We start from the raw sequence: 114,523 nt of genomic DNA on the forward strand, positions 1-114,523 counted from the left end.
AAATCAGCCATGAACGTGGGTCCGTCTCATCTGTCTGTCTTGCCGTCAGCAAATGGCAAAGGCACGCAATCGTCAGATCGCGATGGCGCCAATGCTAAGCAGTTGGATGGCGCATTTGGCCGCATCTACGGCAGCATCAATACGGGAAATCAGGGCCTCTCGGGGCGTGAACTCGAAGCTCATGCGCAAGAACATATTTCGCCGCATCTGAGACTGCTGCAAGCAGGCGCGACGTTGGCGTCGGCCGACCAGTATTACAGCCTCGACGTCGTTATCGGAGAAGATGCCGTCTCGTTTGATGCGCAGCCCATTGTTGGACCTTCAGCGACCGATCCGCTGACCAATCTGGCTGTCGAGGAAAGCGCAACTGAGGCCGTTCTTGCTACGTCAGTCACCACAAAAGGTCAGGTCTCCGAAGCGACAGCGGCTTTCGATCAACTGGACCCAGAGCCAGAGTATCGCCGCCAAGGTGAAGGCCTGAGAGATACCAACCCGCGCACCGCCAAATTGCTAGGCAACGCCGCGCCGATTGCCGTCGCGCGGGCACAATCTTCCGGGATTTCAGGCACGCAGAAACCGGCTCCCGCATCTGTCGGCCAGACGAGTCAGCCACAGCCACACACCAAAGCCCACATTGCCCCCGAACAGCCCGCCACAAAAGCCAGCGCCACCCAGCTTTCGCCGCAGCTCCAGGCCCGTGCTCAACTGTTCGCGCAATTGATCGCATCGGCATCTGAATACCGCGTAGCGACCCGAGGCCTCCAGCTCACTCAATCCGAACAGGAACGGCTGGCCAAAGACATTCGGACCGCGCTGCGCAGCTATGGTTTGGCAGACCTGCCGGTTGTCATGACTTCGCAGGCTGGGGCTGGCTAGCATGCAAGAAGTCCCAGCAATTCCACCCAGCGGCCCGTCCCAGCCCGTCAATCAGCCGAACACGCAAGGCGGCACCGATGCGACCGATCAGTTCGGGCTTGGTTTTGAAAGCCTGCTGCAAATCGTGCTCACGCAGCTGACATATCAAGACCCGTTGGAGCCGATGGACAATTTCGAGTTCGTCTCTCAGCTCGCGCAGTTTTCGCAGATCCAACAAACGCAGGAAATGAGCGATAATCTGGAAGTGCTCGTCGCAGCACAATCCACTGGGCAAGCCGCCAATCTTCTGGGACGTACCGTCGATGTCGCGGCGGGATCAGGCCAGCTTACCGGCCGCGTCACGGCCGTCGCTTTCCAGAACGGCTCACCAGCACTCACCATCGAAACAGCCGACGGCGCAACCATTAGCGGCCTGCCACTCGGCAATGTCAGTCAAATCAGGGAGACCCAGTGATGTTTGGTTCCATTTACATCGGGATGTCCGGCCTCAACGCCTATTCGCGCGGGCTTGAGACCGTCAGTAACAATGTCAGCAACCTCAATACGCAGGGCTTCAAGGCGAAGGACGTTACCTTCAGCAATGTCTATGGCACTGGCAGCGAGGGCGGGCTTGAGTTCGGCAATGGCCAGACTGGCAGCGGGCACGGCGTTTCAGTCGACGAAATTGCAACCAATTTCGATCAGGGCGAATTGCGGCAGACCGGGCGCGACCTTGACCTTGCGATCGATGGCAATGGTTTCTTCGTGCTGCTTGATGGCAATGAACAGCTCTATGCCCGCACGGGCAGCTTTGCGGTCGACGATGATGGCTACATCGTCCTGCAAGGCAGCGACAATCGCCTCGCCGTGCTGGACGAGAAAGGGCGCCCGGTCGCGCTCAATATCGACAGCTTCCGCACGGATGCACCCGAGGCGACTCAACGCATCGCTTTTGCCGATAACCTGTCCTCTACCGCCACAGAATACAGCATCCCTGATCTGACGGTGTTTGGGCCGAATGGAGAGGAACAGGTCTGGTCAATCGCGTTTGCACGGCCCGAGACCGAGAACGACCGATGGTCAGTCACAGTTACCAATGCCGACGGTGATGAGGTCGGCATTCAGACATTGGAGTTTGAAAACGGCCAGATTAAGCCTGGCGGCGGCGAGCTGGAGTTCGAAGACGAAGACAACGGAATTACCATCACGCTTGACTTCACTGAGAGCGTGACATCCTTCTCCTCAGGCTCAGTATCCACATTGCGTGCCAATGATATTGATGGCCATGCGACCGGCGCGCTTGCGACACTGACCGTCAACAACGAAGGCCAGCTCGAAATAACCTACAGCAATGAGGAAACCCGCGAGCTGGGCGCGGTCGCCATCGCTGATTTTCGTGACCCGCAAGCGTTGGAAGAACGCGGCAATGCGCTGTTTGCGTATTCGGGATTTGGTCAGAGACAATTTCTGGCGGCTAGCGATAGCCGAGTTGGCTCAATCCTCTCCCAACGCCTCGAGGCATCCAATGTCGATCTGGGCAACCAGTTTAGCGATTTGATCCTGATTCAGCGTGGGTTCCAGGCGAGCAGCCAGATCATCTCTGTCACTAATGATATGATTCAGCAGCTCTTCGGCATCAGGGGTCAGGGCTAGTGTCTGGCGCAACTCAATGCACACCCTGGCTCCCCGCGAGTTGCCTGACCTCGCGCCGGGCAGCCGAACCTTTTGAAAGGATCGTCGCCGCCTGGTCGGAGGAATGGTTCGGCAAGAACGGCTGGCAAGTGCTGGGTACCTGGGACGCGGTTGGACGTCCAAACGCGAAAGAGTGGGCGGTTCTGCGTGACGCGGCACGTTTACAGATTAAGGGCAAACCACAGGCGTTACAGTCTCTCGCGCTGGCCCTGCTCAACGCAAAAAAACAGCCGAAATATACAGAGCAAGACTTGCGACTGATGCGGCGGGTCGCGGCAAAAGCACTCGACGATTTGCAGATGCGGATTGAGGGAAGCCTTGGCACCGAGATAACGACGCCATTGGCATACTCGATCACAAATGGTGCGAGCTATTCCTTGCTGATTGGCGTTGTCGGCGGCGCACAATTGGCGGTGGAGTGCGGTGCTGCGGACCTGGTCCAGATTGTCCGCCAGTCTTTTTCCAGCAGATCGGATTTGGCCGAACTCGCATCTCGGCGCGATGGTTATGATGACGAGTGCGTCCCAGTCGCGGCATCGCTCGGTCAATCTTCGCTGACCGTGCAAGAAATCGAACAGCTCGAGATCGGCGACATAATCGTGCTCGATAACGCCGCCGGAGACCCAGCTTTGCTGACCATTGATGAACAGCCCACCACCCTACCCTTTCGCCTTGGCGAAGACAGCGGAAAAGTAACTCTGGAATTACAGGAGGTTTCATGACCGAAGCGACAAAAACCAAGAAAACGAAAGTGGGTGCGACGCGCGCTAAACTGGTCGATCACGTCGAGGTGAATTGCGAAGCCATTTTGGGCGGCGGAAACATCTCAATCGGTCGCCTGAACGACATGACGAAGGGCGATGTAATCACTCTGGATCGCAGCCCGGCGGACCCGGTTGATATTCGCGTGAATGGCAAAACCATCGCGCGCGGCGAGATTGTAACGGTGGATGACAAGTTTGCTATCCGCCTGACCGAGATCGGCTGACCGAACCTCAGCGGAACCGTCGATGTCAGCTCTGTTTCACCTCACTGCCGCCGCGCGCGAAACCACGCACTTCGCGACGGGTAGCGACCCGGATATTCCGTGGCTGCGGATTATCCTGGCCTTCCTGTTTTGCATCGCGCTCGCAGTGGCAGCGATCGGGTTTATCCGCGTGCGCAATGGCATGCCGCTGATGCCGGATCGGATTGGAAGCTCGATTGCAGGGACCAATGAGAGCGCAAGTTCGCAGTCTGAACGACTCCACATCACACAGCGCCTTACCATCGCGCCAAACAGCCAGGTTATCGTGCTGAAACGGGGTGAGCAGAACTACCTGCTGCATGTCGGCGCTAACGGAGCGACCGAGATCGACCGCTTTGTTGATGAGACGGATGGAGACAGCGCATGACACTCCGTCTCGTCATTCTGATCATCGGGCTGGTTTGCGGGGCGCTGCTGGCTTCGCCTGCCTTCGCCGCTGCCGCCATTGCAGAGACCGCGCTGAACGCGGCAACCCCGGACGTTGCGACCGGAAACAATGTCGAAACCGAGGTGACGCGCACTGCGCTGATCCTGACGCTTCTCGCCATCGTCCCTGCATTCATCGTCACCACCACCAGCTTCCTACGCATCGTCATCGTACTGGCGATGGTCCGCCATGCTTTTGGCATGCCGCAGACACCGCCGAACATCGTCCTGACCAGCCTGGCGTTGTTCATGACCGCATTCCTGATGGGCCCAACACTCAATCAGGTGAATGACAATGGCCTCACTCCATTCATGGAGGGGACCGCCGACATGCAGCAGGCCATGGATGGCGCGGGCGGTCCGATAAAGACGTTTATGCTGCGACACACGCGCGAGCGGGATATTGAGCTGGTCTACTCGATCGCCGATACACAATTGCCCGAAACGGCCGAGGAAGTTGAGCTGCTCAAACTTATCCCGGCCTTCATCATGAACGAATTACGCGTGGCCTTCACGATTGGCTTTGTCATCCTGCTGCCGTTTTTGTTGATTGATCTCGTGGTCGCCTCAATCCTGTTATCGCTCGGTATGATGATGGTGCCACCGCAAACCATATCGCTACCCATAAAGGTATTGATGTTCATCCTGATCGATGGCTGGAGCCTGGTGATGGAGGGCCTGTTAGGCAGCTTCGGGTAATGGCCGAGAGAGGCTCTTCGCAAGGTCTGCAATTGCTTGTGCGTGATGAGCGCGCTGAGGCCGCAGACTGGCGCCGCCACATCGAAAAGCCGTCTCCCAAAACGCGCGGGATCCTGTTTGACCGGTATCAGGATTTCGCACGCAAACTTGCGACTGGTGAGTGGCGCAAGATCGGTGATTTGGGCATCGACAGGATGGATTGCGAGCAGGTCGCGTTCGAGGCGCTGCTGCAATCAATAGATCGTTATGATCCGCACAAAGGCGTGCCCTTTACTGCTTTCGCACGGCTGCGCATCCGCGGCGCAATCCACAACACCTTGTCCAAGACGACCGAAGCCACCGCGCTTTACAGTGCCAAAAAGCGCATTGAACGCAACCGCATGCGGTCTCTTAAACAAAGCGCGTCGTCTGACACAGCAGATACTCTGGAGGTCTTACGGGAGCTGGCCATCGGTATTGCCATGGGCTTCATGCTGGAGGACGCAGGCGATGCGGGTCTCGACGCCATGCCCAGCGACGATCCATCGGCATATGATGCAGCATCGTGGCAGCAGCTCGTCAGCGAACTCGACAACCGCCTGTCACGGTTACCGGAACGCGAGCGCCTGATCCTCGAATATCATTATAAGCGCGGCGTGCAGTTCACAGAGATTGCCAAGCTGTTCGACGTCAGCAAAGGTCGCATCTCACAGCTCCATAGCCAAGCATTGAAACGTTTGCGCGTTTCACTGTCCAAATTTCGTTGATCCAATGGGAAACACACAAAATGACTGATCAACTCGCCAGCGACGACGCCATCAACGCTCTCGTCGCGAAGCTCCAAAGCGAAGACCAGGATGATCTGAAACCAATCGATACGCTCTTGTCAGAGCATCCAGACGATCCGCGACTGCACTTCATGCGTGGTTCGGTTCTTGCCGGAAAGTCGCAGCCGATTGAGGCGCATGAGGCGATGAAACGTGCGGTCGAGATCGCACCTGGCTTTGCCATTGCGCGCTATCAGTTGGGCTTCTTTGAACTTACCAGCGGCGAGCCTGAGCGCGCGCTCTCGACCTGGGGGCCGTTACTTGCAGAAAGCGAAGACAATTATCTGCGCGTTTTTGTGGAGGGGATGACTCACCTCATTCGTGACGAGTTTCCTGAGACGGTCGCCAAATTCGAAACTGGTATCAAGCTCAATCAGGAAAACCAGCCGCTCAACAGCGACATTCGTCTGCTGATCAGCGAGATCGATAAACTTGCCGCGAAACGGGCGGAAACACCAGATGGCGACGATGATGAGAACTTGTCGGCCACATCGCTCATCCTCGGGCAATTTGGCAGCAATCGGACCATCAATTAAGTGCCTATAACGATGCGACTGGACTGTAGCTCATGACCCGGATCACAAACTCCGAACAGGTCATGGCGCTGGTGCGCAATCAGCTCCAGCGTATGTCCAAGCGTGAGCGAGCGGACAAAACGCAGAAAGCCCAGAAGACCGAAAGCCGCGGGCTAACTCAGCAAGAACGAGTGGTCGCGCTGGGGGCCGTCCGCGATTTGTCTGACGAGGACTTCACACAGGGCTTTGTCCGTGCGCTCTTGAGCGAAGAGTTTGGCGATACTGTCAGCCACTCGCCGCAATTTCAAAAGATCGTTGAGCGCACGACAGATGCTATGCGCGCTGACCCGGAAATCGCCGCGCTGCTGAAAACAATGCGCAGCGAGCTATCCAGCTAGCTGACAAAAGATCGCGGGAGACGGTTACGCCCCCCGCGATTGATTAGCATAAAGACACAGACGCTTAGAAACGCCAGCTTACATTGACGCGGCCTTGATTGTTGGTCAGCGGGCCGCGACCGAGATCAGACGTCCCACTCACGCCGATGCTCAGACGCTGGCTCAGCGAAAGGTCAACGCCAGCATTGATGGACACCCATTCAGGATCAAGCGCGTTAACGATGCTGAACGGCACATCTGGTGCGCCGAAGAAGCTCGCCGTGATAACATCTTCGCTGTCCGCCAGCTCGCGGGCATAAGCCACAGACCCGAATGCACTCAGGCGACCGGTTTGACCGACAGCGCGATCAAGTGATGCCATCATGCCGACTTTTGCACCAAGCGATGTGAATGACCGATCCTGAACGTTGAGACCAAATGATCGTGCGCCTAGCTCGGTATACCCACTCAGATCATTGCGCAGGTAATCCAGGCTTGCGACCGGGCCAGCTTCCAAGCCTGAAAGAATGTCGATCGCGAACCCGGTGCGAACCCCGCCAAAGGTCTGGCTGCCATTGGCAAGGCCTCGTGCAGTGTCATATGCCAGGCTGAAATCGCCCTGACTTGCACGGTCAAGCGTGAAGTCCTGACGAGCGAAGCCGACATATGCGTCGACAAAGCCCTGCCCCATTTGCCCGTACCGCGTAGAAAGAGCCTGAGACACTGGTGTCACCATTGCCAGACCGGGCACCGTTGTTTGCGGCTGAGTTGCGGATGCTCGTCACCGCAAATCCGACACTGATGCCGGGTGAGACGCGCATATCGGCGCCAAGTGTCAATTCACCCGCTTGCGTAAATGCCGCTTCCTCTAAAGCGCTTGTGCCGGTGCTGCGCTCCTCTGCGCTGACCAGGAATTGACCACTGACCGTGCTGAAAAAGCCCAATTGACCGACCGGCGCCGAGCCAGTCTGTGCGATGCCAACACCTGTTCCACCCAGCGACGAGAAGCCAGCAACGCCTTTGCTATCGCCGCGCAGAGACAGCATGCGCTGACTGATCTGCCCGGTGAAGCGTTGCGAGAAGTTGGTCGCCAGAGTTGACTGATTGAAAGCGCTCGTTGGCATTAACGAACTCAGCGTTGGCACCAGACTGCTCGCTCTCGCACCATCCACAACGTCAAACAGGCCCGCGAACTGATCGAAACGCCCTTCAAAACGCAGCGTATCAAGTGCCGCCCCGAGTGAGCGGAAATTTGGTGTTCTGGAGAACAGGTCACCAAGCCGCAGGGCGTTGATGCCAACCAGCACGTCGCCATCCTCCACGCGCGATTCCGCGAAAAGCAACGGTGAGAAGCTGATCAATTGCGTGTTGTCAAATTCACCAAGGATTGAGCTTGCACTGAGCACGGTGAACTCATCACCAAAGCGGGTTCGGCCCGATTTTGAAACGATGAGATTCCCCGCAAGGCTCGCATCCCCTGTCACCTGCAACAGGTCGGAACTGTTGCCCCGTCGCCGATTAAAACGCAGGTTGGCTAGCAGCGTGCCTTCGCTGGTCTGGATATAATCGCCATCAATCGTGAGCGTGCCTATCCCGAACAGCCCGCCTGGCGCGATGCCAGCGCCAAGGTTGAACACAGCTTCGCTCGCAATCGTGCCCTCGCCAGTCGTCAGACCACCGAACAATGCGGTCAGGCCAGCGTTCAACTGACCGTCAATGCGCGCAATTCCGTTGAACTGTTCGTAGCCAATGATCGCGGTCAGGGTGCGATCTTCGGGCAGGCGGAAGCTGGCGAACCGGTGGTCGAGTGCAAGTTTGTCGATTTCTACGTCGATATCCACCAGCGTGCTGCCGAAACGGTTAAGCAGAACATCGAAATACTGCGCGGGCGCTTCAAATGAAACGCCGGGGGTACCGTCGGTGTTATTGGGCACAAACCCTCTTGAACCTGGCCCCAACAACGCAGAGGATTCCGGCAATTCACTGCCGAAGTTCGGCGTGCCCTCTGGCGGCAACGCTGATGATTCTACATCAGCATAGCCGGAGATATCCTCACCCAGAATAGTGCCAAGCTTCGGACCAGTTTCATATACACCGCTTTCCGAACCACCGGGCACTCCGTTCACCAGGTTGCCGCTGCCATCATCGATCAGGAAACCTGGATCGAGATCCTGTGTCCAGTGACGCGGATCAGACCAGCGACCGAAACCACGCCGCGCCGAGACATATTTGTACGGCGTGTTCTCTGTGATGAATTCAAAGAACGGGAAGAGCGGATTGTAAAAGCTGATGTCGCTATAGGTGTTGCCGATCCCGAAGAAATCGAACCCACCGCTCAGGACAGCCGTGATGACCGGAGGCCCGCCGAGTTGGTCGGCGATGAGTGGCGAGCCGCTATCGCCGCCAGCGGTGCCCACTTCATTGGGCAATGCATCGCCATCAAACCAGTCAATCGCCTGTACGGCGGCGAGGGACTCACAGCTGATATTTGATCCTGTGAACTCGCATGCCGCCTGCTCCTCTGGCGTGCGGAAAGGATTATCAAAATCAGTCCAGTGGAAGACCTGCGTTACCTCTCCCGCCTCTGCGGTCGGCGCGAAGTCGGGGAAAATCGTGTCGATCAGATCCGCAGGTGAGCCCTGCGCGCCCAGCATGTTTTCGCCGACCCGGCGCAGGAATCCAATCCCGATATCGCCAGTCTCGGCAGTGCCAAAGCCGCCATAGCCCACTTGTACCACGTGAGTCAGTTCTGTGAGTGGTGACAGAAGGATCGGCATTGCCGGCACGTCTGTGATTGGATCGTCGAGCGCGACAAAAGCGATATCTGCCCATGGGAACGGCAGCGCGCCGTTATCAAGGTTGGACGATGGGTGGATCACCACATCGGTGCTGGTCGCAACACCCCCGTCGGCATATCCAGAGCCGAAGTCCAGATACTCGAACAAGCGAATACTGGTATCCACGCCGGTCGCCACGAGCACTGACGCGTCGGCCACATCTGCCAAGCCATAGCTTTCCGAGGATGAGCTGTTGAGGCAGTGCGCAGCGGTCAGGATAGTTCGCGGATTAATGACCGTGCCGGTACAGTTAAAGAATACCCCGCCATCGACGTTGTCCTGAATGAAAAGCTGTACGACCGAAGGTTGCGTATCACCAATGTCGACCGAACCCTCAAGCCCGACATCATCGCGCGATATAATCTCGCGCGTGGGCGGAACAGGATTGGCTTCATATGATCGACGAACACTGAAATCGGGCAACTGTGGGATATCGGGCGTAGAAATAGATGACGGCAGTGCCTGTATTTTGAAACCTTCAAAGCTACTTCGCGCATCCAGAGAAACTTGATCATTTTCCTCTGACGCATTGGCTGCGTTAACTGGCATCGCGATCAGTCCTGCTGAAAGAGCAATGGTGCCTACAGTAACAAAATACCTTACATTTTTCATGATCATCCCCGATTTCGACTCAAAGATGAATGAAGGATACACGAAATATTGATAGAGTCTCGAAGAACTTCGTTAACCTTTTCATAGGCGATTCAAATAAATCTCTTTTTGAAACGATTAACGTGGAACTGAGATTGCTTACCCGGAGCCTTTTGTCACCACATCCATTTTCGGAGCTCATGTGCTTTCTCAATCGTTCAACTGAGAATCTGATTGGCCGTGATGAGGGGGCGCTGTGCGGCGACACTCGGAACCAAAGTATTCCGAGCGCAGGCATCCAACACCTTAATTTTGCCCTGAGCTTGAGCAGTCAAGACAGAGCACACAAAGTGCTCGCAACATCCACTACGCCGGCAAGATCAGAATACTATTCGTAGGCAATGAGCTCTGTTGTGCTCACTCTCGCGATCCACGTACATCAACACCACTCATCTTGTCGATAAGCAGATACTCACTATCCTGCGAACCAAATGGAAAACAGAAGTACATCGTCATAGCGAGTCGAATCACCCAAGGATAATGTTTTAAACAATTGAATTATATGGCTAATTTAGAAATATATTTACCGACCTGCGTAAAGGCAGGAGGAGTCTTAATTACCTTGGTCAATGCAGATGAAATCGCAGGAGCATGAGTCTTTCTAGACATAATCAGAAATTAGAAAGAAAAAGATCTACGACGGTTGGATCAACGCCGTGGCAGGACAAGTCAATTGTCTGAGCAACACCGGACGAAGGAATTTGATCATGACCGATCGAAGGCGTACTCTTCAAACTTCTACATGCTACGAATGCCTGTCAAACGACCATGTCTGGCTCACACAATATGTCATTGGGTGGCTGATACTGGGCTTCTTCGCGATCGTTGCGTTCGTAGTGATATCTGGACCGCTAGCCGTCTGGGCACAGGCATTATGCTTTCTAGCGCTTTTCGCACAGACGTTCCGACCGGTCATAGCCGCTCGGACATACCGCCGGACAAGGCGCACGCAAAAGCGCAAGTGAGGTGCACGATTTTTGCGTCGACTCCAAGTTTGGCGGCGTATTTCGGAGAGGCATGTGGTGCATGACCTCATGTTGCATCAATGCACCTGCGCATCGCCCGCACCACGCGGTACACGGATGGAATCGACCAGTGTGCGGATTTCGGGCGGGGTCTTTGCGGTCATACTCGCCACGACAATCGCCACGCCGAAATTGATCAGCATTCCGATCACGCCAATCCCCTCGGGCGAGATGCCAAACAGCCAGTTGTCAGCGACGTTCGCCGCCGGGTTCACCAGCTTGAAATAGGCGATGTAGCCGAAAGTGAAGACCAGACCGGAGACCATCCCCGCGATGGCGCCTTCCTTGTTCATCGCCTTGAAGAAAATCCCCATGAAGATCGCCGGAAACAGGCTCGATGCAGCAAGGCCAAAGGCAAAGGCGACAACCTGCGCGACCCAGCCGGGCGGATAGATCCCGAGATAGCCCGCAACCACAATCGCCGCCGTTGCGGCAACACGCGCGGCCAGCAATTCACTCTTGGCGGAAATGTTCGGGACGAAGGTTGATTTCAGCAGATCGTGACTGACTGAGCTTGAGATTACCAGCAGCAAACCCGCAGCCGTCGATAGCGCCGCCGCCAATCCTCCTGCTGCCATCAACGCGATGACCCAGCCGGGTAGCGCAGCAATCTCTGGGTTGGCGAGAACCATGATGTCACGGTCGACGTAAACTTCGTTGATGTTGTCAGCATTGGGCGCATTGGAAACCAACCGCTCGCCCGATGCACCTGTTTCACCGGTGAATTCGGGCTTTCCAGCAAACGGATCGCCGGCGCGGTATTGCATCACGCCGTCGCCGTTCTTGTCCTGCCACGCGATCAGGTCGTTGCTCTCCCAATTGGTGAACCAACCCTCCGCCTGACTGTATTCAGTATCATCGACCTTATCGACGAAGTTCAACATAGCGAATGCGCCGACTGCCGGAGCCGTGGTATAGAGCAAGGCAATAAACACCAGAGCCCAGCCAGCCGATTTGCGCGCATCGGACGCTTTGGGGACCGTGAAGAAGCGCACAATTACATGCGGCAGGCCCGCCGTACCAACCATCAGCGCCATGGTGATGCAGAACACGTCGATCATACTTTTGGAGCCTTCGGTATAGGCTCCGAACCCCAGATCAACGAGCACGAGATCAAGCTTTTGCAAGACGTACAACCCAGACCCGTCATTTACCTCCGATCCCAGTCCGATCTGCGGGATCGGAGTGCCAGTGAGCATGAAACTGATGAAGAAGGCAGGGACCATGTAAGCGAAGATCAGCACGCAATATTGCGCAACCTGCGTGTAAGTGATGCCCTTCATCCCGCCGAGCACAGCGTAGATAAACACGATCCCCATGCCGATGATCACACCCCAATAGATTGACACGTCGAGGAAGCGTGAGAACACGATCCCGACCCCGCGCATCTGCCCGGCAATATATGTGAAGCTGATGAAGATCAGGCAGATCACTGCGACCACGCGCGCGGCCTTAGAATAATAACGCGTGCCGATGAAATCAGGGACTGTGAACTGCCCAAACTTGCGCAGGTACGGTGCGAGCAACAGGGCCAGCAGCACATAACCACCAGTCCAGCCCATCAGATACACCGATGCGTCATAGCCAAGGAATGCGATCAGCCCTGCCATTGAGATAAAGCTCGCCGCGCTCATCCAGTCGGCGGCGGTGGCCATGCCGTTGACGACCGGGTTTACCCCTCCCCCGCGACATAGAATTCCTTGGTCGAACCCGCGCGGCTCCACAGTGCGATGCCGATATAAAGCGCAAAGCTCGCGCCGACGAAGAGGTAGATCAGGGTCTGCGTTTCCATGTGTCAGCCCCGGCTCAATCGTCGAGATCGTATTTGCGCTCAATCTGACGCATTCGCACGACGTAGACGAAGATCAGCGCGATGAAGATGTAGATCGAGCCTTGCTGCGCAAACCAGAAGCCGAGCGGATACCCGCCAATGCTGAACTGATCGAGGAAATCGCGAAACAGAATGCCCGCGCCGAAAGAGCAAGCAAACCAGATCACCATCAGTGTGACAAGCAGGCGGATATTCTCACGCCAATAAACTCCTTCGGCAACGCTGGTTTCCGTTTCTGGCGTTTCGCTATCGACGGCCATGACTTGCCCCTTCTTTTCGCGTCTAGTTTCGGATCTTTAGACCTACCAACTAGACAATGTTGATCAATTAGAACGGCCAGAATGGTGCTTCCACCGGCACTGGCTTCGCACGGAATCAAATTCGCTTCCCTCGCCGCAAATCTAAAACGCATTTGGCAGGTTTAGAGAAAGCGCTGGCACAAAGGTGATTATCGCCAGCGCCACCAGCAATGTGAGGTAGAAAGGCCAGATCGTGCGGACCATGGCAGAAATCGCGATCTTGCCGACAGCTGAACCGACAAATAGCACCGAGCCAACCGGTGGTGTGACCAGACCGATGCCGAGATTGAGCATCAGAATGATTCCGAAATGCACCGGATCAACGCCGGTCGCCATCGCTACCGGCAAGAAGATTGGGGTCGTGATCACAATCAGCGGCGCCATATCCATGAATGTGCCAAGCAGCAGCAGCATGATGTTGATAATGATCAGAGTCAGGATTGGATTGTCAGTCATCAGGCCGATCAAGCTCGCCAGCGCGGCAGGCACTTCGAGCAGTGCGAGTGCAAAACCAAACGCTGTCGCCGCGGCAATAACGAAAAGCACCATAGAGGCAGTCCGGACCGATTTTTGTGCGGCCTCGAGAAAACCTTTCCAGCCCAGGCTGCGATAGACAAAAGTGCCAACGAGCGCCGTGTAAATCACCGCGATAGCCGAACTCTCGGTCGGGGTGAAAAAGCCGCTCAGAATACCGCCCATGATAATCACGCCGGTCATTAGACCGGGGATCGCGTAGATAAACGCGAAGAAGAATGCACGCCATCCTGGGAAGTGCCCTTTTGGCAGCCCGCGCCTGCGCGCCACCAACCAAGCGGTCACCATAAGCATCGCGCCAGTGAGAACCCCCGGGACGATACCAGCCAGAAACAGGTCGCCAATCGACACCCCAATTCCGGATGCCGCCGAATAGATAATCATGTTGTGGGATGGTGGGATGAGCAGGCCGACCACCGCTGCCGTGACGGTCACATTGACTGCATAGTCTTTAGGATAGCCCTTCTCTTCCATCAGCGGCACCATGGTAGAGCCTATCGCAGAGGCGCTGGCGATGGCCGAACCCGAAACGGCTCCAAACATCATTGACGCGCCCACATCAACGAGGCCCAACCCGCCGCGAACCCGGCCCAGAGCAGCATCAGCTACCCGAACAAGCCGATCAGCAATTCCTGAGCGGTACATGAGGTCACCAGCAAAAATGAAAAACGGGATCGCCATCAAGGTGAATACACTGATCCCAGCTGCCATCCGTTGCACGGCGACAACCAGCGGTATGTCGATCACCATGAAAGTTGCGAGCGCGGCCCCAAACAGAGCAAACGCGACTGGAACTCCCAGTATCAGTAAGAGTAACAATACGCCGAAGAGAACGAGGATTTCCATCAGACTTCCTCGCTTTCTGGCGCGCCATCACGTGGTGCCGCTTTGCTTTCGTTGAGCAGATGTCCTGTCGCGAAAACCGCGATCAGCAAGCCGCACAAAGGGATCGGAATATATGCGAAACCACGGCTTATGCCGAGGCCAGGCACAATATGATCGCGCACCAGCCAGGCTAGCTGCGCGCCATAGAAAAGTAAGATCACCCCGGCGACCGCCACCAGTAGGTGGATTAACCGACGCAAAGAGCGCGTACTGCGATCCGACAGCTGGCTTTCCAGCAGCGCAATGCGAATGTGAAACCCTTCATATACACCTGCTGCTGCGGCAAAGAACACGTACCAGATCATCAGGATCAAGGCCGCCTGTTCTGACCAGGATGGGCTTGCATTAAGCACAAACCGGCCAAAAACCTGCCATCCGATGATCGCCGTCGTCAGCACAAGCCCGGCAGCCCCAATCTTAACCAGAAAGTTGGAAACCTTGAGCATCATTCCGTCCCCTTGCGCAGCGACAGAATACGATCGACCAGCTCTTGCTGACGCGGCGTCTCGACGAATTCACCCCACATGCCCATCATTTTTTCGGTAAAGGGAGCCGGATCGACCTCGTTCACTTCAACGCCTGAAGCGAGCACGATCTCCATGCTTTTCGCGACCTGCGCGTCCCATAACCGGCGCATATATGGGACGGATTCCTTGGCCGCCTGCCGAACCAACGCTTGATCTTCGGCGCTCAGTTTGTCCCAGCTAATCTTGGACATCACGAAGACTTCGGGCGCTAGCAGATGCCTCGTGAGGCTGTAATAGCGCGCGACTTCGAAATGCTTGCCACTCTCAAACGACGGCCAATTGTTCTCCGCCCCATCGATTACGCCCTGCGCCAGCGATTGATAGACCTCGTCCAGCGGCATTGGCGTGGCATCCGCGCTGAGCGATTTGATCATTGCAACATAGAGATCTGAGCCCGGCACGCGCAGCTTCAGACCAGCCATATCTTCAGGTGTCTGGATCGGCCCGCGTGTGTTGTAGAATGACCGCGCACCAGAATCGTAGAAACACAGCCCGATCAGCCCGTGTGGCTCAAGCGATGCGAGAATTTCCTCACCTATATCACCATCCAGGCTGGTGCGCATATGCTCGGTGGATTCGAACAGGAATGGCAGCGCGGCAACCCGTGTGAGCGGCTCTATCGAATTGAGTGGTGCCAGGTTGACCCGATTGAAATCAAGTCCGCCAAAACTTGTGATCTCCAGTGTATCACGCTCATTGCCAAGCTGGCCGCCAGCATACATTTTCAAGCCGAGCCGGCCATCGGTCCGCTCACTCAATGTCTCGCCAAAGCGAATGACCGCCTGCACTGTTGGATAGCTGAGCACGTGCGTGTCCGTCGCGGTGAACAGACTGGAGAAACGGGCATTGCATGCGGCAAGCATGGCCAGCGAACTGCCTATCATCACCCGGCGAGAGATATTTATCATACGAAAAGAGCCAAGATCATTCCCATCATTCGCCATCAGCATTTAGCCGCTGTTGTGAGCATAAGCGAGGAGGTCCCTACGCTGCGTCGACATGCCTGCTTGCCTCACCTGCATCTCATCTTACCGGTCTTTGGCTTTCACATCCTGACTGACAAGGGTGGCTGTGCCTTCTCAAAAGAAGCACATCCTTCAAGAGGTTTCAGAAATGGTGGTCGAACGCCCGGAGCTTCCAAAGTCTTTCCGCATCGGATTGTCTTGAAAGCCCCGAGCCTACCCGTTCGCTTAGAACCGCCCGCGAAGCCCGAAGGTGAAGCGGCGCCCTGTCTGCCCAATTGCGTATTGTTGACGAAGAGCCGATGTGAACACTTCTTTTTCATCCGTCACGTTCACCGCACTCAGGTTGACGCTGACCGCCCTTGTGATGTCGTAAGACATCGACAGATCGAGCTGCTTGATCGGCTCACGGAAACTATTGCCTCGCGTTGGATCATCGGCATTGCCCAAATCTTCACCAATCAGCGAAACCCGCCCCTCACCTGTTCGCTCGAGAAAGCGCGTGCGATAGGTGTAAGCCGCGCGGGCACTAAACGGTCCCTTCTCATAATATGCGGTCGCATTATATGTGTGGCGCGAAATGTCTTCCAGAGGCGACCCGTTGGGATCTTCGCTGTCGGCCAGAGTGTAATTCAGCACAATGCCGAAACCATCAAGTGCACTGGTGATCACCCCGAGCGGCGTTTGAAGACCCAACTCAATGCCCTTGATTTTACCTGACTCGCCATTGGCCACGCTGTTGGACTGTAAACCGAGTTCACCCAGAGGTGTAAACGGAACGACCGCATCACCATCATCAAGCACTTTGATCGGATCAAGTGTGCCATCAAGACGACAAGCGACCGTGGAGAGAATACCGCGATTGTTATCCAGCACACCGATGATGTTTGGCTCATTCAAGCACAAAATAGTGTTCTGGAAAAAGGCATCCACATCTTTGTAGAACAGAGCGACGTTCAGGAGCGCATCTTCGGCAAAATACCACTCCGCAGACACGTCATATTGCGTTGCCCGGAACGGCTCCAACTCGGTGTTGCCGATATCACAGCGAGAAAAGTTCGCAGAGCACGTAAGACCCGGTGACAGATCAGAGAAGTCAGGCCGGCGCAAAACCTTGCCGTAACTGAAGCGTACCAGCACATCTTCCGATGGTGCGAACTTCAAGTTCACGCTTGGAAGAACGTCGGTATATTCCGAATCCCCCGAACGCGGAATGATATCACCGTTCTCGTCAGTGCCGAAACCGTCGACATCGACTTTCGTTCTAACAACACGCGCCCCGGCAACACCTTGCATGGGAATACCGAAGATGTCAGCCTCAAGATTTGCCTGGATGTAACCAGCCAGGGTTTCTTCCTGCGCATCGGTGACCGAACTCTGAACGATATCCGGAAATTGGGGGATAGAAATAGGCGTCCCGTTGCGGCGCGTTAACCCCTGCCCCTCGGCAAAGTCATTGAATCGCGCCCGCGTTGCATCGATCCCGCCAGCACTGAACAGATCGGTATCAAATCCCAGCCAGTTATTGGTAATATAGTTAGCGTTTGAACCTGGGAAAATCGTATATGGCACCTCGGTAAAACCAAAGCCGAGCGCTGCCAATGCGTTGAAATCGAAAAAGATCGGATCGCCGTTTGCATCGAGCAAATCGCGATGCAAATTGGCAATATTTGTGTTGAAGTCACGGAATGAGTTCGAACGATCCGTGTATCGACCGCCAATATCAACCGAAGTGATAAACCGAGGCCAGTGATCGCTCACATTCTCATACGTCACATCCACGCGAGCAGCGAATTCATCATTGTTCGTATTGGTCACACGGTCGCGGAAGTTGCGCAGCACGTACAATGTGGGATCAAGGAAGTTGACGAAGCTGTCGTCGAGACTCAGCGTCGCTGATCCGGTGTCTGATGTGAACTCGCCCGGAATCGGAACAAAGTCGGGCAGCTGCCCGATACCGTTGAAATTGAACATAGTGTTAAAGCGAATTTCTTCGGGCGCGCCAGCGCGACCGCCGCCTTGCAGATCGTTTGGATTTACAAAAGCTGCCTGAACGCTTTGGTTCGGACGCGTGCTGTTGGAATCTGCATAAGCGACCTCAGCGGCGACTGACCACATCGGGCTAATGTCAAACTCGCCGCCAAACGCACCGGACCAGGTTTCTGTCTTACGCGGTGAAACCGACGAGAATGAACGGAACGTCACATTACGATTAACAAAGGGGCTGGCAAAATTGGCAGGGTCGCTCAGAACCTCGAACGGTACCGATTTACATCGATCCCGCTATCCGACGTGAAGAAACCAAAGCTGGTCTCTTCCTGCGAGAAATCGGTGTAGGCCACATCAAAATAAAGGTTGCCGACGTCCGATACCGGAGCCCATTGCAGCGAAAGATTCGCGCCGAAACGTTCACGATCCAGATTTCTTGAGCGGATGGACGCATCCTCAGCCCAGACCACATTTTCGCCATCGACCTCCCTAACCCGCAGTCGTTCGCGGGTTGAGTCCGCCCGTAAGGTGCGATCTTCCCAGGAGAGATTGAGCAGAACCCCGAACTGACCGGCATCGGTATCCCAATTCTTACCAACCTGTCCGCTTGCGCGGTAACCCAGGTCATCGGCCAGGTCATTATACTCACCCTCCACACGGGCGCTTAGCGCAGGCTTGGTAAGCGCTAGAGGACGCTTGGTCCGCAGGTTAACGGTGCCACCAAGCGCGCCTTCGATCATTTTTGGAAGCGGTGATTTGATAACATCAATCGCCTCGACAAGATCAGAAGGAAAGTCTTCGAAATTCACGCCCTGACGTACCGGTGTCGCCAAGAGTGGTCCGTACCGTTGACTTCAACCCGGTTCTGAGAAAGGCCGCGAATGGAAACGCCGCTGCCAACGCCAAATTCCGAATCAATCGCAACGCCGGTCAGCCGCCGAAGAGCTTCGGCAATGTTTTCATCCGGAAGTTTGCCGATGTCTTCAGCTACGATCGAATCAATGATTCGTGGATCATCGCGCTTACGGTTCAGTGCCTCGGACAACGACTGACGAATACCTGTCACGACGATCGTATTCGGATCACTCGCTGGAGCACCCTCGTCAACTTCTACATTGCCTTCTTGAGCCGCATCCTGCGCATGCGCTACACTCGATATACCCAATGTTGCAGTAGAAACGGACGCCAATAATAACGCCGTGCGCACACTCCATGTGTTCATGACACTCTCCCCATGTGAATTTTCGACCGCGGTTACGGTTCAATTACTAGAAACAGCAAAATGGCACCGGTGTCAATAGCGGTTTACACCGGTGTCATTGCGATGTTACCCAGGGGCAGTTGGTGCAAAGTGCAAGCTGCTCAGGCTAGCGCAATGGGCGCCGAGGGAGAGGAAAGAGCATGAATATTACGCGAAGCCTTTGTTTCCATTCCGCCTTTACAGCACTGCTTGTATCGAGTGTGAGCTTTCAAGCTAGCGCGCAAGAAGACGGCGCTCGCCCACTTCTTGCGCCCTATATCGCTGATCATAGCGTTCTTCAGCGCGGCGCGGAGGTCGCGATTGCTGGCTTTGGTCAGCCGGGTGAAATGATAACCCTCAAAGTAGATGGTCTGGAGGGCGATGCACCATTTCGAGCCGAAGCAACGGTCGATCAGAATGGTCGATGGAAAACGGTGTTGCCGCCTCAGAAGGCGGCGACCAATATCTCGCTTGCCGTTCGTTCCGAGTCCGACCGCGAGGTAACAGCGAGTGATATTCTGTTTGGCGATTTGTGGCTTTGCTCGGGACAGTCCAACATGGATCTCCCGATTGAGAGGGCCGCGAACAGCAGAAACGTGCTCCGTTCAATCGGCGACGACCCCGTGCGTATCATGCAGATTGCCCAGGCAAGTTCCGCCAATCCGGGGACAACATTCGCTAGCTCCATACCCTGGGGACAGGCGACGGCAGAAAATCTTCCGGGCTTCTCGTCTGCCTGTTGGCACATGGGCCTCGAACTGACCCGTAGAACCGGGGCGCCCATAGGCTTAATACAGGCGTCTCGCGGCGGGTCTTCGCTGGAGGATTGGTCGTCCATCGAAACGATGGCCGCCATGGGAAATCATGATGCTGACATCGCGCTTCTTCAGCAATACGCCACCTCGCCCAAATCAGCCACAAGCAACATTGATGCGGCGACCGAGGAGTGGGCAAAGAGTGTCGATCCCGGCGAACATGGCGGTTGGGCCACGGTACCGAATACGATGATGCGCAATGGTTATCGATGCAGCTGCCCGGATATTGGGAGCGCAAGGGAATTAAGGAACTTGCCTCTTTCAGCGGCACACTATGGTATCGTCGAATCTTTGAGATCGACACAGAACGCGAGTTAGGCGGCGATGCCATTCTGTATCTTGGGCGCGTCGATGAACGCGACACTGTTTGGATAAACGGAACAAAGGTCGGCACCACGTCGATCAGTGCCCAGAATCGCGCATATGCGATCCCGGCGGGCATCTTGAAACAAGGCAGTAACCGGATCGCCATAAGGGTTGTTGACCACAAGGGGTCGGGCGGATTGGCTGGACCGGCAGATGCATTGAGGTTGGAGTATGGCGATCGCACCATGTCGCTGGCGGGTTCTTGGAAGTACCGGGTCGGCGCGGCATCAAGAGACTGGTCTTCGAAGCCGCCTTTCGTCCCTTGGGCCACGCCGCGCGGCATGTCCGTCCTTTACAATGCGATGATCGCACCACTTGAGGGAATGCAGCTTAAAGGCGTTGCTTGGTATCAGGGCGAATCGAATGCCTCGGAATACTCGGCCTATGCGGACCTGTTCCCAATCTGGAGAGATGACTGGCGCGATCACTTTGGCATGCCAGACCTGCCCTTCGTGGTCGTTCAATTGCCTGGCTTCGGAGCATTGAAAGACGAACCAAGCGACCATCGCTGGGCGCGTATGCGGGAGGTTCAGCGGCTTGCGGTTGCGGACGATACCCGGTCCGGGCTCGCGGTGTCGATAGACCTCGGAACGGTTGATGACATTCACCCCACACACAAGCTCGAACTGGGGAACCGTATGGCTCGGGAGGCCATTCGGGTGGCTTATGGAGGAGAAATCAGCGCGCCGGTTGAACCTTTGGCAGCGCGGCCAGACGGGACAGATATTGTCGTCACATTCAAAACCGATGCTGCCCTGCCCTTGCGGGTAATGGGTGGCAATCGTCCGATTGGATTTGAATTGTGTACCAAGGACGAATGCCGATTTACCGATAGCACAATTGAAGGTGGGACAATTCGTATCTCTGGCGAAGGGATTGCGGCCTCCGCCATAACCGAAGTCCGTTATGCGTGGCAGGCATCGCCAATCGTCAATCTCTATGACGCAGTCGGCATTCCGGTCGTGCCATTCCGAATGGCGATTGAGCGGTGATGGATGTTTGGTCAGCCTCTGTTAAAGGCGCGGCGCTGCCACGGACGAGCGCTTGACGATTTCCGAAAGGAAGCGTGACGGCTGATCATTAGCGCGCTCCGGATGGATCAATTTGAGTGCGGTACGCTCTGGCCATGGCAATGATAGGCCAGCGGACTGTCGTTAGCGGCGGCCAGATATGCGCGGCGATCGACGTATCGTCAAAACCGATAAGCGAGAGATCGTCGGGAACGACCAGCCCCTTTGGCAGGCCGCATGCAGGGCGCCGGCGGCCATCTCGTCATTGCTCGAAAAGATCGCGGTCGGACGGTTTGCCAAATCCAGGAGTTTTTCGGCAGCCGATAGCCCGCTCGAAAAGGTGTAGTCCCCCTGCGAAATCAATTCTTCCGGGCAATCCATGTCGCTTTTGATCATCGCCCGCAGAAAACCTTCACGTCGTTCGCGGGCCGATCTAAAACCACGAGGCCCCGCAATAAGGCCGATGCGTTTATGTCCCATTGAAATCAGGTAACTGACGGCCTGTTCAACGACTTCCCCATCGTTAGATTCTACCAAATGGGCACTCTCATCCAAAGGAGCGGAACCCATACGCACATATTCACACCCGAAATCGCGACATAGTTCAGCCAGAGAATCGTCTTCTGAAATCGGTGGAAGTATCAAAACCCCATGCGGGCGCTGTCGCTCGAGAAAGCTTCGAACATCGCACAGAATATCAGGAGATTGCCGATCCACTGGCCGCACGACTAGCGAAAACTCGGTATCCCGGATCGCATCGAGCACGCCTTCCTGAAAATTGAGTAGCATCTGCGCATTCGGATTGTCGTGAAGGATCCCTATCAGAAAATTTCTGCGCAATGCCAAGGCGCGGGCCTGAGGGTTGGGTACGTAGCCCAGTTCACGGATGATCGTTTCGACTTTTTCACGCGTGTTGGACTTCAGCAATGGAGATCGGTTGATGACCCTGCTGACAGTTTTCTTCGACACGCCAGCCGCGCGCGCAACATCATTAATCGTAGGCTTTCTATCCGACGTTCCCATCAGGCGACGGTCTGTTTTGTTTGAGACATAGTGTCGGCTACCCCTAACCCATCAAGCTGGGCCGAGTAGCGTTTACATGCGAGCTCGTCAAAGCGAGCTACCACAACAACCGACTTGCGCAGCCAAGCATATTGGCTATGACACCGGTATCTTTTTACTCGCTGAAAGCGGAAAGGCAGAAAAAATATGGACAGACAGTCCATCCGGAATGTCGCGCAAGCCTTTGTAAATGCGCGCGTAACCATGTCGGCTATAAACGAATTTCCAGGGCCTCAACCACAGAGCCTGGATGAAGCCTACGCAATACAGAATGCTGCCCTCGAGCTTGCGGACAGGGGGATCATCGGCTGGAAGGTCGGGCGGATCAATTCACCTGACGACATTCGGCTGGGGGCCAATAGATTGGTAGGCCCGGTTTTCGAAGGTACGGCTCGATATTGCCACGGCGATCCGATTGAGATGCGCGCTTTTGCAGCTGGCTTCATAGCAGTCGAAGCCGAATTCATGCTCAAGATCGCGGATCGGATACCGCCTACCCTGGATGATAACGCCTCCGTCCATGATTTTATCGATGAGATAAGGATCGGTATCGAAGTCGCTTCATCCCCCTTCAAGGGCATCAATGACGGCGGACCGTGCGTGACAATTTCCGACCACGGAAACAACGCCGGGATAGCGTTGGGTCGCGTCGTTGAACCGGAGCTATGGGGATCGCTCGATGATATCTCTGTAACTACACTTATCGACGGGAAAGCGGTCGGTACTGCGACAACCCGCACCATGTTGGATGGCCCCTTTGGTGCGGCGAAGTTTCTGATCAATAATCTGCGCAGTCGCGACCTCGCCCCTAGGGCCGGACAATGGATTTCATCGGGCGCGATAACCGGTGTCCATCAAATTCGCGTCGGTTCGACGGCATGCTGCAAATTCGACGGCATTGGATCAATCAGCGTATCAATAACCGGTGGAGTTATCGATGTATCAGCCGATTACGTCGAACAGGATGCAGAACCAAACTCTTTGCAGTAACGGACTCCGCCGGAGCGATGCCAATCCTGCGGGGTGCCGGCTATTTCTCAGTCAAGGCAGCACGATAGGCTGATCCTGCACCCTTGTTTTGGCAAAGATCAGTTCTGATCGGTCTATCCTTGCTTGTATCTTATCGAGGTTATTCAACTCCAGGTCTCGTTCAAAGAACGGCCAGGTTGAGGGATCCTCGTGATACTGGATGAGAAACGAGCGAGCCAGGTCTAACCCGCGCCCATCTGGCAAAGCTGTGTTCCAGAGATCCTTGTCAACGCATTCGCCGATGGTCGCAAGCCTCGCAAAGCCGTTCACGACGTAATGGGAATAGTGCCAGCTACGCGTCCTGCTCAACTCCTCGGGAAAACGCCCCTGTTCGTCCATCTGGACGGCAACGCGGTTTGTCATGAAGCTATCGATAACGTTCTGCGTGACCAGATCGAGATCGGCATAGAGCGCGAGGTGCGCGAGATAGAAATCAAAGAAGACGCCGTGATTATTCTTCTTTCGCATTTCAGCAACACCGTTTTCACTCGTCGCCAGCCAAGTCACGAATTCGGTGTACCAGCTTTGAAGGGCAGCGTGATCGTCGATCGATAAAACAGGAGAGGTCCCGAGCAACCCGATCGCCTCAATCGCCGTAGACAGATCGGATACTTCGATAATGCCCTCGGCGCGCCCCTCGACCTTGCCAGGTATTCCTTGGGCAAAGTTCATGTTGGGGTTCATCCGGGTGGCCGGATCAATAAACCATGTTCGGATCAGCAAGGCTGCATGCTGCGCAAAGCGTTCATCACCGCTGACGTAATACCCGACAGTCAATAATCTGAGATCCTGCCCCAGGTTCCTCAGCCGGTTTTTGTCAAACCTCTCACCATTGCGGTCAGGGTTCTCCTGACCATCGCGACGGATATAGGGCAGACCATCAGCCTTATCGGGGTCAGGCCACCAATAGGGGCCAACCGATGCGTAATCGTTTGGACTCGCGCCTGGCGGCTGCCAGGGCTTTTCAGTGACGCTGTAAGGCCCACGTCCCAGCGCAGTCTCCGCACGTCGTATCGCGGTTGCTCTTAGACGGTCATTTTGAGCGATCACCTCCAGCCATTGTGGACGCCAAAGGAAGGTGCGCCGCCCGCCGAAGTCAGCCGCGTAGCCCCCGCTCCGCGGCAAACAGGGTCACCTTCAGACGGGGAAAAAGATTTTACCTCGGTGGCAGCCGTACTAGCGTTGGCAGGCTCGATGGCAACGCCTGTCAAAAGCACTGAAACTGCCGTTGCCATTGTTCTAACGCCTAACATCGCTGCCTCCTTCCAAGCATGCGAGCAGTTCAGCGGGACTGGCGCGATTAAAGTCGCCTCGCGTATAATGTTTGAGCGCAGCCAAAGCCATTCCCTGCTCAAGTGCGACATCAAGTTCGTCCGGCTTATGGATCCAATGATGCAGCACCCCCGCCGCAAAGGCATCCCCTGTGCCGATGCGATCGACGATGTTACTCAGTTCTCGTTCGGCGCTTTCATGCGCCTGCTTCAATGCATCGATACGACCGACAATTCGATGCGAGTTACCCCGCTCAACATGCCGCGCGGTGGAGGCAATCGCGGTAAGATTTGGAAAAGCTTCGAACGCGGCGAGTGCGGCCTCCCGCCTTCGTTCGCTTCCATCGCCAGAAAAGTCTCGCTCCAACAGCAACGCGATATCTTTGTGATTGCCGAAAAACAGATCAGCCATCCGTACCATCTCAGCGATGGCAGACCGCGGATCGCGATCCTGCCGCTTCCATAAGGCAGGCCGGAAATTGCCATCGAATGATACGGTGATGCGTCTTGCCTTAGCATCGGCTGCCAATCTCAGAGCGGCGTCGCAGGCTATTTCGCTAACCGCCAGAGAAATACCCGAAACGTGCAGATGTGAGCAGTTTTGGAGCGCTTTGTTGGTATCGTAATCGCCAAACAGGGCAAACGCACTGCCTTCCCTATCATAAAGCGCAGCTCCGCCGCGAACGGCATCGGTACCGGGGTCAGGAAATAGGCCCCCATCCGGCCCGGAGCAATCGCAATGGCGGAAACATCGACATCCTCGCGGCGAAGTGCCTTCGACGCGAGTTCGCCCAGATCATTATCCGGCAAGGCGGAAATCATATGCGCGCGACACCCGAGATTTGAGAGCGCCACTGCAACGTTTGCTTCTGCCCCGCCGATATCGATATCCAAACTGGCCGCATCGCGAAGTGCTTGTCCGCGTGATGGCGTCATTCGAACCAAAAGCTCGCCGAAGCATGCGATTTGCGGTCCCATTATCTGGCTAGCCAACCCCCATCTACCGCCAGAATATGACCCTGCACATATCGCGCGGCATCAGAGGCAAGAAACACCGCAGCCCCACCCAGATCGGCAGGCGCGCCCCATCGGCCCGCAGGAATGCGTTCCAATATCTGCCGATTGCGCGCTTCATCAGCCTGCAGGGCGGCAGTATTGTTCGTTGCGATATAACCGGGCGCGATCGCGTTGACGGTGATGTTCTTTGCCGCCCATTCATTGGCGAGCAGTTTGGTCAGGCCTCCCACACCGCTCTTGGACGCAGTGTAGCTGGCGACGCGAATTCCGCCCTGAAATGTCAGCATCGAAGCGATGTTTATGACCGAGCCGCCGCCATTTGCGGCCATATGCTTGCCCGCCGCCTGGCTGAGGAAGAACAAGACTTTCAGATTGGTATCGACAACAGCATCCCAATCCTCTTCCGAGAATTCCAGAGCGTCATTGCGACGAATGATACCGGCATTGTTGACCAGAATGTCGAGCCGGTCGAACCCGGCGACAGTCTCATCAACAATTCGCTGACAAGGCTCTATCGTCGACAAATCAGCTTCGATCGTTATCGCGCGCCGGTACTACCGCTTCGATCAGAGAAACCGTTTCACCGGCATCGCTGCGTGTGACCAGCGCGATGTCCGCACCCGCCTGAGCAAGAGCAACTGCAATACCCTGCCCTATGCCGGTATTGGCACCAGTGACCACGGCCACTTTGCCAGAAAGATCAAACATATTGCTGTTCATCAAATGCTCCGAATTTCATTGCCAAGACCAGCGCACCTAGAGCCCGCGAAGATAGGCGCTAATGTCCTCATCTTGTGAGTTCGGATAGAAGAATTCCGCAAATTTCTCGCCAGCAATCGCCGCCCTGAGCAAATCCTGATCAACGTCTTTGAGGACCGACAGCATGTCTTTGCTAGCCGCCGCCTTGAGATCAGCCAGTTTTCCTCGGTTGACCTTCATAATTTCCGCCCGTTCTTTTGGATAACCAAGGCCAGGCTCGCTTTCGAACAGCTTCCGATAGCAATCTTGAAGGTTCAGCTCCGCCGCCCAGCCAAAGCCCTTGGCATAAGGCATCGACATCGCGTTGCCGGCGTTGATCTGGCTAAATAAGAAGGCGTCCGTAGGGTCAATCACGAGGCCGCAGAAAACCCCCGGCATGGAATTGCACGCGAGCATTGATCCCATACCTGTGCCGCAACCTGTAACGACGAAATCGGCAGCTTTTGAATTCAACAAAATTCCGCTCAGCAACCCGTTCATGACATAAGTGAGCGAAGCCTCGTCTTCGGCGGTATACATGCCGTAATTATAAACCTGGTGCCCCAGCGGTTCAGCAACCGAAGTCAGCGCATCATTGATAATACCGTTTTTTGCGGCTTGGCTGTTTTCTGTGATCAAAGCTATTTTCATGTCGTCTGGTTCTCCTGCTCGCCAGTAAAGTGCCGTTTGCGTCGACACTTCGCAATTCTAATGATGTTCTCTATTACCGTGTCATTTGCCGTCGCAATTCCTGTTGTCAGACCATAGCCAGATCGCGCTTCCCATCTCGCCTCAACAAGCAACGCAACAGGCCGCCTCAAACGTCGAGCATTAGCCAGCGGTTGACTTGATACGACCCGTTAGGTAACCGGTGTCACAAATCAAGGCAAGGCGAAATTTCCACGAACTCGAGCAATCAACAGATGAAGCGAATTTTGAGCCAAGCCATCACGACTTACTTCGTCAAAGACGCGCACAAGACGGGTCATTGGATGGGATAAACTGACCAGTTCGGGTATGACTCGGGCGCGAGAAGTCAGGATAGAGAGGGATGATATCCAAGTGCGACCATATTCAGACCGGATAGGAAAACGTCGCGTGCTAACATTGCTCAAGCGGGCTTGCACTGCGGTGCTGACCAGTGCTTTGGGAGTTGGTACTCTTGGCTCCCCCGCACTTGCCAAAGACGCACCCGGCGACATTGGCGAAGATCTCTCAAAGCACATCGCCAAAATGCCGGATTTTTCATATGCAGGCTATGGCTTTGGCACTGACGAAATCCCTCACTATGACACAGTGATAGACGTCGCGGATTTTGGCGCTGTGCCGGATGACGGCAAAGATGACAGTGTGGCGCTGAAAGCCGCCCTCGCTGCTGCGGGTGATGTTGATGGACCAGTGCGAGTTCAGATGCACGCCGGGCGCTATCTCCTGACCGAAATCCTCTGGATCAATCGCGGCGAAATGGTCCTTTCCGGTATGGGGAGCGGTCCGGGTGGAACACAATTGTATATGCCCCGCCCTCTCAACCAGATGGACGATAATGGCGTTCTGGATGAGCTGCGTGAGTATTTGAAGGAAAATGACAAATACGAACGGCAGCCCGATGCCAATTTGAATGTCCTATTTTCCGAATATAGCTGGAGCGGCGGCTTCATCTGGGTGCGCCCGCCTGACGGTACAGAGCGGTCTCTTACCTCAAGAGTTATGATCGCGAGATCACCGAAGTCACCTCAATCCGCAGCGGCAAACAATTTGAGCGCGAATTGGTGGTGGACAACGCAGCCAGTCTGAAAGTGGGCGATGTTTTCCAGATTCACTGGCACAATCGGGCTGGACCTGACGGGCCGCTAATCAAATCGATTTATGGCGAGACCGACCTCAAAATTGGTTCACGTCATTGGGAATCCCCGGATCAACCGCTTGTGCGTCAGGCCACGCGCATCGAGAAGATCAACGGCAACCGCATCGTAATTGCAGACCCGCTGCTGCACGCCATTGATGACCAGTTACCCGCATATTTTGCGCAGTGGGACCATCTGAGCGATGTCGGCCTGCAAGATTTTGCGATGGTGTTCCCGGAAAACCCGTTTTTCGGTCACCACAATGAAGCCGGCTATAACGGCATATATTTCACCGGCGTGCATAATGGCTGGATGCGCAATCTTCACATCACCAATGCAGATGCCGGGATAATGACGGACGATACAGCCAGCATCTCGATTCTGAACGTGGTCACAGATGGAACGCACCGCGCCCACTACAGTGTTCATATCGGCAAGGTCCATAATGCGCTGGTCGATGGGCTCCAGGTCATCAATCCAACCGAGCATACCTTCAGTTTCAACACCCGTTCAACGCGATCAGTTTACAAGAACTCGATTGGCTGGAACAAACCAACGCTCGATCAACATGCTGGGGCCAATCACCAGAACCTTTACGACAATGTGACCGTCAGAATCCGTACCGGATCAAACAACCAAGGATGGCAAACCGCTGTATGATCTGTTTCTGGCCGGTGGTGCCGGATACTGGCAGCCGGGTCACGGACGTTTCAACACGGTGTGGAATCTCAAGGTACTTGTCGAAGGCGGCGTGGCTCCCGGTGAGGCTGTAACGATCTATGGCGGATCGGAAGGTCCCGATGCCCGCATTATCGGTATGCATGGCAATCGCCCGCTAGAGCTTGAGTACATCCCCACACCCTATGTTGCGTTGATGAACGACGAGATCATCACTGCGCCATCCTTATACGATTACCAACTCGCACAACGTCTGACGCGATAGGTTCTGTTTTCAGGTAGCGCGCAGGCGCGTGTTCTGACGGCGACAAGAAACACATCAAACTGATCAATACGGAGGGGCCATATGGATAGAAGAAAGATGCTGGCTGGAAGCGCAGCGACGGCTGTTGGCCTCGGAATGCTCCCCAAAGGTTTGAAAGCCATGGCGCAAGACCAGTCGGCCAAAGGTCGCAATGTCCTGTTCCTGTCTATCGATGATCTGCGCCCCATGCTTGGACTTTACGGCGCGCCGCTCGTGCAAACGCCAAATATCGATGCGTTCGGGGCGACTGGCCTGGTATTCGATCAGGCCTTTGTCCATCAGGCGATCTGTGCGCCCTCGCGCGCCAACTTGATGACAGGCCTGCGCCCCGACACGACGGGGATTTATGGGCTGCAAACGCCCGTATCGAAAATTCTTCCTACCGGCCACACGATGAACCGGTCTTTCAAGGCAGCTGGATATGAGAGTATTTCAATCGGGAAGATTTACCATCATGTCGGGGATGTCAGCGATGGATGGACGCAGGATCCGTTCGACTCTTATGGTGACGATACCTCCAAGCGCATGAGACAAAGCGTCACTCCTGAAGCGTATCTCGAAGGCTTCAAATGGGGTGAAGAAGGCAATCTGGATCGCTATGGCAAATGGCGCGCACCGCCGTTCGAAGCGCCTGACATCGGCGACTATGCCTACGCCGACGGCAAGAACACGCTGTTCGCCATTCAAGAGCTTCACCGGCTCGCGCATACAGGCAACAAATTCCTGATGATGATGGGCTTCCGCAGGCCTCATCTCGGATTCAACGCGCCCAAGAAATATTGGGACCTGTACGATCCTGCCGACATTGACATCCCGAAACTGGTGACCCGTCCGGATGGGGCACCGGTTTTCGCACTCGCTAAATCGGGCGAGACACGCAACTACGCAAACGTTCCACAAGACAAGTCCAAGCCCTTCCCCGAAGAGCTGACCCGGCGGATGATCCACGGTTATATGGCATGCGTCAGCTATATCGATTTTCTTGTCGGCAACATCCTCGACACGCTGAGTGAGTTGAAACTCGCTGAGGATACGATTGTCGTTTTCTGGGGCGATCACGGATATAAACTGGGCGAGTACGGCCAGTATAACAAGCATTCCAATTACGAGATTGATGTCCGTATTCCGCTCATCGTGCGCGTGCCTGGAATGCAGTCGGCAGGCGACCGGTCGCTGGCCATTGTTGAGACGGTCGACATCTATCCGACCTTACTCGAATTGACCGATCAGGCAGTCCCCAATTCGCTAGAGGGAACGAGCTTCGTTCCTTTGCTTTCGTCACCGGACCGGGATTGGAAGACCGCAGCGTTTCATCAGTATCCGCGCAAATACCGGGATCCCAATCGCGGCGAAGGGGAAGACGGACGATACGATCTGATGGGCTACGGCGTTCGCACTGACGATTATCACTATGTCGCCTGGGTTCACGTTGGCGAGAACGACATCATTGCCACCGAGCTCTACGACCGCAAATCCGATCCCAACGAAACAGTCAACGTCGCAGACCGCGCTGAATATGCTGAGCATGTCGGACGCCTCGAACAGATACGACTGGCTGGCTGGAAGGCTTACAAGCCTTAGGGAAAGCAGCGCTGGAGGCTTGCTTATCTACCCCAGCTTTGCACTCAATTCGAGCTCTACCAGAGTTTGTGTAGCGTCGAGCAGCTCTTCGGTAACGCCGCGAGCAGTCGCTTTCTCATGTAATACCTGTGCTCGCCCAGCATCTTGTGAACGCAGCGCACAGGCGAACTCGATCAGCCACTCCGCTCGCATTTCGAAGCTACCTTTCGACAAGGCAATATCGATCTCAGCGCCAGTTAGCCCGCGTTGGCGCGCTTCATCCTTCAGAGAGCCAAGCGTTTTGATACAATCGCAATCGGAATTCAAAGCAAGCCGCAGCTCAGCAAACAGCCTGGCTCCGAGGATGGTCTCGATCTCGTCATGATTCATGATCTTGGCTTGTCTCTTGAAAACTATGGTGCCCTCCGATCCAAAACTCCAGGCTCAGACATGCTGCCCGACCCGATCACCTTGCAATGGATCGGGCAGCGTATCCAGTCAGAAGTTATAGCTGACCCCGATCAGCGTTTGGTGCCGGTCGAATCCGCCGCCATTGTTGCCGAGATCAGAATAGCGATATTCCAGGCGGGCACTGATGGTGTCGGTGATCGCGCGCTCTACGCCACCGCCGATCGTCCAGCCATCCAAATTCTCTGAGTTACGCACGACACCGTTAGCCGTAGCGGTGGCGATACTCACTCTTGCATTCGTATAACCGCCTCGTACAAAAAGAAGGGTCTTTTCGGTCGCGAGGTAACCAGCGCGTGCAGCCAAATCGAAACTGTAGCGTGGGTTAATGGACGTCGTGGCACCGCTATTGGCGACAACAAAATCATCATCCGCCGAAGCATATACGCTTGCCTCAGCTCCGATTAGGAACTTGTCAGCAATGCGGTGATTGTAGCCTGCATGGGCTTCGATCGCAAAAGAATCCTGGCTGGCATTTGGATCGATGATAATGTTTTCAAGGCTGCGGTCCACTTCATCTCTGTTCCAGCCGATGCTCGCACCGACATAGGGACCATCGAAGGTTTCCGCCTGTGTGGGTACCGCCGTGACACCGAATGCGGCGAGCGCCAGAACCTGAATAGTGCTCTTCATTAGAATTCTCCTGATTAAATTTCCCGTTTGGGATAACTCAGGAGTTAAATGCAGACCGACCCGGCGATAATCCTTCCCTTGGGAAAGGCTTCATTTCGCGCAGTGGAACGATCTTGGGTGGCGGTGGCATCCAGACTGACCCGTCGGCATGAGCGCGAAGCGCGATGTCTGAGAATGGGGGTGAAAGCGGATATTCTGCCATACGTTACGGAGCGATCTGCAACTCTCCGGTATTCGTTAGATTAGCCTACGAAAGTCAGTCCAACTTCTCAGCTAGTTCGTGACGAATTACTCGAGTCCATAAAGCGTAGCCCCGGTCATTCATGTGAAGCCCGTCCCAGATAAAGTACTGCCTGTCGGGCTCGCCCGCTTCGTCTAACATATGGCTGGCAATATCGATAAAATGTAAATTTGGGTCTGACCTAGATTGCTCGAAGATTATGGCATTTGCCTCCGTCATCTTGTCCCATTGACCTGATCGAAGCTTGGTTGGCTTGATGGATATGTAGAAGATTGGAATGTCTCCTAACTTCTGACGAATTAGTGCGACTAACTCCGCCCAGTCGCTCGACACTTGCTGGGGCGAGCGCGGTGCAACCAGATTTCCAATGTCGTTGCTCCCGCCGTAATAGACTATCGCCGATGGATCATATTTCAGGATGATCCGATCTGCATAGTGCAAACTGTGATGGATCATCGAACCGCCAAAACCGCGGTTCAACACGGCAATTGGTGCCATGTCCTGTTCAAGTGAATCCCAAAGGCGGATGCTACTACTGCCGACAAAGAGTACCCCACCGGTCGAGGGTGGCGCCTCAGCATCGGATGCTTCAAATGCTGCAATCTCTTGCTCGAAGGACGCTGCATCCTTCATCACGTATGAGAGATAGTAGAGCGCGCCCCAATAGGCGGCGAAGAGCAAAGCGCCCAATGCAAGCAAGGCGATTGCCGCTCGTTTGATCCACACTCTCGCAAACAGGCTTATGGTTTTGCCACTCCTTACCAGTGCAGCAGCTATGCCGCCCGTCATTTAACAAGAAGAGATCGTTCGCTCAATGTCCACACAGGGTCGTAAGCTGCCGCGCGGAGTCATGTTAGATGCTATCGCCAATCTCGTGGGATCAGCTTCTACAGGACCCTGATCCTAATTGAAGAGCTTGTTCGCGCGCAGTGAAGAGACGGCGTGATCGACAAAAGCCCGCACCTTCGCTGACGCGTTCCTGCCCTCCGAATGCACGACATGCACGGGCAAGAGATCCGCTTCATGGTCGGCCAATACGATCTTCAGCTTGCCCTCCACCAGATCTTTGCCAACCTGATACGAAAGCACTCTGGTCAGCCCCCAACCCGAACGTGCCGCACCAATTGCAGCCTCGCTCAGGTTACAATGCAGGCGCGGACGCAATTGGACAGCGTCGTTTCCATCGTTCCCAAAACGCCACTCTATTGCACCACTCCCCCGGACAAGCCGATAATCCGGTGCTTGGTAAGGTCCTGGGGTGTCATCGGCACACCATGTTTTTCCAGATATGCGGGAGACGCGCATATGACACGCCTAACAGTCCCAACCTTGATTGCTGAATAGCTGGCATCGGGCAAATGCCCAATACGGATAGCGGCATGGATATCCTCTTCAACCAGGCTCGTGATCCGATCGCTCAAAATCAAATTCGCAGTGACGGCATCATGCTGGTCGAGGAATTCAGTCAGCAAGTGCCGCACATAAAGCTGACCAAACAGGACCGGCGCCGATATCGTAAGATCGCCGGTTGGGGTACCGAATATGCCCGCCGCATTGGTTTCGGCAGCCTCAATCTCGCAAATTAGGCGCTTTGCCTCCTCAAAGTACCGCTCCCCCGCTTCGGTCAGTCTGACCGCGCGCGTAGTGCGGTTGAGAAGCCGCGCTCCAATTCGATCTTCAAGGTAACCCACTGCCCGCGTTGCTGCCGGGGGACTTATATGAAGTTGGCGGGACGCCTCTGCAAAAGAGCCGAGCTCCGCAACCTTGACCAGTACGTTCATTGCATGAAGGCGGTCCACCGCTATCTCCTTTGCTGCGACAATGCACAGGAGATCTCAGCAATACTATCAGGATTCTCTGGATTAGCGTTTATGCGCAATCGTTCTTCTAAATGCGCTAGGCGGGTGATCGCGGATTACAACGAGTGAGCCGCGTGACATTTTGTAAACGCTGAGGGGTGCATCCTTAGTTCAGTTTGGAGACTCGAGTTCCGCCTAGCTCTTCTGATGCGCGACTGTTCCCCGTCAGCACCTATGGCACAGATTAGCGGTTGAAGTTTAGGAGAGTTTTGGTTCTCGTCGTAGTGACGAAGGAACGAAGATGAGAACCAAAAAGTCGAAGTCGAAGCAACCTGCGGAGCAGGTTGTGAAGGACATCCGCCGTCGGACGCGGCGGCACTTCTCAGCCGAAGACAAGATCAGGATCGTATTGGAAGGTCTGCGCGGCGATGATAGCATTGCTGAGCTGTGCCGCCGTGAAGGGATCGCGCAAAGCCTGTATTACACCTGGTCGAAGGAATTCATGGAAGCGGGTAAACGCCGTCTTGCTGGCGATACAGCCCGTGCTGCGACCACGGATGAGGTGAAGGATCTGCGTAATGAGGCGCGTGATCTGAAGGAGTGTGTTGCTGATCTGACCCTGGAGAACCGGTTGCTCAAAAAAGCATGACCGGGCTTGGGGGAGACGACGCATGAGATACCCTGCATCTGAGAAGCTGGAGATCATCAAGCTGGTCGAGCAGTCACATCTGCCTGCCAAGCGCACGCTGGATCAGCTCGGCGTGGCGCGGCGGACCTTCTACCGCTGGTATGACCGCTACCTAGAAGGCGGGCCTGAGGCGCTCAAGGATCGTCCCTCAACGCCAAGCAGGGTATGGAACCGCATTGCGCCCGAAGTGCAGGACCAGATCGTTGATATGGCGCTGGAGCATAGCGAGCTCAGTCCGCGTGAACTTGCGGTGCGCTTCACTGATGAGAAGCGCTACTTCGTCTCTGAAGCGACCGTTTACCGACTTCTGAGGGCTCATGATCTGATCACCAGTCCTGCTTACACGGTGATCAAGGCGGCAGACCAGTTCCACACGCAAACCATGCGACCGAACGAGATGTGGCAGACGGACTTCACCTACTTCAAGATCATCGGGTGGGGCTGGATGTACCTCTCCACCGTGCTCGATGATTACTCGCGCTACATCATCAGCTGGAAGCTGTGCACCACCATGCGAGCCGAAGACGTCACTGAGACCCTCGATATGGCTCTTACTGCTTCAGACTGTAGCCATGCCAATGTGCTGCATAAGCCGCGCCTGCTATCGGACAACGGTCCCTGTTACATCGCTGGAGAGCTGGCTGATTACATCAGCGCCAAGAAGATGGATCACGTGCGAAGCGCGCCCTTCCATCCGCAGACCCAAGGCAAGATCGAGCGCTGGCATCAGACGCTCAAGAACCGTGTTCTGCTGGAGAACTACTTCCTGCCAGGCGATCTAGAAAACCAAATCAAAGCGTTCGTCGAGCATTACAACCATCAGCGCTATCACGAGAGCCTCGACAACGTCACACCTGCCGACGTCTACTTCGGTAGAGCCGCAGCCATCATCAAGCGAAGAGAAAGGATCAAACAAAAGACGCTAAAACATCGCCGCTTGCTTCACCGCAAGCTAGCCGCCTAAACTGAAACCAACAGACGAGGCCAGTCCTCCAAACGATCAACTCTCAGTCTGTGCCAAATGTCATGACGACGGACACTTCTGATGCGCGACTACTCAGTTGATCAAGAGAGTTGACCAGCGCATCGTCGCCTTGGCGGTGGCGTTCGCGCCTTGCGGACGTCATGAATTGGCCCAGCCGCGCCTGCCGCTCTCTGCCAAATACAACGGTCTGGCCGCCCAATGCAGCATCATGGGCTTCTATACTTGCTGTTTTTTCCGCCCTTGCCGTGATCACTGGTGGAAGCTGGATCACCGAAACCACCAAAAACCCCATAAAGGCAAACGTTATTGGCTCTTTAAAACCACGCACTGGAATTCTCCTGTCGGAAAAGAGTGTGCGCTTACTTAGTGAAGCAGGTTGAGCTTCAGAACCTTCGCTTTGTGCATGACACTATTTCACCTGAAGAATTGTCCGGGCATCTCGCAACCGATCACGGCTTAACAGTGGAGAAGCAGACTTACCCTGATTCTGCCCCGAACATCAGACACACTGTTTCGCCAGTTGAAACGATGTTTTGACCCAAATGAGCATTCTCTTCTGTAGCAGCGCCCTTAAGTCTGTTCCGGTCTTAAACTGTAGTGAGCGGATCCTGGAGCGAGCGATGATGATGCACAACCATCATATTACATGGTCGCTTCTCAGAGATGTTGTCACTTTGGAGAGCCAGGCATGATTATCCCATTGTATCCGCTCGAAAAGGCCGCGCTGGACCAGAGCCAGGGCTTTACACGGGAGTCCCTGCGCAAGCAGAGCTCGCAACGCCTCGGGATTGGCTTTTTCTTGCTAGCGACAATGATCGCGACTGTTGCAGTACTTCGCCTGAGTGGAACGGTGCCGGAGGAGCAAGGCCAGCGGCGCTTAGCCGAAGTGAGCGCATCTGATCGCAAAAGCAATTGCCGTTCATGCGTGCAAGAATCCCGCTTAAATCTCACCGATGAGTATATGCACGATGACACGTCCACCCCTTCCCCCGTTTTCTGAATCCACCGCGCGTGAAAAGGTGCGCCTCGCCGAAGATGGCTGGAATAGTCGCGCCCCGGCCAAAGTCGCACTCGCCTACACCACCGATACAAAGTGGCGGAATCGCGCGGAATTTCCTGAAGGCAGGGAACAGGTCGAAGCTTTCCTCTCGCAAAAATGGGAAAAGGAACTCGATTATCGGTTGATCAAGGAGTTATGGGCCTTCAGCGCAAATCGCATCGCTGTGCGCTATGCTTATGAATACCGTGACGAAGACGGCAACTGGTTCCGCGCCTACGGAAACGAGAATTGGGAGTTTGCCGAAGACGGACTGATGGCCTATCGATATGCTAGTATTAACGAGCACGCCATTGACGAGGCGGAGCGCAAATTCCGCTGGCCACTTGGCCGACGCCCTGACGATCATTTGGGCCTCTCGGAACTGGGCCTCTAAGCAGCCAAACCCTGCCGTACCGCGCGGCGTGCGCATGACAGATTGATACCGTCTGATCGGCTAAGCATTTGGCAAAGTCATACCAATCCCCGGCGCCACCTGCATTTACGCAGCGATGTCATGCAGTTTTGAGACCTTAAACCCTCAAGCGCTTTGATGCGACAGACATCCTACGCCGTTGGCACCATCTCGCCGTGCACCGGAGATAGAAATCGAACATTGCTTGGCAAATCTGAAATACGCTCAGACTTCGCGCTGCGATACCGCCATCTCAGCCAACTGAAACAGCTGCTTATCAGGAGGAAGTTATGGCGACCCAATTGTCCGCGAACGATCATCAATATCGCTCGATAGCCTGGGGCGAACTTATTGTGAAAAGCCCAAAGGCATATCACTCACCCAAACGGCATGATCGCCCTAACTGGCAGGCAATTCGATCAATCGATACGGTCACTGTGTGCGAGGATCCCAAGCATTGGAAAGCTCTCGCATTCCGCTCGATGCGCGGTGAAAAGCAAGCATACCGGCAATTGCTCGATGAGTTTTCGATCTGCCTTGAACTGTTCTTCGCCAGAATCCTGCCCGACGATCAGGCTTTTCTGGCTGTCGACGACACATTGAAATCGGTGGCGAAGAAGCTCCATACCTGCGATGCGAAGCGCCCAATACTGCCCTGGCTTCTGGCGATCGCCAAATATCGGGCGGCTCACCCCTCAAGCGAATCCGAATACCACTGATATGGCCGCGCAGGTTTATGAAAACGGTCATGATGACCCTGCGCAGTTAATCGCGACGCCGTGTAAACGCCCAAAAGGTAACTCGCATTAGCGCTCGCTTGCTTGCCTCTCACGCATTGAATTGATCAGCGCGCGGAAGTGTTTTGCCATTCGCAGATCGGGATCAATCGCTTCGATAATGTCGATACCTGCGGGAAACGCATTTCCACCATTTACAAACAATACCAGGCCTTCACGTGTCTCCGGAATGAAATACACTTGCGCGTGCTCGGCGAAATCGTTGCCACCATGGTTGATAATCGTTCGATCTGGCTCGCCAAACAGGCTCCAACCGATGCCAAACCCAATCGGATCGGGGCAATCTTCTGCGGCAGAAATGCATACATATCCCAATTCGGTGTCCGATTTTGAGTGCAACGCAGCCCGTTGTTCCTGCATTTTGTCGGACAAACCTTTGCCTTCGATCAGCGCTACTATCAGTTTTGCATACCCTGGAACGGTCGCGTACAGATTATCTGCCGCAGAATAGCTCCCGACAGGAATCAGGTTCTCATCTCCGCTGCGGGTAAAGGGCGGATAGACAGTACCATCTCCGCCGCGCGGCTCGCTAACGTGACCTTCAAGCCATTCCTCGCGACCTACTGCGATACCATCGATATCAAGCGGCTCCAGCACCACCTCTTTTACAATTTCGGGATAGGTTTTGCCAAAGCGAGCCTCGAGATACGCCATGACTATTTCTATCCCAGCGCCCGAATAGCTTACCTCGCCCTTCCCTGGATCGGCGACAAAAGCCAGACGGTCATCATCATACATCCATGGCCAGTTGAGCAAGGCAGCCTGATGCGAGAGCAAAATTCGCGGTGTCAGGCCGGCATAGCGTGGATCTTGCGATAGTTCGGGATGTTGGAAATATTCTTCGATCGGATCGTCGAGCGACATCTCTCCGCGATCAGCAAGACGAAGAACCGTTTCTGCGATCAGAGTTTTAGCGACCGAAGCAGTGTTGAACGCTGTGTTTTCAGAAACCGCAACGCCGGGCGATTGTTCGCCAAAATAGCCGGTCCATACAATTTTACCATTTTCGATTCGGGCAATGCCTAGCCCTCCAATATTTGGTTGCGTCAGCACAGCATTGGCAGCGTCCTGTACATGGCTGGGCATGTCGCTCGGTGCTTGGATTACGCCATCTTGCTCAGCGTCCGAAGCCGAGGCGGAGAGATGCAGGCCTGCAGCGGCAATCGTTAAGAGGATCGAGGAACATCGCATAATCATCACCTTATTGTATTAGCGATGCAATACACCAATACGGGCGGCAGGCAAGCATAAATGGCGCGGCTATTCGCCAGTCATTGAACCTCCAAAACCGAAATCTGACAAGGTCGTAACTCTGACAGAAATAGGCGGCAAAGAGCCTATCTATTGATAGGTGTTGACATGATGCTAACAGTAACATACCTATCAGTTGGTAGGCACATGAGCCCACATAGAGTTTAGGAAGGAAATCAAAATGAGATTCGATGGAAAGATAGCAGCGGTCACCGGTGGTGGATCGGGAATCGGTAAAGCAATGGCTCAGCAATTTGTCGCCGATGGTGGCAAGGTTGCGATCAATGGCCGCGATGAAGGTAAGCTTCTGGCTGCTGCCAAAGAGATTGATCCGACTGGTGAGCGCGTAACGGTGCTTGCTGGCGATATCGCTGACCCACAAACGGGTCGTCAGCTTGTCGATACTGCGGTGAGCGAGTTCGGTCGGCTTGATGTGCTGTTCAACAATGCCGGAGTTTTTCAGCCAAAGCCGTTTCTGGATCTGGACGAGGCCGAGTATGACTGGTTCCTCGATACGATCCTGAAGGGCAAATTCTTCACCGCCCAAGCTGCGGCCAAGGAAATGGCGAAGCACGGCGGCGGCGCAATCGTGCAGACCGGCTCCCTCTGGGCGATTCAGGCGATCGGCGCGACACCGTCGGCGGCATATTCCGCTGCCAATGCAGGCGTCCACGCAATGGTTCGTAACCTCGCAATCGAGCTTGCACCGAGCAACATACGGATCAACGCCGTCGCTCCTGCGGTCGTCGAAACACCGGTGTACAACACCTTCATGTCAGACGAAGAAGTGAGCGAAACTCTACCCGGCTTCAACGCCTTCCACCCGCTCGTACCGCAATGGTCAGCCGATGGATGTGGCAGAGGCGGCGCTGTTCCTAGCATCGGATGCCGCCAGCTGGATCACGGGCACCGTATTGTCGGTTGATGGCGGCGTGACCGCTGGACGCCAATAGCTTAGGCGTTCTGTAGTTGCGGAGAGTTTGAGGTATGTTCGCCTCGAATTCTCCGCTCTACCATCCAGGAAAGAAGCCCAGATCATGCGAACCGCGTTCATAACTTCGCTTGCGATTATCGCATTCGCTGCCAATTCCATACTGGCACGTTTGGCCCTTGGGACAGGGGAAGTGGGACCGGAATTGTTCTCTTTCGTCAGGATTGCCTCGGGAGCTGTAATCCTCATCCCTTTCCTCAAACACTGGCCGTCAAAATCCGATTTACCCGGTGCGATTGCGCTGACCGTTTATGCCTATGCATTCTCGGCTGCTTATGTGACGCTTCCAATCGCGAACGGTGCCTTGCTGCTGATGGCTGCTGCCCAGTTTGCAATCCTCGGGTTTGGAGCGCTGATCGGAACACGGATTGGGTTGCTCTCGATCGGCGGTGTTATCATCGCGTTTCTTGGCCTTCTGTATCTGTTTGCTCCGTCCTTTGGTCCAGCGACCGCATGGCCTGTGATATTGATGGTTATCGCAGGTTTGAGCTGGGGCGCTTACACTGTGAGCGGGCGAGCGGAAGGCTCACCAATTCAGCGCGTGGCCCGTCAGTTCGCGTTGGCGAGTGTTCTGACACTTCCGTTCGGCATACCTGAAGTGATTGCCGAGGCAGATCAGGGCCTGTCACGCGGTGTTCAATTTGCGATGGTGTCGGGCGCTGTATTCTCCGGCCTGGGCTACGCATTGTGGTTCAGGGCTGCCCAAAGCCTGCGACTAAGCGTGCTTGCATGCGTACAACTGGCAACACCAATAGCGGCCGCGCTGATTGCGGCGCTCTTTCTAGGCGAGGCCATTACGCAACGCCTCGCTATTTCTGGTATTGTTGTGATGATCGGTATTGGCTTGACGATCCATGCGAAAAACCCCGAAGCAAATTCGGGATTGAAATTCTTCAAAGACACTATACCTACCAATCGATAGATTCTTTAGGACGCTGATTTCACTATGGATAAACGAACAGAAATTCTTGATGCCGCTGAGCAGCGTGCGAGACGCGGTGGCTATTTTGGTTTCAGCTTTCGTGAGATTGCGGAAGATGTCGGGATCAAGAGCGCCAGTGTCCACTATCACTTCCCCACCAAGGAGGATTTGGCTCAGGCGCTGGGCGAACGCTATCTTGAACGCGCTAAGGAAGAGCTGGGGGATCCGCACGCCCTATCCGGCCCGGCAGCGCTTCAAAAAATCGCCAGCCTGTTCATTTCATCGAATGAGAGCGACAATCTGATGTGCCTGTGCGGGATTTTCGGGGCCGAGATTTCATCTCTGCCAGCCGCACTATCACCAAAGGTAGCCAAATATTTCGATCACCTGACGAACTGGCTTGCAGAAGCATTGGGCGGCGATGACGCCAAACCCCGAGCGCTGACAGTGGTCGCCGCGCTGGAGGGGGCGATTATCATCGCCCGATCGAGGAAGGACCCCGCAGTTTTGCGAACGGTGGCGGATTACGTGACGAAAGAGTTCGCAACCTGACGGCCCGCGCACCGGACAAGTCACCCGTTTGATCATGATTGGAATGTGAAAAGCCAAATCTGCGAAAGTATTTTCCGCCGAAGCTATCTATCGATAGGTATCAATAAGGAGTATGCACTATGGAACAGAATTTCGACCTTGAAGCTGATGTTGTGATTATCGGAGCGGGAAGCGCGGGTATGAGCGCCTATAAATCGGCCCGCCGATTTACCGACTCCATTCTGGTAATCGAGGATGGACCATATGGCACTACATGCGCGCGAGTCGGCTGCATGCCGTCAAAACTCCTGATCGCGGTCGCCGAAGCCGCCCACACCGCCGCGCATGCATCACAGTTTGGAGTGAACACGGGTTCCGTCAAGATCGACGGCGTCGCGGTCATGAACCGCGTGCGTTTTGAACGCGATCGTTTCGTCGGCTTTGTCGAAGAAGATGTTGTCTCTTGGCCCGAAGAACACCGCGTACACGGACGGGCACATTTCGTTTCTCCGCATGTCCTGCGTCTGGATGATGGCCGCAAGATCCACGCCGGCCGGATCATCATTGCAACCGGGTCGCGGCCAGTGTGGCCAAACGCCTGGAACGATCTGGGTGACCGGCTGATTATCAATGACGATGTCTTCAACTGGACCGATCTGCCCGAATCCGTTGCCGTTTTTGGCAACGGTGTAATCGGCATGGAACTGGCGCAGGCGCTTCACAGGCTTGGCGTGCGCGTAAGGCTGTTCGGCCTGGGAGGGCTGGTAGGCCCACTCACCGATCCGGAGATCGTCGAAAGCGCGCGAGCAAGCCTTTCCGCAGAATATCGCTTCAGCCCCGACACACATGTATCCAGTATTGAGCGCGAAGGCGATACTATCGTCGTAACAGAACATGACGGGACGCAGGAACGCTTCGACTACATGCTCGCTGCCACAGGCCGACGTCCGAACACCGACAATCTCGGTCTGCCAGCTGCTGGCTTGGAGTTGGACGAGCGCGGCATGCCGCTTGACTGGAATCCCAAAAGCGCCCGGATTGGCTATAGCCATATCTTTCTCGCCGGAGATGCAGCACCGGATGCTCCGATCCTGCACGAAGCGTCCGATGCCGGACGTATCGCAGGTGAGAATGCCGCGCGTTTCCCGTTCGTGGCGGAGCGCCATCGCCGCACACCGATGGGCGTCGTTTTCTCGGATCCGCAAATCGCGATGGTGGGTCTGTCTCATCGGGAATTGCTCGATAAGAACCAAGCATTCGTCACCGGCTCTGTTGACTTTACCGGCCAGGGGCGCGCGCGTGTCGCGCTCAAGAACGCTGGCAAGCTGAACATTTATGCTGATCCGACAGACGGTACGTTTCCTGGGTGCCGAAATGATCGGCCCCGCTGCCGAACATATCGCACACTTACTAGCCTGGGCGATCGAATCAGAGCGGACCATTCAGCAGATGCTCGACAGCCCATTCTACCACCCCGTTGTTGAGGAAGGGGTGCGCACCGCATTGCGCGCCGCAAGAGACGCGATGCCGCAGGAACTGCCTGCGCACGAACCCTGCCTCGATTGCCGGAGCGCTGCCTGACGCGAAGCTCCTAGTAAGCAAGGTCGTATACCCGAGAGGCCGCCATACCGAACATACCGGTATGGCGGCCTTATCGATTCAAATCGGTATTCAACGCCGCAGAGGTACGTTTGTTCGTTCGCTAATTCTCCATTCAGATTGCGAGCAGGCCTTCGTCAATCGGCAGTTCTGAATCACGCGCCCACTCGTTCCATGAACCGAAATAGGTGCTGACATTGTCGAACCCGGCCTGTTTAAGCGCGACGAAAGTGTTGGATGTGCGAGCCCCTTTGAAACAGTAAAGCCAGATCGGCTTGCTGAAATCGAGGCCGATATTGTGACATTCAGCGCGTACTTCAGCCGGGCTCTTGATCCGGAATGAGGAGCCGACCGGCTTCATCATCCGATACCATTCGAGCCACTTGGCACCCGGTAACCGCCCCTTGCGCGGCACGAAATCCTTCCCATAGGGAGAGGAACTTTCACCAATCCATTCATCGACGTCCCGTACATCCAGGAATGTCACGCGGTCCCTCCCGATCTCGCGCAGGACATCGGCTTTCCCGACCATCAGGCCAAGGCCTGTATCGTTCAGATGGAACACCGCCTCATCCACTTGCGGGACGATATCGGTCAGCGGGCGATTTTCCGCACGCCAGGCTTGCAATCCGCCATGCAGCACATAGGAATTGGGATTGCCGAGATAGGTCAACATGAAGTGGCCTCGGCATGACTGGCCAAAGCCCGTTCCCATTCCCTCTTCGTAGAACACAACGGTCTGTTCTGCATCGATCCCAGCCTGCCCGAAGACAGTCGCGAAATGCTCGCGCAATTCGGCGATCCCTTCGGGTGTCGAGGATGCGAGGTATGAGAAGATATCGGGAACGTTCACCGCCCCAGGAATATGAGACTCGCGATATTCGGAAGGGCTTCGCGTATCCACGATCACCGGACGGCTCGCTTCCCATTCTGCGAGTTCCGAAGTTTCCAGAAGAATTTTGGTCATGATGTTTCCTGATCCGGCAGAGGCCCCATCAATCTTGCCCGTCTGCCGCTAAATATCGTTAATCTGAATGCAGAGAAGGCCAGACGAGCATCGTGCTCGCCTGACCTTCTGCTACACGCGTTTGTGTAGATATTTTGATTACTGGATACCGCGCTTGGCCAGGAAGCTGCGGATCTTTGTGGAGATCAACTCCATATCCTCTTCAAGAGCGAAATGGCCGGTCTCGAGGATATTGTATTCGAGATCCCTGACATCGCGCTTGTAACCGTCGGCCCCGGGAACAGGGAAGAACGCGTCATTCTTTGCCCAAACGAGCAAGACCGGTGGCTGATGCTCGCGCAGATAGGCCTGCCATTCCGGATATTTCGCGACGTTATTGCGATAGTCATAGAACAGGCCGAGCTGCACCTCGTGCTGGCCTGGACGCGACAGGCTCTGATGATCGAGCAGCCAGTTGTCAGGCAGGACAGCGTCGGGATTGCGCGTGCCATGCGTGTACTGCCACTTCAGTCCACCCAGACTGAAAACAGAGGAAGCGATTGCCGTTTCCAGCTCTTGATTGCCCCGGCCTTGCTCCCACAATTGCATGATGGGCGCCCAGGCTTCCTTGTTCAGCCCTTCTTCGTATGCATTGCCGTTCTGGACGATCAACGATTGCACGCGCTCTGGATGCTCCGTCGCGATGCGGAAGCCGACGGGTGCCCCATAATCCTGAATGAACAGCGAATATTTTTTGATACCGCGTTGTTCTAGAAAAGTGTCGATCGTGTGAGCGATATTGTCGAACGAATATTCGTATGCGTCCTTGCTCGGAAAATCGCTGGCACCAAAGCCAGGATAGTCTGGCGCAATCAGATAATAGTCGTCGCTCAACTCGCGGATGAGGTTCCGGTACTGGTGTGAAGAGCTGGGAAATCCATGAAGCAGCACAAGCGCCGGTTTCGACGGGTCACCTGCTTCGCGGAAGAATATCTTTGTTCCTTCAACAGCCTCATAACCATACGACATTGCGGCTTCGGTCTGACCGACTTCAGCCTGAGCGGGGGCAGTTGCTCCCAGCGCGGCGGTGCTAACCAAGGCTAGCGACAGGAATAAATCACGCATTGCTACTTCCTTTCAAAAACTCGCCCGCTGCTCCGCTATTTCGGAAGGCACGGTGCGGAAATCCTCAATTTAAGTTCTCATCTAAGATGTCGATCTTCGACCACAGATCAGAATGTGTCTTTCAGATAATCGCTAGGTTCATCAGGAAATGAGCACGATCCAGGTGCGGCGCATATGTCGCGAGGATCATATCCAGTTGCTGACTATCTAGCGATCGGTAGTCAAATAGAGAGGTCTCCGTTGATGTCAATACCTATCACTAGATAGTTTCGCTTTTCCGCGCTTTCTTTTGATCTCACACCCGGGCCGAAGCATTCTCTCTCATCCTGCCCGGCCCGAGTGTGAGCCGTTGATTCAACCTTCTCAGCCCAATGCAGCCGCGATCCCGCGTCCATATTCAGGATCGGCGGCTTTACAATTATCGATATGACGCTGCTGTACGTCCTTGGATGTGCCGGACATCGCACGTGCTGTGTTTTCGAATAGTCGCTGCTGTTCGTCCGGACTCATCAGGCGGAACAGATTCCCCGGTTGGGTGAAATAGTCTCCATCCTCGCGATGGTCCCAATTATGCCCGGCACCCGAAAGCGCCAATGGCGGGTCGGCGTAGTCGGACTGCTCCTGCCATTCACCATAGCTGTTGGGTTCAAAACCAAGCGTTCCGCCATAATTGCCATCCACGCGCATGGCGCCATCCCGGTGATAGCTATGCACCGGACAACGCGGCGCGTTTACTGGAATTTGCGCGTGGTTCACACCGAGGCGATAACGCTGGGCATCCCCATAAGAGAACAGCCGGCCCTGCAGCATCTTGTCAGGAGAAAAGCTGATCCCCGGCACCACATTCGCCGGATTGAATGCGGATTGCTCCACTTCGGCAAAGAAGTTTTCAGGGTTACGATTGAGCTCAAACCGGCCAACGTCAATCAATGGGTAGTCGCCATGCGGCCACACCTTTGTCAGATCGAAGGGATTAAACGGACAATCCATCGCCTCCTGCTCGCTCATGATCTGAACCTTCATATCCCAGGATGGGAACGCTTTGCGTTCAATCCGGTCATATAAATCGCGTTGATGACTCTCGCGGTCCTGCCCAACCAATTGCTCGGCTTCGGCATCGCTCAGATTTTCGATGCCTTGGTTCGTCTTGAAGTGGAACTTCACCCAGAACCTTTCGTTCTGTGCATTGATGAAACTGAAAGTGTGGCTGCCAAACCCATCCATCGTGGCATAGCTTTTGGGAATGCCGCGATCGCTCATGGTGATGGTAACCTGATGCAGCGCCTCTGGTAGAGATGTCCAGAAATCCCAGTTGTTCTGGGAGGAACGCATGTTCGTACGCGGGTCACGCTTCACGGCATGGTTCAGGTCGGGGAATTTGAGCGGATCGCGCAGGAAGAAAACCGGAGTGTTGTTACCAACCAGATCCCAATTTCCTTCATCGGTGTAGAATTTCAACGCAAAGCCGCGAATGTCGCGTTCTGCGTCAGCAGCTCCGCGTTCACCGGCCACCGTTGTGAACCGGGCAAATACGTCAGTGGTCTTGCCCACTTCGGAGAATAAGTCTGCTCGCGTATATTTAGTGATGTCATGCGTGACAGTGAATGTACCGTAGGCACCGGAACCTTTTGCATGCATCCGGCGCTCAGGAATGACTTCGCGATCAAAATGGGCGAGCTTCTCGAGATACCACACGTCTTGCAGAAGAGCCGGGCCTCGAGGGCCAGCAGTCTGAATGTTTTGGTTGTCTGGCACTGGCGCTCCAGCGGCGGTCGTCAATTGCTTCTTGCTCATGAGATTTTCCGTTTGTTGCGGCTATCAAGGGCCGAGATCAATTGGGGCTTGTCCCGGTAGAACTCGATTTATTGCACCTCGGCGGCGCTGAATATCGGATGTTTGGCCTGTCAAATTCCGCTCAAAGTCAGCGTAATAAAATTTCGCCTAGCCTGACAAATTTCTCTATTTTGAACTGAAGTCTTTCCGAAAGAGCAAGAAATAGCCGCCATTTCGCGACTTCAGTTCGGGTTTTTCGAAAAATCTGAAATCACTTAATCATCTGATTAAAAACGATTAATATCAATCAACGACCTGTAGAAAGGTGAAGATCGCTAGAGATGCGTATTTCTCCAGATTTCTATGTTTGTGATTATGGGCCTGTTGGCAGAACCTTTGGGACATCAGCCACGATGCTGCGACAAAGGAGTGTATCACATGTTCATATCGCAATCCCCCATCAGCCCGGACACTGTAAATCCTTTTACAGCGAGCAATGACTTTCAGTCTCCTGCGCCAAAGTTTGGTTTCAGCGATGGCGACCGACCTGCCGCTCTTGTGCAAGCTGAACCAGATTTTCGCTTCACCAGCAGCACTGTCACCGTTCGTCTGTTCGATCAGGCAACCACCGTCAGCGATGGCTTTAACCTCGATACCAGCGACACGATCATCGTACCCTTTTCGAAACAGGTGTTGAGCTACTCCATTGGTGGCAATGCAGTGTCGATCGAACTGCTACCGGGCCAAGGCTTTCTCATTCCCAGCGCCGCACACGATTTTGCAATCAATGAGATTTCGAATGCTGAATTTATCATCTTCGAGATCGATCAATCAGTGAGAGCGACATTATTTGCTGCGGGCAATGGAGAGAACAATGCAGTGCTTAATCGCGCCTCTCTGATCCCTAACGCACAGCATCTTTTGAAACTCGCCAACACGGCTCGGCGATTGCTGCTTACCCCATTGGGAAAAAATCCGGCGACTTTGGAAGCGCTGGGTGTGATGGCCATGGCAGAGACCCTGTCGAGCCTAAAGAACCGCGCCAAGACATGCCTTAGCCTTTCGGCGAGCATGATTTCCAAATTGGACAGTTATATCAGCCAGAACATCGATCAATCACTCAAGCTCAAGGAGCTTGCCGAGATGTGCCACATGTCGACACCGCATTTTTCCCGGACGTTCAAGTCCGCGACAGGCAAATCACCCTATCAGTACATTCTTGATCGGCGCCTCGCATTTGCGCGCAAGCTGCTCAAGGAAACTGCCGACTCGATCGCGGACATTGCGTATGGTGCGGGGTTCTCGTCCCAATCTCATATGACTGAGCTGTTCCGCAAAAATGTTGGTATCACCCCAGCCAAGTATCGCGGGTTCCTGAAAGCGCAAGCCACCTAACCTCCCTCCCCCTCGGCGGCTGCAATATCATACGGTTGATACGCAGCTGCCGAAATGGACGGATTGTGTGTTACAATGCGGTCAACGTCTGAGCTGAGGAGCGCAATGTGAGCGATACAACCTTCCACCCCGGAGAGATCACCCTGCAATCCAGCGTTGGCATGCGCGATCAGGTTGCAAAAGCAGCCGCGATCATGGTCCGCGATCACATGCCAGATCAACATCGCGAATTCTTCCAAGGTCTCGAATATGCGTTCTTTGGCACTTTGACCGAAGCTGGCCTGCCGGCTGCCTCGATCCTGTCAGGCCCGCCTGGATTTATCCAGTCGCCCGATCCCAAAACGCTTTCGATTGCGCTTAGTGATTCACCTGCTGCATCGCCATTGTCGGATGTTCAGGTCGGATCGCATATCGGTGTTCTGGGGCTCGACCTTACCAATCGGCGCAGAAACCGGATGCACGGGACAATAGAAGCGATAGAACCTGATCACCTTAGCATCAGCGTCGGGCAATCTTACGGGAATTGTCCAAAATACATTCACACCCGCGAGATCACGCGGCGTTCAGGCCAAACTGCGGCGGCACTGCCTACTCAGAGCGCAGGACGCTTGTCAGGCGATGACCTTTCCTTCATCGCAAATGCCGATACTTTCTTCATCGCAAGCCACCATCTGGATGGCAGCGGATTGCCCTATGAAGGCGTCGATATATCCCATCGCGGCGGTGAACCGGGGTTCATGCATTTAGGTGATGACCATACGCTCACGATCCCCGATTATCAGGGTAACAATCTGTTCAATACGCTCGGCAATATTCTGGCATATCCCGACGTCGGCTTGTTGTTCATCGATTTCGAAAAAGGCGTCGCCCTTCATGTAAACGGCTCAGCCCAAATTTTGCATGACGCAAAAGAGGTTGCCCAATACTCCGGTGCCAAACGTTTGATAAAGGTGCGATTGGACGAAGCCACAGCCAGATGGACTGAGATCGGCTTGCGCTGGAAACACCTCGAAGCATCTCCTTTCAATCCAGAATTGTAGCAAGCTAAACCAGCTCATCGAAACGGTCGACCAAGTCACGGCCATCCCAGCGCGAAACTAGGGCTGCGCCGCTGCCGCCGAAATGGCCTATGCGCTATGGGCGATCATGGGCCGGATCGCAGACTGTCAATGGAATTTTCGGCACGCTGCTTATCGATCAGAGTTTCGATCAAAATGATCGCCGAAATTGCACTGATCCGATCGTGTTAGAGCAGCAGTTCTGACATCAAATCACGGATGGCCAGTTATGTTTGCGAAGCCTGATGCAGATGCATCTCCGCAAATCGAAAGGTCAAAGAAATGCAGAATCACCTAAGATATATCGCCGCTGCGGCGTTAGTGTCACTTACGCCCTCTTGTCAGGCGCAAGCAAACCCAGATGAAAACGCGGCTTACGCCGACCCTTCGACGCCGGGTCTGCCATTGACGCCGATGACCATCACCAAGGGCGACACCGCTCTGGTTGTGATTGACCCACAAATCGACTTCCTCAGCCCGGATGGCGTATCTTGGGGCGCGGTTGGCAAAAGCGTCACCGAGCATAATGTCGTCGAGCACCTTGAAGATCTGTTCTCAGCCGCGAACGAATCCGACATGCTCACTTTCGTATCGCCTCACTATTACTATGCGCACGATCACAAATGGGCTTTCGAAGGTCGGCTCGAAAAGCTGATGCATGACATTAAGATGTTTGATCGCGAAGGCGAGCTGAACGTTGATAATTTCGAAGGTTCTGGCGCGGACTGGATGCCGCAATACAAGCAGTACATCAATTCCGACGACACCATCGTTGCCTCGCCTCACAAGGTTTATGGGCCAGAGCAGAACGATCTGGTTCTACAAATGCGCAAACGCGGGATTAACAAGGTAATCCTGGCCGGCATGTCAGCGAACTTGTGTGTGCAAGCGCACATGCACGAACTGCTTGAGCAGGGTTTCGAAGTCATGGTTGTCCGCGACGCTACCGCAGGCGCGATCATTCCGGAAGGCGATGGATACCTCGCAGCGTTGATAAACTTCCGCTTTATGGCGTCTGAAACAGTCTACACCAGCGAAGCTGTTGAGCGGATACGCGCTGCGCAATAGACCCCGGGTCTCCACCCCGAAGGCTATAGGATGCCTCCCTACCTCGCATGCGGTAGGGAGGCATTTCTTTCGCGGGCTGAACAGATCGGCAAGACAAGGTCCGCTGTTTTGCGCTCCGACTGCCCCACTCCGGCTATCGCCGCGGTATTGACGGACGGCAATGCGTCAACAAAGGCAAAGGACCGACACGCATAAAAAAGCGCGACCGATCATCAGAACGGCCGCGCCCTTTTTTCTGAACCCCGACTTGGGGCTAAACGTAGTCAAGTATCAGACGCGTCCAGCCATCACTCCGCCGTCGACATTGTGGACGGCGCCAGTTGTCCAACTGGCTTTATCTGACAGCAGAAAAACTGCGTGATTGGCAATATCACCGACACGACCGACACGGCCAATGGGGTGAAATTCATCGAACCCGTCGGTCAGCGTATCTTCAATAGCGTTCTCATCGATAAATTCGCCGTAAATTGGCGTGACGACCACCGATGGAGCGATCGCATTGACCCGGATCCGCTGACCACCGAGCTCCATAGCCAAGTGCTGAGTCATGGAATGCAGGCCAGCTTTTGCCATGGAATATGCTGTTGACGGTGTCGCTTTAATCGCCTGATGTGCCCACATTGAACCGACATTGAGTATCGAGCCCCCACCGTTGGCGGCCATGTTCTTGGCAACTGCCTGAGTAAGGACGAAGAACGCTCGGTTCATATCCATATATTTGTCGTAATCGGCCACGTCATTTTCTAGGAATGCCTTTGGCGCGAAGACCCCAGCTGCGTTCACAAGCTGGTCGATGTGACGACTCTCGCCATCAATGCTGGCGCATGCTGCGGTCACTGCGTCGAAATCATAGAGGTTCAAAACCTCTGTTTCGACTGTTCCAGATCCGCCAGCAAGTGACGCTGCGGCCTGCTCCAGGCTCGACGCATCATGCGAGAAAATGCGTACTGTTCGCCCTTCGTCGACCAACATCTTTGCGGTGGCAAGACCCATTCCAGATGAGCCTCCGATGATATAACTTACACTGCTCATGATAATCTCCGTCATTTGATAGTCTGCCTGCCGATCAAATTCACTTCACACGTCCGGAAAACGCAGCTCGCAAAATCGACGATGACTTGGTGAGCTTCGGCCAGTTATGGCAAAACGTCTTCCTGGCAGAACTTCACTTGAAGAAGGCCGGGCATCACAATGATGCAAAGATGCTGGCAACTCAGCTATCCAGAATGCTCTCCTATCATGTTCGCGGCATCCATTCTGTGCGCGCATGCTTTTGCGGGCATTCAAAAAGCTATCGCCAAAAATTAAATCGCAGCAGATTTCCGACATAACCGATCCGATGATATTCTATCGCCTCAATTGTTGCGAAATGGGTGTTGTCACTCCCCCGTGACCTTACCGCAGGGCCATCCAGGCAAGACCCTCCCCCCAAACCTCGGCTTGGATGGCCCTGCACTTTTCTCAAAGATGCATCAGAGCGACATCGAACGGTATGCACCGTTTGATACGGCGCGTCGGATTGACCATCAGACAGACGATGTTAGGATTGCGTGCGGAGGTAGCAATGTCGAGGTTTCGGTTTGATAGATTCGAACTTGATATCCATCATTGCACCCTGACTGAGTCAGGCGTGAAAGTAGAAATCGAGCCTCAGGTCTTTTGCTTGCTCGAGCTACTCATCACACGGCACGATCATATCGTTTCGCGCGAGGAAATTATTGATGCGGTATGGGATGGTCGCATCGTTTCAAATGGGACGATAGACGGTCGAATTAAGTCAGTGCGCGCCGCAATTGGTGACAATGGGCGCGATCAGCGCCTGATCAAGACATATCCCAATCGCGGCTACAAGTTTATTGGCGACCTGGTAGAACTATGCGCAGAATTGGCGCAGGCGCAGGAAAATGGCTCGGCAGATGCTGAGCAGGCCGATGGCGAGGCTCAGTCAGCTACAGATGCGATATGGACGAGGTTGTTCAAACGGCCAGCGGGGCTGTTGGCCACCATCGTAGCTTTGGTAGCGTGTTTCGGGGTCGCCGTCGCCTACATCGTCGGTGCTTTGGGCGAGAGCCAATCTGGTGCCTTGGCCGCAGCATCAGGCAGTGAAGCACAGGTTCAACAGTCTGCCATACAACGAGCAAAGATAGCGGTATTGCCACTACCAGAAGGCAGATCTGATCTGGACCAGGCAGGTCTCGTCACAATTCTGAACGGGGAATTTCGTCAGGCAATAACCGCCATCAACGGCATTTCGGTTATTTCGATATCACCCGAGACAAAAGTGTCGCGCGACAGCAGCACCCCTGGGGAACTGGGTGCACGTCTTGGGCTGACCTATGTCGTTAGCACAAACCTGATCGAACAGGGAAACCAGACCCATCTCGATATCGAATTGATCGACGTTGAGGATAATACGGTACTTTCTTCGAACAGGTATTCGACCGCCATAGACGCGGACGAGGAGGCACGCTCAGCATGGCCGTACCGAAACTGCCATGAGCGCGTCGATCGGCATTGCCAATGCCTTGGGCCTCTCGATCAACGAGCGTTCTCCTTATCTTGTCCCTTACGCGTTTCAGCAAAAAGTCGCCCGCGCGAATACGCTGATCGCTCAGGACGAGTATGAAGGACTCAACGAGGCCATCGAGTTACTCGAACAAGCGATTGAAGAGGAACCGGAATACCTCCCGGCCTATCAGAGCCTCTACCATGCGTATTGGCGCAGATTGTCATTTGTCGGCAACGATTTCGAGAATGATGCGCGCGAGATGCTCAACCTGACCGCATCGATGGAATGGATTTCGCCAGATGCTCCTGAAACACTCATCGTGAAGGCATTGACCTCCATTATGAGCGTGAGAGGAACCAGCAAGTCGGCCTCTGGCGAGGGCGTCAGCTATGAGTGGGAAAGGCTGCTCAATCAGGCCATCCGAAAAGATCCGAACAACACGCTCGCACGCTCCATGCGAGCTTACTTCATGCAAAATGAAGGCAACCATTCCTTGTCCAAGATAATGGAAGCCAATGAGGATGCCCTTAGATTTAACCCAACAGACCCCACCGTATTGGCGAATTTTAGCAGAACCTTGTTATGCAATGGCGATGTTGATCGTGCTTCGCGACTGGCCAGAAGTAACATCGCGTGGAACCCGGGAAATCGAAAGGCGCTAGAAAGCATTGCAAAGTTGGCGAATGCGACGGGAGACTACGAGACTGCCCTTAGCGCCATGGATGAGATCATCGCCAAGGGCTGGATGCAACATGACCAGACCAAAACTCTTAGAGCTATTTACTTCGATCTTGGAGCGGCTGAGCGGACCCTGCCGCATTTGAGATTTGCTCCTGCCAGAGCGCAAGCATACGCGATGTCGGGCGCTACAGCCGAAGCGCTTGCAGAAGCGGCCAAAATTCCCGCATTCTATACGAGTCAAAACGCTATTCTGATTGCAAATCCTGATACCGTTCCAGCGGACTACCGGGTTAATCCTCATTACGTGGAAGTTACCGATACAGCCGATGGATTTTCAGCAAATGCCTGTTCATTGGACTACCTAGCAACCGATGCCTTCGCGCTTAGGAAGACCAACCCAGCGCGTTCCTTAGCGCTAGTTACGCTTCTGGAGCGTTACTATGATGGCAAGCCCGCATCATCATTGAGAACCAGTCAGGAATATTTAGGTTTGATCTCGCTGCGAGTCTTGCAGAGGCGCAAGGACGATGCCTTTAAGGTTTTGGACGTTGCGATGGGCAAAGGTTTCGTTTTGGCGGGTCGATTCAAGGAACCTGTGTTGAGAGAGCTTAGATCGCACCCCCAGTTCAAAGGGCGTTTCGCCGCCACGCAATCCAAAGCGAAACGCATTCTGCGCGAGTTCGATAGGCCAAATTCCAGCGCGCCTTAAACCGACTTTTGTTCGGTTCCCAAAAGCAATTGCCACCCAATCCCTTCGTCTGGATCGGATGGCAATTTCATGCCTGCCGCACATTTGCGTCAGTAGCCTCTCAAAATGCGAGAAATGCAGCCCGATAACAAACAGGGCAGGAGATCAGCAGGAACGCAATGCGTTACGCAGCGCGAACAACATCGACTTTAGTTCCGTCGAGAAGTGTATTGAAAACCGGCGAGTAGCGCGCCAGATCGCTGATCTCCGAATGATCCGGATGCGGTGAATCAATAGTCAGTTTGATCTGGATCGATTTGTAGCCTTTGCCAATGCTTTCATCGAGCCCGAGGAAACCATTGAGATCGATATCGCCCTTAATCTCCGATTTGAGCGAATTGATTTCGATGCCTTTCATCGAGGCATGTGCAATGATGCTTGTAGTGACGCAGCTGGCAAGCGCGCTGAGAAGTTGCTCGACCGGGTTGGGCGCCAAATCGGTGCCCGACAGCATCTCTGGCTCGTCGGAATGCATCTGGTAATCACCCTTGTGAGGGATTGCCTGTTTTGCTGCAAACATATCTCCAACCGTCGTGGTCGATCGCGTGCCACCGTTCCATTCATTGGTGATCTTGAAAGTCGAATTGCCAAGATCCCGATCTGCCTCGACATTCGAGATAGTATCGGCAACAAGCTGTACATCGATTCCGTTGACAGTTTTCTCTTTAACAGTGGCAGTGCTCATCTTGATTCTCCTTCGCGAGTTCTTGATTGAACTGTATTCGCCAGATTATTCCCGTGGGTTACATTGACGCAATTTTGCGCTGACAGGAATTGATGAGAATCTAGAGCAACCACGGCATCGGGTTTTCCCGATTCCGTGCTTTGTCACTATTCAATGAGGTCGCTCGCTGAAAGACGGATATGCTGAGGCAATGCGGAGTTGCGCGCGGCAAAAATGCCCGTCAGGCGAAACCGACGATCTCGCGCATCTTCTCGCGATCGATCTTGAGTGGATCTCCGCCAGCCCGCGTGAACCGGCGCCACGCAATTGCAATCTTGTTCTGCTTCGTTGTCGCCAAAGGATGTTTACGCGGATGATACTTGGCAGAAAATGTCGGAAGCGAGTAGCGCACCATCTTCGCAAACGTCGAAAGCAGGAACCACATCGACTTGGTAGCGCGCAACGGATTACGCATAAACCCTTCCGCTCGGCACATGACCACATAGGCCTTCAGGACTTCCGTGGCGATGTGCAGCAGCGCCTTGAGGATCATCCATTTGCGATACCATTCGTGCTCGCCAAACATGTGCTTATAAACTTCGAAAGCTACGGCGCCATGTTCGACTTCCTCGACCTGATGCCAGACCCACATCGCCTTCACAACGGGATCGGAATCGCTCATCCATTCCTCATAATTGGCCAGCACGATCATACCCGCCAGAAACGTGAAGGTTTCGTATCCGGCGGTAAAACCGACCAATTCCTTCAATGAATGGCTTTTTGCCATCGCCATGAATTCACGTTTATTGCGCTGCTCCATTTCACCGATTTTGGGATAGCGTTCTGCCATTAGCCGGTTGAACTCGATGAAGTTGCGCGCGTGGTGTGCTTCTTGTCCTGTAATCGCCTTCATATCCTCGACCAATTGCGGGTCGGAAACATGCTTGCGCGAGGTATTCATGGTCTTGACGAGATAGCGCTCGAAATAAGGCACATGAACACTGAAGGCGTTGAGGAAGATCGCAAATTCGGGGCAGGAACGACTCCAGAGAATTGAGTCGGTCGTCAGTTCGTCCGCGCCGAAATCGAGATTTCGGATCGGGATATCATTCATCGGATGTTCGAAATCCTGCTGATCCGGGGCTATAGTTGCCATCTTGCGCTCCTCTCGGGTGCGATTGCATTCAGTTCGCAGACGCACCTCTCTGATTCCGTCTGGTAGCCGAAAAAGCCATTTTCGTCACCAAACTAAAGTATGGGAACGGTGGCAGTCATGTCGCGATGAGGTGATTTTGCCGAGCCTTGACCACTGCCGCAGAACGGCTCCTGACACCCAGCTTGCTGTATATATTGCTAAGGTGCCATTTGATTGTCGGCAGGGACAATAACAGCGTATCGGCGAGTTCCGAATTGCTGATCCCTTCGGCCAACAAGCAGACAATCTCGATCTCGCGCGGCGTCAGCTCATCAATCACACCTTCATTTCCAGCAGCTGCTTGCGGAGCATTTCGCCAGCCCTCGTCCCCGCGAAGCAAGGCGGCGATTTTCAGTTCGAAGCCGATCTGATCTGAAAGGAATTCACTGTCACTCGCTCCTCGCTTGGTGATCACCTTTTGAAGCAATTCATCGATCTGCGGCGATACCTCAAAAAACGGGGCGACAATTCCCTCAGGCGCGGCGATCGCCGTCATGGACGAAAATGCCCGCATGGCTTCGCTCTGCCTGTCACAGTGCCACAAGGCGATGGATCGCAGCAACCCAACCTCGATCGCCATTCTGCCTGACTTGAGCCCTCCTGTGTTTGATGTCAGGCTCATAAGTGAACGAAGCGCATCGGAATAGTCGCCTTGGGCAACCAGCAGGCGACCTTCCGCGACCTTATGCTGGCGAGCGAGGTTTGGATCTGTGAATTCGATTCCGAAGATGTTCTCGCCGCCTGAAAATCCCCATCTTCTGGCCATCACTTGCGCTTCATCCAGTCGGGCCTCGTTGATCAGCAAGCGCATCTCTTCGGCTGCAAGCGCCACCGCCACGCGGGGAACTGATCGAGCCAGCGCCTCTTCCTGTCCATCCCTTAATGACTGAATTGCGTCGCTCATCTTGCCGACACCGACAAACGAACGAGCCTCAGTCGTTCGCAGAACCCGCACGGGTTCCATCGTCGCGATCGCCGGTAACTGGCCTGAACCACGCCTGAGGATTGCCATTGCTTTGCCGAAATCTCCGCGTTCATATTCGATCGCTGCATCAAGTACTGCAACCAATGACCCTGAAAAGGACTCTTCGCCGATATCGCCAGCGATGTCTTTTCTGGCTCTCTCACAATGGCTGGTCGCTTCGGCAACAAGGCCCCGTTCGAGACAAAGCATTCCGCTGATCCAGTCCGCCCAGACTTTCACATATTCGGATCGAGCACGAACACCGTGCACATTGGCCTTTGCCGCAGCCTCCAGCCCAACCACAAAATCCTGAGCGGGGATGGAGGCATAGGCAATGACATTATAGAGCGATCCGAGATGAATATCCGAGGCATCAGGCCAGCGTTCCAGTGCCGTAACAGCGAAGTCCTTTGCCGCACCAATATCGTCAGCACTCGCAAGCGAAATGGCGATGATGGTGTCGGCCAGACACACCATTTCGTTCGTTTGCTCCTGACCAAGCTGCCAGTCATTGCATTCATCCCGCAATCGGCCCTTCACCTCTTCGGCGATTTCACGACCATCGCTCGCCGACCGTGCAAAGGTGAGTGACCATGCGTAATTCAGCATGATCAAAGGATGATGCCAATGGAACCGGTCGGGCAATCGCCGGATCCAGTCCATCACCGTAAGGTGGTCACCCAATTGCTGTGCGACGTGGGTCGAATAGTGAGCGATGAGTCCTGCGGCGTCGACGAACTGCCCCGCCATCAACTGATACTCGATCGCCTCGGTCAACAATCCCTGCTGCTGGAACCATCGGCTTGCACGCCTGCAAATACGAGCGAAAGCATCGGGTTCCGACTTGCGCAGCTGAGCTGTGAGGAAGTCTGCAAACAGGTGGTGAAAGCGAAACCATTCACCGGTTTCGTCCAGTGCAATCAAGAACAGGTTTTCTCGATTGATACGCTCGATGATGGTCGCCACATCGCCGATACCGGTGACATAGGTGCACAGATCCGCATTCATGCGCTTGAGTGGCCCGGTTTTCAGCAGAAACTCCTGCAAGCCAGAATCAAGCGACTGAAAAACGCTCTCCATCAGATAGGTCGACAACTCCGAATGCGCCCCGGAAAAACCATCAACCAGATCGCTCGCCTGCTCAGGCTGCCTGCCGATTGCGATTGCCGCGAGCTGCAGGCCCGCGGCCCACCCTTCAGTGCTTTTCGACAGCTTGTCAGCAGCTTCTCTTGGCAGAACCAGACTGTGCGCGCTCGCGAGAAAGGCTGCGGACTCCTCCTGATCAAAATTAAGCGCCTGCTGGTCAATTCGCAGCAACCGCCCTTCAACGGCCAGCCGACTCAAGCACAAATCGGGATGCGAGCGGCTGGCAATCGCCAGACGAAAATGTGGAGGCAGCGCACCGATAAACCGCCGCATCCCCGCAATGATCGCCGGATTTGAGATATGCTGAAAGTCATCGAGAAAGACGAACGCATCGTGTGAAATGGTGCTGACGCTTTCGCAGAGCGCCTGAAACAACGCATCGGAGCGTGCGCCTTGCGGCCCGCCGAGAATACCCTGCATGGTCTTCGCAATGGCAGGTTCAATCCGCCCAAGTGCGGCAGCTAGATAAGAGACGAAAGTGACGGGATCGTCGTCGTCGGCCTCAATCGTCAACCAGCAGCACCTGACCTTTGCTTCTGTAGCTTTAAGGTACAATTGCCCCATTAGGAGCGACTTACCGGAACCGGCAGCGCCCACGATTTCGACCACTTGCGCCGGATCGACCTGCGCAAAAATCCGCTCGGTCAGCCGTTGCCGATCAACACTTCTGGCAGGCGGGAGCAACGGGCTGAGCTTTGTTTCAATCAACCTTTGCGTGGTTTGCCTGGCGCGCCCTTTCGGCATCGATTGTAGTGACCTCCTACCTGCAAAGTCGCCATCGGTTCGCGTGATCGACTATTCGTCTTCGCCTACCACCCCCCGCAGCATCACGACGACAATGATCATCAGGACGAACGCGACGATGAAAGCTGGACCGAACGCGATCACGCCGGCCCAGTTTCCCTCACCGACCGGATTGTCGCCCAGCGACAGCCCCCGATTGGGCGCGAGGATGCCGAAAATATAGAAGGCAGCATTGCCCCAAACGGTGGCTATCGTGCCATAGCAGATGAATTTGCGAGCTTTTTCAGATAGGTCGAGTTTAACCATCAATAGCGCAAACAGGATGGCCATCAGCCCGTTCATTATATTGCCGACATGAACTGCACGCCATTGTGCTGGCGTGCCCGGTATCTGGTAGTCAATCATTATCGGAACCGGCGACAAAGAGATCAGGCCCAGAACGCTGAATAACAGTCCAAAACCGCCGATAAGCCCGATCAAACAAATGACGAGACCATTCTTGATCATCAGAGCCTGAGTAACGCGTCAACATCTCAAATTCTCCCCACTGGATGGTGTATGTCAGATTTCGGCGACGCGCGCCTTTAGCCCATTCAATTCGGGTGCGAGCCTGATCTGGCAGGACAATCGCAAGTAACGGATGTCCGTCTCGGCAGCAAAGCTGAGCATATCCTGTTCAGCTTCTTCAATCGCGGGCAAACGGTCATACCATTCCCGATCGATCACCACCTGACAGGTACCGCATGACGCCTCTCCGCCGCAAAGTCCCTCAATACCTTCCACACCCGCATCTTTGGCAACGTCTTTCAGGGTTGCGCCTTCTTCACCGACAAGTTCGTGAACCCACCCACCCACAGCAATCAGTGTCATTGATACAGACGTGTTCATCGCATCCAGACCTTTCTGCCGTTCGGGATCAGAATCTTTTGCCCACCGTCAGCGCGAACACGAAAGGATTGATCTTCACATTGTTGATCGGAATATCCCCTATATTTGTAGTGCTCACCGTTACATCGGTATCGGCGTCGACATACCATGCGGAGGCATTGAGCAACCAGCCATCAGCCACCTCATAGTCGGCGCCGACCTGTAGCGCGATCCCGACAGAATCGTCCACATTAACAGTCGATGGGCCGTACCGCGCTGGCATTGAGCGCATCACTGGCTTCGCCGTCAAAGAATAGCGTGTAATTCAAGCCCACCCCGACATAGGGCTGAAATTTCGACTCCGGTTTCAGGGGGAAATACTGAACCGAAACGATTTCCGGCAGATACTTGCTTGACCCGATTTCGGGGCTCCCCGTCGCGAGCGGAACGCCACCTTCCAAGTCGGCATTGACCGTGAAAGGCAATGCAAGGATCGCCTCGATACCGATATGATCGGCAAGCATATAGGTGAAGGTCGCGCCGGGCTGAGTGTCGCTGGAGAGAGAACTGACACGCGAATTCGGTAGAGGTGGCACCGTTACCACGATCGGGTCGCTCGTTTCGCTGCTCGGCTGAACATGAGCAACGCCGACCCGAACTATCAAATCGCCAGCTTCGTGCGCCAAGGCTGACGATGGCACGGCAAAGCAAATGCCCGCGAGCGCCAGAATCGCATAATTCCGCATAATCTTCCCCTCTTAATCTCGGCACTTCCTGCTCTGGCGTGCCGCATTGTTTCTGCCTTATTGACTCTCCCCGACTATCACGCCCCATCCCAAAGTATGGGTATCGACCCCGTTCTTCCTCAGACGAATTCACCGGTTGGCGGTCGATGTTCCAAGACCCGCTGCAGGACAGGTCAGAAGAGTACGCGTTTACAGCACCTTACGACAGGCAAGCAATCTATCACTAGATAGAGGCTTGACTGGATGCGAAAGCACTCCTAAGTACCCTGGATAATACCAACCTAGTGATAGATAGTTAAACTCTCCATCGCTGGGTAAGAAGAGCTCAAAAGACGAGCAGATGCATCACGACGGTATCGTTGCGAGCCTCGTCTCATCCGCACCATGCCAGAATGGCAGACGAGCGTAGGCATAGAAAAGGATTTCACAGTGCTCATAGACCACGGACAATGCGCTGAAACTTTCGCCTTTCAAGAACGAGGCGATTGGATGCTAAGCGAGCGGCCCGAGACCAAGGCTGGTACCGCAGGTACGGCGACCGCAGCAAGAAGGGCGCACTTCCTACCTCTCCTTGTGCGTCCGTTAACGGTCCGCCGCGCGCTTAAGGTCAGCGCGATCGTCGGAACAATTGTTGTATCTATCAATCAGGGTGACACCATGCTTGCCGGTCAAACGCCGGTTTTATGGAAATTGATCCTCACTTATATAACTCCATACGCGGTCAGTTCCTACTCCACTGCGACTTCGTTGCGAGACCAAGCCACGCAAACGCCCCACCCATTCGATCAGGAGCCATTGCCATGAACGTTAACGCAGAATTTGACCGCCCAGCCACAGTACACGCAAAACAAGAGCCGTGGATTCCCTCCCCTATGCCAGGCGTGGATCGCCGCATGCTCGACCGCATGGGCGATGAAGTGGCGCGAGCCACGAGCATCGTCCGCTACGCGCCCGGCAGCGCGTTTTCCCCTCATACTCATACTGGCGGTGAAGAATATTTCGTTCTCGACGGTGTGTTTCAGGATGAGCATGGCGATTTTCCAGCAGGCACCTATGTCCGCAATCCACCAACATCACGCCACACGCCGCGCGCTGATGATGGCGCGACGATCTGGGTCAAGCTTTGGCAGTTTGACATGGAAGATCGGCACCAGATTTCGATTGACACCACGAAAGAAACGCCCGTCAAAGTCAGCCCCGGCGTGTCAGAGATCCCGCTATACGAAGACACCCGAGAGCGCGTCCGAATAGAGATCTGGGACAAGAATGCACCGGTCGAGATTGCTGACCATAAAGGCATAGAAATCCTGGTGTTATCAGGAGGCTTCTCATCCGAAAGTGAAGGCTTTGATGAGCATTCCTAGTTGCGACTGCCCCCGAACCATGAGTTCAAGGCAACAGCCGGGCCAGAGGGCGCACGCCTACTCATAAAGTCAGACCATTTGGCGGAGCCGCAGCGCGCGCCCGGAGACCGGTCATGAGCTCCAAACCCGTTGCAATCGTCGCCGGTGCCGGGCCTGGCCTCGGCCAGCACCTTGTCCGCCACTTCGCTGAGAACGGTTATAACGCGTTTGGCCTCAATCGCAGTACCAAGGCGGACTTCCACCAGACTTTGGCCGTTGATCTGATCGATGAAACCGAAGTAGCTTCAACGCTCAAAGAGATTGGCCGCGACGTCGGCCCACCAAGCCTGGTGGTACACAACCCAGCCGCGCTTGTGATTGCGCCGTTCAGTGAGACGAGCGCACAGACTTTTGAGACTACATGGCGCTCAACGGTGCTCTCTGCTGTGAATGTGGCTCGCGCGGTCTTGCCAGCGATGGCTGAGAACGGCGGCGGAACCTTTATCGCTTCGGGGGCAACCGCCTCCTTGCGCGGCGGCAAGAATTTCAGTGCATTTGCCTCCGCCAAATCGGCGCTGCGGGCGCTGATGCAATCGCTGGCGAAGGAATACGGACCGCACGGCATTCATGTGGCGCACGTCATCCTCGACGGCATTCTCGATACCGAAGCCAGCAGAAAACTGCACGATATGGATCCGGCAAGGATGATGCGGCTGGCAGATGTAGCAGCAGCCTATCTCGCCATTGCGCAACAGCCGCAGTCGACCTGGACTTTTGAAACGGACCTTCGCCCGATGGGAGAGAATTTCTGATGGATACCGATATTCTCATCATCGGCGGCGGTCTTTCCGGACTTGCTCTGGCCGACAGGCTGCAAAGCGCAGGCCGCGACTGGCAATTGGTAGAAGCCAACGAACGCCTTGGTGGCCGCATTTATTCGCCCGAAATCAAAGGGCAGAACTTTGACTTGGGGCCAGCATGGTTCTGGTCAGGGCAGCCGCGCATGGCCGAACTTGCACAACGGTTCGACCTGGAAGCTTTCGAGCAGTTCAGTAAAGGGCGGATGCTCGTTCAGGATTATAATGGCAACGTCCAGGCACATGGCGGCTTTTCTCCCATGCAAGGATCCCTGCGTCTGGCTGGCGGCATGGAGGCGCTCATACACGGTCTTGCCAAAGGGCTGCCGCAGGACCGCGTTCGCTGCGGGTACAAGGTTGGCAGCCTAAAACTTCAAGACCACGCAATAACCGCTGGCATAAGCACAGATACAGGCACAGAGACGATTACCGCAAAACACGTTGTCCTTGCCCTGCCGCCGCGCCTTGCGGCGAGCACGATATCCTTCAAACCCGCACTACCAGATGCGGCAATCAAGGCGATGGAAACCACCGCGACATGGATGGCAGGACAAGCCAAATTTCTGGCGATTTTCGACCAGCCCTATTGGCGTCAGAATGGTTTTTCCGGCGATGCGATGAGCCACCGTGGGCCGCTGGTGGAAATTCATGATGCCTCGCCCGCCGATGCGGGGCCCTATGCCCTGTTCGGTTTCGTCGGCGTCCCTACCCAAGCCCGTTTGGACAATCGCGAAAAACTCATCGCGCTCGCGCAGACGCAGTTGATTGACATGTTTGGTGAAGAACTGGGCCACCCGCTCGAGGTCCGCTTGCAAGACTGGGCACAGGTCGAAACCGTGGCGACCGGTCTGGATCAACAGGGCAGCGGCGGTCATCCGCGATATGGCTACCCCTCTGTTCTTAATGGGATCTGGAATGAACGCTTGATTTTGGGATCAACCGAGACGGCAAATGAATTCGGCGGCTATCTCGAAGGCGCTTTGGAGGCAGCCGAGATCGCAAGTGCCAAGCTCGTTGGTGCCCGAAGCGTCCATGATCGGTACCGTACAAACGCGCTCTTCCTAACTATTTTCATCAAAGAGATAGATCGCCAGTTTAGCAGTTGGGCGCTGTTGCCCAGAACCCGGGTGGCCAGAAAGACAGTGCCACAGTCAGTGAACGATTAACCCGACTGAAGCAGCCTAAACGAGTTGATCGCCTTTTCGGGAAAACTTCACCGAAATCTCATTTTCGTTCCAGCCTAGGAGCTTTTCGTCAAAGTCGAAGCGCAAACATCCGACCGAACGCGATGAACTTGTCGTGAGCGTAGCCCCTAGCGATGATCAAAAATTGGGTTTGCCTATCGTCAGAAGATAAGCACTCAATGCAAACTACGCTTGGTGCAATTGCTACCTAATACCGGGGTTCTGGTAGCGGAGGAGGGACTCGAACCCCCGACACATGGATTATGATTCCACTGCTCTAACCACCTGAGCTACTCCGCCATCGCCGATGCGAGACACCGCCGCGCCGCTCTGACAGAGCGCTGGGCAGGCGGCGCATTTAGGGCGCAGTTCGCAGGTGGTCAACCGTTGATGTGCTCATGTTCCTACCGCTGGTCTACACCGATCATGGCAGCTTCATTCATCCGCGCAACTTTTGCAGCAAGCCCGCTATCGAGTGCGCTAGAAATCGCGTTCCCACGTCGGGCACTTCCCGCGCTAAATGACCCAGCGCATCGCGGTCAAATTCCGCGACGCGACGAGCTCGCCTCGCCCTATCTGCGGAATGTGAAATCCCGGATGCTCTCCCACGGGCCGCCGAGGTAACGAAACAAGGACAGGCCAACAAATTTGAAGTCGCGCGGCTCCACGGTAAACTCCAAGACCTGTTGCAGAGCTTTTGCTTCTTTCGCGGTCACTTTGTTCTGAACCGTAATGTGAAGTCGCGGGCGATGCTGATCCTGCTGCGTTATCATACCGTGGAAACGGTCTGCGATCTGGTCGCGCAGCATCAGCATATCCTCACTGGTGATTTTCAGCGCGGTCGTTCCGCCACCCAGTGGCATGACGCCCTCAAGCCGCGCCGCTATCGGTGACAGCTCGCCAGCCACCTGTTTTAGATAATCGCGCAACTCGCTCTCGCATTGCGGTGGTAAGGCATGGAAGAGTGTCACATGCGCTTCGAGAAAGTTGCGCTCTGCCGGAAAGTGCTCGTCGCGCAGTCGCGTGGTCCACCGATGCAGGTCTTTGGGTAGCTGCGCCGTCAGGATGAGCGGTCGTGAGTCCAAAAATCCCGCTTACATCTCGCCGCGTTCACGGCGGATCGCGAACCATTTTTCGACGTTTGCATTATGCTCAGCATACGTCTCGGCAAAGGCGTGACCACCCGTGCCATCCGCCACCATAAAGCGGGCGCTGGTTTCTGCCGGGTCCAATACAGCGCGAATGCTCTCGCGGTACGGGATTGGTGATAGGGCCTTTCGGCAATCCGACCATCGAATAGGTGTTGTAATCGTTCACCGCGGCGATCTCTGACTGACGAATGCGTCGCCCCAGCGGCTTGCCCTTTGTGATCGGGTAAATGATCGTCGGATCAGCTTGCAGCAGCATCCCGTCCTTCAACCGATTGGAGTAAAGCCCGGCGACCATGCGCCGTTCGCGCGCAACGCCGGTTTCCTTCTCGACTATTGAGGCAAGCACCAGCGCCTCTTCCACTGTATCAACGGCAATATCAGGTTTACGCTGTGGCCATGCCTCGGCCAGGAAATTGCGCATTTCCGCCTGCATGCGGGCAAGCACCTTGGCGCGCTCCTCCCCGCGCTCAAAATCGTATGTCGCGGGCAGCACGCTGCCTTCCTCAGGCACGGGAATTTCGCCAGTGAGATGCTCTTGCGCCATCAGCCGTTCCCACACCAGTATGGATGGCATCCCTTCCGGAATGGTCACAAACCGGCGAATGGCCTGACCATCCTGCAATGTCTGCACTATCGTTGACGGGCTCGCCCCGCCGGGAAGGAGAAACTCGCCAGCTTGAATGTCGTCGCCACCGCCAAATATCTTCGCCCGCAACAGGAAGGCATCGGCGTCATCAATATGTCCCTGCTCCTCAAGATCACGCGCAATCGAAGTGAGTGTGGAGCCGCTTTTGACAATATACGGCGTGTCTTCCGACAGATTGCTGGGGTTGGTCCATGGCAGGATCAGCCAGCCAAACCCGGCCAGACCCGCGAGCACAACAAGACCTGCGAGGAGCAAGCCCTTGCGCATACCCTAGTTGACCTTCTGCATGATGAGACTGGCATTTGTGCCGCCAAAGCCGAAGCTGTTATTGAGCACAGCGTTAACCGCGCGCTTGCGCGCTTTCAATGGAACCAAATCGACGCCTTCCGTGCCGTCGTCAGGGTTGTGCAGGTTAAGCGTGGGCGGGACGACGCCGTCGCGCATCGCCAGCACGCAGAAGATTGCCTCAACTGCGCCCGCACCGCCAAGCAAGTGCCCAATCGCGGATTTGGTCGAGCTCATGGAAGCACCGCTAAGATCATCGCCCAGCACGCGTTTTACCGCCGCCAGCTCAATAGTGTCGGCCATTGTCGAGGTGCCATGTGCGTTGACATAATCAATGTCACCAGCGTTTAGTCCCGCCTTTTTCAGGGCCATTTCCATGGCCAGCTGCGCACCAAGTCCATCAGGGTGCGGTGCGGTGACATGATAGGCATCGCCTGACAGGCCATAGCCGGTCACTTCGCCATAAATCTTCGCGCCGCGAGCCTTTGCGTGCTCATATTCCTCAAGCACCATCACACCAGCGCCCTCACCCATCACAAAGCCATCACGGTCTTTGTCATAGGGTCGGCTTGCCTCTGTCGGGCGGTCATTCATGCTCATATTGAGCGCGCGGGCTTGTGCAAATCCGGCAATGCCCAGCGGATTGACGGTGCTTTCCGCCCCGCCCGCCAGCATAATGTCGGCATCATCATCGCGGATCATACGCGCGGCATCACCAATCGAATGCGCACCGGTTGAACACGCCGTCACAACCGCGTGGTTCGGCCCCATAAAGCCATATTTGATCTGCACCTGTCCGGTGACAAGATTGATCAAGCGCCCATGCACGAAATGCGGGCTGACCCGACCGGGGCCACGCTCATGCAGAACGATCGACTCTTTCTCAATGCCAGGAAGGCCTCCGATACCAGAACCAATTGAGCAGCCGATCCTGCGCTTCATCGCTTCGGGCAATTCACCATCAAGGCCAGCATCTTCAATCGCCTGCCCCGCTGCGTCGATCCCGTACACAATGAAGGGGTCAACTTGCCGCTGGACCTTGTGATCCACACGCTGGTCGGCATCAAACCCCCACGGGTGATCCTTGCCCTTCACCTCGCAAGCGATGGTGCATTTCTGACCTTCAGGGTCAAAACTGGTGATCTGACCTGCACCGCTTTCACCCGCGATCAGGTTTTTCCATGATGTTTCGACATCACCGCCCAATGGGGTGACAAGGCCTAGTCCGGTTATGACCACTCGGCGCATCAATCTCTCCGTAAAACAACAACAGGCCCGGCCCTGTACCGGGTCGGGCCTGTCAGTTCCCGCGCATTAAGCAGCGGGTGTAAGCTCAAAAGCGATCAGCCCTGATGCTCATCAATAAATTTGGTGGCATCGCCAACGGTCGAGATTTTCTCAGCCGCATCATCAGGAATTTCCACGCCGAACTCTTCTTCGAACGCCATCACCAGCTCAACGATATCAAGGCTGTCTGCGCCCAGATCGTCAATGAAGCTAGCTTCCTGTGTAACCTTGTCACCCTCGACACCGAGATGTTCGACAACAATTTTCTGCACGCGGTCGGCAGTATCGCTCATAATTTTCCCTCTTTGAAAATGGGGCTGTTAGAATTGCCTTTCGCCCTAATGAACGGCGGGCGCGCTGGCAAGTGTCCCAGATACAAACAAAGCTGCAAAACCGGAATACGTCGGGGAAATCGGTACTTTCGCGACCGATTTCAAGCCTGAAAGGTTCATTTGCCGTTATCCCGCGGGTTTATCGCTCTCAGTCTTGGGTGGCTCAACCGCGCGAATATGTACGTCGCGCAGCTGACGAGAGGATACCTTGCCCGGTGCGCCCATCATCAGATCCTGCGCGCGCTGGTTGAGCGGGAAGGCGATGACTTCGCGAATATTCGGCTCATCAGCAAGCAGCATTACGATACGGTCGATGCCCGGCGCGGAGCCGCCATGTGGCGGTGCGCCTAGCTTGAACGCCTCAATCATGCCGCCAAATTCGCGATCAACATCTTCCTGCGAGTACCCGGCCAATTCAAACGCCTTGTACATGATCTCTGGGCGGTGATTCCGGATTGCGCCGCTGCTTAGCTCATAGCCATTGCAGACAATGTCATACTGCCATGCAAGAATATCGAGCGGGTCTTTGCTTTCGAGCGCTTCCATCTCGCCCTGCGGCATGGAGAACGGGTTGTGGCTGAAATCGACCTTTTTGTGTTCCTCGTCATATTCGTACATCGGAAAATCGACGATCCAGCAGAATTTGAAGCAGCCGCTTTCGATGAGGTCCAATTCTTCGCCGACCCGCGTGCGTGCCGCTCCGGCGAGTTTCGCTGCGTCTTTCTCTTGCCCAGCCGCGAAGAACAGGCCATCATTCTCGCCAAGACCCAGCTCGTCATAGACTTTCTGCATGTTCTCCGGGCCGTGGTTCTTGGCAATCGGTCCGCCAAACTCGCCGCCCTTGCGAGTCACATAGCCAAGGCCGGCAAAGCCTTCTTTGCGCGCCCAGTCATTCATATCATCGAAGAATTTGCGACTCTTCTCATTGGTGTTTGGCGCAGGGATCACCCGGACGCGGCCACCACCACCAACGATTTTCTCAAACAGGCCAAAGCCGCTTGATTGGAAGTGATCAGTCACATCACTGATGATCAGCGGATTGCGCAAATCGGGCTTGTCCGTGCCAAATTTCAGCATGGCCTCAGCGTATGGGATACGCGGAAACTCGCCCGCCGGTGTCACCGTGCGACCATCGGCAAACTCTTCAAAAACGCCCGCGAGCACCGGCTCGATTGCCTGAAACACATCCTCTTGCGTGACAAAGCTCATTTCAAAGTCGAGCTGATAGAATTCGGGCGAACGGTCAGCGCGCAAGTCTTCGTCGCGGAAACATGGCGCAATCTGGAAGTACCGATCAAAGCCAGCCGTCATCAGCAGCTGTTTGAACATTTGCGGAGCCTGTGGCAGCGCGTAAAAACGACCGGGATGCAAGCGGCTCGGCACCAAATAATCGCGTGCACCCTCTGGACTGGAAGCACCGAGGATTGGCGTCTGAATTTCGTTAAAGCCCTGATCGGTCATGCGGTTCCGGATCGAACTGATGACCTGAGAGCGCAGCATGATGTTGCGATGCATGCTCTCGCGCCGCAAATCTACGAAGCGGTATTTGAGGCGGATATCCTCAGGATATTCCTGTTCGCCCGCGACTGGCATGGGCAGTTCTTCTGCCGCGCTTTGAACCGTTGCTGAGCGCGCAAACACCTCGATCGCGCCGGTCGGAAGATTGGCATTCACGGTATCCTCGCTGCGCGCCTTCACTTCGCCATCAATTGTAATGACGCTTTCGAGCTTCAGTCCCTCGAGAAGCTTCAGCGCTTCGCTATCTTCGTCAGCGACAATTTGTGTCATGCCATAATGATCGCGCAAATCGACGAACAGCACGCCGCCATGGTCGCGTTTTTTGTGAACCCAGCCCGAAAGGCGGACAGTTTCGCCGACATTTTCCTTGGTCAGCTGTGCGCAGTTGTGGGTACGATAGGCGTGCATCTAATATCTTTCCAATTTTGGAGCTATGGCGCTAAGGGCGCGCGTCACAGTTTTGTGCGCGAGTCCCTATATCAGGGCGCCTTCTCAATATAGGGCGCGCTAACAGGGTAAAGGGCTTGTTTTGTCAAGCCATCAAACATTTCCATTGGGCCTGCGGTTTCGACCAAGGGCCCGGGGGCGGCACTCCGCCCGAACACAAGAAAAGACATATGAAAATACATGATCTGATTACGACCACCGACGCGCTCAGCGACCTTTGCGAGCGTTTGGCGAAGAGCGAGTTCGTCACCGTCGACACTGAATTCATGCGCGAAAACACCTATTGGCCCGAACTCTGCCTGGTGCAGATCGCCAATGAGGAAGAGGCAGCGGCAATCGATCCCCTCGCCGATGGGATTGACATGACCCCGCTGCTGGATCTGCTGACTGACAATACCGACGTGCTGAAAATCTTTCATGCTGGCGGTCAGGACGTCGAAATTATCTATAATCTGACCGGCAAAACGCCGCAGCCAATCTTCGACACACAAATTGCAATGATGGCGATCAGCCAGTCTGAGCAGATTGGCTATGCCAATTTGGTGGAGAGCTGGCTGGGCATTGCCGTCGACAAGGGCGCGCGTTTCACCGATTGGAGCCGCCGACCGCTCACCGACCGTCAAATTGAGTATGCGATTGGCGATGTGACGCACTTGTCGAAGATTTTTCCGATGATCCTCGACAAGCTGGTCAAGACCGGTCGCGGTGCGTGGCTGAATGCGGAAATGGACAAGCTCGCTGACCCGGAAAATTACCGGCAAGACGCGGACACGTCCTGGAAACGCATCCGTTCACCCGTAGCCGTAACGCGGTTGTGCTGGGCCGCCTCAAAGCGCTCGCCGCTTGGCGCGAGGGCGAGGCGCAGCACAAGAACATCCCGCGCGGTCGCATCATGCGCGATGAAACGCTGGCCGACATTGCCAGCCATCCGCCCAAGAAACAGGCCGATCTTGGCAAAGTGCGTGGACTATCCAATGCATGGCGCGACAATGACATCGGCAAGCGCATGCTCAAGATCATCGAGAAGGCAGAGCCTCTTCCAAAAGACGAGATGCCGAAAAAGATGAAACGCGGCGCGCCGCTGGGCAAAGAAGGTGCGCTGGTCGCCGACTTGCTAAAATTGCTGCTGAAAATCCGTGCGCGTGAGATCGACATTGCGGCGCGGCTGTTAACGCGGACAGATGAGTTGGAATCGCTCGCAGCTGGCGTGCGCGATCTGCCGATCCTGCAAGGGTGGCGCAAAGATGTGTTTGGCCGCGATGCGCTTGATCTGGTGGAGGGCAAGCTCGCTTTCGCCGTAAAGAATGGCAAGCTGCATATGACCCATGTTGATGATATGACAAGCGATATGAGCGAGGCGAGAGACGAGCCAACCGAGCTTCAGGCCGCGGCGGAATGAGCACATACCTCCCCACGATCAAACAGCTGCAATATCTGGTTGCCTTGCATGAACATGCACATTTTGGCCGCGCAGCGGAGGCAAGCTTCGTTTCCCAATCGACCCTTTCATCGGGAATTCGCGAGTTGGAATCGCTGCTGGGTGTGACATTGGTAGAACGCAGCCGCCGGGTGGTACGTTTCACAAGTCTTGGCAATCAGGTGGTGGAGAAAGCGCATCGGATTTTGCGAGAATCCGAAGAGCTGGCCGATTTGGTAAAGGCCGCAGGTCAGCCATTGGTGGGTCAGCTCCGTATGAGCGTGATCCCGACTATTGCCCCGTTCTTGTTGCCTCGGATATTGCCGCGCTTGCGCAAGGAGCGCCCAGATCTGAAACTGTTCCTGCGCGAAGAAACGAGCCATGACGCAGTCGAATCGCTTCAGCACGGTACCGGGTTGATTGCGTGCTGCTGGCTCTTCCATTCCAAACTGGTGAAGTCGACAAAGCGCATATTGGCGAGGATCTCGCTGTATGTTGCCTTCCCAAAGGGCGATCCACGCGACCCTCCCGCCAAAGTAGACCCTTCGATGATTGATGAGGGGCGGCTATTGCTGCTGGAGGATGGGCATTGTCTGCGTGATCATGCACTCGCGGCGTGTAATCGCCCAGAACTGCGGGCCAGCGCAGCGATGATCGGCACCAGCCTGCATACGCTGGTGCAAATGGTCGATAACGGGCTGGGCCTCACCATGTTGCCCAAGATGGCGGTAGATGCAGGCGTTTTAGCGGGCACAGAAGTTGTCGCTCGCCCGCTCAAATCCACCACAGCAACGCGCGAGATCGCCCTGATATGGCGCAAGAATTCACCCCGCGCAGAGGATTTCAAATTGCTCGCGGAGGAATTGCGGGCGGGCTGAGATCAATCCATATGTTTGAGGCCGACCCGCAAATAGTCCCACCCTGTGATACAGGTCAGTGCTGCGGCGGCCCATAAAGCTGTGAGGCCCGTCACATGAGCCCAGCTCTCTGCGGTACGTTTTACATTGGTCGCCCAGTTCCTGACACGGCTGGCCATGTATTGCACCGCCACCGATCAGCGCACCGAGGGCCACCAGCTGAAACGTGGTTTTCCATTTGGCCAGTTTGCTGACCGGCACAGACACTTGAATACCGCCCAGGAATTCACGCAAACCTGATACCGCGATCTCGCGCATCAGAATAATCAATCCCGCGATGACGTGGAAATCACCGACATAGGGACCACGCAGATACCCTTGCGCGGTCAAAACCAGAATAACCGTTGCGACCATAATCTTGTCCGCAATCGGATCGAGAAACTGCCCAAGCTTGGAAACCGTTCCTTGTGCACGCGCCAGATAACCATCGAAAAAGTCTGTGATCCCAATCAGACAATACAGCACGAAACCAATGGCGTATCCCAACCGCCATTCTGGCCACCACAAAAAGAACGCGAGCAGTGGCAACGCGAGTATGCGTGAAAGCGTAAGGATGTTCGGCAACGTAAGCACGCCATCCCCTTAGCGGCCTAATCAGTCGCGCAAAAGACTTCGAATTCGCTTGCCCGCAATTGTGTGTTGTTTAGACAGGGGCAAGTTTTGATGGGCACATTCGCGTTTCTATGACCACTTCGACGCATCTTTTGCGCCGCAGACGCTTTCTGCCCCTGTTCGTTACTCAGCTGTTCAATGCGTTTAACGACAACCTCTACAAAATGACGATGGTGCTTTTTGTAGTATACTCAGTGTATGACGATGAGAGCTTAGAGGGCATATTTAGCGCCATAGCGACCGGCCTTTTCATGTTGCCTTTCTTCCTGTTATCAGCAGTTGCCGGGCAATTGGCAGATATGCGCGACAAGGCGAAGATCATTCGCACTGTCAAATTCTGCGAGATCATCCTGATGCTGATTGGCGCGACCGGGCTGTACCTCGCGTGGCAGGGAATCGCGGTTGATCAGTTCGCAATCCCGCTACTGCTGCTGGCGCTATTTCTCACCGGCATTCAGTCGACATTTCTTGGTCCGATCAAATATGCGATCCTACCGCAGCATCTCAAGAAGGAAGAGGTGCTTGCAGGGACCGGACTGGTCGAGGCAGGTACGTATATAGCGATCCTTACTGGTACAATTCTGGCGAGCTATATCAACGTGGAATGGGCTGCTGGTGGCATTATCATCACTGCCATTGTGGGATACTTGGTCAGCCGACAGATCCCCACGGCACCAGCGCTCGGCGAGATCGAGAAGGTCGATTGGAACATCTGGCGCGCATCGACGAGCCTCATTCGCGGTACGATGCATGACCGGCAAATCTACTACGCTATCATCGCGATCAGTTTTTTCTGGACCATCGGCGCAGTCCTGACGATTCAGTTTCCACCGCTCGCCAAGAACACCCTTATGGCTAGTAAGGAAGTCGCTGGTTTGTTTCTGGCAATATTTTCAATTGGGATCGCGATCGGATCGGTGTCGATCAATGCCCTGTTAAAGGGGACCGTATCCGCGCGCTACGCGCCCATATCGGTCATCATGATGGGCGTGTTCGTTGTTCTATTCTATCTCGTTTGCCGACTGTGGGCCGCCAATGCACCCACAGAGCTGATGAGCGTTACGGAATTTATCGGTTGGCCCATGGCAACCGCCCTGCTCGCGTGTCTCCTGGGGATTGCTATTGCTGGCGGCATGTTCGTTGTCCCGCTTTACGCGTTCCTGACCACGCGTTGTAAACCGGATGAAGCCGCGCGGACGATCGCGGCGAATAACATCGTCAATTCCGGCGCAATGGTCACCGGCGCTCTTATTGCAATGAGCCTGAGTTTTTTCGGAATTCCAATCGCGGAACAGCTATTGCTGAGCGCCGGAATGTGCATCATTTCAGCGTGGCTTGGCAGGCGTCTACTCACGGCAGAGCGAGAAGCCGCCCGCGCCAATGCCTAAATGATAAAAGCGAGCGTGGCCGCAACTGTCGCGAAATAAGTCGTCGCAACGCCGCGCACATCACTGGCGGTCAAACGCCAGAACGGCTCCTGCCGGACATCATCAACTGGCCGAAAAACATGCGGCGGAAGGCTCGCCCGAAATTTGTTGCGGGCAGTTTCATTGGTTAGAACAAGCGAACGTCTCATCAGGCAAGTGTTAACCAGCTGCTAACCATCGTGTAACGCATGAATCCAACATTGCACCGCTTTGGGACGAATTTACACTTTGTTAACCATACTTACTAACAGCGACGCCTGTGCCGTCCGCTCGCTCGAAGCCCCTTCTGCCGAGACGGGATTGCCTGCCACAGCCCGCGAAGCTAACGGCAAACGCATGACGTCATTGCGCACCGCCCCGCCTACCCCCGACGCCGCACGATTGCTGGTCGATTGCCTTGTCACGCAGGGGTGCGACCGGATTTTTACCGTTCCGGGTGAGAGCTTTCTTCCGGTGCTTGACGCCTTGCACGGCGAGAGCAGCGTCGATGTCGTAACCTGCCGCCAAGAGGGTGGTGCGGCATTCATGGCCTGCGCAGATGGAGCGATGACCGGTAAGCCCGGCATTTGCTTTGTCACGCGCGGCCCCGGAGCCACGAATGCCAGCATTGGTGTGCATGTCGCGATGCAGGATCTGCACTCAATGATCCTGTTCGTTGGCGATGTGGACAGCACCATGCGCGACCGCGAGGGATTTCAGGAACTCGATTTTGCCGCATTTTTTGGCCCGGCCTGCAAATGGGCTGCGCGGATCGACAATGCTGACCGCATCCCGGAATATATCGCGCGGGCCTATGCGACCGCAATCTCAGGCCGCCCGGGCCCGGTCGTCCTTGCTCTGCCCGAAGATATGCTCAGTAAGGCCACAACAGCGCAGCCACGAGCACAGATCGCTCGCCCGGCTCAGGCCCCCTGCCCCGATGCGATGCAGGCAATGATGGCTCTAATAGCTGACGCTGCGAGCCCCGTGGCCATCATCGGCGGCGCCGGGTGGAACAGCAAGGCGCGAGAGAACTTTCAGGCGTTCGCCGAACGTATCGGCATCCCGGTCGCCACGGCATTTCGACGGCAGGACGCGATTAGCCCCAACAGCCCCGTTTTCGCAGGGAATCTGGGCTATGGTCCCAACCCAAAACTGGTCGAGCGGGTCAAAAACGCAAACCTGATTCTGGCCGTGGGTGCCCGGCTCGGCGAGGCGACAACAGATGGTTATACCGTGCCGCAACTCAACGCTGAGCATCGCAAGCTCATCCATGTGCACCCAGATCCTAACGAACTGAACCGCGTATACCTCGCCGACTTGTCGGTTTGCGCAAGCATGGATGAGTTCGCGAAAAGCACCGCATTATTGGATGAGGGGGATGCAATTTCCTTCGATGCGGGGGCACAGGCACATGCCGAATGGCTCAATTGGGCCACCGCAAGGCCAACCGATCACACACTCGACATGGGCGCCTGCGTTACATTTATGCGCGAGCAATTGCCCACTGACACGATCATCTGCAACGGCGCAGGTAATTTCTCAGGCTGGTGGCATCGCTACTGGCGGCATGATGGTTTTCCCACGCAATTGGCACCAACCGCAGGGGCCATGGGATATGGGGTTCCGACCGCCGTTGCGTACCGCGCGACGCTACCCAAATCGCACGGTAGTCGCGGTGGCTGGCGACGGCGATTTCCTGATGAATGGACAAGAGCTTGCCACGGCGGTGCAGCATGACTGTGATCTGGTTGTAATCGTCGTCGATAACTCAGCCTATGGCACAATCCGCATGCATCAGGAGCGTGAGTTTCCAACCCGCATCTCTGCGACCGAGCTACGCAATCCCGACTTCGCCAAACTCGCAGAGAGTTTTGGTGGATGGTCTGCGCGTGCGGAGACGACTGAAGCCTTTCAGGCCGCGCTATTAGAAGCGAAGAGCAAAACCGGCCTTCGCCTCATCCATTGCATCATCGACATAGAACAATTGGCCGCGAGTGGTGCCAGCATCAGCGCCCTTCAGAAAGCCTAAGGTCAGGACTTAGCCATCTTCCGCCATCGCGTTGATGATTTCCCACTCTTCAGGAGTAATCTCAGCGACCGATAGCCTGGACAAGCGCACCAGCTCGCACTCAGCCAGCTTCGGCTCGGCTTTGATCTGCTTTAGCGTGACCGGGTTCTTCAACTTGCGAACCGGCTTGAACTTCACTGTGTCCCAAGTGCCAGTGGGATCAGTTGGGTCTTTAAGGTCGGCCACCGAAACTTCACAAATGCCGACAATCTCCAGTCCTTCACGCGAGTGATAAAAGAACGATTGATCACCAACCTTCATTGCTTTGAGATTGTTCTTCGCGCGGTGATTGCGGACGCCATCCCAAACCTCTTCCTTATCGCGGATCAAGTCATCCCAGCTATACTTGAAAGGTTCCGACTTCACTAACCAGTATCGTGCCATTTCTACTTTCTTTCCTGCCATCACCGGTGCAGTTTTCGCGCCTGCATCGACCATCTTCTGAACGCTTACAAAGCCGGTAAACCAGCGTTCCACAAGCTCTTTAGGTCGAGTTAACCGCATTTTTAGGGAATGCACGGCATATGTTTGCGCAAATACCATCCCGTTGGGATCGGTCAGGGGAAGCGGATTGTCAGGTCAGACAAAAACATTTCGCGAAGCGGTGGGAGAGAAATTCTCCGGCAACACCGTTATAGAGCGCGACTTTGTCATATCAGGCATCGCCATCAGTGCGATCATCCTGTTCATCGGAACGGGCGGTACAGTGCTGCCGCAAATCGTGCGTGCATGGCAAGGGCTGGCATCGCAACCTGATGTCGTGCTGACCAATGCATTGATGCTGAATGTGGCCGTTATCTTGCTCGGCTGGAACCGATATCGGTCCCTCAAGGTCGAGCTGGAGCAGCGCAGAATATCCGAGCGCGAGGCGCGCCGGCTCGCCGAAATCGACGCACTCACGGGGTGCTATAATCGTCGGAGTATTGGCCCTGTCATCGCTGACCTTATTGATGATGCAAAGAATGATGAGCGTGACGTCGCGGTTATGGTCGTTGACCTCGACAACTTCAAACAGGTTAATGATCTGAATGGCCACCATGTTGGCGACGCGGTGCTGAAAACGGTTGCGGAACGGCTAGCGGATAGCTTGCCAGGGGACGCACTGCTTGCACGTCTGGGCGGCGATGAATTTGCCTGCGCCCTGCGTTATGACCCGGAACACAGGGATCGCGTCGAACACCTTGCATCGCTTCTGATTGAACGGGTGTCAAAACCGCTCGTGTTGGAGGAAGTGACCGCCGAGATCACCATTTCGATAGGGATTGTAGGACACGCTGACCTGTGCGAACGTCAAAACCTGTTGGAAGACGCGCAGCAGCTGATCCACAAAGCCGACATCGCGATGTATCACTCCAAAAAGCAGGGTAAGAGCCGCTTCCACTGGTTTGAGACCGCGATGGAGTATGAATTGCGGTTCCGCAACGATCTGGAAAATGGTATCCGCAAGGGTATTCGTGAGAATGAATTCGTCCCCTATTACGAGCAGCAAATTGATCTGGAGACGGGGCAGTTAGTCGGTTTCGAAATGCTGGCACGCTGGCATTCGCCCGAACTGGGCGTAGTCGGGCCAGACGTATTCATCCCGATTGCTGAAGATATCGGGATCATCTCCGAACTTTCTGAAAGGTTGATTGCTCAAGCATTTGAAGATGCCCGAGATTGGCATCCGGATCTCAGCCTGTCGGTCAATATCTCGCCGGTTCAGATGCGCGATCCGTGGTTCTCTCAGAAGCTGGTGAAGATGCTTGTTACGCATAATTTCCCCGCCTCGCGCCTCGACATTGAGATTACCGAGAGCTGCCTGCATGATAATATTGGCATGGTCCGCAACATGATCACAAGCCTGCGCAATCAGGGTGTTCGCGTGAGTCTTGATGATTTCGGCACGGGTTATTCCAGTCTTGCGCAGCTGCGGACGCTACCGTTTGACCGCCTGAAAATTGATCGCAGTTTTATCAGCGAACTGAAGAAAGAGGGCGCTAGCGAGAAGATGGTCGATGCGATCATCGCGATGGGCGATGGCCTGAACATGCCCATCACCGCAGAGGGTATTGAGACGCCGGAAATCCTCGAAATCCTGAAGACTATGGGTCAGCTCAAAGGGCAAGGATATCACTACGGAAAACCCGAACCCGCTGCTGCTGTCACAAAACGGCTCGCAGAGGCTGGATTGCTCAATGAAGATAAAGATAGCGAGCCAGCGATGATTGATGAGCCGCGATATCTGCATCAAAAAGTGCCCAATCACTCAGCCAACTAATCAGCTTACACATTGCTTGGGCTAGACGCGCGGCATGGCTGCGAATAGAGCGCGCGCTGTAATGCGCGTTCCCTTCACAAAGATGCACGGCCTCGGCAATGATTTCATCATGCTTGATGGACGCGATGCTGCTTTGCCAGAAATGACAGAGAGCATTGCGCGTGCCCTCGCCAATCGGCGCACCGGCATAGGCTGCGATCAACTGATCATTTTGTTGGGTTCAGACCTTGCCGATTTTCGCATGCGCATTTTCAACCATGACGGCGGCGAGGTCGAGGCATGCGGCAATGCTTCGCGGGCTGTTGCGCTGTTGCACGGTAAGGACGCACAGGTTGAAACGGGCGGCGGCATCATCACCGTCAGCCCAAGCGCAAGCGGCGCAAGCGTGGATATGGGTGTTCCTCGCTTTGAGTGGGAGCAGATCCCGCTCGCCTATGCGATGGATACCCTCGAATTGCCGCTTGGCTGGGATGAGCTTGAGCAGCCAACTGCAGTCAATGTTGGCAATCCTCACGCAGTCTTCTTCGTACCGGATGTCCAGATGGTCGAGCTTGAGCGTTTGGGGCGGATTATCGAGAAAGATCCGGTCTTTCCCGAGCGGGTGAATGTGAACGTCGCCAGCGTCGTAAGCCAGGATTGGATCAATTTGCGCGTTTGGGAACGCGGCGTTGGACTTACTCAGGCATGCGGCACCGGCGCCTGTGCAACGGCGGTCGCCGCCATGCGTCGCGACCTGGTTGAGCGGACAGTGACGGTCGCGTTACCGGGCGGTGAGCTGACGATTGAATGGCGCGATGATGATCACATCGTCATGACCGGCCCGGCCACGACCAGCTTTACCGGCGAGTTTGACTGGGATGATTTCGCATGAGCGCGATCAATACCAAAGCGCCGGAAGTGATCTCGCTAGGTTGCCGCCTCAATATTTCCGAAAGCGAGCGAATTCGCGCAATGCTGGGCGATGAGAAAGACATCGTCGTAGTGAACAGCTGCGCGGTTACGAGTGAGGCGGTTAGGCAAACTCGGCAGGCCATTCGCAAAGCGCGCAAGGCCAATCCCGATGCGCGGTTGATGGTCACCGGCTGCGCGGCGGACATTGAACGCGATCAGCTGTCAGCCATGCCAGAAGTCGATGGCTTGATTGCCAACACACGCAAACTCGATCCACGCGCCTGGAACGTGCCGGTCGATGCGGCTCCTGTCCCAGCGCAGCACACACGCGCCTTTGTCGCGGTGCAGAATGGCTGCGACCATGCCTGCACATTCTGTGTTATTCCTCAGGGGCGCGGAAAAAGCGTGTCACTGACCATCTCAGAGGTGCTGCGCGAGGTTGAGAAGCATCTGGAGCATGGTGCGCCTGAAGTCGTCCTGACCGGTGTCGATGTAACAAGCTGGGGGCATGATTTGCCTGACACGCCGCCGCTTGGCGCGCTCGTGGAGGCGGTGTTACAGGAGTTTCCGCAGCTGCAACGCTTGCGCATGTCATCAGTCGACGGAATCGAAATCGATCCAGTGCTGTTCGACCTCTTCGCGAGCGAAAACCGCATGATGCCGCATGTGCATTTATCGCTTCAGCATGGGCACGATCTGATCCTCAAACGCATGAAGCGCCGACATCTGCGAGCCGACGCGGTCGATCTTGTCGCACGGTTGAAAGAACGCCGTCCGGATATTGCGATTGGTGCGGATCTGATCGCGGGCTTTCCCACTGAAACGACCGAGCATCACGCCGCCAACCTATCGATCATCCGCGAGCTCAGCATCGTCCACGGGCATATCTTCCCATATTCGCCGCGTCCCGGCACTCCGGCGGCACGCATGCCGCAGCTGGCGCGCCCGCTCATTAAGGAACGCGCGGCTGAGTTGCGCGACGCAGTAAAAACCGTCCGCGAAGCGTGGCTCACATCGCTACTCGGCAAACCACTCGGTGTGCTCGCTGAAAATGACGGTTGTGGCTATTCACCGGAATTTGCCCGCGTAGCATTGCCAGACACGGCAAAACGCGGAGAGATCGTGACTGTAACGCCCACGCACATAAACAAAGGCCTGTTGGTATGAGCGGACAAAGCTGGTCCGAAAGACTGTTTGGCGGCTTTCGCAAGACATCAGAACGGCTGACCGAGAACCTCACCAGCGTCGTTGGAACCGCGAAGCTCGATGATGCGACGCTCGACGATGTTGAGGATGCGCTGATCCTCTCCGACCTCGGCCCATCAGCTGCGGCGCGCATCCGCGAACGACTGACCGAGAAACGTTTTGGCTTGGAAATCAGCGAACAGGAATTGAAAGAGGCAGTCGCCGAAGAGATTGCAGCGATCCTGCGCCCGGTGGCCAAACCACTGGAAGTGACTGCCTTTCCCCGCCCGCAAGTCGTGCTGGTGATTGGCGTCAATGGCAGTGGCAAGACCACGACCATCGCAAAACTCGCTCATCTCTTCCAAGAGGATGACTATGGCGTGATGGTGGCCGCAGGCGATACGTTCCGCGCCGCCGCCATCGGTCAGCTTGCAACATGGGCGGACCGCATCGGCGTGCCGATTGTTCGTGGCCCCGAAGGCGGCGACCCGGCCAGCATCGTGTTCGATGCGGTAAAAGCCGCGACAGACAAGGGCACGGACGCGCTGATTGTCGACACCGCCGGACGGCTTCAGAACAAGCGCGAGCTGATGGATGAATTGGCGAAAATTCGCAAAGTGCTCGGCAAACTCAACCCAGAGGCGCCGCATGACGTAGTGTTGGTGCTGGATGCGACAAATGGCCAGAATGCGCTGAGCCAGATTGACGTGTTCAAAGAGGTCGCGGGTGTGACCGGCCTGATCATGACGAAGCTGGACGGGACCGCGCGCGGCGGTGTGCTGGTCGCCGCGGTACGAGCAATATGGCTTGCCCATTCACGCGATTGGTGTGGGCGAGAAAATAGACGATCTGCGGCCTTTCGACCCTGATCTGGTCGCACGTGTAATTGCAGGAGTTGCCTGATATGGCGGATGAAACACCTCAGGCAGCACCAGCGGAGAAGCCCAAATCAGGGTGGCTCAATATCCTGGTCGATTACGGCCCGCTGCTGGTCTTTCTGGGCGTCTACAAATGGTATTCACCAGACGAGCCGGGGCCGATTGGCGAGATCGCCGCCGTCATCAAAGGCACCATCGCTTTTATGATCGCAGCAGTCGCGGCTTTGGCATTTTCAAAGTGGAAGTTTGGCCGCGTGTCGCCAATGCTGATGCTGTCGACCGCGCTCATCGTGGGCTTTGGCGCGCTTACCATATTGCTGCGCGATGCGACCTTCATTCAAATCAAGCCGACCGTGATTTACGTATTCTTCGGCGTCGCTTTGCTGGTGGGATACTGGCGCGGCAAGTCGTTACTACAGATCCTGCTGGAGGCTGCGTTTGAGGGCGTTGACGAGCAAGGCTGGCTCAAGCTGTCGCGCAATTGGGGCGTGTTTTTCCTGTTTTTAGCGGGCATCAATGAGGGGCTGCGCTATTTCTACAACGAACCCAATGGCAATTTTGAAACATGGCTCTGGGCGAAATTCTGGGTGTTCATGCCGCTCAGCTTCCTGTTCACTTTCACGCAAATCCCGATGCTGTTAAAGCACGGCCTGTCGCTGGATGACACTGATGAAGTGGTGAAGGAAGAGCCGCCGACGGCCTAAATCGCGTCATCGAGGGAAGCACTCTGTTAACCCATCTTTCGTCAACCTGCTCTATCTGTACGAAACGGAGGACGGGAATATGAAACACGGTTTGCTTGCCATCACGGCACTCTCGTTGTCTGCGTGCGGTGCGCCCTCGATCGAAGATGCCAAAGCTGGCGCAGTCGCGAAATGCGAACGTCAGTTTGGTCGGATGGCTCCAGATCCAGCAAAGGGTACTGAGCTCTGCAATTGCATGGTTGATGATCTGGCCGAAGCGGGTCTGGAAATAACTGACATGCTCGGTGCCAATCGTTCGAAGGTGGAGCAGATCACCCGTTCATGTGCTTCCAAAGCCGGGATTGAACTTCCGACCCGGTGAGCTTACTCTCCAGCTTTAAATAGATCCCGATGCTGTTAAAGCACGGCCTGTCGTTGGATGACACCGACGAGGTGGTGAAGGAAGAGCCGCCGACGGCTTAGAGCGCCCACAAACTTAGGTCGATATGGAACGCGAGTCTGGAGCCTCATATGAAACGATTGTTAGCTTGTATATTGGTTGCGTGCCTTTCAACTGCGCCCCTCGCCGCCAAAGAAACACGGCTGGCAGTTCGGGCACTAACGCAGGATGCAAAGTTCATTGGAACCAGCATGTCGGGCATGGCAGTTTTAATCGAGGATGCTGACACCGGCGAAATTCTCGATCAAGGCGTCACCCGCGGTACGACCGGAAATACCGATCGAATTCTCCGCAACCCAAAATCGCGCTATGGAGCGCTGTCGGATGATGCGAGCGCGGTTTATGTCGCAAAGTTGGATATTGAGAAGCCGCGCCGCATCCGAGTCACGGTGCGGGGCCCCATAGGCCAACCACAAGCACAGGCGGAAGCCTCGTCAGTGCGCTGGGTCCTACCAGGTAAGCATGTCGAGGCAGGTGATGGATGGTTGCTGATGGTGCCCGGTTTCGCGGTCGATATCCTGTCACCGGGCGCGCATACCTATGTCGATGACAATCCTGAAAGCATGACAGTCACTGCCAATGTGATCATGATTTGCGGCTGTCCCACCACGCCCGGGGGCACGTGGGACTCGGACGCGATCGAGGTGTTGGCCGAGATACGGCATAACGGCACGAAGATTGAGACAATTGAGATGGCCTATGCAGGTCGAGCAAGCCGATATGCCGCGACGATCCCCTCGGGCGAAAAAGGTGTTTACGAAATCCTTGTCACCGCATTCGATCCACGTACTGGAAATGCCGGGATTGACCGGTCCAGCTTTATCATACGATAGGCTGCGCTGCTTCACACGAGCAGCGTGACAGCTGACCTAAATCTCAACCTGACTGCCCAATTCCACCACGCGGTTGGTGGGTAGTCGGAAAAACTCCATCGCTGTCGCCGCATTGCGCAGCATCCACGCGAATATCTTCTCGCGCCAGATCGGCATGCCGGGTTTCTCGCTCGGCAAGAGTGTCTGGCGACTGAGGAAGAAGCTGGTCTGCATCATATCAAATTCGCCGCCGCATCGATCCATCTTGGTCAGACCATCGGGCACATTGGTTTCTTCCATAAAGCCGTAATGCAGTATGCCGCGATAGAACCCATCGCCCAGGTCGTGATATTCGCAGCGCGCCTCGGGATCGACGTAAGGCACATCATCAATCGCTACGGTCAGGATCACCACACGTTCGTGCAGCACCTTATTGTGCTTGATATTGTGGAGCAGCGCGGAGGGTACGCCCGCCGTCTGGCTGGCCATAAAAATCGCGGTACCTGGTACGCGCGTCGCGGAGTTCTTCGCTGACTTAGCAAAAATCTCAATCGGCAGCGCAACCTCTGTCATGCGTTCGCGCATCAGTTTGCGGCCTCGCGCCCAAGTGGTCAGCAAGGTGAAGACCACAGCCCCGACCACCAGCGGGAACCAGCCGCCATCGGGAACCTTGGCAAGATTCGCTGCGAAGTATGCGCCATCGACGATCAGGAAAAGCGCAACCACCGGCGCGGCGTACCACCATTTCCATTTCCACACGCCGACAAACAACACGCCCATCAGCAGCGTATCAATGGTCACCGCACCCGTCACCGCGATGCCATACGCGCTCGCGAGGTTAGACGAATTCTGGAATGTCAGCACCAGAATGATCACCGCCACCATCAGAGCCCAGTTTACAATCGGGATGTAAATCTGGCCCGCCTCCGTCTCGCTGGTATGGCGGATCGACAGGCGCGGGATAAAGCCGAGCTGCATCGCCTGATGCGTGATGGAGAATGCGCCTGAGATGACCGCCTGACTGGCGATAAAGGTCGCCATGGTGGCAAGGATAACCAGCGGCAATCGCCACTCTTCGCTCGCCAGCAGGAAGAAAGGATTGCGCACGACTTCTGCCGCCTGTTCTGGCGGCAGGCCAGCAATCATCGCGCCCTGCCCAAAGTAGTTGAGCAGAAGGCATGGCATAACGAAGCCGAACCATGATAAACGCATTGGTCCGCGCCCGAAATGCCCCATGTCGGAATAGAGTGCCTCTGACCCCGTCACCGCCAGTACCACAGCGCCCAGTGCGAAGAAGGCCGTCGTGCCGTCCAGCACAAAGAACATCACCGCATAGTATGGATTAAACGCCCACAATATGTCGGGGTTCTGGATTATCTGGTTGAGTCCCAGCCCCGCGATCACCGTAAAATAGACGATCATCACCGGCGCAAACAGCGCGCCGACCTTCGCCGTACCCCGCTTCTGGAGCAGGAACAGGAAAACCAGCAGAACCAGCGCAATCGGGATCACATAAGGCTGCAACCCAGCGTCAACGACCGTCAACCCCTCGACCGCCGACAATACCGAAATCGCCGGGGTGATCATGCTGTCACCGTAGAATAGCGAGGTTGCGAACACGCCCAGCAACACCACCAACCAGCCATAGGCCGACTTGCCGATATGGCGCGAAAGCAGCGCAACCAAAGCGAGGCTGCCGCCTTGCCCCTTGTTGTCAGCGCGCATCAGGATCGTGACATACTGGATCGCCACAACCAGCAGCATTGACCAGAAAATCAGGCTAACAACGCCGAGTACGTGCATCCGGTCGATAGCGATGTTGGCCGCGCCAGCAAACGTCTCACGAAAAGCATAAAGCGGGCTGGTCCCGATATCGCCGAAGACAATGCCGATTGCGCCGACGGCGAGCGCGGTTTTACTCGCGCTTTTCCCATGCGCGCCATGCGCCCCTTCGGTAGAGGGGTGCTTTTGCGTGACTGAACCCTCGGTCATTTATTGGCACTCAATAGTGAGATTTGCCAGCATATGTGGACCTGTTCGTATCGGCCAGCGGCCTGCCCATTCGCCCCGTTATCGGGGAAGGTCGCGGCGCTTAGCAGCATCGATTGTGCACTGCAAATAACGAGTCGCACTCTGTTTAGCGCCATCCAAGTTTGACACGCCTATTGCGGACTAACTTCAGGCGTAGCTGGTGATGTTGGCGGAGCCATCTGCCCCCGGGCTAGCAACGCATCGAGCCGCGCCAGACGCACGGCAAGTGTTTCTTTCCAATCTGCATCTTCTGGTGCATTTTCAATCAGTTGCGCCCACGTGGCCCTTGCCTGGCCAGGTTGCCCAGATCGCAGGAAGCCTAAACCGACGAAATATCCTGGCGCGGGATTGCCGGGCAGAACCTCTTCTGCGCGGGCATAGGCGAAGAGCGATGCAGCAGACAACTTGCCGTCAGAATGTTCAAGCAGCGCATTTCCCAGCGCAACCCAGGCCTCACCATCGGCGGGATTCTCCTCAACCGCGTTCTGGAGAAACTTGGCCGCATCCTCATACTGCCCACGCCGCGCATACGCATCTGCTGTTACAACGAAGCGCGATGGCGGTCGGCCAGCATCGAAGAATTCGCGGCGCGCATCGACCACAAAATCACCGCTCTCCGATTGCTTTTCAATTGCGGCCTTTGGCGAGGCAGATTGTCCGGGCGATCCGTGCAGAGCATAGCCAGTGAGGCCGAACAGCAAGGCTGCGCCAAACAATGTCCAGCTACTGCGCGGTAGCTTCAGGACAAATACGGCCAGGAGGAAGGTGAGCGCAGCGAGTACGACAATCGGAAACCAGATCATACGCGTTTCCTGAAACGTCCAGCCAGAACGGCGCCAACCACGAGAAGCAACAGCACCGGGATGACAAAGAGCGGCCACGTGCTCGCGCTGATCTTTGGCTCGTAACTGACATAGTCGCCATAGCGTTCGACCAACCAAGCACGCACCGCATCAGGATGCTCGCCCGAGGCAATGCGAATGCGCACCTGATGGCGCATATCGCCCGCCATCGGTGCATCGCTATCAGCAATCGACTGACTTTGGCATTTCAGGCAACGCAACGTCTCCATGAGCTTCTGCGCTGCCGCTTCCTGCACCGGGTCCTCCAATTGCTGATAGGCAAACGGCGCAGGTGGTAAGCTTTGCTGCGCCGCTGCTGGAACTGTCAACAAGGCGAGAAATAGGCAAAGCAAGCGCGTCATTGAGCCGCCTCCTGCAGTTTCGCCATCAGCATCGGCACGTCATCCTCGCGAATATCGCCGATATGCTGGTGCGTGATGCGCCCCCGGCCATCAATTACGAAGGTTTCTGGAACCCCGGAAGATCCAATCTCCAGCTGTACGCTAGACAGATCATCTGCACCTATGCGTGTGTAAGGGTTACCATGCTGCGCGAGGAAACGCGCGACATCGTCTGGCCGATCGCGGATTGCAATGCCGACGATCTCAACACCAGAGCGCTGCAATGTCTCCAGATGCGGTGCCTCAGCAATGCAGGGCAGGCACCAGCTGGCCCAGATATTCAGCAGACGCGGTGTGCCATCCTGAAAGTCACTGCTCGCCGCACCGGGAAGATCGGGGTGAGCCGCTCGCAAGTCGAAATAGGGCAAAGGTTTGCCGACCATCTGGCTTTCGACAAACTGATCCTTTGGCTGTGTCAGTTGATAGGCAGCCAGGCCGACGAAGCCAGAAAATAGCATCAGCGGCACCCAGAGACGCCAGCTGTTCATGCCGCCACCTCACCGCGACGTTCGGCTGTTCGGCGGGCTGCAAAGCGACGCTTCAAATCCTGCTGAACCCGTACCGATGATCGCGAGCACGCCGCCGAGCGCGACGAGAATTCCGCCATACCAGATGAAGGTCACAAACGGTTTCCACCAAAGCCGCAATTGCCAGCGCCCATCCCCCGACGCATCGCCAACAACCGCATAAAGCTGTCCGTTCCAGCGGGTTGCCAGCACGCTTTCGGTAGTCTGTTGCGGCGGAGCCCAAAAGGTTCGGTTTTGCGGGCGCAGATAGATCGGATCGCCGCCATCGATGCGGGCCGTTAGTCGCGCCTCTATCGCTGTCCAGTTGGGGCCAGCTACCGGCCCGACATTGTCCAGCGTCACATCAAATGGTCCGACAGCGGTTACGCCGCCAACCTTGACCGCCGCGAGTTTTTCTTCGGTAAATGCGCTTTCACTGGCCATGCCAAACAGCGCGACGGCAATGCCAAAATGGGCGACGACCATACCCCAGACCGCAATCGGCACACGGGATAGCTTGCGCCCGCGCAATGGCAGGAAGCTCGCGACCGCAAGACCAGCGGCCAATGACAGGCCTAGCAATGGCAGGGTGCTGACCTCGCCCAGCAAAGCGGTTAGGATAAGTGCCACCAGAATAATCGCCGCGATGATCGCCATCTCTTTGGAAATGCGCCCAAAGCCATCCTGCCGCCAGCGCAGCAGAGGACCGACCGCCATCACCAGCAACATCGGGATCACGAAGATCGCGCCTACCGGATTGAAATATGGTGGCCCGACTGAGACCCGTACGTCAAACGCCTCTGTCACCAGCGGGTAGAGCGTGCCCAAAAGCACAATAGCCAAGGTTGCGCTGAGCATGACATTATTGAACACAAGCGCGCCCTCGCGGCTCGCAATCGAAAACCGCTCCCCTTCCGTGACGCTGCCCGCGCGCAAAGCGAACAGCAACAGCGAACCACCAATATAGAGCGCCAATAGGATCAGGATAAAGCTACCCCGCTCCGGATCGACGGCAAAGGCATGGACACTGGTCAGAATACCTGATCGAACCAGGAACGTGCCAAGCATGCTCATCGAAAAGGCGACCACGCCCAGCATGATCGTCCACGCACGCAAGGCATCACGGGCGGCCAACACACTGACCGAATGCAGCAGGGCAGTCGCCGCGAGCCACGGCATTAGCGAGGCATTCTCTACCGGATCCCAGAACCACCAGCCGCCCCAGCCCAGCTCGTAATAGGCCCAATATGAGCCAGCCGTTATGCCCAGCGTCAGAAACACCCATGCGCCGAGCACCCATGGCCGCATGACACGCGCGAACTCTGGAGTGACTTGTCGAGTAATCAGCGCGCCGCAGGCAAAGCTAAATGCGACTGACAGCCCGACGTAACCAAAATAAAGCGTCGGCGGATGGAAGGCGAGGCCGATATCCTGCAGCAGCGGGTTGAGTCCCATCCCCTCAACCGCCGGTGTTGGCAAACGCTCAAACGGGTTCGAGCTGAGCAGCAGAAACGCGTAAAATCCAAGTGCAACAAAGCCTTGCGTGGCGAGCGTTGCCTGCATTGTTCGCTCCGGCAGTCGGCGTTCAATCGCCGCGATCAGACCGCCAGCAAGTGCCATCACGGTCACCCACAACAGCATCGAGCCCTCGTGATTTCCCCAAGCGCCAGAGAGCTTGAAAATCATCGGCTTCATCGAATGGGAGTTGGTCGCAACAAGCTTCACTGACAGGTCAGTTATCGCAAAGAGCCACAACAGCGCGATGAACGAAAAACCTGCGAGCAGCCCCTGCGCTACCGCCGCCGGGCGCACGCAGTGTGCAATCTCAGCAACGCTATCGTCATTGGCATCGCTATTGGCCCGCAGCGCCAAACCGGCTGCGACCAATTGGAGCGCCGCCAGCGCGACCGCAATCCACAATGCGGCAAGGCCGAGCTCTGCAATCATCGCCTGAGGCTTCTCACGTCCGCTGCTCTAGTCCAAACCAATTGTGGTTTCTTCGGCCATTTGCGCAGCCTGATGCTCTGCCAGCCCTTCTAATTCCTTAGGCACGTAATTCTCGTCGTGCTTCGCAAGTAAATTGTCAGCGATAAATGTGCCGTCTGCGCGCAGGCTCCCCTCGGCCACTACGCCTGACCCCTCAACAAACAAGTCAGGGACAATTCCGCTGAAGCGCACGGGAATGCTGGCATCGTCTTGCCCGGTCACAATGAACGCCACGGTGATCCCATCGGTCAGCGTCTCAAGTGATCCCTCCTGAACCATGCCGCCGAGACGCACAGCCTGCCCAACTTCTGGCGGATTCTCCCGCATTTGCTCTGGCAGGTAGAAATAGTTGGCCTGGCTTTGCAGACCGTAAACCGCCAAAAACCCTGCACCGACAATGGCGAACAGAGCCAGGACCCCAAGGACCAGTCTTTGATGTTTCGGCTTCAGCGTGCTCACTTGCGCTCTGCCCTCTCTTTGGCCCTCTCTTTGGCTTCATCACGGCGCTTCTCTGCGCGTGTCATAGCACTCCACGCCCAAATGAGCATTGCAAAGGTCGCAATCACGCCGACGGCATACGCAGCGACAACAAAGTCCCATTGGTCAAGCCCCTCTCTCACGCAGCGGCGTCCATCGCGCGGCGGCGCAGGCGAGCCTCAGCCTGCGTCTCGGCCAGAAGTGCGCGCATTCGCATCAGCACAACTGCGCCGAATATGAGGGAGAAGCCAATCACTGCGACGAGTAGCGGGACTAGGAATGTTGCATCAATCGCGCTTTTGCCAATCGTAATACTGGGTGGCTGATGCAGCGAGTTCCACCACACAACTGAGCGATTGATAATCGGAATGTTAATCGCACCCAGCAGGCCAAAGATCGCTGGAATGCGCGGGCTAACCCCCTCCCGCTCCGCTGCCTGAGCCAAAGCGATATAGGCAAAATACAGAAACAGCAGCACCAGCATACTGGTCAGCCGGCCATCCCAGACCCACCATGTACCCCATGTTGGCCGCCCCCAAATCGCCCCGGTCAGAAGGCAAATCGCAGTAAAAACCGCACCAGGCACCGCCGCCGCCCGCGCGGCCAGGGCCGCCAATGGATGCCGCCATACCAGAAATACGAGGCTCGAAATCGCAATCGCGGTCCAACCGCCCATACCCAACCACGCGGCTGGCACATGGATATAGAGTATCCGGACAGTCTCGCCCATCAACCGATCCGGCGGCACAACCAGCAAACCCCATAGGACAGCACCAATAGTCAGCACCAAGCCGCCAATAAGCAAAGTTGGTGTCAGCCATTTGGCGAGCGTCAAAAAGCGTTTGGGATTAGCGTAGCCGTGCATGGATAAGGTCCGTGGCGGTCGTTTTACAGCGCCACACTAACCCCGCAAGAGGCGATTCAGCGGCCAATCAGCTTTTGCGCCATACGATCAGCAACCTGATCGGGTGAGACGCCAGTCTGGTCACTCTTCTGCCAAATTTGTTCGAGACGTTCCGGGATCTGCGCGATCCGCTTGCGCACCTCATTGATGTCACACGGATTGCCCTGTGTGCGGCAAAGATATTCCAGCGTGACGCTGATGATACCGCCTGCATTGATGACATAGTCCGGCGCGTAGAGAATACCGCGCGCCGCCAGCTTTTCGCCATGCCCGGCCCGTGCGAGCTGGTTATTCGCACCGCCCGCAACGATCGCACAATCAAGCCTTGCAATGCCCTCGTCATCGAGGATCGCGCCCAGCGCATTGGGGCTTACCACATCACACGATACGCCCAGGATCGCCTCAGCTGAGACCGCTTCTCCGCCGATTTCTTCCGCCAATTGCTCCGCGCGGGCTGCGTCGATATCGGCGAGCGTCAAGCGAGCACCCTCTTTGGCGGCGAGACGCGCTACACCAGAGCCAACGCTGCCTACGCCTTGCAGTGCGATGTGGACACCGTCCAAACTATCGCGCTTAAGCTTGTGGCGGACAGCGGCCTTGATGCCGTGATAAATACCCATCGATGTGAACGGGCCGGGATCGCCGCCTGCCGCGTCATCGCCTGACACCGGCAAGCCAGAGACATATTGCGTGCGCTGTGACACGCGCACCATGTCTGCCTCGCTAATGCCAACATCCTCAGCAGTCACGTACTTGCCGCCCAGGCCATCTACTGCATCAGCAAACGCGTCGAGCAGTTCCGGCGTCTTGGCCTTATTCTCGCCTGCCAGAATCACTGCTTTACCGCCGCCCATGGGCAGGCCGGCCATCGCGTTCTTGTAGCTCATCCCGCGAGATAGGCGCAGCGCATCGCGGATGGCGTCTTTCGGCTCGGCATAGTGCCAAAACCGGGTACCCCCTGCACCGGGGCCAAGATGGCTGGAATGAACCGCAATAATCGCTGTTAAACCGCTGGCGCGATCACGCACCAGCTGCACCAATTCGTGGTCATCAAAATCGGGTTCTGTCCAAACTGCTGACATGGCCTGCGCAATGCCCCCAAATACGATAAAGCGCTGCGCAATTGGCAGCTGAAAAATCTGGGAAATGGGGCGATCGAGGGGTCTCGAACCCCCGACCTCCGGTACCACAAACCGGCGCTCTAACCAACTGAGCTACGATCGCCACATGCCCTGTGCACAAGACCCGAGGGCCAAGGCGTGAGGGGCGCTGATACCCGCACCTATCGCGACGTCAAGCCGCTAAGAACGAGGCGCGAAGCCTGTTGCACAGACGAGCCTGTATGGGAAGGGAAAAAGACCGCCATGTGTGACCGGACGTAATATTCTTTCGCGGCTTGTGGGAAACGCCCGTTCAACTATGGTCGGCGCATGACTCAAAATCCCGGCGAATCTCATGCTGCGCATTTGCTGGCCCGCGATGGGATGCAGCGAATACCGACAGACAAGCTTGAGCTGTTTCAGCTGCGCGGTTTTGTGGATCGAGAATTGCAGCAGGAGCTTGTGGCACTGATCGAGGCGCAGCGGCGGCCATCGACAATAGCCGACCCGAATGGCGATACCTATTTCCGCACCAGCGAGACGTGCGATCTAGCGCCAGATCTGGTGCCGGTGAAACAGTTGGAGGCGATGCTAACCTCGCTTTCCGGGATTGATCCGGCGCATGGCGAACCCTTGCAGGGTCAACGCTATGATGTTGGTCAAGAGTTCAAAGCCCATACAGACTACTTTGCGCCTGATGGAGCCGACTTTCAGAGATATTGCACCGTTTCGGGTCAGCGTACCTGGACGTTTATGATCTATCTGAACGAGCCAGAGGTTGGCGGCGCAACACGGTTCAAGACCATCAAGAAGAGCTTCCAACCAGAAGCGGGGAAGCTTGTCTGCTGGAACAATCGGCGGCCAGACGGCTCGGTCAATCCGAACACGCTGCACCATGGCATGAAGGTACGTAAGGGGCTGAAATACGTCATCACCAAATGGTATCGCGAGAGGCCTTGGGGGTGAGATTCTGATAGCTAATAAAAAAGGCGACCCAAAGGCCGCCTTCTTCATGCAGCATGTCGCCGCGTGGATATTCGATCCGCTTATTTCTTAAGGCTAAGCCCGCCAAAGCGCTTGTTAAAGGCAGCAACACGGCCACCTTCCTGAAGCTGCTGCTTGCCACCCGTCCAGGCAGGGTGGCTGGTCGGGTCAATATCGAGCGCGAGCGTATCGCCCTCGCTACCCCAGGTTGAGCGGGTTTGAAATTCAGTACCATCAGTCATCTTGACCGTGATGGTGTGATAATCGGGATGACCTTCGGCCTTCATAGTTCGTGTCCTTTATAGCATGCGCCCGGTTCCGACCGGACAAGCTGTGTTTGGAAGATGCGCGCGGATAGTCGGGTTTGCGCTTCGATGCAAGGTTCGATGTGACGACAGGTTTTTTATTTTGGCCTCAAGCGCCGGCGCTCACGTCCGTTCGCTTGGCTACCGGCCTAACGGTAGACGCGCAGTCGCGCTTGCGGCTCACTAGACGCTCGCCGGATCAGCGCTGAATCGGTGCGTAGCACCGCAAGGCCGACCGGCCGCCCGCAGCGATGCGATCTCTAATCGCGTGAGCGAGGATATCGCACGGCGGAGGCCGTGCGGAAAACTAAGACGGCGGATCCGCAATCATCGCCGTGAACTCAACATCGGTCGTGGTTTTACCCTCGACACTCGCGGTACCCTTGAACTTGCACACGCGGCTACGCTTTTGTGTGAATTCGACCTGCAAGTCGAGCAAACACCCCAGAGTCACAGGGCTACGAAACTTCGCATTCTCAATCGCCATGAAATAGACGAGCTTGCCCGTTCCGGCGAGCTCCATCGACTCAATACCAAGAATGGCCGCCGCCTGCGCCAGCGCCTCTATCTGCAGGACGCCGGGCATGATCGGCGCGCCGGGGAAATGCCCTTGGAAGAAATCTTCGTTGAACGAAACAGCCTTCACCGCGTGAATACGTTCACCCAGTTCGACCGACTTGACCCGGTCAACCAGCAGCATGGGGTAGCGATGCGGCAGAGCCTTGAGCACCTGCGCAATGTCCATAGCGGTGTCAGTCATCGCTTACCCCCAAAACTGCGCAGCGGATTAACGGCCTGAAGGCTGCTGCGCTGCCGGTGCTGCCTGTTGCTGCTGCGCCGCTTGCTGAGCGGCGGCCTGTTGTGCCGCAGCCAGCAGAATCTGCTGCACTGTCTGATGCGTCGCGAGCAGATCGCGGCGCGGCTGCCAACCTGCTGGCGGCGTAGTTTGCACCGATGGCAAGCGCGTGTTGAGCGCGGTTACGATGTCGCCTGTTACGTTCACACCCTCAGGTGCATATTGCAGCGCATCGGGCGTCAACATGATCTGAATGCTCTTGTCCGAAATCACCTGATTACGGGCATTGTTATAATCATTGATCAGCTGCTCAATCACATATGTCTGCGCGAGCACGACCGGCTGGCTGAGCTGCTGCAATTGCTGCTCTTTCTGCTGAATTTGCTGAACCGCAGTTGGGTTCGCCTGAATCTCTGCGTCAGTCAACTGACCGTTACTGTCAGTGTCGAGCGAGCGCTGCTGCGTCTGAATTTCCTGACGAAGCGTGTTCATCTGGCCGATCTGTGTCTGATATTGCTGGCCGATCTGCTGGTAAGCGTTGATGCGGGCCTGGCTACGCACAATCACAGCTTCCGGGCTGCTTGTGGCGATGCCGTTGACCTGTGCAGTCGCAGGCGTCGCAGCGATGGCCGCGCTTGCCGCGCCCAGAATGGCGAGCGATTGAAGAAGAGTTTTCATTAGAATTGTGTTCCTACGTTGAACGAGAAGAGTTTGGTGTCATCGCCTTCGACCGATTTGATGGCCTTGGCGAGATCGATCCGGAATGGACCAAAGGGTGAATTCCAGTTGACGCCGATGCCCACTGATATGCGCGGGCTTGGCGTGTCGCCCAGGAAGACTTCCTGGAATGGCGGAATGTTACGGTTAAAGGGCTGAAGTGGGTTGCCATCCGCATCCGTAGTCGCAGTGGTCGGAAAGCCGTTGCCGTCAACAAACAAGGGATTGCCGCTGGTATCCGTGATCTGGAAGTTGAGCCCGCCCGGGAATGGGCTAACCGTAACCGCGGGATCCGTCACATTAAACAGCGCACCTACGTCGAGGAATACTGATGGACGAAGACCAAGTTCACGCGCTCCAGTGCCCAGCGGAATCTCAATTTCGGCACGTCCGAGATAATAGGCGGTGCCGCCGATTGCGTCATCCTGAATGCTGTCGCGGTCAGTGATGATGAGCGGATTGCCGTCAGCGTCTGAAATAATTGGCTGACGCAGAACGCGCGGGCCTACACCGCGAATGTCAAACCCGCGAATTTGCGGCTCACCCAGGAAGAAACGATCCGTGAGACGAACATCATCCGTGCCTGCGCCGCGATTCTCAAAACTACGGATCGCTCCGCCCTCAGCCGTCAGCGATAGGATAAAGCCGCTGCCGAGCGAATAGTACTGGCCCGCGCGCCCGCGAACGCGCAGATATTTAACCGAGCCACCCAGCCCCGCAAACTCTGCGGTAACGGCCAGATTCCGACCACGCGACGGGCGGAGGCGACTATTCGTCGTATCAAGAGAGTAGGTTAGACCCAGGATCGAGCTGGTCCGCTTACCCAACGCATCACACAGGAACCGTCCGGCGAGCAGCGGTTCACACGTCCTGATGCCATCACCGTCAAAGTCGGCGAAGAACTGGTTCTCATCCAAGCCAACATCGTCAAAGTTCAGCGTGTAGCTGCCCACGAGTGAAGAGAACTCGGTCAGCGGAACACCAAGACGCGCAGAAAAGCCAGTTGTGGCTTGCTCAAACGTCGTGTTTCGATCGTTATTGAGGAAGTTGAAGCTGTTGAAATCGCGGCGGTAGATATCGATCCCGGCCGAGATATTCCGATCAAACACGTAGGGTTCTGTGAAGCTGAGATTGGCCGAACGTGAGAAACGCGAAACGTTACCGCTAAGGCCAATCGTCTGCCCGCGACCACGGAAGTTACGCTGACGGATCGAGCCAGAGAAAATAAAGCTTTCAATCGATGAGAAACCGGCTGACAGCTGCAGCTCACCGGTCGCCTGCTCTTCCAGATTGGCTTCAAGCACGATCCGGTCAGGCGCGCTGCCATCAACCTGATTGACCTCGAAATTCTCTTGGAAATAGCCCAGCGAGTTGATCCGCGCTGTCGAGCGTTTCACCGCCAGCGAGTTAAACGCATCGCCTTCTGCGGTACGGAATTCGCGGCGAACAACCTTGTCCTGCGTCAGCGTGTTGCCGTTCACGTCAATCCGCTCAACATAAACGCGCGGCGCCTCTTGCAGAACGAAGTTTACGTTCATGGTCAGCGTGTCTTTGTCGCGGTTAAAGCGCGGCGAGACATCCGCGAACGCATAGCCGAACGTGCCGGCAAGGTCGGTCAATTGCTCAACCGTGTCCTCGACCAACTTGGCATCATACCAGTCGCCGCCATCCATTGGCAGCTGCGCCTTGAGCGTGTCGCTGTCGAAATCGCGGATATTGCTGTCGACGCCTAGCTCACCAAATTTGTAACGCTCACCCTCCTCAACAACATACGTGATGATGAAATCGCGCTTGTCCGGGGTCAGCTCAGCAACGGCTGATACGACGCGGAAGTCAGCATACCCTTCAGTCAGATAGAACTGACGCAGCTTTTGCTGGTCAAACGCCAAACGGTCAGGGTCATAACTGGTATTGCTGGAAAAGAAGCTGGTCAGGCGCGCCTGCTTGGTGACCATTTCACCGCGTAGCTCGCCGTCAGAGAACGCTTCATTACCGATGATGTTGATCTGGCGGACTTTGGATTTCGGTCCTTCGGAAATCTCGAACACGATATCCACGCGGTTCTGCGCGAGCTGAACCATTTTCGGTTCAACCGTCGCAGCGAAGCGGCCCTGCCGCTTATAGAGTTCGATAATGCGCGCCACGTCAGCGCGGACCTTTGATCGGGTAAAAATCTGACGCGGGGCCAGCTTGATCTCTGGAACGATCTTGTCGTTCTTGATCCGATCATTGCCTTCCAGAATAATCCTGTTGATCACCGGGTTCTCAGTCAGCGTAATGACAACATTGCCCGCATCATTACGTACCGAGAACGTCGCGAAGAGCTCAGTCGCCGAAAGGTCTTTGAGAACCTGGTCACCAACCTCAGCGCTCCATTCGTCGCCTGGGCGCAGGCGGATATAAGACAGGATCGTCTGCGCCTCGAGACGCTCCGCACCCTGCACCGATATCGTGCGCACAACATCGCGTTGCGACGTCACTTGCGCTGGAGCCTCTGCGGCAGCGGGGGGAGCAGCGGCTGGAACAGCCACCTCCTGCGCTCCGGCCACACTCGGGATGCCGGCGAGCATGCTGCCAGTTAGCAGGACCACTCCAAAACGGCCCGCAGGTGTGAGACTTGCTGAGGCACTTTTCACAAAATTGCTATTCGACAAGGAAATACCCGTCCTATCCGTTGAACCAAGCCAGCTTCTGAAAGCCGCCAAATTTTGCCTGAGCCATCTCCATGGCGCATACCCTTGCGCCCTTGCCTTATGGGAAATCTGCAATCAAGCGTAGCGGCCTCGAAACCCGCTCCCTCCTAATCCTTTTACCCGATTAATTCCCGAAAACCGGGAGGCTGATCAGGTCATTGATCGTGACGAACACCATAAGCGCAAGCACGAGTGCCATACCGCCGCGGAACGCCATTTCCTGACTGCGGGCACTCACTGGCTTTCGGCGGACTGCTTCAGCCGCGTAAAATGCCAGATGCCCGCCGTCTAACGCCGGAATTGGCAGGAGGTTGATGAATGCCAAGTTAAGCGAGATGAGCGCCGCAAATTCGATGAATGCGAGTAAGCCAAGGCTGAGCCACTCGCCGGAATATTTGGCGATTTTCACCGGGCCGCCCAGCTCTTTCACAGAGCGTTCGCCAGTGATAATCTGCCCCAAACCGGTCAGCATCATGTCCATCATTTCGATGGTCCGCTCGACTGCCAGGCCTATGCTGGCCAGCGGGCCCTGCCGCACAAAATCATATTCGGCTGCTGCAGGGCTTATACCGATCAAACCGATACGCGAAACATTGCCGAACTCGTCCTCAATCTCGGTACTCTTAGTGGTAATGGGGACAACCTGCTGCTCACCGTCGCGTTCGATTGTGAAGAGCAACTCCTTGGACGGGTAAATGACAACCTCGGCACGCAGGTCCGCAAAATCTGTCAGCTCTTGGTCGCCGACAGCCACGATCTTGTCGCCAATCTGCAGCCCCGCCTCCTGCGCTGCGCTCTCTTCCGCGAACTCGCCAATGACCAATTGTTGATCAGCATCGACGGCCGTTGGCTTCCCCAGAATCATGAAAAACGCCGCAAAGATACCCAGCGTGATCAGCAGGTTTGCCGCCGGACCTGCGAATACAATCAGTGCGCGTTTCCACAAAGCCGCGTGTTGGAAGCTACCGTTTCCTGTACCGTCATCGACGGTGCTCGGAGCATCTGGATCCGGCATACTGGCAGGGTTCATATCACCCTTGAACTGGACATAGCCGCCCAGCGGAATTGCCGAGAGTTTCCAGCGTGTTCCGCGGCTGTCGGTCCAACCGATCAGCTCTTTACCAAAACCGACAGAGAATGCCTCTGCGCCAACACCAAACCAGCGCCCCACCAGATAATGACCAAGCTCGTGCAGCGTTACCAATGGCCCCAGCAACAGCGGAAAACCAATGACGTAATATACCCAAAGGGGCAGAGAAGCTTCCAAATCAGTTACTCTTTAACAGTTCAGATCAACAGTTCGCGCGCAATCGCTCGCGCCTGCGCGTCTACCGCAAGGACATCATCAAGGCTAGATGGCGCGACCACCGTGCCTGCCTTGGCAAGCACGTCGGCAACCAATGTCGGAATGCGGCTGAACAGTATCTGACTGGCGAGGAATGCCTCAACCGCGATTTCGTTGGCTGCATTAAGCGTTGCAGGGTTCGCCCCGCCCGCTTGCGCCGCCTCGCGCGCCAAGCGGGTTGCAGGAAAGCGTACCTCGTCAGGCGCAAAGAATGTCAACTCGCCCATGGCGATCAGATCGAGCGGTTCACAAGGTGTATCCATCCGTTTGGGCCAGGCAAGGCACGATGCAATCGGCACGCGCATGTCAGAGGGCCCTAGCTGCGCGAGCGTTGATCCATCGCGATACTCAACCATCGAATGAATGACGCTTTGTGGGTGAACGATGATCCGGATTTTATCGAGGCCAACCGGAAAAAGGTGATGCGCCTCAATCAGTTCCAGGCCCTTGTTAAACATCGTCGCACTGTCGACACTGATCTTAGCGCCCATGGACCAATTGGGATGCGCAACCGCCTGCTCCGGGGTTGCCGCGTCAAGCTGTTCCTGCGTCCAGCTGCGAAGCGGGCCACCGCTCGCCGTCAGCGTAATCCATGAGACATCATCTACGCTATTATCTGCAAGGCACTGAAAAATCGCATTATGTTCGCTGTCGACTGGCAGCAAAGTTGCACCATATTTGGCGACAGCGGCGGTCATTACCTCGCCCGCAGACACCAGTGCCTCTTTGTTGGCGAGCGCTATTGTGCCGCCCTGCTCTATCGCCGCCATGACGGGGCCAAGGCCTGCGCAGCCGACAATTGCGGCAACGGTGATGTCGACCGAGTCGAGCGGCTGCTTCGCACAAGGCCTTGCGGTCGCCAGCTGCTTCAATGCCGCTTCCTGAAAGCGCTTCACGCAGCTCTGGCAGGCAGCTTTCATCCCCAACAACTGCCAACTTGGCTTTCGCCCTCTTCGCCATCTCCGCAAGTTGCGGCGCACTACAATTGGCGGTGAGCGCCTCCACCTGCCATGCGTCGGGATTGCGCGCGATCAAGTCCAGGGTCTGTTCCCCGACGGAACCGGTTGCACCAAGGATCGTAATCGAGCGCTTCATGCAATAGTCGTCCATGATAGCGGGATGAATATTGCCATTCCCCAGACCACTGCGAGCAAACCATCAACACGATCAAGCACTCCTCCATGGCCCGGAATGATATTACTAGAATCCTTCATACCGGCCTTGCGCTTCATCCAACTTTCCAAGAAGTCGCCTGATTGAGCGAGAACTGCTGCGCATGCGCCTGCAAAAGCCAACACAGATCCAGAAGGGGCCATCCCCCAATCTGGCTTTCCGGTCAAAAGGCCAATCAAATTCTCACCGCATATGGCGAAGCCTAGACCAAACGCTGCTGCGAACGCTATTCCGCCGATCAGGCCAGCCCATGTCTTGGATGGGCTGATCGACGGCGCTATCTTCGGCCCGCCAATAGCCCTGCCTACGAAGTAAGCACCCACGTCTGTTGCAATCACATATCCCAAAAGCAGGACTATGATTGAGACGCCAAGGAGGGTTTCGCGCAAAGCACCCAGCAAAAAACATGCAATGCCGATATAGATTACGCCTACTGCAATACCTGCGATCCGCTTTGGCGTCACATCGGTCATAATGAGGGCGAGCCGCGACCATTCTATCAAACCAACGGCGCCAAGTATGGCGATAAAAGTATACCACCAGCCGCCACCTAGCCAGAGCGCAGTCCCAGCCACCGCAAGCATAACAAGGGCCGATGCTACGCGAACGGCTAGATCGCTTTTCTTGGCGGGAGCCGATCCCCCCTCAGCGTCCGCCATAGCGACGCTCCCGATTGGTGAAATCGTCTAGCGCGCTTTGCAAGTGGTCCGGGGTGAAGTCTGGCCATAGGACGTCGGTAAATACCATTTCGGCATAGGCTGCCTGCCACAACAGAAAATTGGACAGGCGCACCTCGCCACTGGTCCGGATCAACAGATCAAGCGGCGGCAAGTCGGATGTGTAAAGATGTTTTTCCAGCGAAGTTTCAGACAGTTCGCCTTCCTCTGCCGCCAGTGTCGCGGCGCGAACGATTTCTTGTTGCGCACCGTAATTGAGCGCGACCGCCAAAGTGCGTGACCCACCCGATGTTTTCTCCAGCGCATCGTCAATCATCTCGACAATATCAGGCGCGAACGCTTTGTAATCGCCGATGATTTTCAGTTTCACATCATTGGCGATGAATTCTGGCAAGTCAGATTTGATGAACTTGCGCATCAGGCCCATCAGGTGATCGACCTCATCCTCTGGCCGCTTCCAGTTCTCACTAGAAAAGGCATAAAGCGTCAGGCAATCAATCCCCATCGGCTCCACCGAACGCACCAGCTTGCGCACCGCCTCGACCCCGCGTTGATGCCCGAGTGCGCGCGGCAGCCCGCGTTTTTTTGCCCAGCGCCCATTGCCATCCATAATGATGGCGACGTGGCGCGCATGGTTGGCCTGTTCAGACATTGAAAAACACCGCTCGTGCTGAGCTTGTCGAAGTGCGAGTGGCGAAGAACCTCGTCCCCCCTCGGAGTCAAAGACGGCGCGCAGCGCCACCGGCTCAGGATGAACGGGAGAAGGAAAAACGACAGCTACGCTCACTGCGTCAGGATCTCTTTTTCCTTTTGCGCGGCGGCATCATCGGCCTCACCAACGAAACGATCGGTCAGCTTTTGCACCTCATCTTCCAGGCGCTTGCGATCGTCTTCAGAAATCTCTTTCTTCTTCTCGTCTTCTTTCAGCGCTTCCATACCGTCGCGGCGCACGTTGCGGATCGCGATCTTCGCGTTCTCAGCATAGGAGCCGGCGAGTTTGGCCAGTTCTTTGCGACGTTCCTCGGTCAGGTCCGGCATCGGCAGGCGCACATTCTGGCCGTCAGTCATGGGGTTAAGGCCAAGATTTGCCTTCGTAATACCCTTCTCCACTGCGCTGACGTTTGATTTGTCCCACACCTGCACGCTCAACATGCGCGGCTCTGGCGCACTTACGGTTGCAACCTGATTGAGCGGCATCAGCGAGCCGTAAACCTCGACCTGTACCGGATCGAGCAGGCTGGTGTTTGCTCGGCCCGTCCGCAGGCCGGAAAGATCGCTCTTCAGGCTGTCGACTGCGCCGACCATGCGGCGCTCAATATCGCTCTTATCATATTTGGCCATGGCTCAACTCATCCCTCTCAATTGTCGTTCTGGACGATGGTCTGTACGCCTTCGCCGCTAAGCACACGCGCCACATTGCCTTTGTCGCGGATCGAGAAGACCACGATAGGAATGTCATTTTCGCGGCACAGAGCAACAGCGGTCGCATCCATCACCTTAAGATTGGCTGACAGCACCCGGTCATAACTGATCGCGTCAAAACGCGTCGCATCCGGATTGTGCTTGGGATCGCTGTCATAGACCCCGTCGACGCTCGTACCCTTAAGCAAGGCGTCGCAATTCATTTCGGTACCGCGCGCAATGCCGCGCCTGTGTCAGTCGTGAAAAAAGGATTGCCAGTGCCAGCAGCAAAAATCACGATCCGCCCTTTCTCAAGATGCCGTTCTGCGCGGCGGCGAATGTATGGCTCGCACACGCTGCTCATTGGGATTGCGGACTGCACACGGGTTTGGACACCCAGCTGCTCCAGCGCGTTCTGCATCGCCAGCGCGTTCATCACTGTCGCAAGCATACCCATATAGTCGCCTGTTGTCCGGTCGAGACCCTTGGCCGCGCCGGAAATCCCGCGGAAGATATTCCCACCACCGATCACCAGACACACCTCCAGCCCGCTATCCTTGGCCGCTTTCACCTCTTCGGCAAGACGCGCCACATAGGCTGGGTCGATCCCGAATTGCTGCTCTCCCATCAAGACCTCGCCCGAGAGTTTCAGGAGGATGCGTTTGTAATTCTGGATGGGCATGAATCGGTGAGCTCGCGGCTGACTAAATACTCCGCGACCCTTAGACAGGATTGTGGTCTCAAGCAAAGTCAAAGACTGTTGAAACCCGCTACCGGACCGAACCTTGGTGAAACAGGGCGGCAGGTGTCGCTCCTCCCGGTGAAGGGAGGCACTCCTATAGCAACTCAACATGGGGCGACCCGAATTGCTCGGAGCATTCGCGCAAGCGAAAGCGACAACGGTGCGGATGATCGCAGACCGCGAAGGCTGGTGGCTCAGCCTTATCCTCTTATGTTTTATGGTTTGGGCTGCCGCGCATGGTCATGCCCGGCAAAAAGCCACCGGCCCGATGGGGATCGGTGGCTGAATGTAGCATTTACCTCGTACCAAGCCACCCGCTCCCTCCGCCCTTCCACCCGGTTTTTCGCACCGGGTATGATCCGGGTGGAAGGGCGGAGGGAGCGGGTGGCTATGGTTAGCTAAGACAGAGCCTTAACCCGCAACAGCTGCTGCAACTTCTGCTGCGAAGTCTTCTTCCTTCTTCTCGATGCCTTCACCGAGCTGGAAGCGGACATAGTCAGTCAGCGTGATTGAGCCGCCGGCGTCCTTGCCGGTTTTGGCAACGACGTCTGCGACAGACGATTTGTTGTCCATCACGAACATCTGGCTCAGCAAAGCGTTCTCTTTCGCGAACTTCTTGATCGCGCCTTCGACCATTTTTTCCTGCACGTTCTCAGGCTTGCCGCTTTCCGCCGCTTTCTCCTGAGCAATCGCGCGCTCACGCTCAATCACAGCAGGATCGAGACCGTCAGCATCAAGCGCCTGCGGGAACATGGAGGCGATGTGCATCGCGAGCTGTTTGCCGAATGGCTCAAGCACGTCAGCGCCAAGGTCGCTTTCCAGAGCGACGAGAACGCCGATCTTGCCGAGGCCTTCTGCCGCCGCGTTGTGGACATAAGAAACGACAGCGCCAGAACCGACAGAAACGGTTTTCATCCGGCGGATTTGCTGGTTCTCACCAATCGTCGCGATGTTATCAGTCAGCTTGTCAGCAACGCTGCCGCCGTCGGGATACGCCGCAGCTTTGAGCGCTTCGACATCGTCACCGTCCAGTGTCGCGGCGACTTGGGTGGTCTTGCGCACAAAATCCTGGAACTGGTCGTTCTTCGCAACGAAATCGGTCTCTGAGTTCACCTCAACGGCAACACCCTTTGTGCCCTCAACGGCAACGCCCACGAGACCTTCCGCCGCAGTACGGCTGGATTTCTTCTGAGCGGTCGCGAGACCTTTGGCGCGCAAAGCGTCGACAGCGGCTTCGATATCGCCGCCTGCTTCGGTCAGCGCCTTTTTGGCGTCCATCATGCCTGCGCCGGTTTTTTCGCGCAGAGCTTTAATATCGGCGACTGTGAAATCGGCCATGATATGTGTCCTTTGTTAGATCAATTGGGTCTAAATCAATTGGCGGCACCGGTCGCCTGTACGGCGAAGCGGAGGAAGTGCCCGGCGCGCTAGAATGCGATCATGTCAGCCCCGTGACGACGAGAGCGCCACCGCACACGTCATTGGGGGCTGACCATAATCAATGCAGACGATTTAAGCGTCCGCAGCGGCCTCTTCAACCGGTGGCTGTTCCATCGTGCCAGCTTCCGAACCCGCCATTTCGGCTTTGCCGCTGCCCGCAGCCGCGCCGATTGCGTCGCAATAGAGGCGCACCGCGCGGCTCGCATCGTCATTGCCGGGAATCGGGAATGCGATACCGGTTGGATCAGTGTTGGTGTCCAAGATAGCAACCACTGGAATGCCCAGCACGTTGGCTTCTTTAATCGCCAGATCTTCTTTGTTCGCATCAATTACGAACATCACGTCTGGAACACCACCCATGTCACGGATACCGCCAAGTGAAAGCTCAAGCTTGTCACGCTCGCGTGTCAGCTGGAGAACCTCTTTCTTGGTAAAGCCAGAAGTTTCGCCGCCCAGCTGCTCTTCAAGAGTCTTGAGACGCTTGATCGACTGGCTGATCGTCTTCCAGTTGGTCAACATGCCGCCGAGCCAACGGTGGTTCACGAAATGCTGACCAGACGCGCGGGCTGATTCCGCGATCGCGTCTTGTGCCTGACGCTTCGTGCCAACGAACAAAACCTTGCCGCCAGACGCAACAGTCTGCGACACGAAATCGAGTGCACGCGCCATCAGTGGCACGGTCTGCGACAGATCAAGAATGTGAATGCCGTTGCGCGCGCCGAAGATGTACGGCTTCATACGCGGGTTCCAACGGTGGGTTTGGTGGCCGAAATGTGCGCCGGCCTCGATCAATTGCTGCATCGTGACGGTAGGAGCCGCCATAAGTAATTCCTTTCCGGTTGTGCCTCTGGAAAGCTGGAACCTGCGGTACGGAGAGCCCGTGTGCAGGCACCGGTATGAAGTGCCTTCCATGTGGATTTGCCCGTGAGACGCAGGACGCTGAAACGCCGATACCTCTCGTGGACCGCGCGCCATTAGCGAGCATAGCTGACAAAAGCCAGCAAGAAATTATGCGAAAAATGGAGAAATTACGTCCGATTCCGCTTGACAGGGCGGAACAAAACAAGAACACTGTAACCATTCCGGGAACAAACCCGAATGCTTAGGTGATTATACCTAAAGATCCACAGCCTGCCAACAGGCTTGTCGACAGCAAGAATTGGAAGATGAAATGATGTTCGCCCTGATGATCACAGCTCTGCTCACCCTGATCGCCGTGGCCAGTATTGCGGTTATTGCTGACAGCGGTCTGCGTTGGTTGTCTGCGCTTGGTCAGCTTCAACGGCAGTTGCGCAACTCTGTAGAATACACCAATATGCCACGCGCCCGTGCCTATGCGGCACCGTATCGCGCAGGAGGTCGCCCTGAGAGCGACGGAGCTAAGCGGCGCGTTGCCGCTTGATCTTCGCGTAGCGTAGCAACCCATATGGTATGAGCGCGAAGTAGCCGACGCTGATCACAACTAGCGTCCACCATGGCTCCATTAAGAGCCCGCCGCCAAAGACCACGCCGATAATTGCTATCAGCTCCAGCCTGATCCCGCGCCTTGGTCGTAAAGCCCCCCAGCTAAGCGTTGCGATATTCGAAATCATCAGCACCGCGATGAGACCAAGCCACAAGCCAACCAACAGCGGTTCCCGAAGAAGCTCTTCACCTGTCTCTATCCAGAGATAAATCGGCAGGAATGATAGGCCAGCTGCAACAGGCGCGGGAATACCTGTCAGAAAACCTGCGGATTTATGCGGCTGCTCATCAACATCAATCTGGGCATTGAAGCGCGCCAGTCGCAATGCACAACAAATGGCAAATGCCAGTGCTGCAAACCACCCAAAGCGCGGCGTATCCGCCAGCGCCCAAAGGTACACGATCACTGCCGGTGCCGTGCCGAAAGATAGCGAGTCCGCAAGACTATCAAGCTCAGCCCCAAACCGGGATTGTGCATTGAGCAAGCGCGCGATCCGGCCGTCAAACCCATCGAGAACGCCCGCAATCACCACAGCCAATACAGCCGCCCCCCAATCGCCGGAAATCGCAAATCGTATTCCCGTCAATCCAGCACACAATGCCGCTGCGGTGATGGCATTGGGAATGAAGGCGCGCAGTGTCAGCGCGCGCGGACGCTTAGCTGTTGAGGTATCAAATGCTTCATCCTCAGCAGCCTTCGGGCCCACTCTGGGGCGATCAATATCGTCGGGACCGCCGGGCGTATTAGCGCTCAATGGGTGCACTCGTTCACTGGACAACACCCTCTATCAGTTTCTGCGCCCCGATTTCGGCAAGGACAGTTTCACCAGCAACGATCCGTTGTCCCATCAACACCTTGGCGTCCGTTCCCGCAGGCAAATATACGTCGACCCGGCTGCCAAACCGGATGAGGCCAACCCGCTGCCCCGTCCCAACCGTGTCACCCGTCTTTACAAAGGGGATGATCCGGCGCGCAATAAGACCAGCGATCTGTGTAAAGCCGATCTTTGTTCCGTCTGCCCGCTCGATCAGAATATGCTGCCGCTCATTCTCTTCGCTCGCCTTATCCAGACCCGCATCCAGGAACTTGCCCGGAATATAGATCAGGCGGCGGATCACGCCGGCAATCGGCGCGCGGTTAATATGCACGTCGAACACACTCATGAAGATCGAAATGCGGGTGACCGGTCCATCTGGCAGACCAATCTCCGCGCTGCCGTCATCAATGCGCAGCTCTTCGGGCGGCTCAACCTGCGTTATCAGCGTGACCAACCCATCGGCGGGCGCGACAATTGCACGCTCATCATGGGGCACAACGCGCTCTGGATCTCGGAAAAACGCAAACACACCAACTGACAATGCCAGCAATGGATATCCGACCAGCTCCCATCCAAAAGCGATCAGAAAAACCAGCGCTATACCAACCGTTATGAGGCCGAACTTGCGCCCCTCGGGATGGATTGCGGGCCAAGACCAGGCGACATCGCCTGATCCCTTATTGTCTAAAAGTTCACCTGCCATGGCGCTCACTTAGGTATATGCCCGCCTCCCCGCAAGCATCACTCACTTTGTCCAGGGCGCCTTACGCACAAAAACAGTGCCTGCGGAATATCCTGCGCCGAAGCTGCAAATCAGGCCAGTATCCCCGCCCGTCAGATCTTTGCTGTGCAAGTGAAAGGCAATGATCGACCCTGCACTTGAGGTGTTGCCATAGGTGTCGAGCACCGTCGGGCTCTCATCCTCATTCGCCTCGTGCCCCAAAACCTTGTGCGCAATCAGACGGTTCATGCCCGCATTTGCCTGATGCAGCCACATACGGCGCAGGGTAGTGGGATCTACGGACAAACGCTCAGCCTCTTCCAGGATCATCTGTGCGACCATGGGTACGACTTCCTTGAAAACCTTGCGGCCTTCCTGAACAAACAGTTTGTCCGCTGTGCCCTCAGTCTCTGGAGAGGCGCGATTGAGGAAGCCAAAATTGTTGCGGATATTGTTGGAGAATACGGTTTTCAGCCGTGTGCCCAGAATTTCCCAGTGTTGCTCAGGTGCGATCGACGCATCTTCAACCAAAACCGCCGTTGCCACATCACCAAAGATAAAGTGGCTGTCGCGGTCACGCCAATTGAGGTGTCCGCTGGTAATCTCGGGGCTGACAACAAGCACGCTTTTCGCATTGCCTGCGCGAATATAGTCTGCCGCGGTCTGAATACCGAATGTCGCGGAGGAGCACGCGACATTCATATCAAAACCAAATCCATCAATCCCCAGCGCCTGCTGAATTTCGACCGCCATGGCGGGATAGGGCCGCTCCATATTGGACGCCGCGCAAAGCACAGCATCAACGTCGCTCGCATCACGTCCAGCGGCCTCTAACGCCTGCCGACATGCGGCCACACCGATCTCTGCCATCAGCGACAATTCATCATCGCCACGCTCTTCCCATTGCGGGGCCATAATCTCTGGGTCGAGCACCGGCGTCTTGGCCATCACGTGACGCGCCTTGATGCCGCTGGCCTTTTCAATGAATTCGACTGAGCTTGGCTGCAGTGGCTCGACTTCGCCCGACGCGATCGCATCGGCATTGCGCGAATTATGCAGCTCTACAAATCGGTTGAAGCTGTCGACCAGCTCTTCATTGGTGATACTCTCAGCCGGGGTGAACAATCCGGTCGAGGAAATGACGGGGGTGCCTGTGCGTTCCATAGTGATCAATTAGGCCTGCGAGATACCGTGGGCAAGCACCAGCATTGGAAAACCGGGCAAGAAAAAGGGCCACCAGTACGCAGCTGGCGGCCCCCTTCATCTAATCATACGAGGAGATTAGAACTTGGTACGTGCCGTCAGGCCGTAAGTGCGTGGCTCTTGCGCAAAGGCAGAGCGAGAACCGCCGCGAAGCACAGTATTAAACGTCACACCGCGCGTTACCTCATTGGTCAGGTTGGTAGCCCATGCTTCAATAGTCCACAGATCGTCCTGAGATCCGATGCCGGCACGGACGTTCACCTTTGTATTGCCGTCCTGAACATCGAATGGAACCAGCACCATCGATGCAAGGTCAGCCGGGTTGACCGCCTGCGTTGATGTACGACGATCGCTTTCAGTACGAACCTGAGCCGATAGGAACCCGGTCAGATAGTCGCCCAGATCCTTCTCGTAGTTCGCACCGGCAATGGCCACGATTTGCGGCGCATTGGTCAGCGAATTACCGCACAGCGCCAGCACGTTTGGCGATTGCAGATCACCCGCGCAATCGCCCGGGTAACGTGCATCGGTGTATGTGAAGCCCAGATTGAATGTCAGCTCATCGCTCGGACGAATGAGCGATTCAATCTCGACACCGGTACTCTTGGCGCTCGCCACGTTGAACGTGGTGAACTGTGCTCCAGTGAATTCGAGAACCTGAAAGTTGCTGAACTCCTCGTGGAACACGGCCAGGTTGAATGTCACTGCATCATCCAGGAACTGCGCTTTGAGGCCGAGTTCATAAGCATCAACTTCCTCTGACAGGAAGGTCGGATCAGCACCGCCTGAATTCGCCGTGATGTCGAGGTTGATACCACCGGACTTATAGCCGTGCGTGAAGCTGGCATAGGCAGTGATCGGCGCATCAAACTCATAGGCGAGCTTAGCAGTGTAGATCAGCTCATTATCCGAGAATGGCACCTCGAATGGACGCGGCAGCGGAAATGCAATTGCATCCGTTCCGATGGCCGGTGCGGTAAACGCAAAGCACCCGGTGCCGAGCACGTTTCCGACCAGACCCGGCCCAACGGTTGCGGCAATCGTCGCCGTCCCGCCAAGCAGAGTGAGGCAGGTTGGGTTGTTGCTCGCCGTCTGCGTGAAACCACCGGTCTTGCTCTCATCCGAGTACCGCAGACCAAGCGTGAAGCTCAAAGAATCCGTGATGTCGAAGGTATTGTGCGTAAAGATCGACCAGCTTTCGCTGCTCTGCGCATACACATTGGTCGCGGTCGTACCTGCCGGGCTGACCCCGTTGCCAGGTGTAGCAGGATCATTGATCAAGTCGGTCAACAATGTGAGTGGCGCGGGGCCAAGTAGCCCGCCAAACAAGCCGCCGATCAGCAGATCGTAATCGGCACCAAGCGCAAAATCGATCGATGCATCGATGTCCTCGTCAGAGTAGTAGCCACCGACGAGCCAGCTAAGGCGCCCGTCCAGGGCCTCACCTTGCAAACGCAGCTCAGCGGTCAAAGTCTGAATGTCCGTATCAAGACGATCAACATCGAACACATCGAGGCCTGAGAAGTCCGAATCGTAATTCTCAGACGAGCTGAAGTCGCGGTAGGAACCGATAAAAATCAGATCGGCATTGTCGCTGATCGGGAATTCAATCTCGCCAGTGACACCCCATTGCTCAACACTTGCGAGCGGAACGCGGTTTGCCGTGGCGATCCTGTTGGACAGCGCAGTCTCAGCTGTTTGCTGATCAAACTCATTTGTCGCCACTACCGGCGCAGCCATACCGCCGCGTGCTCCGCCGCCGAGTGCGGCCAAAGTACCTTCGAGACCGCTATCTGCAAGCAGTTCTACAGCCGCGCAGCATTGGTTTTCACTTTCCGTGTAGTCACCGATCAAGCGGACGCTCAGGCCGCCTTCACTCTCATAACCGAGCTGACCGCGGACGAGAAACTGATCGATGGAGTTGGATTCGCCAATCTTGGTGCCGCTTGCATCAACCACATCAACATAGCCATCGCGATTGCGATAAGCCCCGGTCAGACGCAGCGCCAACGTGTCTTCGACCAATGGTGCGTTGATCGCACCCTGAACATTGACGAGGTTGAAATTGCCATACGTGGCATTTGCAAATCCGCTGAATTCATTGAGGTCCGGCGAACGGGTTGTGATGTTCAACGCACCAGCCGACGTGTTACGGCCAAACAGCGTGCCTTGCGGGCCGCGCAGGACCTCAACACGCTCAATGTCGACAAACTCGCTAAGCGCGACACCAGGCCGCGACTGATATGCGCCATCAATAAAGATGCCGACAGCGCTCTCAAACCCAATGTTGTTGGAAGTCGTGCCAACACCGCGAATCCGCAGAACGACAGACCCCGATGCGATTTGCGCATTCGATGTCGAAAAGCTGGGCGAAACCTGTGTTATTTCAGCGACGTTATCAACGCCCTGCTTATCAAGCTGTTCAGGCGTAACAGCGGTAACCGCAATTGGGATGTCCTGTACATTTTCCGCGCGCCGCGTCGCTGTAACGATAATAACGCCATCATCGGCGTCGGGCGTGGCTTCGTCCTGTGGATTGCTATCTTGCGCAAAAGCGACGGTTGAATTTGCCAATGCGAATGCAAGGGTACTGGTACCCAAAAGCAGTTTCTTCATATGTCCTCTCTCTCCAAAAGAGTGGACCGCAAACTTTTTGTTTGTCGTGTCTCACTCTCTCCAGATCAAAATATGGCACGCAGTTCGCGAAAACCGCAATACTTACAGAGCCACAGTCCCCAGCGCGAAATATTATGTTGCCAAATTGGCACAGTTTGAAATCATGCAATCTTGCGGGCTGGACCTGAGTTTAACGTTCAGAAGCACGTGTTGGACAGGGCTGGATTGTCGCCCTTGGCGTCGCCTCCGCTGCGCTTCGAATCCGCCCAAGACTCTGCTCGCTTACGCGATCAGATACACCAGTTTGTCAGAGATTATTGCAAGTGGTGGACAGGATAGGATTCGAACCTATGTACGCTCACGCGGGCAGATTTACAGTCTGCTGCCTTTAACCACTCGGCCACCTGTCCACTTTGCCTTGCTGCATAGTGCATTGAGAATAGCCAATAAGGCCAGCTCTTTTGCCGAGACGCGCCCCTTTGGCGAAGCCACGCTTGCCTGTCAATGGCCGTGCTGGCAGGAGGGCCAGCGAGTGATGCGAGATAAGGGAATTCATGGCTAAATCAGAGCGCAAGAAACCGCTTCGCGGGCGCGCGGGGCGCATGAAGGGTGGCCGGGGCAGCGGACGTGCCGGCTCTGGAAATGTGCGGCTATGGGGCCGGCACGCGGTTGAGGCGGCGCTAAAAAACCCCACCCGCCAACATCGTAAGCTGTGGGCGACCCGCGATGGTATCGAAACGCTCGATGGTGAGTTGCCACCCGATTTCCCGGTCGAATATGCCGACGTGACCGATCTTGCCCGCCTCGTTGCCAAAGATGCCCCTCATCAGGGTCTGGTGCTCGAATGCGCTCAGTTGGAAGACGTTTTTCTGGGTGACATACTTGATAGCGATGCGAACCGACCAATTCTGGTGCTCGATCAAGTCACCGACCCGCACAATGTGGGCGCAATCCTGCGCTCTGCGGCGGCCTTCGATGCCGCAGCAATTGTAACACAAGACCGGCATTCCCCACCAGAAGGCGGCGTTTTGGGCAAGTCTGCATCCGGAGCACTCGAAGTTGTGCCATGGGTTCGGGTCGTCAATCTCGCGCGCGCCTTGGAAGAAATTGCCGAAGCCGGATATTGGCGGATCGGATTGGCCGGACACGCGGACGCCGATTTGGCCGACGCGCTACCAGCCGGGCCAGTGGCGCTGATTCTGGGGGCAGAAGGCCCCGGCATGCGCCACAACATTGAAACACATTGTGATGCTCTCGCCAAACTGCCGATAAGCGACGCAATCGAAAGTCTAAACGTATCCAATGCTGGGGCGATCGCTTTATACGCGGTTGCCACGCGCCAATCGTAAACAGGAAACATCATGTCAAACACCATGCCAAAGTGGCTGTTAACTTATCTCGCGCCGTTTCTTTTGACCGGATGCCTGTTGTCTCCGGGCAAGTTCACCAGCGAGCTACAGCTTCTCGACGACAATCAGTTTGCCTTTTCCTATGTTGGCGAAATCCAGATGCTGGCTCTTACAGACCTGGCCCAGGCAGAGGCGATGAAGGGCAGCAAGCCACCGGAACCCTCCTGCTATGATGAAAAGACTTACGAAGACCGTGAATGCACGGAAGAGGAAGTAGCTGAGCAGAAGAAGGAGTGGGAAGACATTCAGGCTGCCTCGGCTCAGCGAAAGCAGCGCGAAATCGAACAGATGAAAGCGGTGCTCGGGGGCATTGATCCGTCAGACCCAGAGGCGGTCGCGGACTTTGCGGAAAAACTGCAACGCCAGCGCCACTGGGACAAGGTGGAATATAAAGGCAACGGGCTGTTCGATGTCGAATTCAATGTATCGGGCACACTTACAACCGACTTTGTTTTTCCGGTTATTGAACGGCTTCATCTGCCCGGCCCCTTCGTCACGGCGATCTTGCGAGACGGCAATCAGGTAAGAGTTGAAGCGCCCGGTCTGGCGGGCGCTCAGGATGGTTCCGATCCGGCAACGGCCATGCTAACCGGAGGCATGGGAATGTCGGCACTGATGCTGGCCGGTGCGGCTGAAAAGGGCGAAGAGCTCGACCTTACCGCGCCAGAGGGCACATTCCGGATTGTCACCAATGGACGCATCCTGGCCAATAACACGGATGAGGGCCCCACGAAGGAGGGGCGCCGCGAAGTTCTCACTTGGGAAATTTCGCCTCGGAACAAGGTGGCACCCACTGCCCTGATCGGGTTTGAATAGAAACGCGTCGGCAGGCAGATGCGCTGACAAATGAAAAGCCGCGCCAAGCTCAGTGCTTAGCGCGGCTTTTTCATTGCACGCCCGTGTCAGGCGGCATGAAGAGGCCAATTAGTTTACGGCGTCTTTCAGACCTTTACCGGCCTTGAACTTCGGCTGGTTCGATGCCTTGATCGTCATCGGCTCGCCAGTACGCGGGTTACGGCCAGTGGATGCCTTGCGGCGTGCCACAGAGAAGGTTCCAAAACCAACTAATCGTACATCATCACCTTTCGACAAAGCTGTGGTGATCGAGTCGAATACACCCTCGACTGCGCTAGACGCATCACCTTTGGAAAGGCCGCTGGCGTCAGCGACGGCATTGATCAGTTCATTCTTATTCATATTTCGGGAACCCCCATCGGTCGGTTTTTTTATTAACCATCCCAAGCCTCCAAGGATGGCCTCCGTTAAAGCGCGCAGAATGGCGAAAAAGGGCCATGTCTGTCAAAGGCAAATCCGCGCAGAAACGCCCAATTTGGCGCAAAATCTGCTCCATCGCGGGAAATCATTGTAAATTATCAGCCAATTCATCGAGAACGTAGCGGAAACGGTGCCTTAGCGGGCAAACACACGAAAGCAAGCTAAGGTCGATTCGCTGCGGTGCAGCAACGCGCGATCAGAACCGCGCGCTACGATCAGTGTGCAGTCGTTGATGATGGTGTTGGCCCGCCGAGATTTCCCGGCTGGCTAGCCAGATCGTCGGCCTCGCTCCACTCAATCGGCTCAAGCTCCGCCGTGAGCGCCTGTTCGAGCACCGCATCAACATGAGCGACAGGAATGATCTCCAGCCCCTCTTTGACGTTGGCTGGAATCTCGGCGAGATCTTTCACATTCTCTTCCGGGATCAGAACCGTCTTGATGCCGCCGCGCAATGCCGCAAGCAGCTTCTCTTTCAAACCGCCAATCGCCAGCACCCGGTACGCGCAAGGTTACCTCGCCAGTCATCGCCACATCAGGTCGCACTGGCACTCCGCTCAGCGTCGACACGATCGATGTCACCATGCCGACACCCGCACTTGGGCCATCTTTCGGCACCGCGCCTTCGGGCAAGTGGATGTGAATATTCTTGCGCTGGAAGATGCTCGGTTTGATGCCATATTCGGGCGCGCGCGCTTTCACGAAACTAAAGGCTGCGGCGACAGACTCTGTCATCACTTCGCCAAGCTTACCCGTCGTTTTGATTTCACCCTTGCCCGGGGTGGTCACGCTTTCGATAGTGAGCAGCTCGCCGCCCACCTCGGTCCAGGCGAGGCCAGTCACGGCACCGATCTGTGCGTCATCTTCGCTCATACCGTGCTTAAATTTGCGCACACCAGCAAAGTCAGAGAGGTTGTCGGGCGTGATCGTCACGCTTTCAGTCTCGCCTTCCAGAATTTTGCGCAGGCTTTTCCGAGCCAGTCTCGCCAACTCACGCTCCAG

Annotated in this window: 108 protein-coding genes, 3 tRNA genes and 12 pseudogenes (2 of these 123 cut by a window edge); 51 read left to right on the plus strand and 72 right to left on the minus strand. The window is 55.7% G+C overall.

Translation table 11 applies throughout. The annotated features are described in order from the left end of the window. The 11 genes in view from ACZ1GM_RS10720 to ACZ1GM_RS10770 are tightly spaced (at most 32 nt apart) and all read left to right on the plus strand, a layout consistent with a single transcriptional unit that may run on beyond the window. Nucleotides 1–13, plus strand: partial view of a hypothetical protein gene (locus ACZ1GM_RS10720; protein ID WP_472676450.1) — the final stretch only. It extends 434 nt beyond the left edge of the window; the window shows 13 of its 447 coding nt (coding positions 435–447); its start codon lies off the left edge, out of view; the stop codon is at nt 11–13. Further along, complete coding sequence (locus ACZ1GM_RS10725) at nt 10–876, plus strand: hypothetical protein (RefSeq protein ID WP_472676451.1); 867 nt, start codon at nt 10–12, stop codon at nt 874–876. The genes ACZ1GM_RS10720 and ACZ1GM_RS10725 overlap by 4 nt, the downstream gene beginning before the upstream one ends. 1 nt (nt 877) lies before the next feature. Further along, nucleotides 878–1,330 (plus strand): flagellar hook assembly protein FlgD, encoded by a 453-nt coding sequence (locus tag ACZ1GM_RS10730; protein ID WP_472676452.1) that lies wholly within the window; start codon nt 878–880, stop codon nt 1,328–1,330. Next, the gene (flgF, locus tag ACZ1GM_RS10735; protein WP_472676453.1) at nt 1,330–2,508 is read left to right on the plus strand and encodes a flagellar basal-body rod protein FlgF; all 1,179 of its coding nucleotides are present in this window, start codon (nt 1,330–1,332) and stop codon (nt 2,506–2,508) included. The genes ACZ1GM_RS10730 and flgF overlap by 1 nt, the downstream gene beginning before the upstream one ends. Next, nucleotides 2,508–3,269 carry a FliM/FliN family flagellar motor C-terminal domain-containing protein gene (locus tag ACZ1GM_RS10740; protein WP_472676454.1) on the plus strand — a complete coding sequence of 254 codons (762 nt, stop codon included), beginning with the start codon at nt 2,508–2,510 and terminating at the stop codon, nt 3,267–3,269. Before flgF ends, ACZ1GM_RS10740 begins: the two co-directional genes overlap by 1 nt. Then, nucleotides 3,266–3,535 carry a FliM/FliN family flagellar motor switch protein gene (locus ACZ1GM_RS10745; protein WP_472676455.1) on the plus strand — a complete coding sequence of 90 codons (270 nt, stop codon included), beginning with the start codon at nt 3,266–3,268 and terminating at the stop codon, nt 3,533–3,535. The genes ACZ1GM_RS10740 and ACZ1GM_RS10745 overlap by 4 nt, the downstream gene beginning before the upstream one ends. 22 nt (nt 3,536–3,557) lie before the next feature. Continuing rightward, entirely contained in the window at nt 3,558–3,941 is a 384-nt protein-coding gene (locus ACZ1GM_RS10750; protein WP_472676456.1) for a hypothetical protein, read from the plus strand. Then, on the plus strand, nt 3,938–4,699 hold the full coding sequence (gene fliP, locus ACZ1GM_RS10755) for a flagellar type III secretion system pore protein FliP (protein ID WP_472676457.1): 762 nt from the start codon (nt 3,938–3,940) through the stop codon (nt 4,697–4,699). Before ACZ1GM_RS10750 ends, fliP begins: the two co-directional genes overlap by 4 nt. Further along, the gene (locus ACZ1GM_RS10760; protein WP_472676458.1) at nt 4,699–5,445 is read left to right on the plus strand and encodes a sigma-70 family RNA polymerase sigma factor; all 747 of its coding nucleotides are present in this window, start codon (nt 4,699–4,701) and stop codon (nt 5,443–5,445) included. Before fliP ends, ACZ1GM_RS10760 begins: the two co-directional genes overlap by 1 nt. A 20-nt stretch (nt 5,446–5,465) precedes the next feature. Next, nucleotides 5,466–6,041: a tetratricopeptide repeat protein gene (locus ACZ1GM_RS10765; protein WP_472676459.1), complete on the plus strand. Its 576-nt coding sequence runs from the start codon at nt 5,466–5,468 to the stop codon at nt 6,039–6,041. 32 nt (nt 6,042–6,073) lie between these two features. Next, nucleotides 6,074–6,418, plus strand: a complete 345-nt coding sequence (locus ACZ1GM_RS10770) for a hypothetical protein (RefSeq protein ID WP_472676460.1) — start codon at nt 6,074–6,076, stop codon at nt 6,416–6,418. A 64-nt stretch (nt 6,419–6,482) separates the two neighbouring features. Here the strand turns inward: ACZ1GM_RS10770 and ACZ1GM_RS10775 are convergent, their stop codons facing one another. The 10 genes from ACZ1GM_RS10775 to ACZ1GM_RS10820 form a co-directional block, all read right to left on the minus strand. Then, nucleotides 6,483–7,121 carry an autotransporter domain-containing protein gene (locus ACZ1GM_RS10775; RefSeq protein WP_472676461.1) on the minus strand — a complete coding sequence of 213 codons (639 nt, stop codon included), beginning with the start codon at nt 7,119–7,121 and terminating at the stop codon, nt 6,483–6,485. Continuing rightward, nucleotides 7,030–9,846 (minus strand): trypsin-like serine protease, encoded by a 2,817-nt coding sequence (locus tag ACZ1GM_RS10780; protein WP_472676462.1) that lies wholly within the window; start codon nt 9,844–9,846, stop codon nt 7,030–7,032. The genes ACZ1GM_RS10775 and ACZ1GM_RS10780 overlap by 92 nt, the downstream gene beginning before the upstream one ends. Before the next feature lie 1,081 nt (nt 9,847–10,927). Continuing rightward, nucleotides 10,928–12,565 carry a sodium:solute symporter family protein gene (locus ACZ1GM_RS10785; RefSeq protein WP_472676463.1) on the minus strand — a complete coding sequence of 546 codons (1,638 nt, stop codon included), beginning with the start codon at nt 12,563–12,565 and terminating at the stop codon, nt 10,928–10,930. Between the two features lie 151 nt (nt 12,566–12,716). After that, nucleotides 12,717–13,001, minus strand: coding sequence for a DUF4212 domain-containing protein (locus ACZ1GM_RS10790; RefSeq protein ID WP_472676464.1), 285 nt, complete (start codon nt 12,999–13,001; stop codon nt 12,717–12,719). A 141-nt stretch (nt 13,002–13,142) separates the two neighbouring features. After that, entirely contained in the window at nt 13,143–14,420 is a 1,278-nt protein-coding gene (locus tag ACZ1GM_RS10795; protein WP_472676465.1) for a TRAP transporter large permease, read from the minus strand. Continuing rightward, nucleotides 14,420–14,908, minus strand: a complete 489-nt coding sequence (locus ACZ1GM_RS10800; protein ID WP_472676466.1) for a TRAP transporter small permease — start codon at nt 14,906–14,908, stop codon at nt 14,420–14,422. Before ACZ1GM_RS10800 ends, ACZ1GM_RS10795 begins: the two co-directional genes overlap by 1 nt. Further along, nucleotides 14,905–15,936, minus strand: a complete 1,032-nt coding sequence (locus tag ACZ1GM_RS10805) for a TRAP transporter substrate-binding protein (RefSeq protein WP_472676467.1) — start codon at nt 15,934–15,936, stop codon at nt 14,905–14,907. Before ACZ1GM_RS10805 ends, ACZ1GM_RS10800 begins: the two co-directional genes overlap by 4 nt. A 240-nt stretch (nt 15,937–16,176) precedes the next feature. Further along, a complete protein-coding gene (locus ACZ1GM_RS10810) occupies nt 16,177–18,153 on the minus strand; it encodes a TonB-dependent receptor (protein ID WP_472676468.1) in 1,977 nt (658 codons plus the stop codon). Nucleotides 18,154–18,194: 41 nt separating this feature from the next. Next, a complete protein-coding gene (locus tag ACZ1GM_RS10815; RefSeq protein ID WP_472676469.1) occupies nt 18,195–18,770 on the minus strand; it encodes a hypothetical protein in 576 nt (191 codons plus the stop codon). Then, entirely contained in the window at nt 18,743–19,159 is a 417-nt protein-coding gene (locus ACZ1GM_RS10820) for a TonB-dependent receptor plug domain-containing protein (protein WP_472676470.1), read from the minus strand. Before ACZ1GM_RS10820 ends, ACZ1GM_RS10815 begins: the two co-directional genes overlap by 28 nt. 179 nt (nt 19,160–19,338) lie before the next feature. Between ACZ1GM_RS10820 and ACZ1GM_RS10825 the strand changes: the two genes are divergently transcribed. Beyond that, nucleotides 19,339–20,310, plus strand: coding sequence for a hypothetical protein (locus ACZ1GM_RS10825; RefSeq protein WP_472676471.1), 972 nt, complete (start codon nt 19,339–19,341; stop codon nt 20,308–20,310). Beyond that, complete coding sequence (locus tag ACZ1GM_RS10830) at nt 20,202–21,350, plus strand: sialate O-acetylesterase (RefSeq protein ID WP_472676472.1); 1,149 nt, start codon at nt 20,202–20,204, stop codon at nt 21,348–21,350. Before ACZ1GM_RS10825 ends, ACZ1GM_RS10830 begins: the two co-directional genes overlap by 109 nt. An 88-nt stretch (nt 21,351–21,438) precedes the next feature. Here the strand turns inward: ACZ1GM_RS10830 and ACZ1GM_RS10835 are convergent. Then, nucleotides 21,439–22,391, minus strand: a pseudogene (locus tag ACZ1GM_RS10835) (LacI family DNA-binding transcriptional regulator). A gap of 186 nt (nt 22,392–22,577) precedes the next feature. On the opposite strand from ACZ1GM_RS10835, the gene ACZ1GM_RS10840 reads away from it, so the two are divergent. Beyond that, nucleotides 22,578–23,420, plus strand: a complete 843-nt coding sequence (locus ACZ1GM_RS10840; RefSeq protein ID WP_472676473.1) for a 2-keto-4-pentenoate hydratase — start codon at nt 22,578–22,580, stop codon at nt 23,418–23,420. A gap of 51 nt (nt 23,421–23,471) precedes the next feature. On the opposite strand, the gene ACZ1GM_RS10845 is transcribed toward ACZ1GM_RS10840, so the two are convergent. The 5 genes and pseudogenes from ACZ1GM_RS10845 to ACZ1GM_RS10865 all read right to left on the minus strand — a co-directional run bounded on the left by ACZ1GM_RS10845 (nt 23,472) and on the right by ACZ1GM_RS10865 (nt 27,136). Further along, complete coding sequence (locus tag ACZ1GM_RS10845) at nt 23,472–24,584, minus strand: alginate lyase family protein (RefSeq protein ID WP_472676474.1); 1,113 nt, start codon at nt 24,582–24,584, stop codon at nt 23,472–23,474. Nucleotides 24,585–24,698: 114 nt separating this feature from the next. Continuing rightward, complete coding sequence (locus ACZ1GM_RS10850) at nt 24,699–25,367, minus strand: PfkB family carbohydrate kinase (RefSeq protein ID WP_472678550.1); 669 nt, start codon at nt 25,365–25,367, stop codon at nt 24,699–24,701. Continuing rightward, nucleotides 25,280–25,708, minus strand: a complete 429-nt coding sequence (locus ACZ1GM_RS10855; protein WP_472676475.1) for a PfkB family carbohydrate kinase — start codon at nt 25,706–25,708, stop codon at nt 25,280–25,282. Before ACZ1GM_RS10855 ends, ACZ1GM_RS10850 begins: the two co-directional genes overlap by 88 nt. Continuing rightward, a pseudogene (gene kduD, locus ACZ1GM_RS10860) lies at nt 25,708–26,467 on the minus strand (2-dehydro-3-deoxy-D-gluconate 5-dehydrogenase KduD). Before kduD ends, ACZ1GM_RS10855 begins: the two are co-directional and overlap by 1 nt. A gap of 36 nt (nt 26,468–26,503) precedes the next feature. Continuing rightward, entirely contained in the window at nt 26,504–27,136 is a 633-nt protein-coding gene (locus ACZ1GM_RS10865) for an RpiB/LacA/LacB family sugar-phosphate isomerase (RefSeq protein WP_472676476.1), read from the minus strand. A 447-nt stretch (nt 27,137–27,583) separates the two neighbouring features. Between ACZ1GM_RS10865 and ACZ1GM_RS10870 the strand changes: the two genes are divergently transcribed. The 4 genes from ACZ1GM_RS10870 to ACZ1GM_RS10885 all read left to right on the plus strand — a co-directional run bounded on the left by ACZ1GM_RS10870 (nt 27,584) and on the right by ACZ1GM_RS10885 (nt 30,892). Further along, complete coding sequence (locus ACZ1GM_RS10870; protein WP_472676477.1) at nt 27,584–28,279, plus strand: hypothetical protein; 696 nt, start codon at nt 27,584–27,586, stop codon at nt 28,277–28,279. Further along, entirely contained in the window at nt 28,255–28,989 is a 735-nt protein-coding gene (locus ACZ1GM_RS10875; protein WP_472676478.1) for a hypothetical protein, read from the plus strand. The genes ACZ1GM_RS10870 and ACZ1GM_RS10875 overlap by 25 nt, the downstream gene beginning before the upstream one ends. A gap of 58 nt (nt 28,990–29,047) precedes the next feature. Further along, nucleotides 29,048–29,272, plus strand: coding sequence for a hypothetical protein (locus ACZ1GM_RS10880; protein ID WP_472676479.1), 225 nt, complete (start codon nt 29,048–29,050; stop codon nt 29,270–29,272). Nucleotides 29,273–29,353: 81 nt separating this feature from the next. After that, nucleotides 29,354–30,892, plus strand: a complete 1,539-nt coding sequence (locus ACZ1GM_RS10885; protein WP_472676480.1) for a sulfatase — start codon at nt 29,354–29,356, stop codon at nt 30,890–30,892. Nucleotides 30,893–30,919: 27 nt separating this feature from the next. Here the strand turns inward: ACZ1GM_RS10885 and ACZ1GM_RS10890 are convergent, their stop codons facing one another. From ACZ1GM_RS10890 to ACZ1GM_RS10910, 5 genes are all read right to left on the minus strand, one after another. Beyond that, nucleotides 30,920–31,261 carry a hypothetical protein gene (locus ACZ1GM_RS10890; protein WP_472676481.1) on the minus strand — a complete coding sequence of 114 codons (342 nt, stop codon included), beginning with the start codon at nt 31,259–31,261 and terminating at the stop codon, nt 30,920–30,922. A 108-nt stretch (nt 31,262–31,369) separates the two neighbouring features. Further along, nucleotides 31,370–31,972 (minus strand): outer membrane protein, encoded by a 603-nt coding sequence (locus tag ACZ1GM_RS10895; protein WP_472676482.1) that lies wholly within the window; start codon nt 31,970–31,972, stop codon nt 31,370–31,372. 256 nt (nt 31,973–32,228) lie between these two features. Continuing rightward, nucleotides 32,229–33,002: a GDSL-type esterase/lipase family protein gene (locus ACZ1GM_RS10900; protein WP_472676483.1), complete on the minus strand. Its 774-nt coding sequence runs from the start codon at nt 33,000–33,002 to the stop codon at nt 32,229–32,231. A gap of 114 nt (nt 33,003–33,116) precedes the next feature. Beyond that, nucleotides 33,117–33,518 carry a LysR substrate-binding domain-containing protein gene (locus tag ACZ1GM_RS10905; RefSeq protein ID WP_472676484.1) on the minus strand — a complete coding sequence of 134 codons (402 nt, stop codon included), beginning with the start codon at nt 33,516–33,518 and terminating at the stop codon, nt 33,117–33,119. After that, entirely contained in the window at nt 33,416–34,012 is a 597-nt protein-coding gene (locus ACZ1GM_RS10910; RefSeq protein WP_472676485.1) for a LysR family transcriptional regulator, read from the minus strand. Before ACZ1GM_RS10910 ends, ACZ1GM_RS10905 begins: the two co-directional genes overlap by 103 nt. Nucleotides 34,013–34,313: 301 nt before the next feature. Here ACZ1GM_RS10910 and ACZ1GM_RS10915 point away from each other — a divergent pair. Then, a protein-coding gene (locus ACZ1GM_RS10915; protein WP_472676197.1) for an IS3 family transposase occupies nt 34,314–35,664 on the plus strand; the annotation gives its coding sequence in 2 pieces (ribosomal slippage) (nt 34,314–34,651 and nt 34,650–35,664; 1,353 coding nt in all). Between the two features lie 43 nt (nt 35,665–35,707). Here the strand turns inward: ACZ1GM_RS10915 and ACZ1GM_RS10920 are convergent. Further along, entirely contained in the window at nt 35,708–36,013 is a 306-nt protein-coding gene (locus ACZ1GM_RS10920; protein WP_472676486.1) for a hypothetical protein, read from the minus strand. Nucleotides 36,014–36,653: 640 nt separating this feature from the next. Here ACZ1GM_RS10920 and ACZ1GM_RS10925 point away from each other — a divergent pair. Then, the gene (locus ACZ1GM_RS10925) at nt 36,654–37,118 is read left to right on the plus strand and encodes a nuclear transport factor 2 family protein (protein WP_472676487.1); all 465 of its coding nucleotides are present in this window, start codon (nt 36,654–36,656) and stop codon (nt 37,116–37,118) included. Nucleotides 37,119–37,426: 308 nt separating this feature from the next. Continuing rightward, on the plus strand, nt 37,427–37,855 hold the full coding sequence (locus ACZ1GM_RS10930; RefSeq protein WP_472676488.1) for a hypothetical protein: 429 nt from the start codon (nt 37,427–37,429) through the stop codon (nt 37,853–37,855). A gap of 87 nt (nt 37,856–37,942) precedes the next feature. On the opposite strand, the gene ACZ1GM_RS10935 is transcribed toward ACZ1GM_RS10930, so the two are convergent. Continuing rightward, nucleotides 37,943–39,124, minus strand: coding sequence for a serine hydrolase domain-containing protein (locus ACZ1GM_RS10935; protein WP_472676489.1), 1,182 nt, complete (start codon nt 39,122–39,124; stop codon nt 37,943–37,945). A gap of 241 nt (nt 39,125–39,365) precedes the next feature. On the opposite strand from ACZ1GM_RS10935, the pseudogene ACZ1GM_RS10940 reads away from it, so the two are divergent. The 6 genes and pseudogenes from ACZ1GM_RS10940 to ACZ1GM_RS10965 all read left to right on the plus strand — a co-directional run. After that, nucleotides 39,366–39,968 (plus strand): annotated as a pseudogene (locus tag ACZ1GM_RS10940) (SDR family NAD(P)-dependent oxidoreductase); the annotation flags it as partial. 64 nt (nt 39,969–40,032) lie between these two features. Beyond that, the gene (locus ACZ1GM_RS10945; protein ID WP_472676490.1) at nt 40,033–40,137 is read left to right on the plus strand and encodes an SDR family oxidoreductase; all 105 of its coding nucleotides are present in this window, start codon (nt 40,033–40,035) and stop codon (nt 40,135–40,137) included. A gap of 84 nt (nt 40,138–40,221) precedes the next feature. Next, nucleotides 40,222–41,097: a DMT family transporter gene (locus ACZ1GM_RS10950; protein ID WP_472676491.1), complete on the plus strand. Its 876-nt coding sequence runs from the start codon at nt 40,222–40,224 to the stop codon at nt 41,095–41,097. Between the two features lie 24 nt (nt 41,098–41,121). Beyond that, nucleotides 41,122–41,649 carry a TetR/AcrR family transcriptional regulator gene (locus ACZ1GM_RS10955; protein ID WP_472676492.1) on the plus strand — a complete coding sequence of 176 codons (528 nt, stop codon included), beginning with the start codon at nt 41,122–41,124 and terminating at the stop codon, nt 41,647–41,649. 119 nt (nt 41,650–41,768) lie between these two features. Beyond that, complete coding sequence (locus ACZ1GM_RS10960) at nt 41,769–43,112, plus strand: dihydrolipoyl dehydrogenase (RefSeq protein WP_472676493.1); 1,344 nt, start codon at nt 41,769–41,771, stop codon at nt 43,110–43,112. Next, a complete protein-coding gene (locus ACZ1GM_RS10965; RefSeq protein ID WP_472678551.1) occupies nt 43,027–43,209 on the plus strand; it encodes a hypothetical protein in 183 nt (60 codons plus the stop codon). The genes ACZ1GM_RS10960 and ACZ1GM_RS10965 overlap by 86 nt, the downstream gene beginning before the upstream one ends. Before the next feature lie 133 nt (nt 43,210–43,342). Here ACZ1GM_RS10965 and ACZ1GM_RS10970 read toward each other — a convergent pair whose 3' ends face one another. The 3 genes from ACZ1GM_RS10970 to ACZ1GM_RS10980 all read right to left on the minus strand — a co-directional run bounded on the left by ACZ1GM_RS10970 (nt 43,343) and on the right by ACZ1GM_RS10980 (nt 47,092). After that, entirely contained in the window at nt 43,343–44,194 is an 852-nt protein-coding gene (locus tag ACZ1GM_RS10970; protein WP_472676494.1) for a sulfurtransferase, read from the minus strand. A gap of 138 nt (nt 44,195–44,332) precedes the next feature. Continuing rightward, nucleotides 44,333–45,298, minus strand: a complete 966-nt coding sequence (locus ACZ1GM_RS10975; RefSeq protein WP_472676495.1) for an alpha/beta fold hydrolase — start codon at nt 45,296–45,298, stop codon at nt 44,333–44,335. A 363-nt stretch (nt 45,299–45,661) separates the two neighbouring features. Further along, nucleotides 45,662–47,092, minus strand: coding sequence for a catalase (locus tag ACZ1GM_RS10980; protein WP_472676496.1), 1,431 nt, complete (start codon nt 47,090–47,092; stop codon nt 45,662–45,664). Between the two features lie 417 nt (nt 47,093–47,509). On the opposite strand from ACZ1GM_RS10980, the gene ACZ1GM_RS10985 reads away from it, so the two are divergent. The 3 genes from ACZ1GM_RS10985 to ACZ1GM_RS10995 all read left to right on the plus strand — a co-directional run bounded on the left by ACZ1GM_RS10985 (nt 47,510) and on the right by ACZ1GM_RS10995 (nt 50,592). Beyond that, nucleotides 47,510–48,466 carry a helix-turn-helix domain-containing protein gene (locus tag ACZ1GM_RS10985; RefSeq protein WP_472676497.1) on the plus strand — a complete coding sequence of 319 codons (957 nt, stop codon included), beginning with the start codon at nt 47,510–47,512 and terminating at the stop codon, nt 48,464–48,466. Between the two features lie 107 nt (nt 48,467–48,573). After that, a complete protein-coding gene (locus ACZ1GM_RS10990; protein ID WP_472676498.1) occupies nt 48,574–49,506 on the plus strand; it encodes a pyridoxamine 5'-phosphate oxidase family protein in 933 nt (310 codons plus the stop codon). Nucleotides 49,507–49,806: 300 nt separating this feature from the next. Further along, nucleotides 49,807–50,592, plus strand: coding sequence for an isochorismatase family protein (locus ACZ1GM_RS10995; protein ID WP_472676499.1), 786 nt, complete (start codon nt 49,807–49,809; stop codon nt 50,590–50,592). A 270-nt stretch (nt 50,593–50,862) separates the two neighbouring features. Here ACZ1GM_RS10995 and ACZ1GM_RS11000 read toward each other — a convergent pair whose 3' ends face one another. Continuing rightward, on the minus strand, nt 50,863–51,639 hold the full coding sequence (locus tag ACZ1GM_RS11000) for an SDR family NAD(P)-dependent oxidoreductase (RefSeq protein ID WP_472676500.1): 777 nt from the start codon (nt 51,637–51,639) through the stop codon (nt 50,863–50,865). A 583-nt stretch (nt 51,640–52,222) separates the two neighbouring features. Here ACZ1GM_RS11000 and ACZ1GM_RS11005 point away from each other — a divergent pair. Beyond that, complete coding sequence (locus tag ACZ1GM_RS11005; RefSeq protein WP_472676501.1) at nt 52,223–53,218, plus strand: winged helix-turn-helix domain-containing protein; 996 nt, start codon at nt 52,223–52,225, stop codon at nt 53,216–53,218. A 1,436-nt stretch (nt 53,219–54,654) separates the two neighbouring features. On the opposite strand, the gene ACZ1GM_RS11010 is transcribed toward ACZ1GM_RS11005, so the two are convergent. The 7 genes from ACZ1GM_RS11010 to ACZ1GM_RS11040 form a co-directional block, all read right to left on the minus strand. After that, a complete protein-coding gene (locus tag ACZ1GM_RS11010) occupies nt 54,655–55,215 on the minus strand; it encodes an OsmC family protein (RefSeq protein WP_472676502.1) in 561 nt (186 codons plus the stop codon). A 220-nt stretch (nt 55,216–55,435) separates the two neighbouring features. Continuing rightward, nucleotides 55,436–56,350, minus strand: a complete 915-nt coding sequence (locus ACZ1GM_RS11015) for a metal-dependent hydrolase (protein ID WP_472676503.1) — start codon at nt 56,348–56,350, stop codon at nt 55,436–55,438. A gap of 115 nt (nt 56,351–56,465) precedes the next feature. Next, a complete protein-coding gene (locus ACZ1GM_RS11020) occupies nt 56,466–59,207 on the minus strand; it encodes a winged helix-turn-helix domain-containing protein (RefSeq protein ID WP_472676504.1) in 2,742 nt (913 codons plus the stop codon). An 87-nt stretch (nt 59,208–59,294) separates the two neighbouring features. Next, entirely contained in the window at nt 59,295–59,750 is a 456-nt protein-coding gene (locus tag ACZ1GM_RS11025) for a hypothetical protein (protein WP_472676505.1), read from the minus strand. 54 nt (nt 59,751–59,804) lie between these two features. Further along, the gene (locus tag ACZ1GM_RS11030; protein WP_472676506.1) at nt 59,805–60,131 is read right to left on the minus strand and encodes a 2Fe-2S iron-sulfur cluster-binding protein; all 327 of its coding nucleotides are present in this window, start codon (nt 60,129–60,131) and stop codon (nt 59,805–59,807) included. A gap of 28 nt (nt 60,132–60,159) precedes the next feature. Then, the gene (locus tag ACZ1GM_RS11035; RefSeq protein WP_472676507.1) at nt 60,160–60,360 is read right to left on the minus strand and encodes an OmpW family outer membrane protein; all 201 of its coding nucleotides are present in this window, start codon (nt 60,358–60,360) and stop codon (nt 60,160–60,162) included. Between the two features lies 1 nt (nt 60,361). Then, entirely contained in the window at nt 60,362–60,856 is a 495-nt protein-coding gene (locus tag ACZ1GM_RS11040; RefSeq protein ID WP_472676508.1) for an OmpW/AlkL family protein, read from the minus strand. Nucleotides 60,857–61,345: 489 nt separating this feature from the next. On the opposite strand from ACZ1GM_RS11040, the gene nrtS reads away from it, so the two are divergent. From nrtS to ACZ1GM_RS11060, 4 genes are all read left to right on the plus strand, one after another. Then, on the plus strand, nt 61,346–61,660 hold the full coding sequence (gene nrtS / locus ACZ1GM_RS11045; protein WP_472676509.1) for a nitrate/nitrite transporter NrtS: 315 nt from the start codon (nt 61,346–61,348) through the stop codon (nt 61,658–61,660). After that, nucleotides 61,657–62,220 carry a cupin domain-containing protein gene (locus tag ACZ1GM_RS11050; RefSeq protein ID WP_472676510.1) on the plus strand — a complete coding sequence of 188 codons (564 nt, stop codon included), beginning with the start codon at nt 61,657–61,659 and terminating at the stop codon, nt 62,218–62,220. The genes nrtS and ACZ1GM_RS11050 overlap by 4 nt, the downstream gene beginning before the upstream one ends. Before the next feature lie 113 nt (nt 62,221–62,333). Beyond that, a complete protein-coding gene (locus tag ACZ1GM_RS11055) occupies nt 62,334–63,011 on the plus strand; it encodes an SDR family NAD(P)-dependent oxidoreductase (protein WP_472676511.1) in 678 nt (225 codons plus the stop codon). Next, entirely contained in the window at nt 63,011–64,222 is a 1,212-nt protein-coding gene (locus tag ACZ1GM_RS11060) for a flavin monoamine oxidase family protein (RefSeq protein WP_472676512.1), read from the plus strand. Before ACZ1GM_RS11055 ends, ACZ1GM_RS11060 begins: the two co-directional genes overlap by 1 nt. Before the next feature lie 241 nt (nt 64,223–64,463). Here ACZ1GM_RS11060 and ACZ1GM_RS11065 read toward each other — a convergent pair. From ACZ1GM_RS11065 to aspS, 6 genes and pseudogenes are all read right to left on the minus strand, one after another. Beyond that, nucleotides 64,464–64,540, minus strand: a tRNA-Met gene (locus ACZ1GM_RS11065). A 272-nt stretch (nt 64,541–64,812) separates the two neighbouring features. Further along, nucleotides 64,813–65,325, minus strand: coding sequence for a 2'-5' RNA ligase family protein (locus ACZ1GM_RS11070; RefSeq protein ID WP_472676513.1), 513 nt, complete (start codon nt 65,323–65,325; stop codon nt 64,813–64,815). Between the two features lie 9 nt (nt 65,326–65,334). Next, a pseudogene (mltG, locus tag ACZ1GM_RS11075) lies at nt 65,335–66,304 on the minus strand (endolytic transglycosylase MltG). 3 nt (nt 66,305–66,307) lie between these two features. Continuing rightward, complete coding sequence (gene fabF / locus ACZ1GM_RS11080) at nt 66,308–67,570, minus strand: beta-ketoacyl-ACP synthase II (protein WP_472676514.1); 1,263 nt, start codon at nt 67,568–67,570, stop codon at nt 66,308–66,310. Between the two features lie 95 nt (nt 67,571–67,665). Beyond that, a complete protein-coding gene (locus ACZ1GM_RS11085; RefSeq protein WP_472676515.1) occupies nt 67,666–67,902 on the minus strand; it encodes an acyl carrier protein in 237 nt (78 codons plus the stop codon). Nucleotides 67,903–68,067: 165 nt separating this feature from the next. After that, nucleotides 68,068–69,867: an aspartate--tRNA ligase gene (gene aspS, locus ACZ1GM_RS11090; RefSeq protein WP_472676516.1), complete on the minus strand. Its 1,800-nt coding sequence runs from the start codon at nt 69,865–69,867 to the stop codon at nt 68,068–68,070. Nucleotides 69,868–70,076: 209 nt separating this feature from the next. Here aspS and rnd point away from each other — a divergent pair. Together rnd and ACZ1GM_RS11100 are read left to right on the plus strand one after the other, a co-directional pair. Continuing rightward, nucleotides 70,077–71,305, plus strand: a pseudogene (gene rnd / locus ACZ1GM_RS11095) (ribonuclease D). Beyond that, nucleotides 71,302–72,201 carry a hydrogen peroxide-inducible genes activator gene (locus tag ACZ1GM_RS11100; RefSeq protein WP_472676517.1) on the plus strand — a complete coding sequence of 300 codons (900 nt, stop codon included), beginning with the start codon at nt 71,302–71,304 and terminating at the stop codon, nt 72,199–72,201. Before rnd ends, ACZ1GM_RS11100 begins: the two are co-directional and overlap by 4 nt. A gap of 2 nt (nt 72,202–72,203) precedes the next feature. Here the strand turns inward: ACZ1GM_RS11100 and pgsA are convergent. Next, nucleotides 72,204–72,813: pseudogene (gene pgsA, locus ACZ1GM_RS11105) on the minus strand (CDP-diacylglycerol--glycerol-3-phosphate 3-phosphatidyltransferase). Nucleotides 72,814–72,923: 110 nt separating this feature from the next. Between pgsA and ACZ1GM_RS11110 the strand changes: the two are divergent. After that, nucleotides 72,924–74,240, plus strand: a complete 1,317-nt coding sequence (locus tag ACZ1GM_RS11110; RefSeq protein ID WP_472676518.1) for an MFS transporter — start codon at nt 72,924–72,926, stop codon at nt 74,238–74,240. Here ACZ1GM_RS11110 and ACZ1GM_RS11115 read toward each other — a convergent pair. After that, entirely contained in the window at nt 74,237–74,428 is a 192-nt protein-coding gene (locus ACZ1GM_RS11115; RefSeq protein WP_472676519.1) for a hypothetical protein, read from the minus strand. The two genes, ACZ1GM_RS11110 and ACZ1GM_RS11115, sit on opposite strands and share 4 nt — an antisense overlap. Before the next feature lie 187 nt (nt 74,429–74,615). Between ACZ1GM_RS11115 and ACZ1GM_RS11120 the strand changes: the two are divergent. Further along, nucleotides 74,616–76,290, plus strand: a pseudogene (locus ACZ1GM_RS11120) (thiamine pyrophosphate-binding protein). Between the two features lie 9 nt (nt 76,291–76,299). Here ACZ1GM_RS11120 and ACZ1GM_RS11125 read toward each other — a convergent pair. Continuing rightward, complete coding sequence (locus tag ACZ1GM_RS11125; RefSeq protein WP_472678553.1) at nt 76,300–76,713, minus strand: EVE domain-containing protein; 414 nt, start codon at nt 76,711–76,713, stop codon at nt 76,300–76,302. A 187-nt stretch (nt 76,714–76,900) separates the two neighbouring features. Here ACZ1GM_RS11125 and ACZ1GM_RS11130 point away from each other — a divergent pair, with 187 nt between their 5' ends. The 7 genes and pseudogenes from ACZ1GM_RS11130 (at nt 76,901) to ACZ1GM_RS11160 (ending at nt 83,519) form a co-directional block, all read left to right on the plus strand. Continuing rightward, entirely contained in the window at nt 76,901–78,589 is a 1,689-nt protein-coding gene (locus tag ACZ1GM_RS11130; protein WP_472676520.1) for a putative bifunctional diguanylate cyclase/phosphodiesterase, read from the plus strand. 61 nt (nt 78,590–78,650) lie between these two features. Continuing rightward, a complete protein-coding gene (gene dapF, locus ACZ1GM_RS11135) occupies nt 78,651–79,460 on the plus strand; it encodes a diaminopimelate epimerase (RefSeq protein ID WP_472678554.1) in 810 nt (269 codons plus the stop codon). Beyond that, nucleotides 79,457–80,647 carry a MiaB/RimO family radical SAM methylthiotransferase gene (locus tag ACZ1GM_RS11140; protein ID WP_472676521.1) on the plus strand — a complete coding sequence of 397 codons (1,191 nt, stop codon included), beginning with the start codon at nt 79,457–79,459 and terminating at the stop codon, nt 80,645–80,647. The genes dapF and ACZ1GM_RS11140 overlap by 4 nt, the downstream gene beginning before the upstream one ends. Beyond that, nucleotides 80,644–81,568, plus strand: a pseudogene (gene ftsY / locus ACZ1GM_RS11145) (signal recognition particle-docking protein FtsY). Before ACZ1GM_RS11140 ends, ftsY begins: the two are co-directional and overlap by 4 nt. A 1-nt stretch (nt 81,569) precedes the next feature. Then, entirely contained in the window at nt 81,570–82,247 is a 678-nt protein-coding gene (locus ACZ1GM_RS11150; protein WP_472676522.1) for an inner membrane-spanning protein YciB, read from the plus strand. A 79-nt stretch (nt 82,248–82,326) separates the two neighbouring features. Beyond that, nucleotides 82,327–82,608 (plus strand): hypothetical protein, encoded by a 282-nt coding sequence (locus ACZ1GM_RS11155; RefSeq protein WP_472676523.1) that lies wholly within the window; start codon nt 82,327–82,329, stop codon nt 82,606–82,608. Between the two features lie 149 nt (nt 82,609–82,757). Further along, nucleotides 82,758–83,519, plus strand: coding sequence for a hypothetical protein (locus ACZ1GM_RS11160; protein ID WP_472676524.1), 762 nt, complete (start codon nt 82,758–82,760; stop codon nt 83,517–83,519). Between the two features lie 36 nt (nt 83,520–83,555). On the opposite strand, the gene ACZ1GM_RS11165 is transcribed toward ACZ1GM_RS11160, so the two are convergent. The 10 genes and pseudogenes from ACZ1GM_RS11165 to ACZ1GM_RS11210 all read right to left on the minus strand — a co-directional run bounded on the left by ACZ1GM_RS11165 (nt 83,556) and on the right by ACZ1GM_RS11210 (nt 91,869). Next, nucleotides 83,556–85,490: a potassium transporter Kup gene (locus tag ACZ1GM_RS11165; protein ID WP_472676525.1), complete on the minus strand. Its 1,935-nt coding sequence runs from the start codon at nt 85,488–85,490 to the stop codon at nt 83,556–83,558. A 170-nt stretch (nt 85,491–85,660) separates the two neighbouring features. Then, nucleotides 85,661–86,332, minus strand: coding sequence for a tetratricopeptide repeat protein (locus tag ACZ1GM_RS11170; RefSeq protein ID WP_472676526.1), 672 nt, complete (start codon nt 86,330–86,332; stop codon nt 85,661–85,663). Further along, entirely contained in the window at nt 86,329–86,733 is a 405-nt protein-coding gene (locus ACZ1GM_RS11175; protein ID WP_472676527.1) for a cytochrome c-type biogenesis protein, read from the minus strand. Before ACZ1GM_RS11175 ends, ACZ1GM_RS11170 begins: the two co-directional genes overlap by 4 nt. Further along, entirely contained in the window at nt 86,730–87,260 is a 531-nt protein-coding gene (locus tag ACZ1GM_RS11180; protein WP_472676528.1) for a DsbE family thiol:disulfide interchange protein, read from the minus strand. The genes ACZ1GM_RS11175 and ACZ1GM_RS11180 overlap by 4 nt, the downstream gene beginning before the upstream one ends. Next, nucleotides 87,257–89,225, minus strand: a pseudogene (locus ACZ1GM_RS11185) (heme lyase CcmF/NrfE family subunit). The gene ACZ1GM_RS11180 and the pseudogene ACZ1GM_RS11185 overlap by 4 nt, the downstream one beginning before the upstream one ends. A gap of 27 nt (nt 89,226–89,252) precedes the next feature. Next, on the minus strand, nt 89,253–89,714 hold the full coding sequence (ccmE, locus tag ACZ1GM_RS11190; protein ID WP_472678555.1) for a cytochrome c maturation protein CcmE: 462 nt from the start codon (nt 89,712–89,714) through the stop codon (nt 89,253–89,255). A gap of 5 nt (nt 89,715–89,719) precedes the next feature. Then, on the minus strand, nt 89,720–89,884 hold the full coding sequence (locus tag ACZ1GM_RS11195) for a hypothetical protein (protein WP_472676529.1): 165 nt from the start codon (nt 89,882–89,884) through the stop codon (nt 89,720–89,722). After that, nucleotides 89,881–90,606 carry a heme ABC transporter permease CcmC gene (ccmC, locus tag ACZ1GM_RS11200; protein WP_472676530.1) on the minus strand — a complete coding sequence of 242 codons (726 nt, stop codon included), beginning with the start codon at nt 90,604–90,606 and terminating at the stop codon, nt 89,881–89,883. The genes ACZ1GM_RS11195 and ccmC overlap by 4 nt, the downstream gene beginning before the upstream one ends. 56 nt (nt 90,607–90,662) lie before the next feature. Continuing rightward, nucleotides 90,663–91,727, minus strand: coding sequence for a Leu/Phe/Val dehydrogenase (locus tag ACZ1GM_RS11205; protein WP_472676531.1), 1,065 nt, complete (start codon nt 91,725–91,727; stop codon nt 90,663–90,665). A gap of 65 nt (nt 91,728–91,792) precedes the next feature. Then, nucleotides 91,793–91,869 (minus strand) — tRNA-His (locus ACZ1GM_RS11210). A gap of 206 nt (nt 91,870–92,075) precedes the next feature. On the opposite strand from ACZ1GM_RS11210, the gene ACZ1GM_RS11215 reads away from it, so the two are divergent. Then, a complete protein-coding gene (locus ACZ1GM_RS11215) occupies nt 92,076–92,711 on the plus strand; it encodes a prolyl hydroxylase family protein (protein ID WP_472676532.1) in 636 nt (211 codons plus the stop codon). An 80-nt stretch (nt 92,712–92,791) separates the two neighbouring features. Here the strand turns inward: ACZ1GM_RS11215 and rpmE are convergent, their stop codons facing one another. From rpmE to pyrH, 10 genes and pseudogenes are all read right to left on the minus strand, one after another. After that, nucleotides 92,792–93,016 carry a 50S ribosomal protein L31 gene (rpmE, locus tag ACZ1GM_RS11220; protein ID WP_472676533.1) on the minus strand — a complete coding sequence of 75 codons (225 nt, stop codon included), beginning with the start codon at nt 93,014–93,016 and terminating at the stop codon, nt 92,792–92,794. Nucleotides 93,017–93,341: 325 nt separating this feature from the next. Beyond that, nucleotides 93,342–93,794: a 3-hydroxyacyl-ACP dehydratase FabZ gene (gene fabZ / locus ACZ1GM_RS11225; protein WP_472676534.1), complete on the minus strand. Its 453-nt coding sequence runs from the start codon at nt 93,792–93,794 to the stop codon at nt 93,342–93,344. 27 nt (nt 93,795–93,821) lie between these two features. Then, nucleotides 93,822–94,508 (minus strand): OmpH family outer membrane protein, encoded by a 687-nt coding sequence (locus tag ACZ1GM_RS11230; protein WP_472676535.1) that lies wholly within the window; start codon nt 94,506–94,508, stop codon nt 93,822–93,824. After that, nucleotides 94,508–97,117 carry an outer membrane protein assembly factor BamA gene (bamA, locus tag ACZ1GM_RS11235; RefSeq protein ID WP_472678556.1) on the minus strand — a complete coding sequence of 870 codons (2,610 nt, stop codon included), beginning with the start codon at nt 97,115–97,117 and terminating at the stop codon, nt 94,508–94,510. Before bamA ends, ACZ1GM_RS11230 begins: the two co-directional genes overlap by 1 nt. 247 nt (nt 97,118–97,364) lie before the next feature. Beyond that, on the minus strand, nt 97,365–98,507 hold the full coding sequence (gene rseP / locus ACZ1GM_RS11240) for an RIP metalloprotease RseP (RefSeq protein WP_472676536.1): 1,143 nt from the start codon (nt 98,505–98,507) through the stop codon (nt 97,365–97,367). 20 nt (nt 98,508–98,527) lie between these two features. Continuing rightward, nucleotides 98,528–99,680: pseudogene (gene dxr, locus ACZ1GM_RS11245) on the minus strand (1-deoxy-D-xylulose-5-phosphate reductoisomerase). Further along, a complete protein-coding gene (locus ACZ1GM_RS11250) occupies nt 99,677–100,417 on the minus strand; it encodes a phosphatidate cytidylyltransferase (protein ID WP_472676537.1) in 741 nt (246 codons plus the stop codon). Before ACZ1GM_RS11250 ends, dxr begins: the two are co-directional and overlap by 4 nt. Beyond that, nucleotides 100,404–101,087: a polyprenyl diphosphate synthase gene (gene uppS, locus ACZ1GM_RS11255; RefSeq protein WP_472676538.1), complete on the minus strand. Its 684-nt coding sequence runs from the start codon at nt 101,085–101,087 to the stop codon at nt 100,404–100,406. The genes ACZ1GM_RS11250 and uppS overlap by 14 nt, the downstream gene beginning before the upstream one ends. A gap of 131 nt (nt 101,088–101,218) precedes the next feature. Then, entirely contained in the window at nt 101,219–101,776 is a 558-nt protein-coding gene (gene frr, locus ACZ1GM_RS11260) for a ribosome recycling factor (RefSeq protein ID WP_472676539.1), read from the minus strand. A 17-nt stretch (nt 101,777–101,793) separates the two neighbouring features. Further along, a pseudogene (gene pyrH / locus ACZ1GM_RS11265) lies at nt 101,794–102,518 on the minus strand (UMP kinase). 169 nt (nt 102,519–102,687) lie between these two features. Between pyrH and ACZ1GM_RS11270 the strand changes: the two are divergent. Further along, the gene (locus ACZ1GM_RS11270) at nt 102,688–102,864 is read left to right on the plus strand and encodes a hypothetical protein (protein WP_472676540.1); all 177 of its coding nucleotides are present in this window, start codon (nt 102,688–102,690) and stop codon (nt 102,862–102,864) included. Between the two features lie 125 nt (nt 102,865–102,989). On the opposite strand, the gene tsf is transcribed toward ACZ1GM_RS11270, so the two are convergent. Both tsf and rpsB read right to left on the minus strand, forming a co-directional pair. Beyond that, a complete protein-coding gene (gene tsf / locus ACZ1GM_RS11275) occupies nt 102,990–103,916 on the minus strand; it encodes a translation elongation factor Ts (protein WP_472676541.1) in 927 nt (308 codons plus the stop codon). Between the two features lie 174 nt (nt 103,917–104,090). Beyond that, on the minus strand, nt 104,091–104,840 hold the full coding sequence (rpsB, locus tag ACZ1GM_RS11280; RefSeq protein WP_472676542.1) for a 30S ribosomal protein S2: 750 nt from the start codon (nt 104,838–104,840) through the stop codon (nt 104,091–104,093). Between the two features lie 349 nt (nt 104,841–105,189). Here rpsB and ACZ1GM_RS11285 point away from each other — a divergent pair, with 349 nt between their 5' ends. Continuing rightward, nucleotides 105,190–105,420: a hypothetical protein gene (locus ACZ1GM_RS11285; protein ID WP_472676543.1), complete on the plus strand. Its 231-nt coding sequence runs from the start codon at nt 105,190–105,192 to the stop codon at nt 105,418–105,420. On the opposite strand, the gene ACZ1GM_RS11290 is transcribed toward ACZ1GM_RS11285, so the two are convergent. From ACZ1GM_RS11290 to ACZ1GM_RS11310, 5 genes are all read right to left on the minus strand, one after another. Continuing rightward, complete coding sequence (locus ACZ1GM_RS11290) at nt 105,398–106,237, minus strand: CDP-alcohol phosphatidyltransferase family protein (RefSeq protein ID WP_472676544.1); 840 nt, start codon at nt 106,235–106,237, stop codon at nt 105,398–105,400. The genes ACZ1GM_RS11285 and ACZ1GM_RS11290 overlap by 23 nt on opposite strands. Nucleotides 106,238–106,250: 13 nt before the next feature. Then, a complete protein-coding gene (locus ACZ1GM_RS11295) occupies nt 106,251–107,003 on the minus strand; it encodes a phosphatidylserine decarboxylase (protein WP_472676545.1) in 753 nt (250 codons plus the stop codon). A 42-nt stretch (nt 107,004–107,045) separates the two neighbouring features. Further along, the gene (locus ACZ1GM_RS11300; RefSeq protein ID WP_472676546.1) at nt 107,046–108,185 is read right to left on the minus strand and encodes a beta-ketoacyl-ACP synthase III; all 1,140 of its coding nucleotides are present in this window, start codon (nt 108,183–108,185) and stop codon (nt 107,046–107,048) included. Between the two features lie 117 nt (nt 108,186–108,302). Then, nucleotides 108,303–110,840, minus strand: coding sequence for a TonB-dependent receptor (locus tag ACZ1GM_RS11305; RefSeq protein WP_472676547.1), 2,538 nt, complete (start codon nt 110,838–110,840; stop codon nt 108,303–108,305). A gap of 324 nt (nt 110,841–111,164) precedes the next feature. Continuing rightward, a tRNA-Tyr gene (locus tag ACZ1GM_RS11310) sits at nt 111,165–111,250 on the minus strand. 144 nt (nt 111,251–111,394) lie between these two features. Here ACZ1GM_RS11310 and ACZ1GM_RS11315 point away from each other — a divergent pair. Together ACZ1GM_RS11315 and ACZ1GM_RS11320 are read left to right on the plus strand one after the other, a co-directional pair. Further along, nucleotides 111,395–112,189, plus strand: coding sequence for a TrmH family RNA methyltransferase (locus tag ACZ1GM_RS11315; RefSeq protein ID WP_472676548.1), 795 nt, complete (start codon nt 111,395–111,397; stop codon nt 112,187–112,189). A 12-nt stretch (nt 112,190–112,201) separates the two neighbouring features. Further along, the gene (locus ACZ1GM_RS11320; protein WP_472676549.1) at nt 112,202–113,065 is read left to right on the plus strand and encodes a hypothetical protein; all 864 of its coding nucleotides are present in this window, start codon (nt 112,202–112,204) and stop codon (nt 113,063–113,065) included. A 108-nt stretch (nt 113,066–113,173) separates the two neighbouring features. On the opposite strand, the gene ACZ1GM_RS11325 is transcribed toward ACZ1GM_RS11320, so the two are convergent. Together ACZ1GM_RS11325 and lon are read right to left on the minus strand one after the other, a co-directional pair. Continuing rightward, the gene (locus tag ACZ1GM_RS11325) at nt 113,174–113,446 is read right to left on the minus strand and encodes an HU family DNA-binding protein (RefSeq protein WP_472676550.1); all 273 of its coding nucleotides are present in this window, start codon (nt 113,444–113,446) and stop codon (nt 113,174–113,176) included. Nucleotides 113,447–113,739: 293 nt separating this feature from the next. Beyond that, nucleotides 113,740–114,523, minus strand: a pseudogene (gene lon / locus ACZ1GM_RS11330) (endopeptidase La) (it continues 1,614 nt past the right edge of the window).

Source organism: Qipengyuania sp. JB2-7 (assembly GCF_055693485.1).

Excerpts from the sequence above, each read along its gene's own strand:
- ACZ1GM_RS11315 (WP_472676548.1), top strand. The coding sequence starts at position 111,395 with ATGGCTAAATCAGAGCGCAAGAAACCGCTTCGCGGGCGCGCGGGGCGC.
- ACZ1GM_RS10945 (WP_472676490.1), top strand. The coding sequence starts at position 40,033 with ATGGATGTGGCAGAGGCGGCGCTGTTCCTAGCATCGGATGCCGCCAGC.
- ACZ1GM_RS10925 (WP_472676487.1), top strand. The coding sequence starts at position 36,654 with ATGACACGTCCACCCCTTCCCCCGTTTTCTGAATCCACCGCGCGTGAA.
- ACZ1GM_RS11175 (WP_472676527.1), bottom strand. The coding sequence starts at position 86,733 with ATGACGCGCTTGCTTTGCCTATTTCTCGCCTTGTTGACAGTTCCAGCA.
- ACZ1GM_RS11215 (WP_472676532.1), top strand. The coding sequence starts at position 92,076 with ATGACTCAAAATCCCGGCGAATCTCATGCTGCGCATTTGCTGGCCCGC.
- ACZ1GM_RS11205 (WP_472676531.1), bottom strand. The coding sequence starts at position 91,727 with ATGTCAGCAGTTTGGACAGAACCCGATTTTGATGACCACGAATTGGTG.
- ACZ1GM_RS11300 (WP_472676546.1), bottom strand. The coding sequence starts at position 108,185 with ATGGAACGCACAGGCACCCCCGTCATTTCCTCGACCGGATTGTTCACC.
- ACZ1GM_RS10960 (WP_472676493.1), top strand. The coding sequence starts at position 41,769 with ATGGAACAGAATTTCGACCTTGAAGCTGATGTTGTGATTATCGGAGCG.
- ACZ1GM_RS11110 (WP_472676518.1), top strand. The coding sequence starts at position 72,924 with ATGACCACTTCGACGCATCTTTTGCGCCGCAGACGCTTTCTGCCCCTG.
- ccmC (WP_472676530.1), bottom strand. The coding sequence starts at position 90,606 with ATGCACGGCTACGCTAATCCCAAACGCTTTTTGACGCTCGCCAAATGG.
- ACZ1GM_RS10970 (WP_472676494.1), bottom strand. The coding sequence starts at position 44,194 with ATGACCAAAATTCTTCTGGAAACTTCGGAACTCGCAGAATGGGAAGCG.
- bamA (WP_472678556.1), bottom strand. The coding sequence starts at position 97,117 with ATGCTCGCCGGCATCCCGAGTGTGGCCGGAGCGCAGGAGGTGGCTGTT.
- ACZ1GM_RS11100 (WP_472676517.1), top strand. The coding sequence starts at position 71,302 with ATGAGCACATACCTCCCCACGATCAAACAGCTGCAATATCTGGTTGCC.
- ACZ1GM_RS11230 (WP_472676535.1), bottom strand. The coding sequence starts at position 94,508 with ATGAAAACTCTTCTTCAATCGCTCGCCATTCTGGGCGCGGCAAGCGCG.
- ACZ1GM_RS11160 (WP_472676524.1), top strand. The coding sequence starts at position 82,758 with ATGAAACGATTGTTAGCTTGTATATTGGTTGCGTGCCTTTCAACTGCG.
- ACZ1GM_RS11010 (WP_472676502.1), bottom strand. The coding sequence starts at position 55,215 with ATGAGCACTGCCACTGTTAAAGAGAAAACTGTCAACGGAATCGATGTA.
- aspS (WP_472676516.1), bottom strand. The coding sequence starts at position 69,867 with ATGCACGCCTATCGTACCCACAACTGCGCACAGCTGACCAAGGAAAAT.
- ACZ1GM_RS11165 (WP_472676525.1), bottom strand. The coding sequence starts at position 85,490 with ATGACCGAGGGTTCAGTCACGCAAAAGCACCCCTCTACCGAAGGGGCG.
- ACZ1GM_RS10950 (WP_472676491.1), top strand. The coding sequence starts at position 40,222 with ATGCGAACCGCGTTCATAACTTCGCTTGCGATTATCGCATTCGCTGCC.
- ACZ1GM_RS10995 (WP_472676499.1), top strand. The coding sequence starts at position 49,807 with ATGCAGAATCACCTAAGATATATCGCCGCTGCGGCGTTAGTGTCACTT.
- frr (WP_472676539.1), bottom strand. The coding sequence starts at position 101,776 with ATGGCCAAATATGATAAGAGCGATATTGAGCGCCGCATGGTCGGCGCA.
- ACZ1GM_RS11030 (WP_472676506.1), bottom strand. The coding sequence starts at position 60,131 with ATGAACACGTCTGTATCAATGACACTGATTGCTGTGGGTGGGTGGGTT.
- ACZ1GM_RS11140 (WP_472676521.1), top strand. The coding sequence starts at position 79,457 with ATGAGCGCGATCAATACCAAAGCGCCGGAAGTGATCTCGCTAGGTTGC.
- ACZ1GM_RS10820 (WP_472676470.1), bottom strand. The coding sequence starts at position 19,159 with ATGAACACATGGAGTGTGCGCACGGCGTTATTATTGGCGTCCGTTTCT.
- ACZ1GM_RS11170 (WP_472676526.1), bottom strand. The coding sequence starts at position 86,332 with ATGATCTGGTTTCCGATTGTCGTACTCGCTGCGCTCACCTTCCTCCTG.
- ACZ1GM_RS10905 (WP_472676484.1), bottom strand. The coding sequence starts at position 33,518 with ATGCGCGTCTCCCGCATATCTGGAAAAACATGGTGTGCCGATGACACC.
- ACZ1GM_RS10895 (WP_472676482.1), bottom strand. The coding sequence starts at position 31,972 with ATGAAGAGCACTATTCAGGTTCTGGCGCTCGCCGCATTCGGTGTCACG.
- ACZ1GM_RS10800 (WP_472676466.1), bottom strand. The coding sequence starts at position 14,908 with ATGATGCTCAAGGTTTCCAACTTTCTGGTTAAGATTGGGGCTGCCGGG.
- fliP (WP_472676457.1), top strand. The coding sequence starts at position 3,938 with ATGACACTCCGTCTCGTCATTCTGATCATCGGGCTGGTTTGCGGGGCG.
- ACZ1GM_RS10900 (WP_472676483.1), bottom strand. The coding sequence starts at position 33,002 with ATGACGGGCGGCATAGCTGCTGCACTGGTAAGGAGTGGCAAAACCATA.
- ACZ1GM_RS10865 (WP_472676476.1), bottom strand. The coding sequence starts at position 27,136 with ATGAAAATAGCTTTGATCACAGAAAACAGCCAAGCCGCAAAAAACGGT.
- ACZ1GM_RS11150 (WP_472676522.1), top strand. The coding sequence starts at position 81,570 with ATGGCGGATGAAACACCTCAGGCAGCACCAGCGGAGAAGCCCAAATCA.
- ACZ1GM_RS10975 (WP_472676495.1), bottom strand. The coding sequence starts at position 45,298 with ATGCGTGATTTATTCCTGTCGCTAGCCTTGGTTAGCACCGCCGCGCTG.
- fabF (WP_472676514.1), bottom strand. The coding sequence starts at position 67,570 with ATGCGCCGAGTGGTCATAACCGGACTAGGCCTTGTCACCCCATTGGGC.
- ACZ1GM_RS11180 (WP_472676528.1), bottom strand. The coding sequence starts at position 87,260 with ATGAACAGCTGGCGTCTCTGGGTGCCGCTGATGCTATTTTCTGGCTTC.
- ACZ1GM_RS11085 (WP_472676515.1), bottom strand. The coding sequence starts at position 67,902 with ATGAGCGATACTGCCGACCGCGTGCAGAAAATTGTTGTCGAACATCTC.
- ACZ1GM_RS11285 (WP_472676543.1), top strand. The coding sequence starts at position 105,190 with ATGATGTTCGCCCTGATGATCACAGCTCTGCTCACCCTGATCGCCGTG.
- ACZ1GM_RS11025 (WP_472676505.1), bottom strand. The coding sequence starts at position 59,750 with ATGATCAAGAATGGTCTCGTCATTTGTTTGATCGGGCTTATCGGCGGT.
- ACZ1GM_RS11040 (WP_472676508.1), bottom strand. The coding sequence starts at position 60,856 with ATGCGGAATTATGCGATTCTGGCGCTCGCGGGCATTTGCTTTGCCGTG.
- ACZ1GM_RS11270 (WP_472676540.1), top strand. The coding sequence starts at position 102,688 with ATGGGGCGACCCGAATTGCTCGGAGCATTCGCGCAAGCGAAAGCGACA.
- ACZ1GM_RS10890 (WP_472676481.1), bottom strand. The coding sequence starts at position 31,261 with ATGAATCATGACGAGATCGAGACCATCCTCGGAGCCAGGCTGTTTGCT.
- ACZ1GM_RS11125 (WP_472678553.1), bottom strand. The coding sequence starts at position 76,713 with ATGGCACGATACTGGTTAGTGAAGTCGGAACCTTTCAAGTATAGCTGG.
- ACZ1GM_RS11055 (WP_472676511.1), top strand. The coding sequence starts at position 62,334 with ATGAGCTCCAAACCCGTTGCAATCGTCGCCGGTGCCGGGCCTGGCCTC.
- ACZ1GM_RS10855 (WP_472676475.1), bottom strand. The coding sequence starts at position 25,708 with ATGGGACCGCAAATCGCATGCTTCGGCGAGCTTTTGGTTCGAATGACG.
- ACZ1GM_RS10805 (WP_472676467.1), bottom strand. The coding sequence starts at position 15,936 with ATGCTGATGGCGAATGATGGGAATGATCTTGGCTCTTTTCGTATGATA.
- ACZ1GM_RS10780 (WP_472676462.1), bottom strand. The coding sequence starts at position 9,846 with ATGAAAAATGTAAGGTATTTTGTTACTGTAGGCACCATTGCTCTTTCA.
- ACZ1GM_RS10935 (WP_472676489.1), bottom strand. The coding sequence starts at position 39,124 with ATGCGATGTTCCTCGATCCTCTTAACGATTGCCGCTGCAGGCCTGCAT.
- ACZ1GM_RS10955 (WP_472676492.1), top strand. The coding sequence starts at position 41,122 with ATGGATAAACGAACAGAAATTCTTGATGCCGCTGAGCAGCGTGCGAGA.
- ACZ1GM_RS10725 (WP_472676451.1), top strand. The coding sequence starts at position 10 with ATGAACGTGGGTCCGTCTCATCTGTCTGTCTTGCCGTCAGCAAATGGC.
- ACZ1GM_RS10840 (WP_472676473.1), top strand. The coding sequence starts at position 22,578 with ATGGACAGACAGTCCATCCGGAATGTCGCGCAAGCCTTTGTAAATGCG.
- rpmE (WP_472676533.1), bottom strand. The coding sequence starts at position 93,016 with ATGAAGGCCGAAGGTCATCCCGATTATCACACCATCACGGTCAAGATG.
- ACZ1GM_RS11295 (WP_472676545.1), bottom strand. The coding sequence starts at position 107,003 with ATGGCAGGTGAACTTTTAGACAATAAGGGATCAGGCGATGTCGCCTGG.
- ACZ1GM_RS11155 (WP_472676523.1), top strand. The coding sequence starts at position 82,327 with ATGAAACACGGTTTGCTTGCCATCACGGCACTCTCGTTGTCTGCGTGC.
- ACZ1GM_RS10985 (WP_472676497.1), top strand. The coding sequence starts at position 47,510 with ATGTTCATATCGCAATCCCCCATCAGCCCGGACACTGTAAATCCTTTT.
- ACZ1GM_RS10785 (WP_472676463.1), bottom strand. The coding sequence starts at position 12,565 with ATGGCCACCGCCGCCGACTGGATGAGCGCGGCGAGCTTTATCTCAATG.
- nrtS (WP_472676509.1), top strand. The coding sequence starts at position 61,346 with ATGCTAAGCGAGCGGCCCGAGACCAAGGCTGGTACCGCAGGTACGGCG.
- ACZ1GM_RS10930 (WP_472676488.1), top strand. The coding sequence starts at position 37,427 with ATGGCGACCCAATTGTCCGCGAACGATCATCAATATCGCTCGATAGCC.
- ACZ1GM_RS10745 (WP_472676455.1), top strand. The coding sequence starts at position 3,266 with ATGACCGAAGCGACAAAAACCAAGAAAACGAAAGTGGGTGCGACGCGC.
- ACZ1GM_RS11060 (WP_472676512.1), top strand. The coding sequence starts at position 63,011 with ATGGATACCGATATTCTCATCATCGGCGGCGGTCTTTCCGGACTTGCT.
- ACZ1GM_RS10760 (WP_472676458.1), top strand. The coding sequence starts at position 4,699 with ATGGCCGAGAGAGGCTCTTCGCAAGGTCTGCAATTGCTTGTGCGTGAT.
- ACZ1GM_RS10730 (WP_472676452.1), top strand. The coding sequence starts at position 878 with ATGCAAGAAGTCCCAGCAATTCCACCCAGCGGCCCGTCCCAGCCCGTC.
- tsf (WP_472676541.1), bottom strand. The coding sequence starts at position 103,916 with ATGGCCGATTTCACAGTCGCCGATATTAAAGCTCTGCGCGAAAAAACC.
- ACZ1GM_RS11320 (WP_472676549.1), top strand. The coding sequence starts at position 112,202 with ATGTCAAACACCATGCCAAAGTGGCTGTTAACTTATCTCGCGCCGTTT.
- ACZ1GM_RS10765 (WP_472676459.1), top strand. The coding sequence starts at position 5,466 with ATGACTGATCAACTCGCCAGCGACGACGCCATCAACGCTCTCGTCGCG.
- ACZ1GM_RS10790 (WP_472676464.1), bottom strand. The coding sequence starts at position 13,001 with ATGGCCGTCGATAGCGAAACGCCAGAAACGGAAACCAGCGTTGCCGAA.
- fabZ (WP_472676534.1), bottom strand. The coding sequence starts at position 93,794 with ATGACTGACACCGCTATGGACATTGCGCAGGTGCTCAAGGCTCTGCCG.
- ACZ1GM_RS10770 (WP_472676460.1), top strand. The coding sequence starts at position 6,074 with ATGACCCGGATCACAAACTCCGAACAGGTCATGGCGCTGGTGCGCAAT.
- ACZ1GM_RS10830 (WP_472676472.1), top strand. The coding sequence starts at position 20,202 with ATGCAGCTGCCCGGATATTGGGAGCGCAAGGGAATTAAGGAACTTGCC.
- flgF (WP_472676453.1), top strand. The coding sequence starts at position 1,330 with ATGTTTGGTTCCATTTACATCGGGATGTCCGGCCTCAACGCCTATTCG.
- ACZ1GM_RS10885 (WP_472676480.1), top strand. The coding sequence starts at position 29,354 with ATGGATAGAAGAAAGATGCTGGCTGGAAGCGCAGCGACGGCTGTTGGC.
- dapF (WP_472678554.1), top strand. The coding sequence starts at position 78,651 with ATGCGCGTTCCCTTCACAAAGATGCACGGCCTCGGCAATGATTTCATC.
- ACZ1GM_RS11325 (WP_472676550.1), bottom strand. The coding sequence starts at position 113,446 with ATGAATAAGAATGAACTGATCAATGCCGTCGCTGACGCCAGCGGCCTT.
- ACZ1GM_RS11115 (WP_472676519.1), bottom strand. The coding sequence starts at position 74,428 with ATGAGACGTTCGCTTGTTCTAACCAATGAAACTGCCCGCAACAAATTT.
- rpsB (WP_472676542.1), bottom strand. The coding sequence starts at position 104,840 with ATGGCGGCTCCTACCGTCACGATGCAGCAATTGATCGAGGCCGGCGCA.
- ACZ1GM_RS11305 (WP_472676547.1), bottom strand. The coding sequence starts at position 110,840 with ATGAAGAAACTGCTTTTGGGTACCAGTACCCTTGCATTCGCATTGGCA.
- ACZ1GM_RS10980 (WP_472676496.1), bottom strand. The coding sequence starts at position 47,092 with ATGAGCAAGAAGCAATTGACGACCGCCGCTGGAGCGCCAGTGCCAGAC.
- uppS (WP_472676538.1), bottom strand. The coding sequence starts at position 101,087 with ATGTCTGAACAGGCCAACCATGCGCGCCACGTCGCCATCATTATGGAT.
- ACZ1GM_RS11015 (WP_472676503.1), bottom strand. The coding sequence starts at position 56,350 with ATGGCAACTATAGCCCCGGATCAGCAGGATTTCGAACATCCGATGAAT.
- ACZ1GM_RS10825 (WP_472676471.1), top strand. The coding sequence starts at position 19,339 with ATGAATATTACGCGAAGCCTTTGTTTCCATTCCGCCTTTACAGCACTG.
- ACZ1GM_RS11050 (WP_472676510.1), top strand. The coding sequence starts at position 61,657 with ATGAACGTTAACGCAGAATTTGACCGCCCAGCCACAGTACACGCAAAA.
- ACZ1GM_RS11250 (WP_472676537.1), bottom strand. The coding sequence starts at position 100,417 with ATGGCGGACGCTGAGGGGGGATCGGCTCCCGCCAAGAAAAGCGATCTA.
- ACZ1GM_RS11000 (WP_472676500.1), bottom strand. The coding sequence starts at position 51,639 with ATGACGGAGATTATCATGAGCAGTGTAAGTTATATCATCGGAGGCTCA.
- ACZ1GM_RS10750 (WP_472676456.1), top strand. The coding sequence starts at position 3,558 with ATGTCAGCTCTGTTTCACCTCACTGCCGCCGCGCGCGAAACCACGCAC.
- ACZ1GM_RS10795 (WP_472676465.1), bottom strand. The coding sequence starts at position 14,420 with ATGGAAATCCTCGTTCTCTTCGGCGTATTGTTACTCTTACTGATACTG.